At 68.8% G+C, this 113613-nt stretch carries 111 protein-coding genes and 1 pseudogene (2 of these 112 cut by a window edge); 57 read left to right on the top strand and 55 right to left on the bottom strand.

The genetic code is table 11. The features are described 5' to 3' along the window. The 3 genes from ACFQ9K_RS25685 to dapE form a co-directional block, all read right to left on the bottom strand. Positions 1-328 carry the 5' portion of a TIGR00730 family Rossman fold protein gene (locus ACFQ9K_RS25685; protein ID WP_378716601.1) on the bottom strand. 236 nt of this gene lie to the left of the window's left edge, so 328 of the gene's 564 nt are visible here — the first part of the coding sequence; it begins with the start codon at positions 326-328; its stop codon lies off the left edge, out of view. Continuing rightward, the gene (locus tag ACFQ9K_RS25690) at positions 325-1134 is read right to left on the bottom strand and encodes a TIGR00730 family Rossman fold protein (RefSeq protein ID WP_378716600.1); all 810 of its coding nucleotides are present in this window, start codon (positions 1132-1134) and stop codon (positions 325-327) included. Before ACFQ9K_RS25690 ends, ACFQ9K_RS25685 begins: the two co-directional genes overlap by 4 nt. Before the next feature lie 81 nt (positions 1135-1215). Then, positions 1216-2319, bottom strand: coding sequence for a succinyl-diaminopimelate desuccinylase (gene dapE / locus ACFQ9K_RS25695; RefSeq protein WP_378716599.1), 1104 nt, complete (start codon positions 2317-2319; stop codon positions 1216-1218). Between the two features lie 187 nt (positions 2320-2506). Here dapE and dapD point away from each other — a divergent pair, with 187 nt between their 5' ends. Next, the gene (gene dapD / locus ACFQ9K_RS25700) at positions 2507-3454 is read left to right on the top strand and encodes a 2,3,4,5-tetrahydropyridine-2,6-dicarboxylate N-succinyltransferase (protein WP_378716598.1); all 948 of its coding nucleotides are present in this window, start codon (positions 2507-2509) and stop codon (positions 3452-3454) included. Between the two features lie 4 nt (positions 3455-3458). Here the strand turns inward: dapD and ACFQ9K_RS25705 are convergent, their stop codons facing one another. Beyond that, complete coding sequence (locus ACFQ9K_RS25705; protein WP_378716597.1) at positions 3459-4886, bottom strand: acyl-CoA synthetase; 1428 nt, start codon at positions 4884-4886, stop codon at positions 3459-3461. 146 nt (positions 4887-5032) lie between these two features. On the opposite strand from ACFQ9K_RS25705, the gene ACFQ9K_RS25710 reads away from it, so the two are divergent. Continuing rightward, positions 5033-5887: an oxygenase MpaB family protein gene (locus tag ACFQ9K_RS25710; protein WP_378716595.1), complete on the top strand. Its 855-nt coding sequence runs from the start codon at positions 5033-5035 to the stop codon at positions 5885-5887. Positions 5888-6001: 114 nt separating this feature from the next. Next, a complete protein-coding gene (locus ACFQ9K_RS25715; protein ID WP_378716594.1) occupies positions 6002-6715 on the top strand; it encodes a hypothetical protein in 714 nt (237 codons plus the stop codon). A gap of 7 nt (positions 6716-6722) precedes the next feature. Here the strand turns inward: ACFQ9K_RS25715 and ACFQ9K_RS25720 are convergent, their stop codons facing one another. Next, positions 6723-7355 (bottom strand): TetR/AcrR family transcriptional regulator, encoded by a 633-nt coding sequence (locus tag ACFQ9K_RS25720; RefSeq protein WP_378716593.1) that lies wholly within the window; start codon positions 7353-7355, stop codon positions 6723-6725. Between the two features lie 156 nt (positions 7356-7511). Between ACFQ9K_RS25720 and ACFQ9K_RS25725 the strand changes: the two genes are divergently transcribed. Next, positions 7512-8369 (top strand): oxygenase MpaB family protein, encoded by an 858-nt coding sequence (locus ACFQ9K_RS25725; protein WP_378716592.1) that lies wholly within the window; start codon positions 7512-7514, stop codon positions 8367-8369. A gap of 6 nt (positions 8370-8375) precedes the next feature. Here ACFQ9K_RS25725 and ACFQ9K_RS25730 read toward each other — a convergent pair whose 3' ends face one another. The 5 genes from ACFQ9K_RS25730 to ACFQ9K_RS25750 form a co-directional block, all read right to left on the bottom strand. After that, on the bottom strand, positions 8376-9284 hold the full coding sequence (locus ACFQ9K_RS25730; RefSeq protein WP_378716678.1) for a proline dehydrogenase family protein: 909 nt from the start codon (positions 9282-9284) through the stop codon (positions 8376-8378). A gap of 51 nt (positions 9285-9335) precedes the next feature. Then, positions 9336-10970: an L-glutamate gamma-semialdehyde dehydrogenase gene (gene pruA / locus ACFQ9K_RS25735; RefSeq protein ID WP_378716591.1), complete on the bottom strand. Its 1635-nt coding sequence runs from the start codon at positions 10968-10970 to the stop codon at positions 9336-9338. An 86-nt stretch (positions 10971-11056) separates the two neighbouring features. Further along, positions 11057-12169 (bottom strand): succinyldiaminopimelate transaminase, encoded by a 1113-nt coding sequence (gene dapC, locus ACFQ9K_RS25740; RefSeq protein WP_378716589.1) that lies wholly within the window; start codon positions 12167-12169, stop codon positions 11057-11059. Between the two features lie 7 nt (positions 12170-12176). Then, positions 12177-12500 carry a ferredoxin gene (gene fdxA, locus ACFQ9K_RS25745; RefSeq protein WP_150402310.1) on the bottom strand — a complete coding sequence of 108 codons (324 nt, stop codon included), beginning with the start codon at positions 12498-12500 and terminating at the stop codon, positions 12177-12179. A gap of 311 nt (positions 12501-12811) precedes the next feature. Next, entirely contained in the window at positions 12812-15400 is a 2589-nt protein-coding gene (locus ACFQ9K_RS25750; RefSeq protein ID WP_378716588.1) for a bifunctional FO biosynthesis protein CofGH, read from the bottom strand. A 342-nt stretch (positions 15401-15742) separates the two neighbouring features. On the opposite strand from ACFQ9K_RS25750, the gene ACFQ9K_RS25755 reads away from it, so the two are divergent. Both ACFQ9K_RS25755 and ACFQ9K_RS25760 read left to right on the top strand, forming a co-directional pair. Then, a complete protein-coding gene (locus ACFQ9K_RS25755) occupies positions 15743-16240 on the top strand; it encodes a PH domain-containing protein (RefSeq protein ID WP_378716586.1) in 498 nt (165 codons plus the stop codon). Positions 16241-16299: 59 nt separating this feature from the next. Then, positions 16300-17799 carry a PH domain-containing protein gene (locus ACFQ9K_RS25760; RefSeq protein ID WP_378716677.1) on the top strand — a complete coding sequence of 500 codons (1500 nt, stop codon included), beginning with the start codon at positions 16300-16302 and terminating at the stop codon, positions 17797-17799. Here ACFQ9K_RS25760 and ACFQ9K_RS25765 read toward each other — a convergent pair. The 6 genes from ACFQ9K_RS25765 to typA all read right to left on the bottom strand — a co-directional run bounded on the left by ACFQ9K_RS25765 (position 17796) and on the right by typA (position 24656). After that, positions 17796-18236 carry a hypothetical protein gene (locus tag ACFQ9K_RS25765; protein WP_378716585.1) on the bottom strand — a complete coding sequence of 147 codons (441 nt, stop codon included), beginning with the start codon at positions 18234-18236 and terminating at the stop codon, positions 17796-17798. The two genes, ACFQ9K_RS25760 and ACFQ9K_RS25765, sit on opposite strands and share 4 nt — an antisense overlap. After that, positions 18233-18391, bottom strand: a complete 159-nt coding sequence (locus tag ACFQ9K_RS25770; protein WP_378716583.1) for a hypothetical protein — start codon at positions 18389-18391, stop codon at positions 18233-18235. Before ACFQ9K_RS25770 ends, ACFQ9K_RS25765 begins: the two co-directional genes overlap by 4 nt. A 45-nt stretch (positions 18392-18436) precedes the next feature. Then, positions 18437-19909 (bottom strand): amino acid permease, encoded by a 1473-nt coding sequence (locus tag ACFQ9K_RS25775; protein WP_378716676.1) that lies wholly within the window; start codon positions 19907-19909, stop codon positions 18437-18439. 179 nt (positions 19910-20088) lie between these two features. Further along, complete coding sequence (mshB, locus tag ACFQ9K_RS25780; protein ID WP_378716674.1) at positions 20089-20964, bottom strand: N-acetyl-1-D-myo-inositol-2-amino-2-deoxy-alpha-D-glucopyranoside deacetylase; 876 nt, start codon at positions 20962-20964, stop codon at positions 20089-20091. Next, complete coding sequence (locus ACFQ9K_RS25785; RefSeq protein WP_378716582.1) at positions 20961-22745, bottom strand: ABC transporter family substrate-binding protein; 1785 nt, start codon at positions 22743-22745, stop codon at positions 20961-20963. The genes mshB and ACFQ9K_RS25785 overlap by 4 nt, the downstream gene beginning before the upstream one ends. A 12-nt stretch (positions 22746-22757) precedes the next feature. After that, positions 22758-24656: a translational GTPase TypA gene (typA, locus tag ACFQ9K_RS25790; RefSeq protein WP_378716580.1), complete on the bottom strand. Its 1899-nt coding sequence runs from the start codon at positions 24654-24656 to the stop codon at positions 22758-22760. Between the two features lie 153 nt (positions 24657-24809). Here typA and ACFQ9K_RS25795 point away from each other — a divergent pair, with 153 nt between their 5' ends. Both ACFQ9K_RS25795 and ACFQ9K_RS25800 read left to right on the top strand, forming a co-directional pair. After that, on the top strand, positions 24810-24986 hold the full coding sequence (locus tag ACFQ9K_RS25795; protein WP_167768842.1) for a hypothetical protein: 177 nt from the start codon (positions 24810-24812) through the stop codon (positions 24984-24986). Positions 24987-25082: 96 nt separating this feature from the next. After that, positions 25083-25379: a 4a-hydroxytetrahydrobiopterin dehydratase gene (locus ACFQ9K_RS25800; RefSeq protein ID WP_378716578.1), complete on the top strand. Its 297-nt coding sequence runs from the start codon at positions 25083-25085 to the stop codon at positions 25377-25379. A 6-nt stretch (positions 25380-25385) separates the two neighbouring features. On the opposite strand, the gene ACFQ9K_RS25805 is transcribed toward ACFQ9K_RS25800, so the two are convergent. Next, complete coding sequence (locus ACFQ9K_RS25805) at positions 25386-26651, bottom strand: mannosyltransferase (protein WP_378716576.1); 1266 nt, start codon at positions 26649-26651, stop codon at positions 25386-25388. 299 nt (positions 26652-26950) lie between these two features. Here ACFQ9K_RS25805 and ACFQ9K_RS25810 point away from each other — a divergent pair, with 299 nt between their 5' ends. Together ACFQ9K_RS25810 and ACFQ9K_RS25815 are read left to right on the top strand one after the other, a co-directional pair. Further along, the gene (locus ACFQ9K_RS25810; protein WP_378716573.1) at positions 26951-27739 is read left to right on the top strand and encodes a hypothetical protein; all 789 of its coding nucleotides are present in this window, start codon (positions 26951-26953) and stop codon (positions 27737-27739) included. Between the two features lie 122 nt (positions 27740-27861). Continuing rightward, positions 27862-28221 (top strand): hypothetical protein, encoded by a 360-nt coding sequence (locus ACFQ9K_RS25815; RefSeq protein ID WP_150402302.1) that lies wholly within the window; start codon positions 27862-27864, stop codon positions 28219-28221. 4 nt (positions 28222-28225) lie between these two features. Here the strand turns inward: ACFQ9K_RS25815 and ACFQ9K_RS25820 are convergent, their stop codons facing one another. From ACFQ9K_RS25820 to ACFQ9K_RS25830, 3 genes are all read right to left on the bottom strand, one after another. Then, complete coding sequence (locus ACFQ9K_RS25820; protein WP_378726314.1) at positions 28226-28933, bottom strand: DUF1906 domain-containing protein; 708 nt, start codon at positions 28931-28933, stop codon at positions 28226-28228. A 282-nt stretch (positions 28934-29215) separates the two neighbouring features. After that, the gene (locus ACFQ9K_RS25825) at positions 29216-30343 is read right to left on the bottom strand and encodes a hypothetical protein (RefSeq protein ID WP_378726316.1); all 1128 of its coding nucleotides are present in this window, start codon (positions 30341-30343) and stop codon (positions 29216-29218) included. 233 nt (positions 30344-30576) lie between these two features. Continuing rightward, positions 30577-31233, bottom strand: coding sequence for a CHAP domain-containing protein (locus ACFQ9K_RS25830; protein WP_378726318.1), 657 nt, complete (start codon positions 31231-31233; stop codon positions 30577-30579). Between the two features lie 149 nt (positions 31234-31382). Between ACFQ9K_RS25830 and ACFQ9K_RS25835 the strand changes: the two genes are divergently transcribed. The 6 genes from ACFQ9K_RS25835 (at position 31383) to ACFQ9K_RS25860 (ending at position 35727) form a co-directional block, all read left to right on the top strand. Continuing rightward, a complete protein-coding gene (locus ACFQ9K_RS25835; RefSeq protein ID WP_378983703.1) occupies positions 31383-31640 on the top strand; it encodes a type II toxin-antitoxin system VapB family antitoxin in 258 nt (85 codons plus the stop codon). Beyond that, a complete protein-coding gene (locus ACFQ9K_RS25840) occupies positions 31637-32029 on the top strand; it encodes a type II toxin-antitoxin system VapC family toxin (RefSeq protein WP_378726322.1) in 393 nt (130 codons plus the stop codon). Before ACFQ9K_RS25835 ends, ACFQ9K_RS25840 begins: the two co-directional genes overlap by 4 nt. 105 nt (positions 32030-32134) lie before the next feature. After that, positions 32135-32785, top strand: a complete 651-nt coding sequence (locus tag ACFQ9K_RS25845; protein ID WP_378726330.1) for an ABC transporter permease — start codon at positions 32135-32137, stop codon at positions 32783-32785. Further along, positions 32778-33977, top strand: a complete 1200-nt coding sequence (locus tag ACFQ9K_RS25850) for an ABC transporter ATP-binding protein (protein ID WP_378726324.1) — start codon at positions 32778-32780, stop codon at positions 33975-33977. Before ACFQ9K_RS25845 ends, ACFQ9K_RS25850 begins: the two co-directional genes overlap by 8 nt. After that, on the top strand, positions 33974-34756 hold the full coding sequence (locus ACFQ9K_RS25855; protein ID WP_378726326.1) for an ABC transporter permease: 783 nt from the start codon (positions 33974-33976) through the stop codon (positions 34754-34756). The genes ACFQ9K_RS25850 and ACFQ9K_RS25855 overlap by 4 nt, the downstream gene beginning before the upstream one ends. After that, positions 34753-35727 (top strand): glycine betaine ABC transporter substrate-binding protein, encoded by a 975-nt coding sequence (locus ACFQ9K_RS25860; RefSeq protein ID WP_378726328.1) that lies wholly within the window; start codon positions 34753-34755, stop codon positions 35725-35727. Before ACFQ9K_RS25855 ends, ACFQ9K_RS25860 begins: the two co-directional genes overlap by 4 nt. A 73-nt stretch (positions 35728-35800) precedes the next feature. On the opposite strand, the gene ACFQ9K_RS25865 is transcribed toward ACFQ9K_RS25860, so the two are convergent. Beyond that, positions 35801-36448, bottom strand: a complete 648-nt coding sequence (locus tag ACFQ9K_RS25865; protein ID WP_378720780.1) for a TIGR03086 family metal-binding protein — start codon at positions 36446-36448, stop codon at positions 35801-35803. A 92-nt stretch (positions 36449-36540) separates the two neighbouring features. On the opposite strand from ACFQ9K_RS25865, the gene ACFQ9K_RS25870 reads away from it, so the two are divergent. From ACFQ9K_RS25870 to ACFQ9K_RS25880, 3 genes are all read left to right on the top strand, one after another. Next, positions 36541-37551, top strand: a complete 1011-nt coding sequence (locus ACFQ9K_RS25870) for a helix-turn-helix transcriptional regulator (protein ID WP_378720781.1) — start codon at positions 36541-36543, stop codon at positions 37549-37551. Between the two features lie 73 nt (positions 37552-37624). Beyond that, on the top strand, positions 37625-38545 hold the full coding sequence (locus ACFQ9K_RS25875) for an alpha/beta fold hydrolase (protein ID WP_378720782.1): 921 nt from the start codon (positions 37625-37627) through the stop codon (positions 38543-38545). 151 nt (positions 38546-38696) lie between these two features. Then, on the top strand, positions 38697-39344 hold the full coding sequence (locus ACFQ9K_RS25880; RefSeq protein WP_378720783.1) for an HD domain-containing protein: 648 nt from the start codon (positions 38697-38699) through the stop codon (positions 39342-39344). Positions 39345-39398: 54 nt separating this feature from the next. Here ACFQ9K_RS25880 and ACFQ9K_RS25885 read toward each other — a convergent pair whose 3' ends face one another. Then, the gene (locus ACFQ9K_RS25885; RefSeq protein ID WP_378724043.1) at positions 39399-40856 is read right to left on the bottom strand and encodes an MFS transporter; all 1458 of its coding nucleotides are present in this window, start codon (positions 40854-40856) and stop codon (positions 39399-39401) included. A 74-nt stretch (positions 40857-40930) separates the two neighbouring features. On the opposite strand from ACFQ9K_RS25885, the gene ACFQ9K_RS25890 reads away from it, so the two are divergent. After that, the gene (locus ACFQ9K_RS25890; protein WP_378724040.1) at positions 40931-41416 is read left to right on the top strand and encodes a MarR family winged helix-turn-helix transcriptional regulator; all 486 of its coding nucleotides are present in this window, start codon (positions 40931-40933) and stop codon (positions 41414-41416) included. On the opposite strand, the gene ACFQ9K_RS25895 is transcribed toward ACFQ9K_RS25890, so the two are convergent. Continuing rightward, positions 41352-42404 (bottom strand): Lrp/AsnC family transcriptional regulator, encoded by a 1053-nt coding sequence (locus tag ACFQ9K_RS25895; RefSeq protein ID WP_378724038.1) that lies wholly within the window; start codon positions 42402-42404, stop codon positions 41352-41354. The two genes, ACFQ9K_RS25890 and ACFQ9K_RS25895, sit on opposite strands and share 65 nt — an antisense overlap. A gap of 142 nt (positions 42405-42546) precedes the next feature. On the opposite strand from ACFQ9K_RS25895, the gene ACFQ9K_RS25900 reads away from it, so the two are divergent. The 4 genes from ACFQ9K_RS25900 to ACFQ9K_RS25915 all read left to right on the top strand — a co-directional run bounded on the left by ACFQ9K_RS25900 (position 42547) and on the right by ACFQ9K_RS25915 (position 46545). Next, on the top strand, positions 42547-43407 hold the full coding sequence (locus ACFQ9K_RS25900) for an NAD(P)H-binding protein (protein WP_378724035.1): 861 nt from the start codon (positions 42547-42549) through the stop codon (positions 43405-43407). A 46-nt stretch (positions 43408-43453) separates the two neighbouring features. After that, positions 43454-44056, top strand: a complete 603-nt coding sequence (locus ACFQ9K_RS25905) for a hypothetical protein (RefSeq protein WP_378724032.1) — start codon at positions 43454-43456, stop codon at positions 44054-44056. Between the two features lie 240 nt (positions 44057-44296). Beyond that, positions 44297-44614 (top strand): hypothetical protein, encoded by a 318-nt coding sequence (locus tag ACFQ9K_RS25910; protein WP_378724030.1) that lies wholly within the window; start codon positions 44297-44299, stop codon positions 44612-44614. A gap of 98 nt (positions 44615-44712) precedes the next feature. Next, positions 44713-46545 carry a lipase family protein gene (locus ACFQ9K_RS25915; RefSeq protein WP_378724028.1) on the top strand — a complete coding sequence of 611 codons (1833 nt, stop codon included), beginning with the start codon at positions 44713-44715 and terminating at the stop codon, positions 46543-46545. A 78-nt stretch (positions 46546-46623) separates the two neighbouring features. On the opposite strand, the gene ACFQ9K_RS25920 is transcribed toward ACFQ9K_RS25915, so the two are convergent. From ACFQ9K_RS25920 to ACFQ9K_RS25930, 3 genes are all read right to left on the bottom strand, one after another. Beyond that, positions 46624-47214, bottom strand: coding sequence for an NADPH-dependent FMN reductase (locus ACFQ9K_RS25920; RefSeq protein WP_378724046.1), 591 nt, complete (start codon positions 47212-47214; stop codon positions 46624-46626). Positions 47215-47341: 127 nt separating this feature from the next. Next, the gene (locus tag ACFQ9K_RS25925) at positions 47342-47977 is read right to left on the bottom strand and encodes a hypothetical protein (protein ID WP_378724025.1); all 636 of its coding nucleotides are present in this window, start codon (positions 47975-47977) and stop codon (positions 47342-47344) included. Positions 47978-48196: 219 nt separating this feature from the next. Then, positions 48197-49024, bottom strand: coding sequence for a hypothetical protein (locus tag ACFQ9K_RS25930; protein WP_378724022.1), 828 nt, complete (start codon positions 49022-49024; stop codon positions 48197-48199). Positions 49025-49172: 148 nt separating this feature from the next. Here ACFQ9K_RS25930 and ACFQ9K_RS25935 point away from each other — a divergent pair, with 148 nt between their 5' ends. From ACFQ9K_RS25935 to ACFQ9K_RS25955, 5 genes are all read left to right on the top strand, one after another. Next, a complete protein-coding gene (locus ACFQ9K_RS25935; RefSeq protein WP_378724019.1) occupies positions 49173-49553 on the top strand; it encodes a nuclear transport factor 2 family protein in 381 nt (126 codons plus the stop codon). Positions 49554-49644: 91 nt separating this feature from the next. Next, the gene (locus ACFQ9K_RS25940; protein ID WP_378724016.1) at positions 49645-50364 is read left to right on the top strand and encodes a TVP38/TMEM64 family protein; all 720 of its coding nucleotides are present in this window, start codon (positions 49645-49647) and stop codon (positions 50362-50364) included. Between the two features lie 191 nt (positions 50365-50555). Further along, positions 50556-50885 carry an ArsR/SmtB family transcription factor gene (locus tag ACFQ9K_RS25945; protein ID WP_378724014.1) on the top strand — a complete coding sequence of 110 codons (330 nt, stop codon included), beginning with the start codon at positions 50556-50558 and terminating at the stop codon, positions 50883-50885. Between the two features lie 279 nt (positions 50886-51164). After that, positions 51165-51536, top strand: coding sequence for a hypothetical protein (locus ACFQ9K_RS25950; RefSeq protein WP_378724012.1), 372 nt, complete (start codon positions 51165-51167; stop codon positions 51534-51536). Between the two features lie 491 nt (positions 51537-52027). After that, on the top strand, positions 52028-52555 hold the full coding sequence (locus tag ACFQ9K_RS25955) for a hypothetical protein (protein ID WP_378724010.1): 528 nt from the start codon (positions 52028-52030) through the stop codon (positions 52553-52555). Positions 52556-52780: 225 nt separating this feature from the next. Here ACFQ9K_RS25955 and ACFQ9K_RS25960 read toward each other — a convergent pair whose 3' ends face one another. From ACFQ9K_RS25960 to ACFQ9K_RS25970, 3 genes are all read right to left on the bottom strand, one after another. After that, the gene (locus ACFQ9K_RS25960; protein WP_378724008.1) at positions 52781-54334 is read right to left on the bottom strand and encodes a hypothetical protein; all 1554 of its coding nucleotides are present in this window, start codon (positions 54332-54334) and stop codon (positions 52781-52783) included. A 403-nt stretch (positions 54335-54737) separates the two neighbouring features. Then, positions 54738-55838, bottom strand: a complete 1101-nt coding sequence (gene ychF, locus ACFQ9K_RS25965) for a redox-regulated ATPase YchF (RefSeq protein ID WP_378724006.1) — start codon at positions 55836-55838, stop codon at positions 54738-54740. Between the two features lie 59 nt (positions 55839-55897). After that, positions 55898-56821, bottom strand: a complete 924-nt coding sequence (locus ACFQ9K_RS25970) for a zinc-binding alcohol dehydrogenase family protein (protein ID WP_378722456.1) — start codon at positions 56819-56821, stop codon at positions 55898-55900. Positions 56822-56953: 132 nt separating this feature from the next. On the opposite strand from ACFQ9K_RS25970, the gene ACFQ9K_RS25975 reads away from it, so the two are divergent. Then, positions 56954-57796, top strand: a complete 843-nt coding sequence (locus ACFQ9K_RS25975) for a helix-turn-helix domain-containing protein (protein ID WP_378722455.1) — start codon at positions 56954-56956, stop codon at positions 57794-57796. 4 nt (positions 57797-57800) lie between these two features. Then, entirely contained in the window at positions 57801-58223 is a 423-nt protein-coding gene (locus tag ACFQ9K_RS25980) for a VOC family protein (protein WP_378722454.1), read from the top strand. A 78-nt stretch (positions 58224-58301) separates the two neighbouring features. On the opposite strand, the gene ACFQ9K_RS25985 is transcribed toward ACFQ9K_RS25980, so the two are convergent. From ACFQ9K_RS25985 to ACFQ9K_RS25995, 3 genes are read right to left on the bottom strand one after another with little or no spacing between them, the layout of a single operon-like run. Beyond that, on the bottom strand, positions 58302-59138 hold the full coding sequence (locus tag ACFQ9K_RS25985) for a carbohydrate ABC transporter permease (RefSeq protein ID WP_378722460.1): 837 nt from the start codon (positions 59136-59138) through the stop codon (positions 58302-58304). Positions 59139-59140: 2 nt separating this feature from the next. Continuing rightward, on the bottom strand, positions 59141-59947 hold the full coding sequence (locus ACFQ9K_RS25990; RefSeq protein WP_378722459.1) for a carbohydrate ABC transporter permease: 807 nt from the start codon (positions 59945-59947) through the stop codon (positions 59141-59143). 41 nt (positions 59948-59988) lie between these two features. After that, the gene (locus ACFQ9K_RS25995) at positions 59989-61272 is read right to left on the bottom strand and encodes an ABC transporter substrate-binding protein (protein WP_378722453.1); all 1284 of its coding nucleotides are present in this window, start codon (positions 61270-61272) and stop codon (positions 59989-59991) included. Between the two features lie 390 nt (positions 61273-61662). Between ACFQ9K_RS25995 and ACFQ9K_RS26000 the strand changes: the two genes are divergently transcribed. The 4 genes from ACFQ9K_RS26000 to ACFQ9K_RS26015 all read left to right on the top strand — a co-directional run bounded on the left by ACFQ9K_RS26000 (position 61663) and on the right by ACFQ9K_RS26015 (position 66524). Continuing rightward, positions 61663-63957 (top strand): carbon starvation CstA family protein, encoded by a 2295-nt coding sequence (locus tag ACFQ9K_RS26000; protein ID WP_378722451.1) that lies wholly within the window; start codon positions 61663-61665, stop codon positions 63955-63957. 47 nt (positions 63958-64004) lie between these two features. Further along, positions 64005-64208: a YbdD/YjiX family protein gene (locus ACFQ9K_RS26005; RefSeq protein WP_378722457.1), complete on the top strand. Its 204-nt coding sequence runs from the start codon at positions 64005-64007 to the stop codon at positions 64206-64208. A gap of 130 nt (positions 64209-64338) precedes the next feature. Further along, positions 64339-65985 carry a DNA-3-methyladenine glycosylase 2 family protein gene (locus tag ACFQ9K_RS26010; RefSeq protein WP_378722450.1) on the top strand — a complete coding sequence of 549 codons (1647 nt, stop codon included), beginning with the start codon at positions 64339-64341 and terminating at the stop codon, positions 65983-65985. Next, on the top strand, positions 65982-66524 hold the full coding sequence (locus ACFQ9K_RS26015) for a methylated-DNA--[protein]-cysteine S-methyltransferase (protein WP_378722449.1): 543 nt from the start codon (positions 65982-65984) through the stop codon (positions 66522-66524). The genes ACFQ9K_RS26010 and ACFQ9K_RS26015 overlap by 4 nt, the downstream gene beginning before the upstream one ends. Before the next feature lie 44 nt (positions 66525-66568). Here the strand turns inward: ACFQ9K_RS26015 and ACFQ9K_RS26020 are convergent, their stop codons facing one another. After that, positions 66569-69811 carry an AAA family ATPase gene (locus ACFQ9K_RS26020; RefSeq protein ID WP_378722448.1) on the bottom strand — a complete coding sequence of 1081 codons (3243 nt, stop codon included), beginning with the start codon at positions 69809-69811 and terminating at the stop codon, positions 66569-66571. Between the two features lie 73 nt (positions 69812-69884). Next, positions 69885-71060: an exonuclease SbcCD subunit D gene (locus ACFQ9K_RS26025; protein WP_378722447.1), complete on the bottom strand. Its 1176-nt coding sequence runs from the start codon at positions 71058-71060 to the stop codon at positions 69885-69887. A gap of 405 nt (positions 71061-71465) precedes the next feature. Here ACFQ9K_RS26025 and ACFQ9K_RS26030 point away from each other — a divergent pair, with 405 nt between their 5' ends. Both ACFQ9K_RS26030 and ACFQ9K_RS26035 read left to right on the top strand, forming a co-directional pair. Continuing rightward, positions 71466-72623: a DNA recombination protein RmuC gene (locus ACFQ9K_RS26030; RefSeq protein ID WP_378722446.1), complete on the top strand. Its 1158-nt coding sequence runs from the start codon at positions 71466-71468 to the stop codon at positions 72621-72623. Between the two features lie 58 nt (positions 72624-72681). After that, positions 72682-73554: a DUF6542 domain-containing protein gene (locus ACFQ9K_RS26035; protein WP_378722445.1), complete on the top strand. Its 873-nt coding sequence runs from the start codon at positions 72682-72684 to the stop codon at positions 73552-73554. A gap of 1 nt (position 73555) precedes the next feature. Here the strand turns inward: ACFQ9K_RS26035 and ACFQ9K_RS26040 are convergent, their stop codons facing one another. Both ACFQ9K_RS26040 and ACFQ9K_RS26045 read right to left on the bottom strand, forming a co-directional pair. Beyond that, positions 73556-74506, bottom strand: coding sequence for a phosphotransferase family protein (locus ACFQ9K_RS26040; RefSeq protein ID WP_378722444.1), 951 nt, complete (start codon positions 74504-74506; stop codon positions 73556-73558). A gap of 41 nt (positions 74507-74547) precedes the next feature. Next, entirely contained in the window at positions 74548-75561 is a 1014-nt protein-coding gene (locus tag ACFQ9K_RS26045; RefSeq protein ID WP_378722443.1) for a 4-hydroxy-3-methylbut-2-enyl diphosphate reductase, read from the bottom strand. 164 nt (positions 75562-75725) lie between these two features. On the opposite strand from ACFQ9K_RS26045, the gene ACFQ9K_RS26050 reads away from it, so the two are divergent. From ACFQ9K_RS26050 to ACFQ9K_RS26065, 4 genes are read left to right on the top strand one after another with little or no spacing between them, the layout of a single operon-like run. Then, on the top strand, positions 75726-76364 hold the full coding sequence (locus tag ACFQ9K_RS26050) for a lipid droplet-associated protein (protein ID WP_378722442.1): 639 nt from the start codon (positions 75726-75728) through the stop codon (positions 76362-76364). Further along, positions 76361-77704, top strand: coding sequence for an exodeoxyribonuclease VII large subunit (xseA, locus tag ACFQ9K_RS26055; RefSeq protein ID WP_378722441.1), 1344 nt, complete (start codon positions 76361-76363; stop codon positions 77702-77704). Before ACFQ9K_RS26050 ends, xseA begins: the two co-directional genes overlap by 4 nt. A 2-nt stretch (positions 77705-77706) precedes the next feature. Then, positions 77707-77943 carry an exodeoxyribonuclease VII small subunit gene (locus ACFQ9K_RS26060; protein ID WP_378722439.1) on the top strand — a complete coding sequence of 79 codons (237 nt, stop codon included), beginning with the start codon at positions 77707-77709 and terminating at the stop codon, positions 77941-77943. Then, entirely contained in the window at positions 77940-78284 is a 345-nt protein-coding gene (locus ACFQ9K_RS26065; protein WP_378722438.1) for a VOC family protein, read from the top strand. The genes ACFQ9K_RS26060 and ACFQ9K_RS26065 overlap by 4 nt, the downstream gene beginning before the upstream one ends. 25 nt (positions 78285-78309) lie before the next feature. Here the strand turns inward: ACFQ9K_RS26065 and ACFQ9K_RS26070 are convergent, their stop codons facing one another. Beyond that, positions 78310-78876, bottom strand: coding sequence for a DUF4245 domain-containing protein (locus ACFQ9K_RS26070; protein WP_378722437.1), 567 nt, complete (start codon positions 78874-78876; stop codon positions 78310-78312). Positions 78877-79068: 192 nt separating this feature from the next. Here ACFQ9K_RS26070 and glpX point away from each other — a divergent pair, with 192 nt between their 5' ends. Further along, a complete protein-coding gene (gene glpX, locus ACFQ9K_RS26075; protein WP_378722436.1) occupies positions 79069-80112 on the top strand; it encodes a class II fructose-bisphosphatase in 1044 nt (347 codons plus the stop codon). 218 nt (positions 80113-80330) lie between these two features. Next, the gene (locus ACFQ9K_RS26080) at positions 80331-81737 is read left to right on the top strand and encodes a class II fumarate hydratase (protein WP_378720687.1); all 1407 of its coding nucleotides are present in this window, start codon (positions 80331-80333) and stop codon (positions 81735-81737) included. 349 nt (positions 81738-82086) lie between these two features. On the opposite strand, the gene ACFQ9K_RS26085 is transcribed toward ACFQ9K_RS26080, so the two are convergent. From ACFQ9K_RS26085 to ACFQ9K_RS26095, 3 genes are all read right to left on the bottom strand, one after another. Beyond that, positions 82087-82941: an acyl-ACP desaturase gene (locus ACFQ9K_RS26085; protein WP_378720688.1), complete on the bottom strand. Its 855-nt coding sequence runs from the start codon at positions 82939-82941 to the stop codon at positions 82087-82089. Between the two features lie 98 nt (positions 82942-83039). Next, positions 83040-83579 (bottom strand): LGFP repeat-containing protein, encoded by a 540-nt coding sequence (locus ACFQ9K_RS26090; RefSeq protein WP_378720689.1) that lies wholly within the window; start codon positions 83577-83579, stop codon positions 83040-83042. Between the two features lie 175 nt (positions 83580-83754). Then, complete coding sequence (locus tag ACFQ9K_RS26095) at positions 83755-85140, bottom strand: PhoH family protein (RefSeq protein WP_364722383.1); 1386 nt, start codon at positions 85138-85140, stop codon at positions 83755-83757. 316 nt (positions 85141-85456) lie between these two features. On the opposite strand from ACFQ9K_RS26095, the gene ACFQ9K_RS26100 reads away from it, so the two are divergent. Next, on the top strand, positions 85457-85729 hold the full coding sequence (locus tag ACFQ9K_RS26100; RefSeq protein WP_378720690.1) for a hypothetical protein: 273 nt from the start codon (positions 85457-85459) through the stop codon (positions 85727-85729). Positions 85730-85757: 28 nt separating this feature from the next. Here the strand turns inward: ACFQ9K_RS26100 and ACFQ9K_RS26105 are convergent, their stop codons facing one another. Both ACFQ9K_RS26105 and ACFQ9K_RS26110 read right to left on the bottom strand, forming a co-directional pair. Further along, positions 85758-85961 (bottom strand): ferredoxin, encoded by a 204-nt coding sequence (locus tag ACFQ9K_RS26105; RefSeq protein WP_378720691.1) that lies wholly within the window; start codon positions 85959-85961, stop codon positions 85758-85760. Between the two features lie 9 nt (positions 85962-85970). Further along, positions 85971-87155, bottom strand: a complete 1185-nt coding sequence (locus tag ACFQ9K_RS26110; RefSeq protein ID WP_378720692.1) for a cytochrome P450 — start codon at positions 87153-87155, stop codon at positions 85971-85973. 235 nt (positions 87156-87390) lie between these two features. Here ACFQ9K_RS26110 and ACFQ9K_RS26115 point away from each other — a divergent pair, with 235 nt between their 5' ends. Next, positions 87391-88095, top strand: a complete 705-nt coding sequence (locus ACFQ9K_RS26115) for a helix-turn-helix domain-containing protein (RefSeq protein ID WP_378720693.1) — start codon at positions 87391-87393, stop codon at positions 88093-88095. A gap of 19 nt (positions 88096-88114) precedes the next feature. Here ACFQ9K_RS26115 and ACFQ9K_RS26120 read toward each other — a convergent pair whose 3' ends face one another. Both ACFQ9K_RS26120 and ACFQ9K_RS26125 read right to left on the bottom strand, forming a co-directional pair. Then, complete coding sequence (locus tag ACFQ9K_RS26120) at positions 88115-88534, bottom strand: limonene-1,2-epoxide hydrolase family protein (RefSeq protein ID WP_378720694.1); 420 nt, start codon at positions 88532-88534, stop codon at positions 88115-88117. A 56-nt stretch (positions 88535-88590) separates the two neighbouring features. Then, positions 88591-89316: a TetR/AcrR family transcriptional regulator gene (locus ACFQ9K_RS26125; protein WP_378720696.1), complete on the bottom strand. Its 726-nt coding sequence runs from the start codon at positions 89314-89316 to the stop codon at positions 88591-88593. 112 nt (positions 89317-89428) lie between these two features. On the opposite strand from ACFQ9K_RS26125, the gene ACFQ9K_RS26130 reads away from it, so the two are divergent. From ACFQ9K_RS26130 to ACFQ9K_RS26155, 6 genes are all read left to right on the top strand, one after another. Then, on the top strand, positions 89429-90625 hold the full coding sequence (locus tag ACFQ9K_RS26130; protein ID WP_378720697.1) for an FAD-dependent monooxygenase: 1197 nt from the start codon (positions 89429-89431) through the stop codon (positions 90623-90625). Between the two features lie 169 nt (positions 90626-90794). Then, the gene (locus ACFQ9K_RS26135; protein WP_378720698.1) at positions 90795-91184 is read left to right on the top strand and encodes a hypothetical protein; all 390 of its coding nucleotides are present in this window, start codon (positions 90795-90797) and stop codon (positions 91182-91184) included. A 41-nt stretch (positions 91185-91225) separates the two neighbouring features. Then, positions 91226-91771 (top strand): DUF3558 domain-containing protein, encoded by a 546-nt coding sequence (locus ACFQ9K_RS26140; protein ID WP_378720699.1) that lies wholly within the window; start codon positions 91226-91228, stop codon positions 91769-91771. Between the two features lie 25 nt (positions 91772-91796). Further along, on the top strand, positions 91797-93017 hold the full coding sequence (locus tag ACFQ9K_RS26145; protein WP_378720700.1) for a hypothetical protein: 1221 nt from the start codon (positions 91797-91799) through the stop codon (positions 93015-93017). Next, positions 93014-93760 (top strand): ESX secretion-associated protein EspG, encoded by a 747-nt coding sequence (locus ACFQ9K_RS26150; RefSeq protein WP_378720702.1) that lies wholly within the window; start codon positions 93014-93016, stop codon positions 93758-93760. Before ACFQ9K_RS26145 ends, ACFQ9K_RS26150 begins: the two co-directional genes overlap by 4 nt. A 38-nt stretch (positions 93761-93798) precedes the next feature. Continuing rightward, a complete protein-coding gene (locus ACFQ9K_RS26155; protein ID WP_378720703.1) occupies positions 93799-94242 on the top strand; it encodes a hypothetical protein in 444 nt (147 codons plus the stop codon). 4 nt (positions 94243-94246) lie between these two features. Here ACFQ9K_RS26155 and ACFQ9K_RS26160 read toward each other — a convergent pair whose 3' ends face one another. The 3 genes from ACFQ9K_RS26160 to ACFQ9K_RS26170 all read right to left on the bottom strand — a co-directional run bounded on the left by ACFQ9K_RS26160 (position 94247) and on the right by ACFQ9K_RS26170 (position 97459). Beyond that, positions 94247-95014 carry a GDSL-type esterase/lipase family protein gene (locus ACFQ9K_RS26160; protein WP_378720704.1) on the bottom strand — a complete coding sequence of 256 codons (768 nt, stop codon included), beginning with the start codon at positions 95012-95014 and terminating at the stop codon, positions 94247-94249. A gap of 483 nt (positions 95015-95497) precedes the next feature. Then, positions 95498-96793 (bottom strand): serine hydroxymethyltransferase, encoded by a 1296-nt coding sequence (glyA, locus tag ACFQ9K_RS26165; protein ID WP_378720705.1) that lies wholly within the window; start codon positions 96791-96793, stop codon positions 95498-95500. Between the two features lie 90 nt (positions 96794-96883). After that, positions 96884-97459, bottom strand: coding sequence for a TetR/AcrR family transcriptional regulator (locus ACFQ9K_RS26170; protein ID WP_378720706.1), 576 nt, complete (start codon positions 97457-97459; stop codon positions 96884-96886). A gap of 50 nt (positions 97460-97509) precedes the next feature. On the opposite strand from ACFQ9K_RS26170, the pseudogene ACFQ9K_RS26175 reads away from it, so the two are divergent. Both ACFQ9K_RS26175 and ACFQ9K_RS26180 read left to right on the top strand, forming a co-directional pair. After that, positions 97510-98154 (top strand): annotated as a pseudogene (locus ACFQ9K_RS26175) (PaaI family thioesterase); the annotation flags it as partial. Between the two features lie 18 nt (positions 98155-98172). Beyond that, positions 98173-98622 carry a nitroreductase family deazaflavin-dependent oxidoreductase gene (locus ACFQ9K_RS26180; protein WP_378720708.1) on the top strand — a complete coding sequence of 150 codons (450 nt, stop codon included), beginning with the start codon at positions 98173-98175 and terminating at the stop codon, positions 98620-98622. Positions 98623-99044: 422 nt separating this feature from the next. Here the strand turns inward: ACFQ9K_RS26180 and ACFQ9K_RS26185 are convergent, their stop codons facing one another. Then, on the bottom strand, positions 99045-100241 hold the full coding sequence (locus ACFQ9K_RS26185) for a DUF885 domain-containing protein (RefSeq protein ID WP_378720709.1): 1197 nt from the start codon (positions 100239-100241) through the stop codon (positions 99045-99047). A 168-nt stretch (positions 100242-100409) separates the two neighbouring features. Here ACFQ9K_RS26185 and coaA point away from each other — a divergent pair, with 168 nt between their 5' ends. Then, on the top strand, positions 100410-101342 hold the full coding sequence (gene coaA, locus ACFQ9K_RS26190) for a type I pantothenate kinase (RefSeq protein WP_378720710.1): 933 nt from the start codon (positions 100410-100412) through the stop codon (positions 101340-101342). 6 nt (positions 101343-101348) lie between these two features. Here coaA and ACFQ9K_RS26195 read toward each other — a convergent pair whose 3' ends face one another. Further along, on the bottom strand, positions 101349-101945 hold the full coding sequence (locus ACFQ9K_RS26195; RefSeq protein ID WP_378720711.1) for a hypothetical protein: 597 nt from the start codon (positions 101943-101945) through the stop codon (positions 101349-101351). 15 nt (positions 101946-101960) lie between these two features. Continuing rightward, positions 101961-102740: an isoprenyl transferase gene (locus ACFQ9K_RS26200; RefSeq protein WP_150402228.1), complete on the bottom strand. Its 780-nt coding sequence runs from the start codon at positions 102738-102740 to the stop codon at positions 101961-101963. Positions 102741-102948: 208 nt separating this feature from the next. Between ACFQ9K_RS26200 and ACFQ9K_RS26205 the strand changes: the two genes are divergently transcribed. Together ACFQ9K_RS26205 and ACFQ9K_RS26210 are read left to right on the top strand one after the other, a co-directional pair. Next, positions 102949-103572 (top strand): hemolysin III family protein, encoded by a 624-nt coding sequence (locus tag ACFQ9K_RS26205; RefSeq protein WP_378720719.1) that lies wholly within the window; start codon positions 102949-102951, stop codon positions 103570-103572. Positions 103573-103680: 108 nt separating this feature from the next. Beyond that, the gene (locus ACFQ9K_RS26210) at positions 103681-105270 is read left to right on the top strand and encodes an adenylate/guanylate cyclase domain-containing protein (protein ID WP_378983712.1); all 1590 of its coding nucleotides are present in this window, start codon (positions 103681-103683) and stop codon (positions 105268-105270) included. A gap of 42 nt (positions 105271-105312) precedes the next feature. On the opposite strand, the gene ACFQ9K_RS26215 is transcribed toward ACFQ9K_RS26210, so the two are convergent. The 3 genes from ACFQ9K_RS26215 to ACFQ9K_RS26225 all read right to left on the bottom strand — a co-directional run bounded on the left by ACFQ9K_RS26215 (position 105313) and on the right by ACFQ9K_RS26225 (position 109022). Further along, complete coding sequence (locus tag ACFQ9K_RS26215) at positions 105313-107361, bottom strand: thioredoxin domain-containing protein (RefSeq protein ID WP_378720713.1); 2049 nt, start codon at positions 107359-107361, stop codon at positions 105313-105315. A 288-nt stretch (positions 107362-107649) separates the two neighbouring features. Next, positions 107650-108594, bottom strand: coding sequence for an alpha/beta fold hydrolase (locus ACFQ9K_RS26220; RefSeq protein ID WP_378720714.1), 945 nt, complete (start codon positions 108592-108594; stop codon positions 107650-107652). Continuing rightward, complete coding sequence (locus ACFQ9K_RS26225; RefSeq protein ID WP_378720715.1) at positions 108594-109022, bottom strand: hypothetical protein; 429 nt, start codon at positions 109020-109022, stop codon at positions 108594-108596. The genes ACFQ9K_RS26220 and ACFQ9K_RS26225 overlap by 1 nt, the downstream gene beginning before the upstream one ends. A gap of 132 nt (positions 109023-109154) precedes the next feature. Between ACFQ9K_RS26225 and ACFQ9K_RS26230 the strand changes: the two genes are divergently transcribed. After that, complete coding sequence (locus tag ACFQ9K_RS26230) at positions 109155-111863, top strand: AAA family ATPase (RefSeq protein WP_378720716.1); 2709 nt, start codon at positions 109155-109157, stop codon at positions 111861-111863. A gap of 31 nt (positions 111864-111894) precedes the next feature. Here the strand turns inward: ACFQ9K_RS26230 and ACFQ9K_RS26235 are convergent, their stop codons facing one another. Together ACFQ9K_RS26235 and ACFQ9K_RS26240 are read right to left on the bottom strand one after the other, a co-directional pair. Then, positions 111895-113337, bottom strand: coding sequence for an aldehyde dehydrogenase (locus ACFQ9K_RS26235; RefSeq protein WP_378720718.1), 1443 nt, complete (start codon positions 113335-113337; stop codon positions 111895-111897). A 114-nt stretch (positions 113338-113451) separates the two neighbouring features. Beyond that, a protein-coding gene (locus ACFQ9K_RS26240) for a dihydrolipoyl dehydrogenase family protein (protein ID WP_378983715.1) crosses the window boundary here: on the bottom strand, positions 113452-113613 show its 3' end. The gene runs 1296 nt beyond the window's last position; the window shows 162 of its 1458 coding nt (coding positions 1297-1458); its start codon lies beyond the right edge, outside the window — the gene reads right to left on this strand; the stop codon is at positions 113452-113454.

The following is a 113613-nucleotide window of genomic DNA, read 5'->3' on the forward strand; positions in this document are numbered from 1 at the left end:
CGGGCAGGGTGAGGAAGGCGTCGGCGCGGTCCTCCATGATCTGTTTGCGCTGCCGCATGGTGTCGGTGACGACCAGTTCGTCGGCGTCCACATCGGCGACCTCGCGGTGCACCAGATGCTTCGGGATCACCCCGATGGTGTTCGCTCCGCCGGCCCTGGCCGCGGTCGCCACCTCGCCCATCATCGAGACGTTGCCACCGCCGGAGACCAATTGCCAACCGCGGCGGGCGATCTCGGCGCCGACCTCGGCGGCCAGCGTGAGGTAGGTGGGATCGGCCGTGCTGGCCGAGCAGTAGACGCAGACGGCGTAGGGCTGCTGTCCGGTCACCACTGGTCCTCCGTGCCGAGTGCGTCCTCGGCGGCGCCCGCCTCGGCGTAGGACAGGATGATCTGCACGATCTCCTCCACGCTGTCGGTGACGTGGATCAGCCCGAGGTCGCCGGGCGAGATCTTGCCCGACCCGCCGAGCGAATCCCGCAGCCAATCGACCAGGCCGGACCAGTATCTGCTGCCGAACAGGATGATCGGGAAGCGGGTGATCTTGCGGGTCTGCACCAGGGTGAGCGCCTCGAACAGCTCGTCCAGGGTGCCGAAGCCGCCGGGCAGGCAGACGAACGCCTCGGAGTACTTCACGAACATCGTCTTGCGGACGAAGAAGTAACGGAAGTTGATGCCGAGATCGACCCACTCGTTGAGGCTCTGCTCGAACGGCAGCTCGATGCCGAGGCCGATCGAATAGCCGCCCGCCTCGCACGCGCCGCGGTTGGCCGCCTCCATCGCGCCGGGGCCGCCGCCGGTGATCACCGCGAAACCGGCCTTGGCCAGCGCCGCGCCGATCGCCCGGCCTGCCTCGTACTCCGGATGATCCGGGCCGGTGCGGGCCGAGCCGAAGACGGTGACCGCGCGCGGCACCTCGGCGAGCGCACCGAAGCCCTCGACGAACTCGGCCTGGATGCGCAGCACGCGCCACGGGTCGGTGTGTACCCAATCGGTGTCGCCGCGCCGATCCAGGAGATTCCGGTCGGCCGTGCCGGTCCCGTCCTTGCGGTCGCGCCGGAGCATGATCGGCCCGCGGAACTTGGCTGTCGACTTCTGCGTATTGGCAACCTCGCGGTCAGCGGCGTCGGTGGACATGTCGACCACGCTACCGGGCAGTCACCGGCGCGGCGGACCGGAGCCGAGAAGTCGTCCGACGTTCAGCTCGCCGACGATCGGTCAGCTCGCGGACCCGGTGAGGTAGTTGCGCAACATCGCGGTGACCGCGGTGATCTGGTCGACGGGGACGTGCTCGTCCCGCTTGTGCGCGAGGTTGGGGTCGCCGGGGCCGAAGTTGACCGCGGGGATGCCGCGGGCGGCGAAGCGGGCGACGTCGGTCCAGCCGAACTTGGCCCGCACCCCGCCGCCGCCGTGGCTGTTCACCGAGGCGATCAGGTCCTTGGCGGCCGGGGCGGTCAGGCCGGGCAGCGCGCCGGGCGCCGAGTCGGTGACCTCGAAGGTCAGCTCGAGGCCGGCGAAAACCGCGCGGACGTGCTCGACGGCCTGCTCGACCGTGCGGTCCGGCGCGAAGCGGAAGTTCACGTCGACCTCGGCGGCGTCGGGCACCACATTGCCCGCCACCCCACCGGAGACGCGCACCGCGGACAGCCCCTCGCGGTAGACGCAGCCGTCGATGTCGACCTCGCGGGCCCGATAGTCGGCCAGCCGCTGCAGGATCGGCGCCAGGCGGTGAATCGCGTTGTCGCCCAGCCAGGCTCGCGCCGAGTGCGAGCGCACGCCCGCGGTGGACAGCCGAATCCGCAGCGTCCCTTGGCAACCCGCCTCGATCCAGCCGCCGGACGGCTCGCCGAGCACCGCGAGATCGCCGTCGAGCCACTCCGGCAGCTCGCGTTCGATGGTGCCGAGCCCGTTGAACTCGGCCGCGATCTCCTCGCAGTCGTAGAAGATCAGCGTCAGGTCGTGCACCGGTTCGGCGACCGTCGCGGCCAGGTGCAGGAACACCGCGTCGCCGGACTTCATGTCGACCGACCCGCAGCCGTAGAACACCCGCTCCCCGGCCGCGTTCTCGGTGAAGTGGCCCGGCACGTTGTCGGCGATCGGCACGGTGTCCAGATGCCCGGCCAGCACCACCCGGCTGGGCAGCCCGCGATTCGTCCGCGCCAGCACCACATTTCCGTGCCGCAGCACCTCGAACCCGCTCGTCTGCTCCCGCAGCGCCCGCTCGACGAGGTCGGTGATCGCCTGCTCGTCCCGCGAAACACTCGGGATATCGACGAGGGCGGCGGTCAACGCAATCGGGTCAGCACGCAAGTCGAGGATCACGCCCCCACCCTACGACCGCCCGGCGCCACCCGCGGCAGCCCGGCCGCACAGGTTGTGGCCCGCCGCGCACCGGACCGCCCGCGCGCGGAGTGCCGATCGGGCGCGGCCGTCCCGCACAGCGTGTGGTGTGGCACATCGACGGAGCGGGCTCACCACTCGCACAGGCGGGTCGGTAATCTCTGTTGACGTGAGCATTCAGGGAGCAGCAGCAGTCGGTATCGCCAATGTGACCGCGGACGGGACCGTCCTGGACACCTGGTACCCGAGCCCGGAGCTGGGCGAGTTCGCCGAGACCGGGACCAAGCGCCTGGATGACGCGCCCGCGGAGTTCGCGGCGCTGCTCGGCTTCGACGAGGCGCGCGGGGTCGACGTGGTCGCGGTGCGCACCACGATCGCCGACCTGTCCGCCGCCCCGGTCGACGCGCACGACGTCTACCTGCGACTGCATCTGCTCTCGCACCGGCTGGTCCGCCCGCACGGGGTGAGCCTGGACGGTCAGTTCGGGCTGCTCAGCAATGTGGTGTGGACCAATCACGGCCCGGCGGCGGTGGAGGGCTTCGAGACCACCCGCGCCAAGCTGCGCGCCCGCGGCCCGGTGACCGTGTACAGCGTCGACAAGTTCCCGCGGATGGTCGACTACGTCATCCCGTCCGGCGTGCGCATCGGCGACGCCGACCGGGTCCGGCTCGGCGCGCACCTCGCCTCCGGCACCACCGTCATGCACGAGGGCTTCGTGAACTTCAACGCGGGCACCCTCGGCAACTCCATGGTCGAGGGCCGCATCTCGGCCGGCGTGGTGGTCGGCGACGGCTCCGATGTGGGCGGCGGCGCGTCCATCATGGGCACCCTGTCCGGCGGCGGCACCACCGTCATCTCGATCGGCGAGCGCTCGCTGCTCGGCGCCAACGCGGGCGTCGGCATCCCGCTCGGCGACGACTGCGTGGTGGAAGCCGGCCTCTACCTGACCGCGGGCACCAAGGTCAGCACCCCGGACGGCGCCGTCGTCAAGGCCGCCGAGTTCAGCGGGCAGAACAACCTCCTGTTCCGCCGCAACTCGGTCACCGGTGCGGTAGAGGTGGTGCCCCGCAAGGGAACCGGCATCGAACTCAACGCCGCCCTGCACGCCAACGACTGAACCGTCAGGTAAGGCGCTTCTTCTGCACCTTGCCCATGGCGTTGCGGGGCAGGGCGTCGACGACGCGGATCTCACGCGGGCGTTTGTGGGTCGAGAGTTGTTCGGCCACATAGGCGATCAGGTCGTGTTCGATGGAAGTCGGGGCGTCGCCGCGTAATCCGACGAAGGCGACGATGCGCTGGCCCAGGTCGGGGTCGGGCAGACCGACCACGGCGGCCTCGGCGACGGCGGGATGGCCGAGGAGTACGGTCTCGACCTCGCCCGCGCCGATGCGGTATCCGCCGGATTTGATCAGGTCCACCGATTCGCGGCCGACGATGCGGTGGAACCCGTCCGGATCGATGGCGGCGACGTCGCCGGTCTTGAACCAGCCGTCCTCGGTCCAGGTCTCGGCGTCGGCATCGGGGCGGTTGAGGTAGCCGTCGAACAGCATCGGGCCGGAAACCTGGAGGGCGCCGATGCTTTCACCGTCGCGCGCGACGTCCGCGCCCGCCTCGTCGCGCAACCGGGTCCGCACGCCGCGCACCGGGGTGCCGACCCAGCCGGGGCGGCGCTCGCCGTCGGCCCGGGTGGACAGGGTGATCATGGTTTCGCTCATGCCGTAGCGCTCGATCGGCGCGTGGCCGGTGAGTTCGCGCAACCGCTCGAAGACCGGCACCGGCAGCGGCGCGCTGCCGGACACCAGCAGCCGGGCATCGGCCAATTGCCGTGCCGCTTCGGGATCTTCGACGATGCGTGACCATACGGTCGGCACCCCGAAGTACAGCGTGCCGCGCGCGGCGGCGTACGCCCGCGGGGTCGGCTTGCCGGTGTGCACCAGCGGGCTGCCCACCCGCAGCGGCCCGAGCACGCCGAGGATCAGGCCGTGCACGTGGAACAGCGGAAGCCCATGCACCAGAACATCGTTCGCGGTCCAGGCCCATGCGTCGGCGAGCGCGTCCAGCCCGGCCGCGATCGCGCCGCGGCTGAGCACGACACCTTTCGGCAGGCCGGTGGTGCCGGAGGTGTAGAGCACGAAAGCCGTTGCGGCCGGATCGGGTTCGGGATACGTGTGCCACGACCGGGCGTGCACCCGCACCGGAACGACCGGCAGCTCGCTGCCCGCCGGCGCCGCGCCGAGCCACGCCTGCGCCCCGGAATCGGTCAGAATGTGCGCCAGCTCAGCGGTTCCCGAGTCCGGCGGCACCGGCACGACGGTCACGCCGGCGATCAGGCAGCCGACGATCGCGAGCACCGTGGTCACGGTCGGCTCGGCCAGCACCGCGACCCGGTCGGCCCTGGCCACCCGCTCGGCGACCGAGGTCGCGGCCCCGAGCAGATCGCTGCGGGACAGCGTCACCCCGTCGATGGTGACGGCATCCGGGATGTCCGCCCCGCCGGCGACGGCGAGCGGATTCAGGGAACTGAGCAGCAGCGGCGGACCGAAGGGCATGCGCCCAAACTACTTCGCCCACCCCGGCCGGCCCGCGACACCTCGGCCGATCACCGGCGAATGGACGACCGATGTGACCGTTGACACACGAGCTGAGGCGGTGAGAAAGTAAATGCATAGCCTTCTCAATGAGACAGGGGTCGACGATGACCAGGCCACTTCGCGCAACGACGCACGAGACCGCACCGCCGGACGAACTCGACATCACCCGGTTCCTCGACGGCATCGCCGGTCTGCTCGGCGGCGCCGCGAACGTCATCATGCAGCTCAGCTCCCGGCCGGTCGGCTACGGCGTGGTGGAGAGCACCGTCGACAGCGGGAAGGTCATGCTGCACCCGGTCAAACGGTTGCGCACCACGATCACCTATCTGGCCGTCGCGATGCTCGGCACCGACAACGAGCGCGCCGACTACCGCGCGGCGGTCAATCGATCGCATCGCGCGGTCCATTCGACCGCGTCGAGTCCGGTGCGGTACAACGCCTTCGACCCCGAGCTCCAATTGTGGGTTGCCGCTTGCCTTTACTGGGGCGCGCGGGATCTGTACGAGCGCATGCACGGCCCGATGGACGAGCCGACCGCCGACGCCTTCTACCGCTACAGCGCCCGCCTCGGCACCACTTTGCAAGTGCGCCAAGACATGTGGCCCGCCGATCGGCAGGCCTTCGCCGCGTACTGGGACGCGCAGCTGGCCGCCACCACGATCGATCCGCCGGTCCGCGACTACTTCAACGACCTCATCGATCTGAAGATGCTGCCCCGGCCGGTGCAACTCGCCTTCGCCCGTCCGCATCGGTTCTTCGTCGCGGGCCTGCTCCCGCAGCACCTGCGCGACCAGATGGGTTTCACCTGGACCGCGCGCGACGAACGCGTGCTCCAGCGCGTCATGCGCGCCCTCGGCACCACGCAGACCTGGCTCCCCCGCCAGGCCCGCATGTTCCCGATGAACGCCTACCTGCTCGACCTGCGCCTGCGCCGCCGCCTCGGCCTGCCCCTGGTCTGACCGCTCTCAGGAACAGCACAACAGATTGCTGAATGTTTGCGTGTCGCGACCGCCCTTGCCCGTCGAGCGGTGTTATCTCGAAGAGCACACAGGGGGCCGAGCCAGGAGGAAACGATGGGCTATCGGACTGTTGCGACCGCGGCCGCCGCCGCGGCGGCCTATTGCGCACTGGTCGCGCCGACCGGCTGCGCGGAACCGCTCGATCCCGACGTGGTCCCGCCGCGCACCTCGATCTCCATCCGCTCCACCCTCGGCGCGCACTGGAGCACCGCGAACGAACACGAACCGCGCACCGCCCTCTCGCTGACCAAGCTCTACCTGGCCGACTACGCGCTGCGGCACGGCGACGGCTCGCGCGCGGACCGCGACCTCGCCGAGCGGATGATCCGCTACTCCGACGACGGCGCGGCCACCACCATGGCGGCCAAGTATCCGCAGGCGCTCAAAAGCGTTGCGGCGGAATATCATCTGAACGACACCCGTTCCGCGGGCAGTTGGGGCGCGGCCTACACCAGCACCGCGGACCTGACCGACTTCCTGGACACCAAGCTGCGCACCGACCCCGGCTCACCGATCTTCGACTGGATGGCCGCCGCCGGCCAGAGCGCCGCCGACGGCACCGAACAGGACTGGGGCACAGCGCGGGTGCCGTTCGTCCTCGGCACCAAGTGGGGCTGGTCGGATTTCGGCGAACCCGACGTCGCGTCGGCGTCCTACGGCCCCGGCTTCACGGTCGCGGCACACACGCACGGCACCGCGACCGAGCAGACCCTCGACCTCCTCGGCGCGCTCCCGCTGGCCGCCCTCGATCTGCTGACCGGCCACTGACGCCAGGTCAGGGCACCCGGAACGACACCACGATGTGATCGCGGGCGAACTGCCGGATCGCCACCTCGTCGCCGAGCGGAATCACCGTCTGCGGTGTCAGGGCCAGCGACAGCGCGGTCCGCGCGATCATCTCCGCCAGCGGCTCCGGGTCATAGGCGGGCAGCTTGCCCTCCCGCTGCAACCGAGAGATGAACTCCGCCACGTAATCCCGGCCGAGCTCCAGCACCGGCGCGCCCTTGATGGTGAGATACGGCAGCACCAGCTCGGGCTCGGTCGCCAGCAACCGGTGCACCAGCCGGTTGTCCCGCAGCCCGGTGATGAACGCGGCGAACAGCTCGACGATCTGCTCCTGCGCGCCCGCGTCGCGATCGACCTGCCGCTGCAAGGCGGCGTCGACCTCCTCGACGAACTCGCGGGTCTGCCGCAGCCCGACCGCCTCGATCAGGTCGGACTTGCTGGCGAAGCGGCGATACAGCGTGGCGAGCGAGAGCCCGCAGCGCCGGGCCACCTCGACCATGCTGGTGCGTTTGATGCCGAAGTCGAGGAAGGCCAGCAGCGCGGCGTCGAGCACGCGCGTCTGATTGCCGTCCTCCGGGCCGGCGCTTCGCACCAACGGCAGCAGTCTGGTCAGCCTCGCCATGCCGCCAGCCTATCCGGATCGCCGAAACGATGACACAAGAACCATTGCAGCGCATCATTGACACAGTCGGCGAGGCAATGAGAAGGTGAGATGAGAACCTTCTCATACGTTCGCTGGTCCGGAGACTGCTTCGGACCCAGAAAGTCGAGGTCAACGATGACCGCACCGCTGCGTCGGGTCGAGCCGTCCGCCACGCCGTCGCTCACGCCGGAAACCGTCCAGCCGTACCTGGACGGCATCGCGGCCTTCCTCGGCGGCACCGCCAACGTCATCATGCAGCTGAGCCTGCGCCCGGTCGGCCGCGGCGTGCTGGAGAGCCCGGTGGACAGCGGGAAGGTCACGCTGCATCCGGTCAAGCGGTTGCGCACCACGCTGACCTACATCGCCGTCGCGATGATGGGGTCCGACGAAGAACGCGCGGCCTACCGCGAGGCGGTCAACCGTTCGCACCGCCCGATCCGCTCCGGACCGCAGAGCCCGGTGAAGTACAACGCCTTCGATCCGAAGCTGCAACTGTGGGTGGCGGGCACCATCTACTGGGGCATCGACGACCTCTACACCCGGATGCACGGACCGTTGGACCCGACCACCGCCGAGGCGCTCTACCAGTACAGCGCGCGGCTCGGCACCACCTTGCAGATGCGGCCGGAGATGTGGCCCGCCGACCGCGCGGAGTTCTATCCATGGTGGGAGAAGAACCTCGCGCAACACCGCATCGAGCCCGCCCTGCGCGAGTACTTCGACGACCTCATCGATCTCCGGATGATGCCGCTCCCGATCCGACTCGCCTTCGCCGGGGTGCAGCGATTCATCGTGGCGGGGCTGCTGCCGCAGCACGTGCGCGACGAGATGCGGATGACCTGGACCGAGCGGGACCAGCGCCGGTTCGACCGGCTGCTGCGCGGCATCTCGGTGGTGCACACCAGGCTGCCGAAGCAGGCGCGGCTGTTTCCGCTGAACCTCTACCTGTTCGACCTGCGCCGCCGGATGCGGCTGGGCAGACCACTGGTGTAAGGACTTTCAGGACCTGCTCACCAGAGCGCGCAGGAAGAACGTGAGGTTGGCGGGCCGCTCCGCCAATCGCCTGGTGAGATAGCCGTACCACTGGCTGCCGTACGGCACGTAGACCCGCACCGCCCGACCCGCACCGGCCAACCGCAACTGCTCGGCGTCACGGATGCCGTACAGCATCTGATACTCGAAACGATCGGGGCCACGGTTGCTTTCGGCCGCGCGGTGCTCGGCATCGGCGATCGGCTCCGGGTCGTGCGTGGCCACCATGGGATAGCCGTCGCCGAGCATGAGCGCGTCGAGACAGCGCAGGTAGGACCAGGTCACCTCGTCCGCACGCTGGAAGGCGACGGCGTGCGGCTCGCGATAGGCGCCCTTGCACAACCGGATTCGCGATCCCGGCCCGGACAGTTCGCGGCAGTCCGCCTCGGTCCGCCGCAGGTACGCCTGGAGAACCGCACCGAGCCAGGGGAATTCACCGCGCAGCTCGCGCACGGTGGCCAGCGTGGCATCGGTGGTGGTGTGGTCTTCGGCGTCGACGGTCACCCACACGTCGGCCTGGGCGGCCTTGGTGCACAGGACGCGCAGGTTCTCGGTGGCGATCGCGGGTCCGTCGTCCGGCAGGGCCTGGCCGAGCGCGGACAGCTTCACCGACACCTCGACCGGCGGCGCATCGATCCCCGGCAGCGCCGGACGAGGCAACGCGGCGAGGTCGTTGATCAGCGAAAGATACTCGGCCACCGTGGCATCGGCCTGGCTCCGGTCGGTGGTGTTCTCGCCGAGGAAGTCCACGCTGACCATTCGGCCGCTGTCCAGCAGCGCCTGCGCCACCTCGATCAGCTCGGCCCTGGTCTCCCCGGCGACGAACCGCCGCACGATGTCGGCGGTGATCGGAATGCCGGTGAGCGCGCGCTTCATCCGCGGCGACTCCGCCGCCGCGAGAATGAGGGGACGCAGCGGATGCACCGGTCACTCCCCCATGTGCGGGTAGCGGTAATCGCTGGGCGGGACGAAGGTTTCCTTGATCGTGCGCGCGGCGACCCAGCGCAGCAGGTTCAGCGGGGAGCCCGCCTTGTCGTCGGTGCCGGATGCGCGCGCGCCGCCGAACGGCTGCTGACCGACCACCGCTCCGGTCGGCTTGTCGTTGACATAGAAGTTGCCCGCCGCGAATCGCAGTGCGGCGCCTGCCTGTTCGATCGCCTGCCGATCCTGTGCGAACACCGCGCCGGTCAGCGCATAGGGCGCGGCGGCGTCCACCTCGGCCAGAATGGCCGCGTACGCATCGGGTGCGGCGTCGTCGTAGACGTGCACCGACAGGATCGGGCCGAAATACTCGGTGGCGAAGGACTCGTCGTGCGGATCATCGGCCAGCAGCACCGTGGGCCGGACGAAATACCCCTCGCTGTCGTCGTAGGTGCCGCCGACCGGGATGGTGACCCCGGCGTCCCTGGCCCGGCGGATCGCGGCGGCGTTCTTGTCGAACGCGCGCCGATCGATCAGTGCCCCACCGAAATTGGACAGGTCCGCCACGTCACCGTAGGTCAGCCCCTCGGTCAGGTGCAGGAAGTCCTCGCCCATCCGGCGCCAGACCGACCGCGCGATATAGGCGCGCGAGGCCGCCGAGCACTTCTGCCCCTGATACTCGTAGGCGCCGCGAATCAGCGCGGCCCGCAACGCATCCGGATCGGCCGAAGGATGCGCGACGACGAAGTCCTTGCCGCCGGTCTCCCCGACCAGCCGCGGATAGCCGTGATACCGGCCGATATTCGCGCCGACCTGCTGCCACAGATACTGAAAGGTCTTGGTGGAGCCGGTGAAATGAATCCCGGCCAGCCGCGGATCGGCCAGCGCCACCTCGGACAGCTCGATACCGTCACCGGTCACCATATTGATCACGCCCGGCGGCAGGCCGGCCGCCTCGAGCAGCCGCATCGTGTAGTACGCCGACAACGTCTGCGTGGGCGACGGCTTCCACACCACCGTGTTGCCCATCAACGCGGGCGCGGTCGGCAGGTTCCCGGCGATCGCGGTGAAGTTGAACGGCGTGATCGCGTAGACGAACCCCTCCAGCGGCCGATAGTCCAGCCGGTTCCACACCCCCGCGCTCGACTCCGGCTGCTGCTGCATGATCTGCCGCGCGAACGCCACATTGAATCGCCAGAAGTCGACCAGCTCGCACGGCGCATCGATCTCGGCCTGCTGCGCCGACTTCGACTGCCCGAGCATGGTCGCCGCGGCCACCGTCTCCCGCCACGGCCCGGCCAGCAGATCCGCCGCGCGCAGGAACACCGCCGCCCGCTCGTCGAACGGCAAGCTGCGCCACCCCGGCGCCGCCGCCATCGCCGCGTCGATCGCGCCCTGCGCTTCGGACCGCGTGGCGTCGGTGTAGGTCCCCAGCACCTGACTGTGCCGATGCGGGGCGACGATACTGTGCCGCTCCCCGCTGCCCGGCCGGTGTTTACCGCCGATGACCAGCGGTATCTCGACGGTCTCCGCGGCGATCTCGGTCAACTTGGCGACCAGCCGTTCCCGCTCCGGACTGCCGGGCGCGTAGGCGTGCACCGGCTCGTTGCCGGGGGTAGGAACAACCGTGACAGCGTCCATACTTCAGGCTAACGCCGGTTCGCGCCCCACGCCCTCGGCCGGTCGTGCGTGTCGGGCGACGGCCCGGCCCTGCGCGACCCCGCCGGTTACGCCGCGGCGGTCAGCCGCTCGGCGGCGGCGGCGATGCGTTCGTCGGTGGCGGTCAGGGCGATCCGGACGTGCTCGGTGCCGGTGGGCCCGTAGAAGTCGCCGGGCGCGGCGAGGATGCCGCGGTCGGCGAGCCAGTCGAGGGTGGCGCGGCACGGTTCGCCGCGGGTCGACCAGAGGTAGAGGCCCGCCTCCGAGTGATCGATGCGGAAACCGGCCTGCTCCAAGGCTTTTCGCAGCACCTCGCGCCGGACCCGGTAGCGCTCGCGCTGCTGCGCCTCGTGCGTGTCGTCGCTCAGGGCGGCGGTCATCGCGGCCTGGATGGGGAACGGCACCATCATTCCGGCGTGCTTGCGCACCTCCAGGAGTTCGGTGACCAGGGCCGGGTCGCCCGCGACGAAGCCGGCGCGGTAGCTCGCCAGGTTCGAGGTCTTCGAAAGCGAATGCACGGCAAGCAGATTCGTGTGATCGCCGGCGCTGACCTCGGGGTCGAGGATGGAGACCGCCCGGCCCGCCCAGGTGAGGCCGAGGTAGCACTCGTCGGAGGCGACGATCACGTCGCGTTCGCGGGCGAATTCGACGACCTTGCGCAGGTGGTCCACGCCGAGCACGCGACCCGTCGGATTCGACGGCGAGTTCACGAACATCAGCGCGGGCGTCCGCGGGCCGAGCTGGGTGAGCCCGTCGGCGCGCACGATCTGCGCGCCCGCGAACAGCGCTCCCACCTCGTACGTCGGGTAGGCGACCTCGGGAATCACGACCAGGTCGTCCGCGCCGAGGCCGAGCAGCCGGGGCAGGCCGGCGATCAGTTCCTTGGTGCCGATCGCGGGCAATACCGAAGCCGGGTCGAGACCGGTGATCCCGTAGCGCCGCTTGAGCGCGTCCACCGCCGCCGCGCGCAGCTCGGGGGTGCCGTGTGTGGCCGGGTAACCGGGTACCGCCGAGGCCGAACTCAGGGCCGTGCGGATGAGCGGATCGACCGGGTCCACCGGGGTGCCGACCGACAGGTCGACGATCCCGCCGGGATGCGTCGCCGCCTTCGCCTTCACCGAAGCGATGGTGTCCCAGGGAAAGTCGGGGAGCAGACTGCTGACCCGGTTGCGCGCGGACACGGCAGAGCTACTCGCTCGCCATCGGCGGCAGTTCCTTGATGAACGGCGGGTCGTATTCGACCTGGCCGACCTTGGTCGCGCCGCCGGGCGAGCCCAGCTCGTTGAAGAAGTCGACGTTGGCGTTCACGTAGCCGGACCACTGGTCCGGGGTGTCGTCTTCGTAGAAGATCGCCTCCACCGGGCACACCGGTTCACATGCACCACAGTCCACGCACTCGTCGGGATGGATGTACAGCATGCGACCACCCTCGTAGATGCAGTCCACGGGGCATTCCTCGATGCATGCCTTGTCCTTCACGTCAACGCACGGTTCAGCGATGATGTACGGCACTGCCGCTCTCCTAGTCTGTCCTCACCTTACGGGGATAGTCCGCCCAGCGAAACCCTATCCGGACACCCCACGCTACTCCGGGTCAGCCTTGCCTAACTTCGGATGTTCCGCACGCCACTCTCGCCGTCCGAAACCCCGGTCAGGACCAGGCTGTTCGGAGCCGTCCCACGTCATCGCGGGTACGGCCCCGGCTGTTCGGAAACCTCCCGGTCGGGCTGCCGGTATTCCGACAATCCGGCCAGATCCGAATTCGATCGCCGCGTGCGGCCTTGCCTATCACCGCCACCGGCAGTTACCGGAAGCCTACGCCGCTATCCCACGGTGAGGGGCAACGCCGAAACCTTGTGCTGCGGAACGCCGTACGTGGTGGTCCGTTCGCGGGCCGGACGGCCGATGCCCGCGGCGATGTCCACCAGCTCCGCGACGGTCTTCGCCGAGCCGTGCTGCGAGCCGGCCATCCGGGAGATGGTCTCCTCCATCAGCGTGCCGCCCAGGTCGTTGGCGCCGCTGTTCAGCATCACCCTGGTGCCGATCGTGCCGAGCTTCACCCAGCTGGTCTGGATGTTCTCGATCCGCCCGTGCAGCATGATCCGCGACAGCGCGTGCGCGGCCTGGTTGTCCCGGTTCGTCGGCCCCGGCCGTGCGGCGCCCGCCAGGTACAGCGGCGCGCTCTGATGCACGAACGGCAACAGCACGAACTCGGTGAAACCGCCTGTCTCGTCCTGGATTCCGCGCAGCACGCGCAGGTGCCCGACCCAGTGCTTCGGGTTGTCCACGTGCCCGTACATCATGGTCGAGCTGGAGCGCAGGCCGATCTGATGTGCGGTGGTGATCACGTCGATCCAGGCCGAGGTGGGCAGCTTGCCCTTGGTGAGCACCCAGCGCACCTCGTCGTCCAGGATCTCCGCGGCGGTGCCGGGGATGGTGTCCAGGCCGGCCTCCTTCAGCGCGACCAGCCAGTCCCGGATGCTCTGCCCGCCGCGGGAGGCGCCGTTCACGATCTCCATCGGGCTGAACGCGTGCACGTGCATGGACGGCACCCGCTGCTTCACCGCCCGCACGATGTCGGCATAGCCGGTGACCGGCAGGTCGGGGTCGATGCCGCCCTGCATGCAGACCTCGGTGGCGCCGTCGACGTGCGCCTCCCAGGCCCGGTCGGCGACCTCGTCCATGCTCAGCGTGAACGCGTCGGCGTCACCCTTGCGCTGGGCGAACGCGCAGAAGCGGCAGCCGGTGTAGCAGATGTTGGTGAAGTTGATGTTCCGGTTGACCACGTAGGTGACGTCGTCACCGACGGTGTCACGGCGCAGTTGATCGGCCAGCGCGGCCACTGCCTCCAGGTTCGCGCCGTCGGCCGTGGCCAGGGCCAGGTATTCGGCATCGGAGAGGCCCGCCGGATCCTTCTCCGCCGCCCGCAGCGCGGCGAGCACCTCGGAGTCGAGCCGTTCCGGCGCGACGACCGCGAGGTCGCGGGCCTGCTCCCGGATGGTGTCCCAGTCGCCGAACGCGCCCACCACGTCCTGGCCGATCGCGGAGTCGCTCCGACTCTCGGTGTTGCGGCCCTCGGTGTCGATCGAGGTGTTGAGGTCGACTCGACCGGCGGACTCCCAGGACTGGTCCGGTTCCTGCCAGGGCAGACCGACCGGCATCGCGTCCGGATCGGCCAGGCCGGTGACCGGATCGCTGAGCGCGGCGACGTGTGCGCCGATCCGCGGATCGATCCACGGGCTGCCCGCTCGCACGTATTTCGGGTGCGCGGAGGTCCGCTCGACCAGCTGGTAGCCGGCCGCCTCGGTGATCTCGCGCAGGGTGTCCAGGTTCGGCCAGGGCCGTTCCGGGTTCACGTGATCCACCGTCACCGGCGACACGCCACCCCAGTCGTCGATGCCCGCGTCGATCAGCGCCAGGCAGTCCTCGTGCGACACCAGATTCGGCGGCGCCTGCACCGGCACGTCCGGGCCGAGCAGCAGCCTGGTCACCGCGATGGTGGCCAGGAACTCCTCGATACCCGCGTCCGGGACGTCGCGCATGGCGGTGTCGTCCTTGGCCCGGAAGTTCTGGATGATGACTTCCTGGATGTGCCCGAACGCCTTGTGCTGCTTACGAATCGCCATGATCGACTCGGCCCGCTCGGCGATCGTCTCGCCGATGCCGACCAGCAGGCCGGTGGTGTACGGGACCGACAGCCTGCCCGCGTCGGTGATCGCGCGCAGCCGGACCGCCGGGTCCTTGTCCGGGCTGCCGTAGTGGCATTCGCCCTTCTCGGTGAACAGCCGGGTGGAGGTGGTCTCCAGCATCATGCCCATGGACTGCGCGACCGGCTTGAGCCGGGAGATCTCCTCCCACGACATCACACCGGGGTTCAGGTGCGGCAGCAGTCCGGTCTCCTCCAGCACCATGATCGAGACGGCGCGCAGGTAGTCCAGGGTGGAGTCGTAGCCGCGCTCGTCGAGCCACTGCGCGGCCTCCGGCCAGCGATCCTCGGGCCGATCACCCAGGGTGAACAGGGCTTCCTTGCAGCCAAGCGCGGCGCCGCGCCGGGCGATGTCGAGCACCTCGTCGGGTTCCAGGAACATGCCCTTGCCCTCGGCGCGCAGCTTGCCCGGCACGGTGACGAAGGTGCAGTAGTGGCATTTGTCCCGACAGAGGCGGGTCAGTGGGATGAAGACATTGCGCGAATAGCTGATCGTCCTGGGCCGGCCGGCCGACTCCAGCCCGGCATCGCGCACCCGCGCCGCGCTGTGACTCAAATCTTTCAGATCGTCGCCGGTCGCGTGCAGGAGCACGGCGGCCTCGTCCACGTTCAGCGTGACGCCGTCACGCGCTCGTCGCAGGGCCCGGCGCATGGCCGAGGGGGAAGGTGGTGCGGCTGGAATGGTCGGCCTCGGCAGTTCGGTCACGCCTCCGCCTCGCTGACGCTCGGCTCCACCGCGATCGGTGGTGCTGTGGTGGTGGTTCCTTCGCTACGCTCAGTCACAGCTTCGATCATGCGCTAACCATCCGGACCTGTCTCCTTCCGATGCTGATGAGTGAGCGTAACGACCGGAACCCACCGGGCACGGGACGCTGCGCTCACCACGGAGCCCTGGGACAGCGAGGCACCATGTGAGCGTTCACAACTGCGCGAGGCCCGGGGAAATTCCACCGGCGCCGGGGTGCATCCCCGCGCTGCCGGGCCGGTCGCGCCGCGCCGCGCGCGATCGGCAGCCCCCGCGGCCGGAGTTCGTGGAACCATGGCAGGCATGTCGCAGCCGCGCACGATCATGGCCGATCCGGCCTGGCGCCCCAGTCCGAAGGCGAAACTCTTGTGGACCATTCAGGCCGCTGTGGTCTGGGTGGTGCCGTTCGCCGCGCAGCTCGTGTGGGCAGTGCTCGACTCCGGCAATCGGGGGTGGCAACTCGGCGTGTTCCTGGTGACGCTGGTGCTCGCCGGGCTGAACATCGGCGTGGTGCCGTGGTGGCGGTATGCGGTGCACCGGTGGGAGGTGACCGAGGAGGCCGTTTACACCAGGGTCGGCTGGCTCACCCAGGAGAGCCGGGTGGCGCCGATCTCGCGGGTGCAGACGGTGGACACCGAACGCGGCCCGTTGGCGCGGTTGCTCGGCCTGGCCACGGTGACGGTGACCACCGCCTCGTCGGCCGGCGCGGTGCAGATCTCCGAACTCGATCTGCCGGTGGCCGAGGAGACGGTCACCCGGCTGACCCGGATCGCGGCACAGCATCGGGGCGACGCGACGTGAGTTCCGTGGAGGCGCTCGCGCCGCAGACCGATCAACCGTGGTCGCGGCTGGACAAGCGAATGCTGTTGGTACATCCGGTCACCGAGGTGGTGAAGTTCATCCCGGTGCTGATCGGGTCGGTGATCCTCGGCACCAGCAGCGGCAACCATGTGTGGAGCATCATCCCGCTGGCCCTGATCGTCGGGTTCGCGCTCACCCGCTGGTTCACCACCACGTATCGGGTCGGGCCGACCCATGTCGAGCTGCGCACCGGGCTGGTGCAGCGCAAGAAGCTCGCGGTGCCGCGGTCGCGGATCCGGTCGGTGGACATCGAGGCGGACCTGCTGCACCGGCTGCTCGGCCTGGCGGTGCTGGCCATCGGCACCGGGCAGCAGGCGGATTCGGGCGAGAAGTTCAAATTGGACGCGCTGGACGCACGATTGGTGCCCGACCTGCGGACCGCGTTGCTGGCGCACACCGCGCAGGCGCCGCAAAGCGTTGCCGGACAACCCGTTCCGGACGACACCGCGGACCCCGCAAGCCAGGACGCGCGACCCGGCCGCGAGATCGCGCACTGGAATCCGGGCTGGGTCCGGTACGCGCCGCTGTCCTTGACCGGTTTCGCGATCATCGCGCCGATCGTCGGCCTGGCGTTCCAGTACGGCGTCGGGCAGGTGCTGTTCCGGTCGAACGCGGTGCAGCGGGTGGAGAACGGCGGTGCGGCGCTCATCGCGATCGGCACCGCCGGGCTGATCCTGGTGGTCGTGCTCATCGTCAGCCTCGCGGCCTGTGCGCGGTATCTGACCACGTATTTCGGCCTGCGGGTGATCGACGACGGCCGGACGCTGCACCTGCGCCACGGTTTGTTCACCACCCGGCAGATCACTTTGGATCTGGCCCGCTTCCGCGGCGCCACGGTGAACGAGCCGCTGCTGCTGCGGCTGGCCGGCGCGGCCGAACTGGAGGCCATCATGGTCGGGGCGAGCCCGCGGCAGAAGATTCTGCCGCAGGCGCCGCGCACCGCCATCGAGCACACGTTGAGCCATCTGCTCGCGCCGGATGAGTTCCAGGACAAGGTGATTGCCCCGCCGGCCGCGGGTCCGACGCCCGGCAGCGCGCCGCTCACTCCGCACGGGCCGATCGCGCGGCGCAGGCGGTACACCCGCACGCTGGGCCCGATCGCCGTGGCCGCCGTCGTCATGCTCGGCTTCTCGGTCGCGGGTGCGGGCCTTTCGCCGTGGTGGTACGTGATTCCGGCGCTGCTGGTCCCGATCGCGATCGCGTTGGCCGAAGACCGGTATCGCGGCCTCGGTCACACCGTGCTGCCCGAAACCCCTACCAGCCCAGCCTGGTTGATCACCCGGTCCGGCTCACTGGGCCGCGACCGGGACTGCCTCGAAGCGCCGGGGGTGATCGGCTGGACCGTCCGGCAGTCGTTCTTCCAGCGCCGGGCCGGCGTGGCCACCGTCGTCGCGGCCGCCGCCGCGGGCAAGAAGCGCTACCACGTGTTCGACCTACCGATCGACGAGGCCTGGGCGCTCATCGACTCGGTCACGCCGGGCCAGCTCGGCGAGCGCTAACGCCGGCTGAACAGCCCGGAGTTGATCCGGATATAGAGGTAGATCAGCGGCGGCACCAGTCCGCAGAACAGCAGCAGCACGGTGCGCCAGTCGCTGGCCAGCATGATGTCCCCGCCGGGGCCGGTGCTCGCGCAGACGAGGAATCCGAAAGTCCACGCGGCCAGCGGCAGGAACATCGCCGCGACCCTGGTCGAGACGGCACGGGCACCCATCACCAGCAGGATGTTCACCACCCCCGCCAGCACCCCGGACAACGGAAACGCGGTGCTGCCGAAGTAGGTCGGCAGGTACAGCACCTCCAGCGCCAGCGTGATGAACGCGTCGATCACCAGCACCACCAGGATGAGCGGCGCCAACCAGGGCGCCGCCGGGGCGGGCGACTCCAGATACGACACGGGCGCGCGGCCGCCCGGCTGGCCGTCGACGGCCGTTCTCACGGCACCGGCGGGAAGCCGAGCAGGGTCAACAGGTGACTCTGCATGTCGACGAACCCGTGCAGCACCGTCAGATACAGGTCGTGTTGCGCCTGCCAGTTCGGCTTCATGCTGTCCACGAACGCGACGATCGCGTCCTGGACCGACCAGTTGTACATGGGAGCGAGTCTATTCCGGCGCCGCGGCGGCCGTGCCCCGCATGATCACTTCTTCTCGCCGTCGACCGGGAGGTTGGCCACCACCGGGAACTCGCCGGTATAGCCCATCCGCTCCTCGGCGATGGACAGCACCCGCTTGCGCGCCACCAGCCAGCCGACGATCAGCATCGGGATGATCAGCACCAGCGAGGCGACGGTCCAGGTACCCACCGGATAGTCGAAGCCGGTGAGCACCACCACGAAGAACAGGAACACCAACGTGAGCAGCCCGGTATAGGGCGCGCCGAACATACGGAACGACGGGCGTTCCGCCTTGCCCTGCTTGCACCACCGCCACAGCTGCAGCTGGCACAGCACGATGGTGGCCCAGGAGGCGACGATGCCGAGCGAGGCCAGGTTCAGCACGATCTCGAACGCCTGGTCCGGCACCACGCCGTTGAGCGCGATGCCGATCAGCGCGATCAGGCTGGTCAGCAGGATGCCGCCGTAGGGAACGCCGTTGCGCCCCATCACCCCGGTGAACTTCGGCGCGCTGCCGTTCATCGACATGGACCGCAGGATGCGCCCGGTCGAGTACAGGCCGGCGTTGAGGCTGGAGAACGCGGCGGTGAGCACCACCAGGTTCATCACGCTGCCGATGCCGGGCACGCCGAGCATGGTGAAGAAGGTGACGAACGGGCTCTCCTTGGCGGTGTAGGCGGTGTACGGCAGCAGCAGGCCGAGCAGCACCAGCGAACCGACGTAGAAGATCGCGATCCGGGCGATCACCGAGTTGATCGCGCGCGGCATGATCTTGGCCGGATTCTCCGTCTCGCCCGCCGCCGTGCCGACCAATTCGACCGCGGCGTACGCGAACACCACACCGGAGACGACCACGACCAATGGCAGCGCCCCGGTCGGGAACAGCCCGCCGCTGTCGGCGATCACGCTCGGCCCGGTCGGGTTGCCCTGCACGGTGAACCGGCCGATCAGGAAGATCGTGCCGACGATCAGGAACGCGCTCAGCGCGAACACCTTGACCAGCGCGGCCCAGAACTCCATCTCGCCGAACCACTTCACCGAGATCAGGTTGATGCTGAGCACCACGACCAGCGCGATGAGCGCGAGCAACCACTGCGGGATGCTGCTGAATCCGGACCAGTAGTGGAAATACTGGGCGATCGCGGTGGTGTCGGCGATGCCGGTCATGGACCAGTTGAGGAAGTACATCCAGCCGGCCACGAACGCGGCCTTCTCGCCGAAGAACTCACGCGCGTAGGACACGAACGACCCGGAGGACGGCCGGTGCAGCACGAGTTCGCCGAGCGCGCGCAGGATGAGGAACGCGAAGAAGCCGCAGACGCCGTAGACCAGGAACAGTCCCGGTCCCGCATTGGCGAGCCTGCCGCCCGCACCGAGGAACAGCCCCGTGCCGATGGCGCCACCGATGGCGATCATCTGCAGCTGCCGCGGTTTGAGACTCTTGTGATAACCCTCGTCCTCGAGGCTGAGGTGAGCCTTGTCGCCGACCGCCGTCATGAACCGCTTCGCCCTCCACATCGATGAATTCGAGATCACGGGAACGGTACCCGGCGAAATATTTCGGGGTAACAGCAACCCTCAAGCTACGAATACTCGCAGCTCAGGGCACATTCGAAGATTACGCCGAAATCCAGCAGGAAGTGCGGAAGGCCAGCCGCCGCATCGCTGGAAGTTCGCTATTCGAGGCCGGCGAACAGATCATGTTCGCGACCGTCCGTACCGACCGGTCCGCGTCGACCGCGCACCAGGGCGTAGCACTCCTCCGGCAGTACCGGCTGAGCAACATTGTTGGACAGGGCGAATTCGCGGCCGGACGGCGCCACCGTGACCTGCGTGGCGTGCGCCCGCAGCGCGGCCCGCTTGGCCGCGAGCGCGTCGGACACGTCGATGGTGGTGGTCACGGTGCGGCTCGGCACGCTGGCCAGCTCGCCCTCGGCGGGCAGCCGCCAGCCCGGCGGCAAAGCGCCGGGCAACCCGTCCACGGTGCGCTTGGCCAGCGCGCTCGTGTGCTGACGCAGCATGTCGGCGTCGGTGACGGTCCAGTAGAACTTCGGCGTGTCCCAGCCCTGCTCGGCGGCGGAATGCACGGCGGCCGTGGTGATCTGGTGGGCGCGAATGTGGTCGGGGTGGCCGTAGCCGCCGTTCGGGTCGTAGCCGATCACCACCCGCGGGCGCAGTTCCAGGATCACCTCGGTCAGCGCGCGCACGGCCTCGTCACCCGACTTCACGAACACCCCGGGCTTGTCCGCGGCCGGGGTGCCTGCCATGCCGGAGTCGCGCCAGTGGCCTGCGCCGCCGAGGAAACGCGGCGGCGCGGCATCCAGGGCCCGCAGGGCCCGGGTCAGTTCGAGGATGCGGTAGCCGCCGAGTTGATCGGCGCGGTCGGCGGTGAGCTGGGCCCACTCGTCGCCGATGACCTCACCCTCCTCGCCGAGCGTGCAGGTCACCACGGTCACCGGCACGCCGCGGCGCCGGTAGTGCGCGATAGTGCCACCGGTGGTGATGGATTCGTCGTCCGGGTGCGCGTGCACCAGCAGCAGGCCGCCGGTCATTGGATCTTGCGCCACTGGCTCGCGTCACCGAAGATGCCGACCTGGATGCTGCCGCTGAGCGACGCGCCGTCCACCCGCGGGCCTGCCGCGGCGACCACGTTGTCCTGCACGATCGGCAGCACCGTGGCCAGCTCCCACAGCTTCGGCTCGGCCTCGGCCAGCACCCGGCCGGTCTCGATGCCGCGCAACGCCTCGTCCATCGGCAGTTGCAGCGCCGGGTCGCACACGCCGGAGAGGTTGGCGGGCGCGCGGCGCGCCGGGTCCGAGCTCTGCTGCGCCGTACCGGTGGTGCCGGTGCCGGGTTCCGGTGGCGGGCAACCATATCGGGACGCGAGCACGGTGGCCGGATCGGAACCCGCACGCTCCCAGCCGACTATCGCGTCGACCGTGCCCTCGACGAGCTCGCGCCCGTAGAGCTGATCGGCGGAGACGCTGCGTACCGTGGCATCGATTCCGGCACTGCGCAATTGGTCGGCGGCGGTGTTGGCGACCGCGATGGCGGTGGTGTCGCCCTCGGCCGCGCCGATCCGAATCGACAGGGATTTACCGTTTTTCGCGACCGGGCGCGGGGTCGGCGCGGGCGAGGTCGGCGAGTTCACCGGCGGCGGCTCCGGCGCCCGGCCATAGCCGGCCTCCGCGAGCAACGCGAACGATTCCTCGGCCGGCGGCCGCGGCGGCGAGGTGGGCGCGTAGCCGGGATCGGACGGCGAAAGTATCTGTGCGCGAGCCGGTTCCACCCAGCCGCCGGTCTGCGCGCCGACCGTGGCGAGCAGCGCGGGATCGAGCAGCGCCAGCACCGCGCGCCGGACCCGGATGTCGCTCACCGGCCCGGTCCTGGCGTTGAGCGCGAGTTGCAGCACCCGCGACTGCGGCATGATCGCGGTGCGCACCGACGGAATGGCGGCCAGCTGGGCCTGCGTCGCGACGCCGCCGTGCACCAGCGTCATCTGCGCGTCGTTGGTGCGCAACGACTCCGCCAGCTGCGCGGGCGTGCCGCCGCGGCGCAGCAGGATCTCGTCCGGCGCGGCCGGGGTCCCCCAGAAGCGCGCGTTGCGCTCCAGCAGGACCTCCTCCCGCTGCGGATCGACGTTCTTGATCGCGAACTGTGAGCCGGACACCCGGATGCTCTTCACCCAGCCGTCCTGGAACCCGCCGGGCGAATCCTTCATCAGATGCGAGGGCAGCAGATTGGTGAACAGCTGCTGCCACGCCGGATACGGCTCCCGCATCTTCACCGTGACCAGCTTGCCGCCGTCGGCCGAGCCGATGTCGGTGATCAGCCGGTAGCCCGCCGAGTCGATCACGCCGGGCTGGGAAATCATTTGCTGCCAGAGGAATTGGAAGTCCTCGGCGGCGATCGGCGCACCGTCGGACCAGTTCGCCTCGTTGCGCAGCGTGTAGGTGATGGTGAACGGATCCTGCGCGCTGACCTCGGCCGAGGCGAGCAACGACGTGTCCGGCACCCAGTCGGTGACGCCCGGCGCCGCCGGACTCGGCACCGGGCGGAACGGGCTCGGCAGCACCATCGAACTCAACGCGGCCGAGGCCGGCGACTGGTCCGAGCGCAGATGCGGATTGAACCCGATCCCGATCGTGTCGATCGCGACGACCACCGTGCTCTTGCCCGGCTTGGCCTGCGTCGTCTTCGGGCTGTCGGTCGTCTCGATCGGCGGTGGCGGGTTCGCCGTGCAACCGGCGAACACCGTCAACGACGCCGTCACGATGATCAGCAGTGCGCGCCACGTGGCGCGATTCCTTGCCCCCGTGCTCACGCTGCGCACTCTACCCGCGACTTACAGCGCGGCCCGGTCCCGAGCCTTTCGACGCGACAGTTCGCGGCCACGCTCGGTCGCGCCCAGGATCACCTTGCGCACCCGGACCACCTCCGGAGTCACCTCGACGCACTCGTCGTCGGCGCAGAACTCCATCGCGGCTTCCAGGTCCAGATGCAACGGCTTGGCCAGCGTCTCGAACACATCCGCGGTCGCGCTGCGCATGTTGGTCAGCTTCTTCTCGCGGGTGACGTTGATGTCGAGGTCCTCGGCGCGCGGGTTGATGCCGACGACCATGCCCTCGTAGGTGTCCGCGCCCGGCTCGACGAAGAACTGGCCGCGATCGGCGAGCTGGATCATCGCGAACGGGGTCACCGAGCCGGCCCGGTCGGAGACCAGCGCGCCGGTGTGGCGGGCCCGGATCTCGCCGGCCCACGGCGCGTAACCGTGCGAGACCGCGTTGGCGATGCCGGTGCCGCGGGTGTCGGTGAGGAAGTCGGTGCGGAAGCCGATGAGACCGCGCGAGGGGACGATGAACTCCATCCGCACCCAGCCCGCGCTGTGGTTGGTCATCTGCACCATCTTGCCCTTGCGGGCGGCCAGCAGCTGGGTGACCGCACCGAGGTACTCGTCGGGGCAGTCGACGGTCAGCTCTTCGTAGGGCTCGTGCACCTTGCCGTCGACCAGCTTGGTGACCACCTGCGGCTTGCCGACGGTCAGCTCGAAGCCTTCGCGGCGCATCTGCTCGACCAGGATGGCCAGCGCGAGCTCACCGCGGCCCTGCACCTCCCAGGCGTCCGGGCGGCCGATGTCGAGCACGCGCAGCGACACGTTGCCGACCAGTTCCTGATCCAGGCGCGACTTCACCATGCGGGCGGTGAGCTTGTGGCCCTGCACCCGGCCGACCAGCGGCGAGGTGTTGGTGCCGATGGTCACCGAGATGGCGGGCTCGTCGACGCTGATCCGCGGCAGCGCGACCGGGTTCTCCAGGTCGGCCAGGGTGTCGCCGATCATGATCTCCGGGATGCCCGCGATGGCGACGATGTCACCGGCCACCGCGACCTCGGCCGGCTGACGCTCGACGCCGATGGTCTGGAGCAGCTCGGTGATCTTCACCTGCTTGACGCCGTCGCCGTGCATCCACGCGACGTTCGCGCCCTTGCGCAGCTCGCCGCTGTAGATACGGACCAGCGCGAGGCGGCCGAGGAACGCGGAGGCGTCGAGGTTGGTGACGTGCGCCTGCAGCGGTCCGGCCGGGTCGCCCTTGGGCGCCGGGATGTTGTTGAGCAGCACGTCGAAGAGGGCGTCCAGGTTTTCCGCGTCCGGCTCGTGCCCGTTCTCCGGGCGCTCCTTGGACGCCTTGCCCGCGCGCCCGGAGGCGTAGAGCACCGGCAGGTCGAGCGCGAGCTCGGCGGCCTCGGCGGCGGAGTCGTCCAGATCGGAGGCCAGGTCGAGCAGCAGGTCGTGGCTCTCCTCGACGACCTCCTCGATCCGGGCGTCCGGCCGGTCGGTCTTGTTGACCACCAGGATCACCGGCAGCGACGCGGCGAGGGCCTTGCGCAGCACGAACCGGGTCTGCGGCAGCGGACCCTCGGAGGCGTCGACCAGCAGCACGACGCCGTCGACCATGGACAGGCCGCGCTCGACCTCGCCACCGAAGTCGGCGTGGCCGGGGGTGTCGATCACGTTGATGACGGTGACGGAACCATCCGCGTGGTGCCGGTGCACCGCGGTGTTCTTCGCGAGAATGGTGATGCCCTTCTCGCGCTCCAGGTCACCGGAGTCCATCACCCGGTCGACGAGCTCGGCCCGCTCGGCGAACGCGCCGGATTGGCGGAGCATGGCGTCGACCAGCGTCGTCTTACCGTGGTCGACGTGCGCCACGATGGCGACGTTGCGAAAATCGCGCGCAGACGACACGCTGAATCCTCCTGCTGTTAGGTGTAGGTACCGGCCGACCCCTGCAAACAGGTGGAGAATCGAAACTCACCGGGCATTGCGGCCATATACACCCTACCTGCGTTCCGGTCACCCCTCCGCGCCAGGCACGTAACTAAGGGTATGCTAACCGACATGGGCAAGGTCAAGGCTAAGCAGGTTTCGCGCCTGAAACCGAAGAAGAAGTGCTGTCGAAAAAAGACGCGCTGCCTGAAATGCCCTGTGGTCATTATGCGTATGAAGAAGTGCGAAGCCGCTGGCATCTGCGGCAAGGACCTGAAAAAGGCGCTCAAGCAAGCCCGCGCCGCCTGACCTTCCCGCCCCCGCTCCACGGGTCCGATGGCCCGTCGCGCTCGAACCTTCCGGCAATGACGGACATCACTTCCGGCGCGGGTGTAGAACCGGGTTATGAGCGCCCCGCTGCTGACCGAAACCGAACTCGAACAGTCACTGACCGAACTGCCGGACTGGACCAGGGACGGCGACGTGCTGACCCGCACCGTCCAGGCGCCCGCCTTCCTCGCGGGCATCGAGCTGGTCCGCCAGGTCGCCGAGGCGGCCGAGGCCGCCAATCACCACCCCGACATCGACATCCGCTGGCGCAAGGTCTCCTTCGCGCTGTCCACCCATGATTCCGGCGGCCTCACCGCGCTGGACGTCGAGCTGGCGCGCACGATCGATCGACTGGCCGCGCAGCTCGGCTGACCCGGATCAGGCGGCGCGGGCCTGGCCCTCGGTGGTCACGCGCGCCGCTTCCGGCTCCGGCGGCGTGCGGCGGCCGACCCGGATCACCCAGACGAAGAACACCAGCGCGCCGAGCACGTCCACCGCGCCGAGCCAGGCCAGCACGGCGGGGCGCGGAATCGTCCAGATCGAATCCTGGAAGAACGAGAGCACCCACGGCACCCCGATCAACGTGTTCACCAGCCAGTAGCCCGCGAGGAGCTTGGCCCCCGGCGCCCGCCGCAGCGGTCCGTAGAGCAGCCACAGCACCGTCGGCAGCAGCCAGACCCAGTGATGCGACCAGGAGATCGGCGAGACCAGCAGCCCGAACAGCTGCACCATGATCAGCGTGCCCATCCGGTCGTCCGGGCCGAGCACCCGCCAGGCGAAGAAGGCCAGCACCGCGACCAGCACAACCCCGGCCAGCCACCAGGGTCCGGATTGCACGTCGTAGCCGAGGATCCGGCTCAGGGTGCCGCGCAGCGACTGGTTCCACACCGAGCCGACCGGACCGATCCGGTCGGCGTCGCCGAGCAGCGTGCCGAAGTAGCGGCGCGCCTCGTGCGGGGCGATCAGGAAGCTGATCCCCACCGTCGCGCCGAAGACCACCGCCGACCAGAACACCGCCAGCCAGCGCCGCCGTGCGACGAAGTACAGACCGCTGATCGCCGGGGTCAGTTTGATCCCGGCGATGACGCCGACCAGACCGCCGGACAACCACCAGCGCGAGCTGCGCACCGCGATCATCGCGCCCAGCACCAAGAACACATTGACCTGGCCGTAGTCGATCGTGGTGCGCACCGGTTCCATCCACATGCCGAGCGCGGTCCAGCCGACCGTCGCGGCCTGCCAGCCCGGCTCGCGCACCCGTTCCGCGCCGAGGATCAGCTCCAGCGCGATGCGCACCACCACGTAGAGCGCGGCCACGGTGGCCAGCAGCCAGCCGACCGCGACGGCGGTGAACGGCAGATAGTGCAGCGGGAAGAAGACCAGCGCGGCGAACGGCGGATAGGTGAACGGCAGCGGGAAGTCCGGGGTCTTCTCCGCATAGGTGAAGTCGTAGAGCTTGTCGGTCAGCAGTGAGGCCGACCCGTCCACGTACACGTGGAGGTCGACGACGTTGAGCCCGTTCTTGTTCAAGAACATCCAGAGCAGCCGCGCCAGCACGGACAGACCGAGTGCCGAGACAGCCCATCGGAGTTGACGGTTCAAATCGCAGGCTTTCGACTCGGGTGCGGTAGGTCGGCCCGGCACCCGGCGATGCGAGTGTTCGGCGACAAGAATGGATGGCTGGGACTAGATTAGCCGCAGCGCCGATCCAGATCGCCGCGCCCTCGGATCAGCAGATCCCTCCCGAATCACTGATAACATTTGCATCACCTTTCACACCAGCAACACAGGTAGCGCGCTACCGTCTGATAACACTGATCGTCCGCAGCACCTGTAGGGCGACGCGGCTGTACACATAGCCGCGATGTCCCTAGAGTGACCCCCGAAACGATGGCTTTTCAGCATCGGCCCCAGATGTACCCGAGGTAAGGACGGCTAGACCAGTGCTTCGCACCCGAGGAACGCGGATTGCATTGTCCGCGCTCGCCATCGCGGCGAGTGCCACGCTTGCCGCGCCGATGACGACAGCGGTCGCGGCGCCCGCGCCCGCGCCTGCGGCGACCCCGAACACCGTGCCCATGGTCCCGGAGGGTGTCCCGATCGACGCCCTCGCCGCCCTGGCCCCTGCCATCGTCGGCTCGATCGCCGGCCCCGCCGATATCGCGGCGGGCCCGCAGTCGGCCATCCTCGATCAGGCGCGCAAACTGCTTGCGACACTGGCGCTTCCGCCGCAGATCAAGTCGACGCTGGAACGGATCATCACCTTCCTGGACGGCAGCGGCGGCGGTGGCCCCGAGCTGCCGCAGGAGGGCCCGGTCATCGCCCAGTTCCTCTACCCGACGATCGGCAAGGGCTGCATCGGCCCGACCGCCGACTCGATCGGCACCGCGCTCGCCGTCGCCGGCCCGGCCCAGCTGCCGCCGCCCGGACCGAAGGCCGGTCAGGCCGGGTTCGTCTTCACCGCGCTCGGCACCAAAGCGCCGACGGTGGAACAGAATCCGCCGATGACCGTGCAGTGGATGAACCTGGACACCCGGCAGTCCGGCCTGCTGCCGCTGACCGACGAGGCCAAGATCAACCCCGGCGGCCCGGCCACCCTGTCCGCGATCGCCGACACCGGCGCCGGCCGGATCGTCGCGGTCATCTCCGGCTCGCTGACCACCAAGGCCGACGACGCCGACCCTCGGACCTGCTCGTTCCTGCCGACGCTGGGCTTCTTCACCGTCGCATAGGTTTCCGACGCACAGGGGCGGCGACTCTTCGGAGTCGCCGCCCCTGTCGTTTTCACGACACCGCTGCGGCGAAATGCCGCGATGACCACTACGCGGATGGCGTTTGTGGTAAACCGCTAACTATGGCGACGATCGAACATTCGATACGGCCCGGCCGCTCCATCCGGAGCAGGCGTTCGCATCGATCGATACTGTCCATCCGGTCCGAGGGCTCGATCCTGTCCATCGGCTCGGCCTACTCGATCCTGTCCATCGGCAGCGTCGGCTCGGTGTTGTCGATCGGGTCGGTCGGCTCGTTCGGGTCGGCCATCTCCTCGTTCTCGTTCACCAGCCTCGGTTCGGCGTTCTCCGGCCTGTCGCGCTGGTCGCTGTTCTCCTGGCTCGGCGATCACGAGGCGCCGGACTCGCGCCCGACGTTGCGGGTGGTGCCGGACGAGGAACCCGATCTGCGCGAGGCTCCGTTGAGCCACTGCCAGACCTAGCGGTTCACCACTGGCCGTACTCGGCGGCGAGCGCGCGGTTGAGGTCGATCCCGATGCCGTCGAGCGAGCGCTTGTCGATCTCGAACTGATGCAGGTGCGCGGCGGGATGCACGACGCCGTTGGAGCCCCAATTGTGTTGCCAGTACCAGGAACCCAGGCCTGCGGCGCGGGCCAGTTCGATGGTGGGCGCGTTGGCGTACATGCCGGTGTTCTCCTTGCCGAGCACCGACTGCCAGCCGAGGAGGTAGGGCGCGATCATGGTGGCGAATTCCACGGCGGTCGGGTTGTCGTCGATGGCCGCGTAGATCGGCACGTCGTCCGGTCCGCCCGCGGCGAGGTGCAGGTCGAGCCCGCGCTGGGCGTGCCGCTTGCCCGCCTCCAGGCCGCCCCGCCAGTCCGCGGTCGGACCCTTGCCGAACTGGTAGCAGGACACGATCTGCAGGTTCGCCGCGTGCAACTCGTCGACCTCGTTGGCGCGCAGCGGTTTGCCCTCCATCCATTCCGCGCCGGGCCGCCGATCCGAGACGTAGCGGATCACCCCGAGATGTCCGGCGTCCCGGATGGACTCGGCCGACGGCACGCCGCCCGCGTAATCGATCAGGGTGCCGAACGAATTGGCGGAAGCGGGCTTCGCGGAAACGGTCAGGCCGATCGCGGCTGCCGCTGCGGCATACCCGAATAGCTCACGCCGGGACACAGAACTGGAACGCATCGCAGGACTCCTTCGCGCAACCCCGACCGTGGATGGCTGTGTTCAATTGGCGACACTCACGGGTCCCTACGTGGTCACGCTCCGCCGCCCCCCGCCGGGCCCGTCGGATCGCAGCGTGCCCGGCGCACCTTCCCCAAACATGTACGCACGCGCCGGGAGCCTCGAACGTGTACTTATTTCACCATATTCACATGGGAACCGCTAGACCCATGGGACACACCCGTTCACATTGGTCACACTGGTGTGCGTGCGGGATTCTGGGCGGATTCCGGCTGGTCGCGCTTACCGCACGCCGCTCATCCGAGCGGCGACGTCGATCGTGCGGCCGGAACTGTCGGCCAATTCCTTGCGCACGACGCTCGCCACCTGGGCGATCACCTGCTTCTTGATGCCCGCCAGCGCGCCGAGCGTCGCCGCCCGCACGCCGTGCGCCTTGAATTCCAGGCGGATGTCGTCCTGGTCCGGCGGCGGCACATCGATGACCACCAGCAGCGGGTCGGCGGCGCGCGCGGTCAGCACCAGCGGCACCTCCACGTCGGCGCGGTAGCGGTTGGCCTTGAGCACGTCCACGGTGATGTCGAGGCTGACCGGCAGCGTCAGGTCGAAAGACCGCGGCGTGTCCGTCTTGTCGTCCAGCTGCGGCACCCGGACGCTGCCCCGCACCGTGACCGTCGCCGACTTCCCCGGTCCGGTCTTCAGCGGCCCGATCTCGATCGGCCGGCCCGCCATCCGTTCCACCACATCGAACACCCGCTCGCGGGTCACGATGCGGGAGAAGAACCGGTGCCCGAATTCGTCGTAGCCGATCCAGTCGAACTCCGCCTGCTCCCGATGCGCCGACCGGGTACCGCTCACGATGGCCTCGACGTCGAAGACCCGGCCGCGGCGGGCCGGTACGTCGGCGAGCATGGCGTTCACCCGGGACGCGACCTCGCGTTGCACCAGGCCCGCGATCGGGTCCAGCAGCATCTCCCCCGCCGCGTCCATCGCCTGGGCGCGCAGCACGAAGCTGACGTCACGCTGGGTGACCGGCGGGATATCGATGACGATCAGCAGCGGGTCGGCGGTGCGCGCGTGCAGGGTCAGGTCGATCTCGACCCTGGCTTCCAGCCGCAGCTTCTTGCCGCCGAGCATCACCTTCAGCGCCAGCGACACCGGCACGGTCACGTCGAACGTGACGTGCGGCCCGCTGTGCAGCACCTTCGGCGTGCCGACCTTGCCCTCGGCGACGAACCCAGCGAGTCCGGCCGGGCCGAGGGAGAACGGGCCGATCGTCATGCCGCGTCCGGTCATCCCGGACACCGCGGCCTCGATCCGGTCCTTCGTCACCGCGTGCGTGACGAAGCGCTCGCCGAAGTCGGCATAGTCGATCCAGGCCGGATCGCCACTCGGTTCGTCGGTCGACTGCATCAGATGTTCCGGAACCCTCACCGCTCGATGGACAACGGACACGGTACGCGACCGACATTGCCCAGAGCTTGCACGAGCCTGAACCCGAGATCCCCGTCCTGCCGATGAGGGGGAGGCAGGGCGGGGATCGGCGACGGCGCTGCCGGGCGCCGTCACTATCTATCGTAGGGCTATCGCGCGCGCTCATCGGCCGTCTGCGCGCACCGGCTACCGCCGATGGCAGGCAATCCCGCTCACAATCGGCCGAAACCCACGATCCCCGGCACCTGGGCCAGGGCGAACGTGTGGATACTCACCTCGCCGAACTCGTTGCCGCCGATGGTCGTCACCGTCCCCGCTCCGGATTTCAGCACAATGTTCGTGTGCTGGCCGAATGGGCTTGTGCTGTCATACATCAGTACGTCACCTGTGCGCGGCTGATACCCATCGATCGGCGCGAACCGCCCGGCACCCGCGTAGTACTCCTGCAACGTGTAAACCCCCGGGATCCGCCACGACCCCGAATTCGGGTTCGCCAGCGGCACACCCGCCTCCCGCATCACCCAGCTGACGAAGTCCGCGCACCACGGTTCGCTCACTCCTTCGGCGTACTTGCCGCCCGAGCCCGGACTGCGAAACTCCTGCGCGGTCACCGCGACGATCTTGGCCTGCGTCGGATCCAGGGCCGACTTGTCGATCGCCGGGAAGGCGGTACTGCGTTCCCCGACGATGGCCGCCGGATTCGAGCGGTCCTGCCACCAACGGACCCCTACTACTCCAGCGGCCGCGAGCGCGATCACCACCAAACCGACAACGAGCCACGGCCCCACCCGCGGACCCGACCGCTCATGCCGCGGCCTCGCATTGCGTGGCCGGGCCCGGTGCGCCCCTCCGACCTGCTGTTCCGTCATCTCTCCCCCACCTTCGTCATGGTCTCGGCCCTTGCTGAATTGGACGAACGAAGAGGTCGAACGGTTCCCCGCGAAACACATTTCGTCCACCGATGGAACCAAGGTATAGTGTCTACCACCCCGCCACAGAAGGGTAGATCATTGTGAGTTTGAACATTAAGAATGAGAAGGTGCACGCCCTGGTGCGTGAGGCAGCGGAACGGACGGGGATGTCCCAAACCAGCGTTGTCGAGGAGGCACTGAAACGTATGTTGAAAGAACTTGACGCCGAGCGTGAAACGGCGCGCCAAACGCGCAAGGCACGGCTCTGGGAAATCGTGGCGGATATCGACGCCAGGATGACGCCCGAGACCCGCGCGTTGCTGACCACCGATGATCTCTACAACGAGCAGGGGCTGCCCGCATGATCGTCGACGCATCGGCGCTGCTCGCCATCATCAAGAAGGAACCAGAGCGAGCCAGCTTCATCGACGCACTCGACTCGGCGGAGAGCCGGTTGATGTCGGTGGTCAACCACTTCGAAGTGGCGATCAAGGTGGATCGCGATCCGGACCCGATCATCGCGCGTCGCCTCGCGGAGTTGATCGACGACGGAGACATCGAACTCGCTCCAGTCTCATTGGAACAGGCCGCCATCGCCCGCGCCGCGTACCGCGACTTCGGCAAGGGCAGCGGCCATAGGGCACAGCTCAACCTCGGCGATTGCTTCGCCTACGCACTCGCCACCGTCACCAAGAAGCCGCTGCTCTACAAGGGCAACGACTTCGTCCACACCGATATCAGATCCGCGGTCTGACCACGGAGCTCGGTTCCGGGCGGCGCGCCGCCGCCCGGAATACCGTCCGGGCGAAGTGAATCCGCGCTACCCTCCCAGGACACCGGGCGACGGGGAGGTACGACCCTGGACACGCTGTGGACTTTCGTAGTACACCGGCGACATCAGCTGCTCATCGACTCCTACCTGCATGTGTCGGCGGTGTTGCAGTCGGTGCTGATCGCGACCGTGGTCGCGGTGCTGATCGGAATCCTGGTGCACCGCAGCCCCCTCGGCTCGTCCGTCTCGACGGCCGTCGCCAGCGCCATCCTCACGGTGCCGTCGTTCGCGCTGCTCGGCCTGTTGATTCCGGTGCTCGGCCTCGGCGTCGCCCCGACCATCACCGCGCTGGTGCTCTACGCGCTGCTGCCGATCCTGCGCAACACCATCATCGGCCTGTCCTCGGTGGATCCCGCGGTGACCGACGCGGCGCGCGGCGTCGGCATGAACCGCCTGCGCGTGCTCACCGCCATCGAGCTTCCCCTCGCCTGGCCCGCCATCCTGGCCGGCATCCGGGTCAGCACGCAGCTGATCATGGGCATCCTCGCCATCGCCGCGTACGCCAAGGGCCCCGGCCTCGGCAACCTCATCTTCTCCGGACTCGCCCGCCTCGGCAGCCCGAACGCGGTGCCGCAGGCGCTGGTCGGCACGGTGCTGATCGTCGTACTCGCGCTCGTACTGGACGGGATCTACGTCCTCGTCGGACGGCTCACCACCTCGAGGGGAATTCGTGACTGACACCGAAACCCGTTCCGGCGGCACCGAATCGGCGGTGTCCGGCGAGCAGATCGTGCTCGACGCGGTCACCAAACGCTATCCGGGCCAGCGCGATCCGGCCGTCGACGAGGTGTCGATGACCATCCCGGCCGGGGAAATCGTCGTGCTCGTCGGGCCGTCCGGCTGCGGCAAGACCACCACCATGCGGATGATCAACCGGCTGATCGAGCCGACCTCGGGCACCATCACCATCGGCGGCCGAGACGCCGCGTCGATGAATCCCGACGAATTGCGCCGCGGTATCGGCTATTCGATCCAGCAGGCCGGACTGTTCCCGCACATGACCGTGGCCAAGAACGTCGCGACGGTGCCCGGCCTGATCGGCTGGGACCGTACGAAGATCGCCGCCCGCACCGACGAGATGCTCGACCTGGTCGGCCTCGATCCCGGCACCTATCGCGACCGGTACCCGCGCCAGCTGTCCGGCGGCCAGCAGCAACGCGTCGGGGTGGCCCGCGCGCTCGCCGCCGACCCGCCGGTGCTGCTGATGGACGAGCCGTTCGGCGCGGTCGACCCGATCACCCGCGGCCTGCTGCAAGACGAATTGCTGCGGCTGCAAGGCGAATTGGGCAAGACCATCGTCTTCGTCACGCACGACTTCACCGAGGCGGTCAAGCTCGGCGACCGAATCGCGGTGCTGGGCAACCAATCCCGCATCCTGCAATACGACACCCCGGCGGCGATCCTGGCCGATCCCGCCGACGACACCGTCGCCGGTTTCGTCGGCGCGGACGCCTCGCTCAAGCAACTCACCCTCACCCGGGTCGGCGATGTCGACATGGGCCAATGCCCGACCGCCATCGAAGACGAGCCGGTCGACGTGCTGCGGACCGCGCTGGCCGAACAGGACTGGCCGTGGGCGCTGGTGCTCGACCGGCAGCGCAGACCACTGCGCTGGGTCTCGGCCGACCATCTGGCGCACGCTGACTCGTTGCGCGGCATCGGCACACCGATCGGCGAACCGCTCTCGCTGCGCTCGACCCTGCAGGACGCGCTGGAGGCGTTGCTCGCGGATCAGACGGCGAACGCGGTGATCACCGGAAAGCGCGGCGAATACGTCGGCCTGATCAACATCGACACCTTGGTCACCCATCTCTCGGCGATGCGCGCCGAGCACGGATCCGGCCGTCCCGCGGCGGGTGACGCGCCGTGACGGCGGCCACCGGCACCCCGCCCTCGACCTCCGCGCCCGCCGCGCAGCGCCGGGCCGAACGCATCCGGCTGTTCGTCCAGCCGGTGGTCGTGCTGGCGCTGACCGCGGGCGTGCTGGTGTGGGCCTTCGCCCGCGACCTGACCACGACCCAGCAGGCCAGTCTCAACACGCGCAATATCGTGACCGTCACCTGGCAGCACATCGTGATCTCGGCGACCGTCGTGCTGATCGTCATCGCCGTCGCGGTGCCGCTCGGCACGCTGCTCACCCGCCCCGGATATCGCCGTCTGGCACCGGTTTTCGTCGGCATCGCCAATATCGGCGCGGCCGCACCGGCCATCGGCCTGATCGTGCTGTTCTACCTGGCCACCCGCACCACCGGCTTCTGGATCGGGGTCGCGCCGATCGCCTTCTATTCGCTGCTTCCGGTGCTGCGCAACACGATCCTCGGCTACCAGCAGGTCGATCAGACGCTCACCGACGCCGGCCGCGGCCAGGGCATGTCGGCGGCAACGGTGTTGCGTCGCATCGAGTTTCCGCTCGCGGTGCCCTATATCCTGGCCGGACTGCGCACCTCGCTGGTGCTGGCGGTCGGCACCGCGACGCTGTCGTTCCTGGTGAGCGCGGGCGGTCTCGGCATCCTGATCGATACCGGTTACAAGCTGCGCGACCACGTCACGCTGGTGGTCGGCGCCGTCCTCGCGGTCGCGCTCGCCCTGCTGGTCGACTGGCTCGGCGCGCTCGCCGAGCGGTTCCTCGGGCCGAGGGGGCTCGGGTGAACCGGCGTTGGCGCGGGGTGGCACTGGCCGCCGGTGTGCTGCTGGTCGCGGCCTGCGGCCTGGAATCCGGTGGCGCGGTGCCGCTTCGGGTGGGCCCGGGCAGCATCGTCGCGGTTCCGGAGCTCGACGGGGTGCGAATCATCGTGGGGTCCAAGGACTTCACCGAGCAGAACATCCTCGGCTACATCATCGAGTTCGCCATGTCGGCGGCCGGCGCGCAGGTGCGCGACCTGACGAACATCCAGGGCTCCAACAGCCTGCGCGACGCCCAGTTGCACGGCCAGATCGACGTCGCCTACGACTACACCGGCACCGGCTGGATCAACTACCTCGGCAAAGAGACCCCGATCCCGGACGAGGTCGAGCAGTTCGAAGCCGTCCGCGCCGCCGACCTCGCCGCACACGGCATGCTGTGGACGGACATGGCGCCGATGAACAACACCTACGCGCTGTTGATGAGCCAGGCCACCGCACAGGAGACCGGCGTGCGGACGCTGTCGGACTACGCCGCGCTGATCGCGAAGAACCCGGATGCCGCGGCGACCTGCGTCGGCACCGAATTCAATGTGCGCCAGGACGGATACCCGGGTCTGGCCCGCAAATACAACATCGATGTCGGCAAGGTCCGCAAGCAGATCGTGCAGGACGCCGTGGTCTATCAGGCGACCGCCGACGGCAAGCAGTGCAAGTTCGGCTCCGTGGCCGCCACCGACGGTCGCATCCCCGCGCTGAACCTCGTTCTGCTACAAGATGATCAGCGCTTCTTCCCGAAATACAATGCGGCCGTGGTGATGCGGAAGTCCTTCGCCGATGCCCACCCGCAGGTGGCCACCGTCCTGGCGCCGATCTCGCAGCGGCTGACCAACGAGGCCATCACGGAGCTGAATCGGCAGGTGGATGTCGAAGGCCGCGAGCCGGCCGACGTCGCCCGCGACTGGATGGTCGCCGAAGGATTCGTCACCGCTCGCTGACGATTTCCGCTTGCGCCCCAACGGTTCCCCCGGACAGCACAGGTGCGCGGCCACCGCCGCGCACCGCGCCATATCAGACCCGCGGCACCCGGCCGAGGTAGTGCAGCAACTCGGCAACCGCACTGTCGCCGGGCGCACCGTCGACGATCTCCGCGTAGGCGCCCCACTGCCGCAGCGGCTCAACGATTTCCGCCTCCTGGCCGCTGCCGGGCGCGGGGTGTCCGGTGCGTGCGGCGGTGAGCAGGTACCCCGCGAGCTCCTCGGTCAGCGGCGACGCCTGACCGGTGCCGATCGCGATATCCCAGGCGTGCACGGCAGCGTCCAGCGCGCACATCACCGCGGCGACCGGCGTCGGCAGCGCACCGTGCGGCAACGGCGTCGGCACGTTCTCGGTGTCGTCGGCGACGGTCGCCCACGCGGCGGCGGTCTGCTCGATGGCCACCTCGACCAGCGCCGACGGTGCGCCGTCGATGGTGCCGGAGGGATCGAAGGGGTTGTAGTCGGGGCCGGTGCCGATCCCGAGCGCCGCGGCGTAGGCGAGCTGGTCGCCGGCGGCGTGCTGGATCACCTGCGTCACCGTCCACTCCGAGCACGGCGTCGGCAGCTGCCACTGGTCGTCGCCGATACCGGCGACCACGTTTGCCAGGGCGCGGTAGGACTCCGCGAGCACGTCGCGCCACACCGGGCTGAGGGTGGCGATGGAGGTGGTGGTGGCGTTCATGTCCGAGCCTTTCGAGAGGGTGTTCCTTGCTTCTGACATCAGCCTATGCGTCCATTAGGCTAGTTTCGTTCCTAATAATCCGGAGGTGAAATGTGACGCCGACCACAGTGCGCGTGCTGCGTTTGCTGGCCCTGCTCCAAGATCGCGCGCACACCGGCAGGGAGCTCGCCGACCGGCTGGCGATCACCGACCGCACCCTGCGCAACGACATCCAGCGCCTGCGCGAACTCGGCTATCCCGTGCAGGCGCAACGCGGCGCCGTCGGCGGCTATCGCCTGGGTCGCGGCACCACCATGCCGCCCCTGCTGTTGGACGACGACGAGGCCGTGGCGGTCGCGGTCGCCGTCGGACTGGCCGAGGACGGCGCGACCGGAATCGCGGACATCACCGACAACGTCACCCGCGCCCTGGCCAAACTCGACCAGATCCTGCCGAAACGCTTGCAGCGCAAGGTGACCGCGCTACGCGAGGCCACCGCGATCGGCCCCGCCACCACCGGCTCCCGCGAGCCCGACGCCCCGGTCCCCGCCGCCATCCTGACCACGCTGGCCGGCGCCATCCGCGACACCGCCACCGTCCTGATCGAGCAGGCGGAACCGGAACGCGGCGAAGAAGTCGAGCCGTACCGGCTGATCAATTGGCAGCGCCGCTGGTACCTGGTCGCCTACCACCTCGAAACCCATTCCTGGACCGCGATTCCCGTCGCCCGGATCCGGCAGGCCGCCCCCGGAACTCGCCGGTTCGCCGCCCGCGCGCTCCCCGGCGACGACCTGGTCGCCTTCGTCATGCGCCACATCGCCAGCACGGGCTGGCAGGTGCACGCCCGGGTCACCGTGCTGGCTCCCGCCGAAACCGTCATCGCCAGAATCAATCCCGCGGTGGGCGTCGTCGAGGCCGTCGACGCCCACACCTGCGTCCTGATCACCGGCGCCGATGCCATGGAAACCCTCGCCATCTACCTGAGCATGCTGATGATGGACTTCCGCGTGGACGACCCACCGGAGCTGGTCGACCACATCCGCACCCTCGCCCGCCGCTACACCGACGCCGTCCCACCCGAAACCATCAGCGCCACAACACCTCACCAGAACCCGGACGACTGATCGTGCTGGCAGATCACGAGCAGCCGACACCGGTTCCGCCGCGCCGGACACCGAGCGGCATAAGCTGCGGTTCGTGGCCGACAACGAGTTGTTTCTGGAACCGAATATCGGAACGCCCGCGGCGAAGGTCGGCTACTTCGCGACCGAGGCGGCGTTCGACCGATTCGCCGACGCCTACACCGACGGCCTGGCCGAACTACCCGAGCCCGCCGAGCGGGTCGCCGTGCCGACCTCGTTCGGCCCGGTCCGCGCCTATCGCTTCGGCGACGCGGGCGGCACGCCACTGGTCCTGCTGTCCGGGCGGCAAGCGTCGACGCCGATGTGGGGCGCGAACCTGCCGGGCCTGATGGCGCAGCGCACCGTCTGGTCGATCGACAGCATCGGCGAGCCCGGTGCCAGCAGCCAGCACAAGCAACTTGTCACCCCGGAGGATCAGGCGACGTGGGTCGCCGAAGTGCTCTCCGGTCTCGGCCTACCGCGCGCGCACCTGCTCGGCGTCAGCATCGGTGGCTGGCTGGCCATCCAGGTCGCCATGCGCCGCCCCGAATCCGTGGCCTCGGTGACCCTGCTCGATCCGGCGAATACCTTTGCGCCGCTGACCTGGAAGATGATCGTCGTCTCGCTCGGCAGCATCATCCCCGGCCTGCCGAAGCGGGTGCGGTACTGGCTGCTCGGCTGGATCTCGGGCGGCATCCCGGTGGACGACTCGATCCCCGAGGGCCGCCTGATCGCCTCCGCCATGCGGGATTTCACGTCGGCGCAACCGATGCCGGTGCGCCCGACCGCCGAAGAACTGGCCGCCATCGAGGTTCCGGTGCTGGCAATCTTGGCCGGGCGCAGCATAGTTCACGATGCGACCCGCGCCGCCGAGACCGCCCGCACCATCCCCGGCGCGCAGGTCGAGGTCTGGCCGGAAGCCTCACACGCCATCAACGGCGAGTTCCCCGAGCGGATCGCCGACCGCGTCGCCGAGTTCACGGCCACCCATCGGTAGTCCCGTCGGTTCCGCACCGGTCGGAGTTCCCGGCCGCGCCTGTAGAACTTCTCATGTCGCCACGCGACGCGGTCTCTCCTACGCTCACAAGCAGTTTCCTGTCCAGTTTGCACGCATCGACGCTCGCGGTCCGATGTGAGAGAGGTCGGGCATGACCAGCGAAACCACGGCGGCGCTCGCGCTGCCACAGACGCCACTCACCCGGGCAGTCCTGGCCCTGACGCTCCAGGCGGAATCACCGGCTATCGCCAACCACAGCATCCGCAGCTTCCTGTTCGCCCGGCTCTTCGCCGACCACATCCAGGCCGCACCCGATGCGGACTACGATCCCGACCTGCTGTTCGCCGCGACCGTCCTGCACGACATCGGCCTCAGCGAGGCGGGCAACGGCAACCACCGATTCGAGGTCGACGGGGCGGACAAGGCCGCGGAGTTCCTGACCGGACAGGGCCTCGGCGCCGCCGCCGTCGACTCGGTCTGGGAGGCCATCGCCCTGCACACCGCGCAGCACATCGCCGATCGCCGTGGCCCGCTCTGCATGCTCACCACCAACGGGATCTCGCTCGACTTCGGCAAGGGCACGGAGTTCATCAGCGACGAGCTCGGCGCGGCGATTCACGCGCAGTATCCGCGGCACTCCATGGCGACTTCGGTGGTGGACGTCATCGTCGCGCAGGCGACCGCCCGACCGGACAAGGCCCCACCGTTTTCTCCCGCCTTCGCGCTGCTGCGCGAGCGCCAAACGGGACAGCCGACGATACTCGAGCACGCCGCCGCCCTCGGCCGATGGGGCAATTGACCCACAAAAAGAGCCGACCCGGACGAATCCGGGTCGGCTCCAACGCTTCTCGGATCAGGCGTGCCCGACCGTCGCCGCCGCGTCCGGCGCCTTGCGCATCGGGATCAGCGCGGTCAGCACGATCGCGACAATGGCGGCCGCCGTGGCGATCAGGAACGTGGTGTGGAACCCGTCGCGCGAGGGGAACACATGCACGCCGAGCTGCATGGTCATGTGCGCCAGCACGACGCTCATCACGGCCGACGAGGTCGACGTGCCGACCGAGCGCATCAGCGAGTTCAGGCCGTTGGCCGCGGCCGTCTCGGTGATCGGCACCGCGCCCATGATCAGCGCGGGCATCGCGGCGTAGGCCAGGCCGACGCCGGCCGCGACGATCATCGACGCCACCATGATTTCCCAGACGCTGTTCATCAGCACGACCGCGCACAGGTAGCCGGCCGCGATCACCGCGGAACCGAGCGCAAGGGTGATCTTCGGCCCGCGCGCGGCGGACAGCTTCGCCGACACCGGCGAGAGCAGGATCATCACGAATCCGGTTGGCGCCAGCGCCAATCCGGCGTTGACCATGCTCAGGCCGAAGCCGTAGCCGGTCTGCTCCGGCGCCATCAGCAGCTGCGGGAAGGTCAGCGACATGCCGTAGAGCGCGAAGCCGACCGCGACGGACGCGATGTTGGTGAACAGCACCCGCGGCCGCGCCGAGACCCGCAGGTCCACCAGCGGCGAACGCTGACGCAGCTCGTAGGCGCCCCAGCCGAGGAACACCACCAGCGACACCGCGAACAGGATCAGCGTGGTCGGGCTGCCCCAGCCCCAGTCCGCGCCCTTGGTGATCGGAATCAGCAGCGCCAGCAGTGCGACCGAAAGGCCGAGCGCGCCACCGAAATCGAACCGCGCGGGCGTGCGCACCGGCGACTCCGGCACGAACACGAAAACCAGTGCGGCACAGATCAGGCCGAGGCCGGCCGCGGTCCAGAAGAGCATGTGCCAGTCCGCGTTCTGCGCGATCGCCGCGGCAAGCGGCAGGCCGAGGGCGCCGCCGACGCCGAGCGTCGCGCTCATGATCGCCATCGCCGAACCCACCTTCTCGGCGGGCAGTTCGTCGCGCATGATGCTGATGCCCAGCGGAATCGCGCCGACCGCGGCACCTTGCAGCGATCGGCCGATGATCTCCGGGATCAGCGAGGAGAAGGCCGCGCAGACCACCGAACCGGCGACGAGCGAGAGCAGGTTGACGAACAGCACCCGGCGCTTGCCGAACATGTCGCCGAGCCGGCCGCTGATCGGGGTGAACACCGCGCCGGCCAGCAGCGTGGCGGTGACCACCCAGGAGGCGTTGGAGGCCGAGGTGCTCAGCAGGTCGGGCAACGTCGGGATGATCGGGATGACCAGGGTCTGCATCAGCGAGACGACGACACCGACCATGCCGAGGGTCGCGATCAGCACGGCCGGCGATGGACGCCTTCGGTCGTCGGTTTCGGAGACGGTCGAGGACGCGTCGGCAGCAACAGTCACAAATGTGCACGCTACACACCTTGTGTATCGTGCACAATTGGATATAACGTGACGCACCCGACATAGTGAGGCCCATGTCCGAATTCCGCCCCGCCGACAACGCAGCGCTCACCCGCCTGGTCTTCGAGCTCACCCTGCTCGCCAGGCACTTCCCCGCGTCGCTGCTCCGCCGTCCCGGCTTCCAGCTCGACCGGTCGGCCTTCCTCATCCTGACCCGGCTCGAGTACGACGAGCCGCTGAGCCTGCGCGAGCTGTCCGAGGCGTTCCAGCTCGATATCTCCACGATCAACCGCCAGGTCGGCGCCATGCTCAAACAGGGGCTGGTCGACCGCGTCCCGGACCCGGACGGTGGGATCGCGCGCAAGATCCAGGCCAGCATCAAGGGGCTGGACGTGCTGGCCGCCGATCGCATGCAGAGCCGGGAAGGCATCGGGGCGGTGGTCGCGGACTGGGACGGTACCGATGTCGATCAGCTGAGCAGGTTGATCGCGCGGTTCAATCAGTCCGTCGAGCAGATCGAGGAGAACCCGTGGCCGCGGCCGCCGGAGGTGCGGCTCTAGCGGACGCCCGAGCCGACTTCAGCGCGGAGATCGTCCGGCCGCCGGCTTTGACCGTGGCCAGGACCGGGGCGGTCGCCAGGGTGCGGATCGCGTCGAGGGCGCCGAGGCGGGCGGTCAGGTAGCGGTGCAGGGCGGCGGGGTCCGGGCACATGGCCTGGGCGACGAGATTGGCCGAGCCGGTGGTGGCGACGACGAAGGCCAGTTCCTCGTGGCTCGCCAGCGTGGTCGCGACCGCGTCGAGGTGGGCGGGGGCGATCGACATCCACAGCAGGGCCTGGATGGTTGCGCCGAATAGCGCGTCGTCGAATTCGACATCGAAAAAGAGCGCGCCGGTTTTCCGGAGGTCGGTCAGCCGCCGGGTGACCGTTGCCGGTGACCAGCCGGTCGCCGCCGCGAGTTCGGCGAGGCCGGCACGACCGTCGCGGCCGAGCGCACTCAGCAACGCCGTCTCGGCGGGGGAAAGCGTTCGCCGCTGGTCCGACGTGCCGGTGGCAACCTGAAGCTGTTGCTGCTGAGCACTATTGAGTGCGTTGACGTGACCGTGCCATACCCCCGGACCGCCGAGATAGGTGTGCAGTACCAGATGCGCGGAGACTCCGGTGATCCCTGCCGTGCGCGGAATGTCGTGCAGCAGTAGCGATCGCGAGGTCTGTGCACCGAGCGGCACGTCGACGACGAGCAGGATTTCGGTGCCGCCGGACATCAGTTTGACCCACGAGGTGTCGGCTCGGCGCGCCAGCGAATCGGCGAGGTTCTGGGCGGCGGCGGTCGTGGTGGTGAGCCGAACCAGCCACTGCGCCTTGCCGATTCCGGCCACGTCCGGCAGTCCGACGACGCGCAGGCCCGCCTCGGTCCGCAGCCGGCGGTAGCGGCGGGCGACGGTTTGGGTAGAGACGCCCAGGACCGCGCCGATCTGACTGAACGGCGCCCTGCCGTCTATATGCAGGGCGTGGACCAGGCCGCGATCCACCTCATCGAGTGTGGTCATTCCTTTCATATCACCACTCAGCGTGGAACTTTTCCACCATTCATGGGCAACAGATGGATCTCCCGCAGGTTCCGTCGCACGCTGGTCCAGTCAACGGGCGCTCGAACCGAACGTCCGCCCTCTCGAAAGAAGAAGCGACACAATGATTCTCGTAACCGGCGCAACCGGAACCGTCGGCCGTGCCCTGATCGGCCAACTGCTCGCCGCAGGCGAGCAAGTCCGCGCGACCAGCCGGAATCCCGCGTCCGCGCCGTTGCCGGACGGCGTCGACGTGATCCCCGCAGATCTCGGCGATTCCACGCGCATGGCCGCGGCCATGCGCGGTGTGGATCGGGTCTTCCTGTTGTCCACCGGACCCCGGATTCCCGAGCACGACGCCGTCGTCGCCGGCGCGGCCGCGCAGGCGGGTGTCGCGCGATTGGTCAAGCTGTCGTCCGGACGCGCCGGCGACGACACCGCCACCGATCCCATTCCCACCTGGCACCGCGCGGGCGAACAGTCGGTGCGCACAAGCGGCGTGCCGTGGACCATCGTGCGCCCGCTCGGCTTCATGTCCAACGCGCTGCACTGGGCAGGGACGATCCGCGCCCGCGGCGCCGTGCACGCGCCATACGGTCAGGGGCGCATAGCCGTCATCGACCCGCGTGACATCGCCGCGGTCGCGGCCGTCGCACTCACCGCCGACGGGCACGACGGTCGGGTCTATACGCTGAGCGGACCACAGGCCCTGTCGCCCGGCGAGCAGACCGCAGTCCTCGGCGAGGTCCTCGGCCGGCCGCTCGAATTCGTCGAGGCCGCACCGGAACAGGCGCGGCAGGCACTTCTCGACCACGGCGTGCCCGCCGACCTGGCGGACGCGATCATGGCGCTCAGGGCGACCGCGCTGGAGTCCTTCACCTCCGTCGTGCACGACACCGTCGAGCGGCTGACCGGTACCCCACCGCGCACCTTCCGCCAGTGGGCCACCGATCATGCCGCCGAGTTCCGCTCCACCGCAGCCTGACTCGGTCCGGACGGCGCCGCGGCGGCAACCGCCGTACCATCGAAGCGTGAGGCTGGGTGTGGGGTTGCTGGCCGTGTCCGTCCTCGCGGCCGGATGCCAAGCCGGCGAGGATGAGTGGTCCGACTGGACCGTGACGGCGTACTACACCGCCGTCGAGTCCTACCATGACGGTCCGCGCGAAACGGTGCACGGCTGCACCACCATCGAGTGCGTCGAACCCGACGCCCAACTGGGCGAGCTGCCAAGCGATTTCGTCGATGCGGTGCGCGACGAGGGCACCGGCCGGATCACCAGCGGCGCCAACGCGGGCGCCTACCTCAACTGGTCCTACGACACCGGTTTCTGGCTCGACTCGCACCCGCGCGACGCCGCGGGCGAAATCCTGCAACCGTTCCACAGCGCGGCCGCCGACGGCCTCGACCCCGGCACCCGCCTGCGCCTCACCGACTGCGGCATCATCGACCCCGAAACGGCCCCCGCCTGCACCAAATTCCAAGCCGCCGAGTGGTCCGTCGGCGAGGAATTCATCCCCGGCCCCAGCGGCCCGCACCACCTGGACCTCTATATCGGCGAGGAAACCGCCCCCGATTTCCCCGACACCCCCGACTTCCCGCTCTTCGCCGGTGCCGCCCTGGAACCCCTGCCCTAGCCGACGCGCAGCCCTTCGATCGGGTGGCCGGTGATCTCGGCGATGAGTTCGAAGTCCTCGTCGACGTGGAGCACAACGAGTTTCGACCGTTCCGCGATAACCGAAACCCGCACTCGGCGATTGTGGATAACTCGGGGGTGTGAGGGAACGAGGTATCAACCAGCGCAACGTGATCCGGGAGTTCACCGGTAGCGCGGCCGGAGGGGCGCTAGGCTCTGCGGCTGGGTCGGACCCGACGTCTTGGGAGGCGCTTCGATTCACACGAAACCACACGCATGGTGGGACAACTATCTGGTTGCCCTACTGGGGCTGGTCCTCGCGGCCGGGTTCGCGTTCGCCGCGATGGCCGCGGCTTCGGGCGGGGCCTATCCGCTGGCGATCGCGCTGGCGGTGCTGGCGGTGCCGTTCGCGATTCCCACCATCGTTCAGATACTCGGTGAGTTGTTCATCTACCTGATGATTCCGGTCGCGTTGGTCGGATTCATCCTGTTCATCCCGGTTCTCGCGGTGAGTCCGGCGGCACGGAACTGGGCGCGGCGGAGGTGGCGTCGCCGCTGAGCCAGGGCCGACGAAGATCACATAGCTCATTCGGCGGGCGTCCGTAGAGTTGCGGCATCGAGCTGTTTGCCGCGTAACCGACGGACGGAGGCCTCGGGGTGAGCTGGGACGTACGTGGTATCGCGTGGTGGCTGCCCGGACTGGTCGTGATCTCGGCGGGCTTGCTGCTGTACTCGCCCTTCGGCGTTTCGCTGATCGAGGGGCGCGTGGTCGTGGCGGTCGCGATGCTGGCGTTCGGCGTGTCCGCCGCGGCGCGGTGGTGGTTGGCGCGGCGGGCGGGCTTGTCCGGTTCCGTGCCCGAGCAGCTGCCGGAAGACGACAGCGCCCGGCGCACGCGTGCGCAGCGGCTGCTCGGCGCCGAGGCGGTGCTGGCCGCCGGGTTCGGCGTCCTCGGTGTCGCCGCCTTGGCCATGTCGGTGTCCACGGCACTGGTGTGGGTCGGGACATTCTTCGTCGCGCTCGGAGTCTGCGGGTTGCTGGCCGGGACGCGGCGCGATGACGTCCTGGTCGCGTCCGCGGCGCTGGCGGGCTGGCAGGTGCTCGCCGGCGCGATTCTCGCGACGCTGCCGTTGCGCACCGGGCTGGACTTCACCGCGTGGACCATCCTCACGCTGTTGATCACCGGCGCGGCGATGGTGGTCCGCGGCCTGCGCCTGACCGCGCCGCTGCCGCGCGCCAGTTCCCTGCGCTGGTGGCGGCCTGCCGCGGCATGCGTACAGCTGATCGTGCTCGCCGTGACCGTCGGCTGGTACGGAACAATCGTCGCCCAGACCGCCAGGCAGGCCGCCGAGCAAACCCGGCTCGCCGCCTTCTACGAAGTGCCCCAGGGCCTTTCACCCCAGCCGCCGGGCACCGTGATCCGCTCGGCGCCGATGTCCCTCCCCGGCGTGAACGGCCACGGCCGGCGCATCCTGTACTGGTCTCAGGACCGCAACGGCACCCCGGCGGTGTCCTCCGGCATGGTCTGGACGCCACTCACCGAGGGCACCGACCGGCCGATCCTCAACTTCGCCCACGGCACCGTCAGCCTCGGTCCAGAATGCGCCCCCAGCCGGCAATCCGGGGTCGCCTCGACCATGCCCTGGCTCAACGACGCGCTCGGCCGCGGCTGGGTGGTCGCCGCCAGCGACTACGCGGGCGCGGCGGGCACCGGCGACGGCGAGCACTACCTGGTCGCCGCCGACCAGGGCCGCGACACCGTGAACGCCGCGCGCGCCGCCCGCAACCTGCCGGGCACCAACGCCGGCACCGACATGCTGATCTACGGCGTCTCCCAGGGCGGTCTCATCTCCCTGGCCGCCGCCGCCCAATCCCCCACCTACGCACCGGAATTGCACCTCGTCGCCGACGCCGCCACCGCCCCCGCCTCCGACATCGCCGGCATCCTGCGCGCCAATCCGCCCCAGCTACTCAACGGCTGGGCGGTCACCCCCTTCCTCACCACTCAGTACGCCAAGGCCTACCCCCAGCTCGACCCCAACGCGCTGCTCACGCCGCAGGCCGCCCTGCGCAATCGGGAGATGGCCGGAGCCGGTTGCGCCGCAACCCCTTTCGCCGCCCTCTTCGCCCGCATCACCACGGTCCCCGGCATGGGCGACTACTTCAACGGCGACCCGCTCGCCGACCCCGCCTGGCGCCGGGCGTTCGAGGAAAACCGGGCCCCCGACCTGCCCGCCGGCATCCCGGTCTACCTCGCCCAAGGCCTCGACGATCAACTGGTCCCGCCGAGATTCACCGCCGCGCTGGTCAACCGCTACTGCGCCGCCGGCACCCCCGTGACCACCCAGTGGAACCCCGGTGTCGGCCACGACAACGACAACGAAAAAGCCGTCTCCCCCCGGGTGATTCAGTGGTTCGCCGACCGTCTCGGCAACACCCCTGCCCCCGACAACTGCACGGATCCGCTACCGGAAACGCTCACGGAGCACTAGTCTCCGCACACGAACCACGGTGCGGCAGAGCACATCTGCGTGGCGGCGACGATCGAGTGGGCCGGGCCTGCGTCGGGATCAGGCCGCGTAGGGCCGTGCGGCGCGGGCCGTGCGGAGGGCGGACCCCCACCAGACGAGCTGGTCGAGTAGCTGGTCGGCGGCGGCCGCGGGGGCGGCGGGGTCCGCGAGTTGGCCTGCCGCGTCGAAGAGTTGGCCGGCGCCGTGGAAGCTCACGGTGTCGCGGACGGTGACGGCGTGCAGTTCGGCGAAGACGTGGCGGAGGTGCTCGACCGCGCGCAGACCGCCGGAAACGCCGCCGTAGGAGACGAAGCCGATCGGCTTGGCCTGCCACTGGGTGAAGTGCCAGTCGATCGCGCTCTTGAGCGGCGCGGGGTAGCTGTGGTTGTACTCGGGCGTTATCACGACGAATCCGTCGGCGGCGGTCAGCCGCGCGCCGACGGATTGCAGGGCTCGCGCCCCCTCGGGGTCGGGTTCACTCGACATGTAGGCGGGCAGCTGCTCGGTCGCGAGATCGATGAGGTCGACCGCGATGTCGTCGCGCCGCTGCGCGTGATCGATGAACCAGTTGGCCACCGTGGGGCCGAACCGTCCCGCGCGGGTGCTGCCGAGAATGACCGCGACCTTGACCGGATTCTCCGTCATGCCAATTCCTTTCGATGCGTACAACCTGATGGGCGCAAGCATCGAACATCAACGAAGGTTAAGGTCAAGTCGGCCGTCCCGGCCGCCGCTCCGAACGGGACGGCCGGGTCGACCGCACTCGATCCGAAAGGCGTTACTTCGCGGTTGTGGTTGCCGTCGGCGCGGGGGTGGTCGCCACGGATGTCGTCGCGGATGGTTGCGGCGTGGGCGAGACGGTGGTGGTCGGCCGAATGGGATCGGGGCACCGCTTGTTCCACTCGCCGAGCGTGTTGATCTCGGCGGGCGTCCGCGGATCACCGGTGTAGTCGATCTGGTCGGTGCATTTCACCGGCTTGGGCGTTTCACCGCAGACGATCACGCCGCAGTTGTCGGTGCCACCGGGAGGCGGCGGCGGGGTCTCGCCGCAGACGATGATCCCGCAATTGTCGGTGCCGCCGGGGCGGGTGGCGTTCACGTCACCGCAAAAGATTTCGCCGCATCTGTCGGTTCCGCCGGGCGCGGGCGCCTCTGTCTGCGGCGGTTGGGCGGCGGGCTGTCCGGGGTCGCCGGCGCCCGGACGGGTGGCGGCGGGGACCCGTGGCGTGCTCGGATCAGCCTGCGCCGGAGTCGAACTCGCCGGTGGCCTGGTCGCGGCTACCGAAGTCCCGGCGACCGTGCTCGACGCCGGCGCACGGGAGTCCGACTCTTTCGACCCGCACGCTGCCAATACCAAGACCAGAGCCGCAAGCAGCACCCCCACCAGCACACGCAGCCGATGATCAACCCTCATGATTTCCCTCTATCTCCGCCAGCTGCCGAAGCAGCACCCCGATCCGAAGGTAAAAGTACACGGAGACTGCGGATTTCGGGCAAAGCACTTTTCGGCACCGGGCAACCGCTCCGCCTTTTCGAGTCAAGACCGCAGAAAAGGTGGCCCTCGTTTATGGGGCCGAGAATGCTACGGGGACAGCGGATCTCGGGACAAAATGCGATATTCGGGCCGAGCGGCTCAGGTCGGCCGCTGCTTGATGGCGTACTGCAACGCGCTTTCCGCGTTGGCGGTGCCTTTCATCATGATTTCGAGCGCACGCACAAACGGATCGATACCGGTGGCCACGCGCCCCTGCTCGAGGATCGCGACCCGGCGGACCCGCTGGTCCGCAAAACCGCATACACCGCGTTCACCGGAGGTCAGCGCGGTATCCGGCGGCAGCGACACCATGCTCGGCGTCGCCTCGGCGATCAGCAGGAATCCACTGGCGGCGAACCCGCGCAGCGCCCCGAGCGACCACTCCTCCAGCCGCCCTTCCGTGGTGGTCTTGACGCCCTCTCCGGTCTGCCGTCCCGCGTCCGGATCGGTGGGCGCGTCCGTTCGGGCCGGTCCCGGAACCTCACCCCCGAATGTCTCGTAGGTCATGATGTTGATCGCCTGGCTCGGGTCCGTGCCCCGGGTGATCACCACGCTCTCGGCCTGGCGCAGCGAATTCAATCGCTTCTCCTGATCGCGCTGAATGCGCAGAAGTTCCCCCGCCAATTTCCGATTCAGCTCATTGTCCAGATACCGCTTGCAGCGCGCGGCGTCCTCCGACCACTCCTGCACCCGCGCCCGTGCGAGCGCGCACAGCTTCTGATAGGCGACCACGATGTCCTGCGCCGTGTACGTCTCGTCGGGGTCATCGATCGCGGTCTTCACCAGGACGGTGAGCACTTTATGCAACGGACCGGTCGATTTGGTGGGTGGTGTCACCTGATCGGCGAGAATGGCGGCGGCACGGGTAAATTCCGTGATCGGGCCGGGTCCTGACGTGGGTTTGGTGGGATCAGGCAAGCTGAGCACGGCGATCTCCAGAGCGAACGAGATGGTGAGACCCCCTCAGTTTGAACCTTTCTCGACGCCGACCCGCCGAAATCCGGAGCATACGTTCGGGTCTCCTTCGACCGCCCGAGTACGCTGCGTACACCCATCCGCCGAAGGAAGGTTCGCCATGCGCGACGACGACATGCGCGCCGCCCTGCACCGCCATTGGTCGGCCTCCGACGCCAACGACTTCGCGACGGAACACGAAATCTATCGAGCCGACGCAATACTCGAGTATCCGCAATCGGGCGAGCGAATCCGCGGCCGAAACAGTATTCAGGCCGCCCGCGAAGCCCAGCCGAACGCGAAACGCTTCACCGTGCGCCGCATACTCGGCGGCGGCGACCTGTGGATCAGCGAACTCGTCCTCGAATATGACAAGGAACCGTTCTACGTCGTGAGCATCATGGAATTCGAGGGCACGGAAGTTGTCCGCGAAACCCAATACTTCGGCGAACCCTTCGCCCCCGGACCCTCCCGCGCCCAATGGGTCGAAAAGATGGACTGACGCGCTTTCGGCGCCGAATCGGGCCTGACCTGGTTCGGCGACTGCCCTCGATTCGCGACCACGGTCGACGTGCGGCAGGGTTGAGCGCACCATGACTGACGAGAATTCCCCGCAGCGCGGCCGGTGGCGACACGGCGCACGGCTCGCGGCGTGCGTCGTCTTCCTGCTCACGATGTTCTATCTCGTAGCCGTCGTCCGGGTCATCGACATCAACGGCGTGCGCGATCTGGTCGACGCAACCGGCCCCGCCGCCCCGCTGGTCTACGTGATCGTCGCGGCACTGCTCGGCGCCATCCTCGTCCCCGGCCCGATCCTGGCCGCGGGCAGCGGTCTGCTCTTCGGTCCCCTGCTCGGCACGTTCGTCACGCTCGGCGCAACCGTCGGCACCGCAACGCTATCCAGCTACCTCGGCCGCCGAGCCGGTCATCACAGCGCCCGCGGCCTACTCGGTCCCGCCCGCGCCACCCGCCTCACCACCCAACTCGACCGCCACGGCCTCTGGGCCGTAGTCGCCCAACGCTTCGTCCCCGGCGCACCGGACGCCCTGTCCGCCTACACCTTCGGCGCCCTGGGCATCCCCCTCTGGCAAATGGCCACCGGCGCCCTGATCGGCTCCGCTCCCCGAGCCTTCGTCTACACGGCGCTGGGCGCCTCCATCGGCGACCTCTCGGCCCCGCTCGCCTACACCGCCATCACCGTCTGGTGCATCACCGCCATCCTCGGCGCCTTCGCCGCCCACCGCGGACTCCGCCGCTGGCGCCGCAGAACTCCCGAACCAGAATCCGATCAAGGCGAGCTCCACAGTGCGTAGTATCCCGCCTGGCCCAGAGCTGTTCCGGCGCGACGCAACTCGGGTCCGGCGCGATCGGCAACGGCCCGAAGCGGGTGACAGTCCGCCGACTCAGCCCCGCACGGTCGATTGCCCTGCTTGCTAATCTAAGCAATCGAGGACGCGGCCATCGGTGCGGATTCCCGCGACCGGCGGAAGGGAGCAGCACGCACATGCCAGGACTGCAACGGCCGCTGTATCAGATGAAGGCCGACTTCTTCAAAACTCTCGGTCACCCGATCCGCATCCGCGTGCTCGAGCTGCTGAGCGCCCGCGAGCACACGGTCGCGGAGATGCTCACCGAGATCGGTGTCGAGCCCGCCAACCTGTCGCAGCAGCTGTCGATCCTGCGCCGGGCGGGGCTGGTCACCGCCCGCCGCGAAGGGCTGTCGGTGACCTACGAACTCACCTCCCCACAGGTCGCCGAGTTGCTCGCGGTCGCGCGAGCCATCCTCACCGGTGTCGTCACGGGCCAGGCCGAGGCCCTCGAACAACCCGCCTGAGCCGACCGGCCACGAAGCGATCCCGGGCGGAAGCCGACGAGTCGCGCAGTCCTCCTCGCCCGCGAATATGTCCACCGCTCTTGACGATTCGGGATAGACGCGAGCCGCAAGTCGTCATCCGGCTTGGGCCACGTGACCTGCGACAAGGTTCTTGATTGCATATATAAGCAATTGCCTACCTAGCGGAATTCTTTATTGAAGAGCCCGTGGTCACCGGCGCCCGGGAGTAGCGTCCCGCTTCGCCCAGCACCAACAACTCAGGCGCACAAGAGGATTCACATGGTCAACATGGACGTGGCACTCAAAGACATGATGTTGCTCGACGGGGCGATCGGCGCTGCCGTCGTCGACTACGGCAGCGGCATGCCCCTCGGCGTGCTGACCGGGTCGAAAACACTCGACATCGGAATCGCCGCCGCCGGCAACACCGAAGTGATCCGCGCCAAGATCAACACCATCGAACAGCTCGGACTCAACGACACGATCGAGGACGTACTCATCACCCTCGGCGGCCAGTACCACATCCTGCGGCCAGGTCGCGGCCGGCACACCAGGGGCCTGTTCCTCTACCTCGCCCTCGACCGCGACAAAGGAAACCTTGCCCTCGCCCGCCACCAGTTGAAGGCGATCGAAGAAGACCTCGAAATCTGAATTGACCTCGCGGGTACAGCATTTCGCAGCTGCCCGGCGTGGAGTCGCTGATCAGGATTCAGCGCGCCACGCCGAGCACCGCGACACCGCCGCCAGCAGCCAATCCGGCTGATCAACAGCCCCCCGATTCAGGTCCACCGTCCAGAACCGGCCGACGGCCCGATCCGGAGTTCAGACGTTGAAACGGAATTCGACCACCACGCCGCCGAATATCTGCACTTCAAACGCCCTGTTCATACTCGACTCGCGTTCCGGAGTCGAATAACCTCTGCACCACATCCAGCCCCGCCGGCCTGCACTCCCGCCAGCTCCACTCAGCTGGCTCCAGTGGGCTCAAGTGCGCGCTCAGCCGAATGCCTGGTCGTTTTAATCAGCCGCGGAGCGTATTCGAGCTGGCCTGTAAACGGCTCGGCATCCTCCCCAAAGCGCGACGCCGCGCCTGCCCTCGATCGGAACAATGCCTTCCCGTCAAGCCTCGGAAGGAACTCCGGATGAAACTGGACGACCTGTTCTCGATACCCCGCCCTGGACACGAAGAAGCCGGAACTCTCGACGAATTCATGGCCCACCCGCTGGTTGCGGAACTTCGATGGCCGCGCGACGTCGTCGAGCAATGGCTGTGGGAACACGGCCGCAACGCCCACTTCCTCTACGACTACGGCACCGTCCAACTCGACAACATCTCGTGGTCGCTGGAGACGCTGCCTGCCGCTGACCTTGTGACAACACCCACAGGCCTTAGCGAGGGAGACCTGCTCGATATCAATGCCGCCGACCATGCGCACTGGGTCCGTGTCCGCCCTGTAGAAATCAGACAGGCATGGGATCAGACTGGCACGTGGTTACGGCCCCCGATCCTTATCGAACGAGCTCTGCTTACCCCACCCGCCGATGGCCTCCAAGTCATCGAAGGCCGCACTCGGCTCGGAATACTGCGCGGCCGTCACCGCGACAGGCTTCTCGTCGCCGACTATCACCATGCGTGGGTCGGCCAGCGTTCTCACGACGACGCACATTAGCCCGAACAGTGTCTGCTGACAGGCGGGCACTCGCTTATACCGCATGCCGCGCTGACCGAATCGGCCAGATCGATGCGGAGGAAGATCAACCGCACGTATCCATTCGAAGCCAACGGAGAGCCGTCAACTGCGGATTGCCTTGGACCGTAGTTCATCCGAAACCAGCGTTCGGGCTTGCCCCTGCTGCTCCTTCAGATTCGATCGTCAGGCCACCAGCACGTGACGTCAGGGTGTTAAATCCCGTTCACTCGCAAGGCCGATTAGCAGACGCACATCTCTAGGCTTGTATGGCGCGCTGTCCGGCTTAACTCCGATGATGTTCTCGGACAAGACAGCTTCCTTGTCGGTGATCGGTTCCCGAGCAACAATCAGACACAACCGGTCGACGAACTCGAAGGTCGTTCGGACCGCAGCGTCCATCAGTGCGCCCAGATCTGCGAGCACAACCGACCCGAACGGTCGTGCGCCCCAATACTCCAATCCACCGCCTTCCGTCGTCCCGAGGACGTCCACAGCGTCCTGCGGCACGACGATGTCCAGTCTGCCGACATTAACGCGGACGAACGCCCGCGGATCGGCGGTGACCGAACCGACAGCTTGGAGTGCAACGCTGTGGATTGTATTGCGCAGACGGAACATTCCAGCGAGGTAGCCCTGCACGCGGTCGAGGTCGTCGATGCCCTCTACACTTACGTAGGCAGCCCGGAACTTGTTTCGATACCAGTCTTCGGCGTGAAACTTCGCGTTTCGCTGCGACCCCTGCAATCGAAGTGCCTTGTGCAACGACCGAGCGATGACATCCACGGCACCGCAAAGCGACACGAGCACCCGGTCGAGTGCGTCGGCTCCATCGTCTGCGACGTCTGCGGTTTGAATGGCGCCGATCGAAGCGATCAGATCGTCACGGGCCTTTAACGCACGCAGGAGCCGACCGACCAACGCATCGGCCTCAGCCAGATACACAGAGGAGGCACCCAGGTCCCGCATTGCGGCACGCTGTACCTTCCCCAGCCAGTGTCGAACACCTGGCGCGACGACACTCACCGCTTCCTGGTAGAAGTCCTTACGGCTCATCACCACTCGGCCCTGCGGGTTGATGATGTATTGGTGCTGACGCCTGAGGTAGTGCGCGATTATAGGCACTGCCGTCAACCGGCTGACGACGTTGGCGCGATCGTTCGGCGGCAGATCGACCCGACCTGTGGTGACCGTTTCCGAGATCACCAGATCGAACTCGATCGAGCGCGCGATCTCCGACAGCATCACTGCCCGCTCGACATCCTCCTGGGTCATACCCGCTCTTGCCTCGCCGTCCAGGTCTGCAAACGCCTGGAGCGCGTCGACCATCGCTATGTCCGGACGGACTGAGCCGTGCCACCTCAATGTGGTAGTGCCGTCGTAGTGTCGCCGCTCTCCCGCGATGGTCACAGCGAATTCTCGACCGGGGTACGCGCACCAGCCCTTCTGGGTTGTCGTTTCTCGCACCTGCACGAAACCTTCCCGCGCCGGGCGGGCAAGTTCTCCCGAATCAGGCTTGCTCGCCTCGCTCATCTCGACTCTGAGCACGTCTAGGTTGTCGTACTTCAACAGCCCGATGAACAGTGCCTCGACTTCCCCGTCAGACCCCGAGCCCGTCGTTTCGACGTCGATGAGCACACGCAGTTTCCGCGGGCTCGGTCGCAACCCGAACAGGTCTCCAGCGTCCTTTGCGGCCGATGCATTGTCCCGTTGCGCTCGACGAAACGGCTCGTCGTGGGTCAGCTCACGAAACAGTTCCACTGCGCATCTCCTTCATCTGAGCAACATGACAGACTACGACCGTCCGCCGACAGGATCCCGACACGCGGCGCGGCGTGGCACAACCACCGAGCGCCGAACCGCCATCGAGGCGCTCGGCGAAATCCGTCACGAGCCAACTCGGCCATTGATCAAGGTGGGGCTCAGCGGTCCCGACGAGTACCTACGAGATAAGGCCAAACACTCATTCAAGCGAATCGATGGTTGGCAAACCCGCACTCGGCGACGTCACCAGGACGGCGAAATGATGGCGTCCCAGGAACATCCGCCACTGCATAGCGCGCTGATCGAACCGGCCCGTGCGGATAGCCAAGATGCAGCTGAACCCCGCCCGGAACACGGGGCGGGGCTCAATGAGTCTGTATGCAGGCGGTTTGCCCGCAGGTCACTTGTTCTTCGATGGTGAGGCTACTCCGCTTCGGAATTCGACTACGTCGCCGTCGGCCATGACGTAGTCCTTGCCTTCCATGCGGACCTTGCCCGCGGCCTTGGCCGCGGCCATGGAGCCGTGTTCGACGAGGTCGTCGAAGGCGACGATTTCGGCCTTGATGAAGCCGCGTTCGAAGTCGGTGTGGATGACGCCTGCGGCTTTGGGGGCGGTGTCGCCCTGGTGGATTGTCCAGGCGCGGGATTCTTTCGGGCCCGCGGTGAGGTAGGTCTGGAGGCCGAGGGTGTGGAAACCGGTGCGGGCCAGGGCGTTCAGGCCGGGTTCGGTTTGGCCGATGGATTCGAGGAGTTCGAGGGCGGACTCGTCGTCGAGTTCGAGGAGTTCGGCTTCGACCTTGGCGTCGAGGAAGACGGCGTCGGCGGGGGCCACGGCGGCCTTCAACTCGGCGATCTTCGCGTCGTCGGTGAGGACGGACTCGTCGGCGTTGAAGACGTAGAGGAAGGGCTTGGTGGTGAGCAGCGAAAGCTCTTTCAGCAGTTCGCCGTCCAGCTCGGTGCGCGCGGAGTAGAGGGTCTTGCCGCTGTCGAGGACCGCGTTGGCGGCAACGGCCGCGTCGAGCAGGGGCTTACGGTCCTTCTTGATCCTGGCTTCTTTTTCCAGCCGCGGGATCGCCTTCTCCAGGGTCTGCATGTCGGCGATGATCAGCTCGGTCTCGATCACCTCGATGTCGGCGAGCGGGTCGACGCGACCGTCGACGTGCACCACGTCATCGTCGGCGAAGACGCGCACGACCTGGCAGATGGCGTCGGCCTCGCGGATGTTGGCGAGGAACTTGTTGCCGAGACCGGCACCCTCGGACGCGCCCTTGACGATGCCGGCGATGTCCACGAAGGACACCACGGCGGGCAGGATTTTCGCCGACCCGAAGATCTCCGCGAGCTTGTTCAACCGCGGATCGGGCAGCGGGACCACGCCGACGTTCGGCTCGATGGTCGCGAACGGGTAGTTCGCGGCCAGCACGTCGTTCTTGGTCAGCGCGTTGAAAAGCGTCGACTTTCCGACGTTGGGCAGGCCGACGATTCCGAGGGTGAGACTCACGAGAACGAGAGTCTACGCGGCAGGCGCGGGACCACGACCCGCGCCTGCCCTACCGGTGATCAGGGGATAAGCACGACCTTGCCGAGATTGCCGCGGTCCTCGATCAGCGCGTGCGCCTCGGCGACGTCGTCGAGCGCGAATTCGGCGTGCACGACGGGCCGCAGCTGATCCGCCGCGACGTACTGCCACAGCTCCTGCCGCCACTGGTCGAGCAGGTCCGGCTGCCGCTGCGCGATGCGCGCGATCTGGAACCCGATCACCGACTTGGCGCCGACGAGCAGATCGTAGGCCTGGATGGTGCCGCCGCCGGAGCTGTAGGCGACGAGCCTGCCGCCGGGAGCGAGCGCGGCGATGGCGGGCCCGAGCAGATCGCCGCCGACCGCGTCGAGCGCGTAGTCGACGGGCTGACCCCACGACTCCTGCCCGTACTCGATCACCTCGTCGGCGCCGAGCCCGCGCACGAACTCCGCCTTGGCCCGATCCGAGACCGCACCGACCACCCGCGCCGCGCCGCGGACCCGGGCCAGCTGCACCGCGAGATGCCCCACACCGCTGGCCGCCGCCGTGACCAGCACCGACTCACCTTCCTGCGGATTCGCCGCGGCCAGCGCGCCGAGCGAGACCAACCCGCTGCGCACCAGCGCGACCGCGTCCACGGCCGAGGCCCCGTCCGGAATCGGCGACGCCATCGCGGCCGCGAGCAGCGCGTATTCGGCGTATCCGTGCCCGAACACCAGCCCGGTCACCCGATATCCCGGCGCATAGCCGGTGACACCGTCGCCGACCGCGACCACCTCGCCCGCGACCTCACCGCCGAGCGGGATCGGCTGGTGCTGCTCGCGCACCTTCCGCACCATCGGCAGGGTCACCCCGATCGCCTCGACCCGGACCAGGAGTTCACCCGGGCCCGGCGTCGGCACCTCTGCCGACCCGATCTCGAGCACCTCAGGACCACCGCTGCGCTCGTATTGGACCCGCCGCATCACACCTCCAGAAAACATGGGAAAGACGGACACGGTAACCAGACCCCTCGGTGTGCTCATACCCATTTACCCGGCCGAGTGCTCCATCTCACCGGGCTTGCGGTCGCCGCGCGGCGGCGTAGCGTGACCCGCATGGAGCCGATCACCGAGGTGGTGACAGCGCGGCCGGCGCCCATGCTCACGCCGTTCATCGATCACTATCTCGGCTACCGCATGACGGGTTATCCCGCCGGATTGCATCGCGGGCTGCCCTCGGCGCACATGACCTTCATCATCAGCATCGGGCCGACGATCGACGTTGTGGCGCAAACGGATCCGCGCCAGTCCCCGCAGGACTATCGCTGCTCGGTGAGCGGGTTGCAGGCGAGCACGGCGCTGATCTCGCATACCGGTCACCAGGAGGGCGTCTCGGTCGCACTGACCCCGCTCGGCAGCCGGGCGCTGTTCGGCGTGCCGGCCGCGGCACTGTGGGACACGTCGGTGGAGTTCGCGGACGTGGCCGGCCCGGTCGGGCGCGAGCTGTGGGAGCGGTTGCAGGACCCGCTGAGCTGGCCGGAACGCTTCGCCGCGGTCGACCGGATCCTGACCAGGATCGCCTACCCCGATCGCGTGGTCGCACCCGAACTGACCTGGGCGTGGCGCGCGCTGGTCGACTCCGGCGGCACCGTGCCGATCGGCGCCCTGGTCGAGGAGATCGGCTGGAGCAGACAGCACCTCGCCCGCCGGTTCGGCACCGAGTTCGGGCTCGGCCCGAAGCTCGCGGCGCGAATCACCCGCTTCGAGCGGGCGCGGCGCATGCTCGAGCGCACCCCCTCGTTCATCACCATCGCGCAGGTCGCGGCCAGCTGCGGCTACTACGACCAGGCGCATCTCAATCGCGACTTCGCCGAACTGGCCGGGACCAGCCCGACGGTCTGGCTGAGCGAGGAGATTCCATCCGTCCAAGACACCGAACGGTCCGCCGGGCGACGCTGAGCGCATGACGAATCCAACCCCCACCGACATCACCACCCGCACCGCCGTCTGGCCCGCGCTGACCTTCCGCGATGCCAAGGCCATGTCCAAGTTCCTGGTAGCAGCCTTCGGCTTCGAGGAGACCGCGATGTACACCCGCGAGGACGACCCGTCGATCGTCGTGCACGCCGAACTGCGCTGGCCGCTCGGCGGCGGCATCATGTTCGGCTCGGCGTGCAAGGACGAGAGCGAGTTCGGCAAGCGGATCCCCGGAAACGACTCGACCTACGTGGTCTGCGCGGACCCGGACGCCCTGCTCGAGCGCGCGACGGCCGCCGGGGCCGAGGTGCTGCGCGGTCTGCGCGACGAAGACTACGGTTCGCGCGGCTTCACCGTCCGCGATCCCGAGGGCAACCTCTGGAGTTTCGGCACCTACTGGGGCGAGTAGCCGAACGATCGGGAGCGCTGCGTAAGTTCCGGGGCCCGCGGCCCGGGGGCATCGAGTGCCCCTGGGCCGCAGGAGAACTCAGCGCCCGCCGAGACCGGACATGGCCATGCCGCGAATGAACGCACGCTGCGTGATCCCGTACACCACGAGCAGCGGCAGCAGAATGACGATCGAGGTCGCCAGCAGAATCGGCCACTGGGTGTAATACTGCCCCTGCAGACGCACCAATCCCAAGGTGACGGTGGCGATCTCGTTACGCTGGATCATCACCAGCGGCCACAGGAAGTCGTTCCAGACGGTGATCCAGGTGAGCACCCCGAGCACCAGCAGAGCAGGCCTGGTGTGCGGCAGCAGGACTCGCCAGTAGACCTGCCAGGTGGAGCAGCCGTCCAGGATGGCCGCCTCCTCCAATTCCATCGGCAGTGTGGAGAAGAACTGCCGCATCAGGTACGTGCCGAAGGCGCTGCCGAACAGCCCGGGCACGATCATCGCCCACGGCGTGTCCACCCAGCCGAACGCCCGCATCAACAGGAACTGCGGGATCACCGTGACGGTCAACGGCACCATGAGCGTGCCCAGGTAGGCGACGAACAGCACCTCACGACCGCGAAACCGCAAGCGCGCGAACGCATACCCGGCGAGCGAACAGAAGAACACCTGCCCCGCGGTGACGCACGCCGCGTACACCGCGGTGTTGCACAGCATCCGCCACAGCGGCAACAGCTCGAACACCCTGCCGTAGTTGGACCATTGCGGGTCGGCCGGCAGCAGCGTCCGATCGGCGATCTCCCCCTCTCGCTTCAACGACCCGGACAGCGCCCACAGGATCGGCGCCAGGGCGCACCAGGCGATCCCGATCAACACCGCGTAGATCCCGGCCCCGCGCAGGGTCCGGCGCACGATCGCCCGGTCCACGTTCACAGATCCACGGCCTCCCGCCGGGCGAACCGCAACTGAATCACCGTGAGCACCAGCAGAATCGCGAAGATCACCCACGCCAACGCCGACGCGTAACCGACCTCGTAGAACCCGAAGGCGTTCTGGAACAGCATGATTCCCAGCAGATAGGTCCCGGTGTCCGGTCCCCCGTTGCTCCCGGTCAGCGCGTACACCTGATCGAACGCCTGCATCGAATTGATCACGGTGATCACGAACACCAACGACAACGCCCCCCTGATCAACGGCAGTGTGATCGCCGAAAACCGCCGCAGCGCACCGGCTCCGTCGAGCTTCGCCGCCTCGTACAGCGGCTCCGGCACCCCCTGCATCGCGGCCAGCAGAATGACGGTCGCGAACGGCACGCTCTTCCACACGGTGACCACGCTCAGCGACACCAGCGCCAGATCCGGATCGGTCAGCCAGGGCACCGACCCCAGCCCGAAGATGAACCGCCACACCACCGCCATCGCCACCGTGGACGCGACCAGCGGCAGGAAGGCCACCGTCCGAAAGAACCCGATACCGGCCACCTTCCGGTTCAGCGCGGCCGCGATCCCCAAACCGATCACCACCGTCGGCACCAGCGTCAGCACGGTGAACACCGCACTGTTGCGTAACGCGATGAGGAACAACGGATCCGACCCGAACAGCCGCCGGTAGTTGGCCAGCCCGACGAACCGCATCGGCCGGAACAGATCCCAGGCGTGGAAGCTCAGATACAGCGAGAACCCCAGCGGAAACAACAGGAACACCGCCACCGCAGCGACATTCGGCGCGATGAACATCCAGCCTGCCCGCTCGCGGGTGCGCGCGAGCCGGGTGCGCCTCACGACGACTCCAGGAGAGCATCCAGGTCGGCGGTGAACCGGCCGTCGAGGGAGGCCGCCGTCGCGGCCCCTCGAAGCACCCGGTTGGACCCGCGTTCGAGCAGGGCGGAAACCTTCCCCCAGGCCGGGGTCACCGGCAGCGGACGCGAGCTGTCCGGCCCCTCGGTGAACACCGCGAGGTTGCGGATGTCCCGGTGCGCCGCAGCGAATCCGGGCGAGCCCATCGCGGACTTCAATACCGGCACGAACAACCCGGATGCGGCGACGATCGACTGCCCCACCGGTCCGGTGGCGAATTTGACGAATTCCCACGCCTGTTCGATCCGCGGGCTCCCCGCCGCGATGGACAGCCCGGTGCTGCCGACATCGGTGATCGAACCGGGCCCACCGTGCGGCCCGACCGGCAACACCGTGACGTCGATGGAAAGCCCGTCCTGCCCGGCGAATTCGGAGTACAGCCAGTGCCCACCGAGCACCATCGCGGCCCGCCCGCCCCGGAACAGATCCGGCGCCGAGATCGACAGTTGGTCGGCGACCCTCGGCGCCACTCGATGCCGCACCGCGAGATCCGCGTAGAACTGAAAGCCCGCGGCGAACCGGGGATCACCGAGGTTGGCCTTGGTCGGCGCCACCGGCGGCGTGAACCAGGCCGCCCCGTTGTTCATGCCGAAACAGGCCGCCGAGTAGTAGGGCACCCACGCGTCGGCGAACCCCCATCGCCGGTCCCGGGTGAGGGTGCGTGCGGCGTCGAGGAATTCGTCGAACGACCAGGCGTCCCGCCAACGCGCCGGCGGGGTCAGCCCGGCCGCGGCGAACAACTCGCGGTTGTAATAGAGGAACACACCAGACCACTGCTCGGGCAGCGCGTACTGACCACCGCCATAGGTGAACGTGTCGTACAACGCCGGATAACTGTCCCGCCGCAACATCTCCGCGTACTCGGGCTCCCGGTCGAGCAACGTACGCAGATCGAGCAGCACGCCGCGCTCGGCCAGCCCGGAGTAGAGCAGTTCCCACGCCATGATGACGTCCGGGCACCGCCCGCCCGCGCAGAAGGTGAGCAACTGCTGCTGCGGATCCGGCCCGGACATGATGGTGCGAATCCTGATCTCGGGGTGCCGCTTCTGGAATTCCTCGATGATGCGTAACCGCACCCGGGCTTCCTCCGGCCTGGCCTGGAAGAAGAAGGTCAGCGCGTCGTCGGGTGATCCACATCCGGTCGCGCTCAGCAGCGGCGCGGCCAGGGCCGAGCCGAGCAGGGTGCGACGGCGGACCGGTGACACGAGCTCCTCCACGGCGGCGGGCGGGTGGATCCGGAAACCTCGGCATCAGAAACGTCAGTGTGTAGGACCGATCGGCGGACGCCGGAGCCAGCATGGCAGCATACGGATGGCAACATCGCCGGGCGAGGGAACACGCCCACCCGCACCGGCGAACTCCGGCGATCGTGAACAACGATCGACCGGGCAGCAGGCATCGCGCGGGCCACCCGTACCCGCCGCGGACCTCCGGATCGAGCCCCGCTCGTACGAAGACACAGTACGAGTCGACGCGGCGCGCGCGATCCGTATCGCAATGTTCAGACTTCACTAAGTCCGGCTCATTCGCGCTTCAGTTCAGCTACGTTGTGAACGTTTCAGCAAGTCCAGCTCGATCACGGGAGAGTAGTTCGCATGGCGACCATCGAATACCTCCGGACTGATCCCGACCTCCCTCCCGTGGGTGTCGTGGACCGTTCGCCTCTTACCCCTGCTAAAAAGGGCATCTTCGCCGCCATCGCGATCGTCGGCGCGATCGCCTGGGCGGTCCTCGCCATCTCGCGCGGCGAGTCGGTCAACGCGGTCTGGATCGTGGTCGCGGCCGTGGCCACCTATGTATTGGCCTACCAGTTCTATTCGAGACTCATCGAATACAAGATCGTCAAGCCGCGCGACGATCAGGCCACCCCGGCCGAGATCCTGGAAAACGGCAAGGATTACATGCCGATGGACCGGCGGGTGCTGTTCGGGCACCACTTCGCCGCCATCGCCGGCGCGGGCCCGCTCGTCGGCCCCGTCCTCGCCGCCCAGATGGGCTACCTGCCGGGCGTGCTGTGGATCGTGATCGGCGTCGTGTTCGCCGGCGCGGTGCAGGACTACCTGGTGCTGTGGGCCTCGACCCGCCGCCGTGGCCGCAGCCTCGGGCAGATGGCCCGCGACGAGCTCGGCGTGGTCGGCGGCGTCGCCGCGATCATCGCCGTGCTGGTGATCATGATGATCCTGCTCGCGGTGCTCGGCATCGTCGTGGTGAACGCGCTGGCCGCGACGCCGGGCAAGGACGGGACGCTGCAGGGCGGCAGCCCGTGGGGCGTGTTCTCCATCGCGATGACCATCCCGATCGCCCTGTTCATGGGCATCTATCTGCGGTACTTCCGGCCGGGCAAGGTCGGCGAGGTCTCCATCATCGGCTTCGCGCTGCTGCTGCTCGCCATCATCTCGGGCAACTGGGTGGCCGGATCCGGTTGGGGCCAGGACCTGTTCACCCTGTCCGGCACCACCATCGCCTGGTGCCTGATCGTGTACGGCTTCGTCGCCTCGGTGCTGCCGGTGTGGCTGCTGCTCGCGCCGCGCGACTACCTGTCCACCTTCATGAAGATCGGCACCATCGTCCTGCTGGCGGTCGGCGTCCTGATCACTATGCCGGTGCTGAAGGCCCCTGCGGTCTCCGAGTTCGCCGGCTCGGGCAAGGGCCCGGCGTTCGCGGGCAGCCTGTTCCCGTTCCTGTTCATCACCATCGCCTGCGGCGCGCTGTCCGGATTCCACTCGCTGGTCTCCTCCGGCACCACGCCGAAGCTGCTGGAGAAGCAGTCGCAGGCCAGGATGATCGGCTACGCGGGCATGCTGATGGAGTCGTTCGTCGCGGTGATGGCGATCATCACCGCGAGCATCATCGACCAGCACCTGTACTTCGCCATGAACGCGAGCGCCGGCCTCACCGGCGGCACCGCGGAGAAGGCGGCCGCCTACACCAATAGCCTTGGCCTGAGCGGGAATCCGATCACCCCGGCGGAGCTGACCCAGGCGGCCAAGGACGTCGGCGAGACCAGCATCGTCTCGCGGACCGGTGGCGCGCCGACGCTGGCCGTCGGCATGTCCGAGGTGCTGCACCGGTTCCTCGGCGGCACCGGGCTCAAGTCGTTCTGGTACCACTTCGCGATCATGTTCGAGGCGCTGTTCATCCTCACCACGATCGACGCGGGCACCCGGGTCGCGCGGTTCATGCTGTCGGACTCGCTGGGCAACCTCGGCGGCCCGGCCAAGAAGTTCAAGGATCCGTCCTGGCGTCCTGGCGCCTGGCTCTGCTCGGCGATCGTGGTCGCCGCGTGGGGTTCGGTGCTGCTGATGGGTGTCACCGATCCGCTCGGCGGCATCTACACGCTGTATCCGCTGTTCGGCATCTCCAACCAGCTGCTCGCCGCGATCGCGCTCACCGTGGTACTGACCATCGTGATCAAGAAGGGCCTGATCAAGTGGGCCTGGATTCCGGCGATCCCGCTGATCTGGGATCTCACCGTGACGATGACGGCGTCCTGGCAGAAGATCTTCTCCGCCGATCCGAGCATCGGCTACTGGAAGCAGCACAGCAACTACGTCGCCGCGGTGGACGCGGGCAAGATCTTGGCGCCCGCGAAGACCGCCGCCGACATGGACAAGGTCGTGCGCAACACCTTCATCCAGGGCAGCCTGTCCATCATCTTCGCGGTGCTGGTGCTGGTGGTGGCTGTCGTCGGACTGTGGGTCTGCGTACGCGCCTGGCGCGCGGGCGGCGGACCCGACAGTGAGTCGCCGGACGAGCCGTCGAAGATCTTCGCGCCGAAGTCCTTCCTGGCCACCCAGACGGAGAAGGAGGTGCAGCGGGAATGGAACGCCCTGATCGAATCGGGGAAGGTCCGAGCACCGGGCGCCGCGCAGCCGAAAGTGACGCATTGACCGTGCGCGTGGCTCCGCAGGACCGTCGACCGGCTGCCCTGCGGAGCCTGTGGGCCGCCGGAAGCTCTTGTGCGACAGCGGTTCGCGCGGCCGGCTGGTGGTTCAATTCGATCCTCGGCGGCCAGGACTATCAGCGGTACGTGGACCATCTGACCCGCAACCATCCCGGCTGCGCGGTGCCGACGGAACGCGAATACTGGCGCACCCGGCACGCGGACGCGGACCACAACCCGACGAACCGCTGCTGCTGAGGCCCGGCGGGGCGACGCGATGAGGGCGACGCTCCGCCGGCCCCGGCCGGGCTGATCTGCGCGTTCGTCGCGCGGCCCGGCCACGCCCGGATGATCTCGGGCGGTGATGGCAGATTTCCGCTAGCGGAGTATGCCCTTACCTGACATTGTGGTTGGCGTGACGATCACGGCGTTTGATTTCGAGCGGTGCTACCGGGCGGTGTCGACCAGGGACTCCCGCTTCGACGGACAGTTCTTCACCGCGGTGCGGACCACCGGAATCTATTGCCGCCCTTCGTGTCCGGCGATCACGCCGAAACGGGCGAACGTCTCGTTCTTACCCACCGCGGCGGCGGCGCAGCAGGCCGGGTATCGGGCCTGCCGCCGCTGCCTGCCGGACGCGGCCCCCGGATCCCCGCTCTGGAACACCAGGGCCGACCTGGCCGCGCGGGCGATGCGGCTGATCGGCGACGGCGTCATCGAACGCGGCGGCGTGCCCGCGCTGGCCGCCACCCTCGGCTATTCGCAGCGGCAGTTGACCCGCGTGCTCACCACCGAACTCGGCGCCGGACCGCTGGCGCTGGCCCGCGCGCACCGGGCGCACACCGCCCGACTGTTGATCCAGACGACGGCAATGCCCATGTCCGACATCGCCTTCGCGGCCGGGTTCGCCAGCATCCGCCAGTTCAACGACACGGTGCGCGAGGTGTTCGCGGTCAGCCCGACCACCATGCGCACCGAGGCGCACCGGGTGAAGTCCGCGGCGAACGGGCGCCCGGCGCCCGCCGTCAACGGCAACCTCAGCCTGCGGCTGCCCTATCGCGAGCCGCTGGACAAGGCCTGGCTGGAGTGGTTCCTGTCGGCGCACGTGGTGCCCGGCATGGAGCTGTGGGAGAACCGCGTATACACGCGGAATCTGCGGACCCCGCACGGCCATGCGACCACCCGGTTGAGCTTCCAGCGCGACCATGTGCGGGCCGAGCTGGCCCTGCACGACATGCGCGACCTCGCCCCGACGGTGGCGCGCCTGCGGCATCTGCTCGACCTCGACGCCGACCCGATCGGCATCGACGAGGCGCTGGGCGTCGCTCCGGGACAACCGGTTTCGACGCCGGAGCTGGCCGGGCCGGACACCACGCGGCTGCCGGACGCGGGCGCGGGATCGCCGCCGGACGCCGAGACCGCGCTCGATCCCGGTGCGGGACGACGGCCGGTGTTCTCCCCCGGCATTCGGGTGCCGGGCTGCCTCGACGGTCCGGAACTGCTGCTGCGCACCATGATCGGGCAGCAGATCTCCGTCTCGGCGGCGGCGACGCACACCGCCCGGCTGGTGGACGCGCTCGGCGACCGGGTCGACGGGCCGATTCCGCTGCTGTTCCCCACGCCCGCGGTGATCGCCGAACGGGGCGCCGAAGTGCTCACCGGACCGACCCGCCGGGTCCGGTCGATCGTCGGCGCGGCCGAGGCCCTCGCCTGCGGCGAACTGGCGTTGCATCAGGGGCGCACCGCGGCCGATCTGCGTCGCGACCTCTTGGCACTGGACGGGGTCGGCCCGTGGACGGCCGACTACGTGACCATGCGGCTGCTCGCCGATCCGGACGTGCTGCTGAACACCGATCTGGTGGTTCGACAGGGCGCCGCGGTGCTCGGCATCGACCTCGCCGACACCGCGCACTGGGCGCCGTGGCGCTCGTATCTGTCCATGCACCTGTGGAAGGCGGCGCTGACCGAGCGCGCCGACCGATCCAAGACCGCCGCGGCCAAGTCCGCCTCCTCGAAAGCGAAGTCCGAAGCATGAACGCCCCCACCGCTGTTCGCTCGACCAAGCGCCAGATCGGCACGCCCACCGCGGATTTCGCGACAGTCGAGACGCCGATCGGTCCGTTCACCGCCGTGATCGACAGCGACGGTGCGGTCATCGCCTCCGGCTGGACCGCCGAGGTCGGCGACCTGACCCCGGTGATCCATCCGACCCTGCGCCCGGCCGAACTGCGGCAACGAGATTCGCTCGGTGCGCTGACCCGGATCATCACCGCCTATCACGCGGGCGATCTCGCGGCGATCGATGCGGTCCCGGTTCGTCAGCGATCCGGCGAATTCCTCATGCACGCGTGGGATGTGCTGCGCAAGGTGCCTGCGGGCGCACCGATCACCTATACCGAGTACGCCGCGATCTCCGGTCGTCCCGACGCCACCCGGGCCGCGGCCAACGCGTGTGCCCGGAATGCGGCGGCGCTGTTCGTCCCGTGCCACCGCATCTACCGCATCGGCGGCGCGCTCGGCGGCTTCCGCTGGGGTCTGCCGGTCAAGCGCTGGCTGCTCGATCACGAGGCGTGACCGGCTCGGCGCGCTCGATACAGCGGGCACGTCCGGCGGGCCGGTCAGGCGACGGTGGCCTCGAGGTGCGAGCCGGTGCGGCCGCGACGGACATGCAGGCGGCTGGGGATGCGCTGGCGCATCTCGTCGACGTGGCTGACGACGCCGACCACCCGGCCGCCCGCGCGGAGTTCGTCGAGCACGCCCATCACCGCGTCGAGGGTGTCGGCGTCGAGGCCGCCGAAGCCCTCGTCGATGAAGAGGGTGTCCAGCACCAGGCCGCCGGATTCGGCCGCTACGGTGTCGGCGAGGCCGAGGGCCAACGACAGTGAGGCCATGAAGGTTTCGCCGCCGGAGAGCGTTTTGGCGGGGCGGATGGCCCCGGTGTAGTCGTCCCGGATGTCGAGGCCGAGTCCGCCGCGGCGACCGCGCGGGCCCGCCTTGTCGGAGTGGACGAATTCGTAACGGCCGCCGGACATTCGGCGCAGGCGCAGCGAACCCGCCTGGGCCACCTCCTCCAGTCGGGCGGCAAGGACGTAGGAGCGCAGCGACATTCGGCGGTTGTTCTCGCCACGGCCCGCGACGACCTCGGCGAGGCCGGCCAGTTCGTCGTGGGTGCGTTGCAGCGGCGCGATTCGATCGACCGCCGCCCAGAGTTGACCGCCGAGGTCTTCCAGCAGGCCGACTCGCCTGGTCGCTTCGGCGTGTGCGGCGACGGCGGTGTTCAGCTGCTGCTGCGCCGCGGCGACCGCGGATTCCAGTTCGGTGAGGTCGCCGGGTTCGGCGGTCGCCGCAGCGCGGATTTCCGGTTCTGCCAGAACGGCTTCCGCGTGCGCCCGCGCGCGGTCCGCGGCGGTGAGTTCGGCCTCGATCTCCGCCTGGCGCTGGGCGGTGCGACTCGCGGCGGTAACCACGCGCGCGTAGGCGGTGAGGCGCGCGACAACGTCGTGGGGTGCTTCGACCTCGGCCGAGTGCGACGAAGATACCGTCGCCGAGTCGTCGGTGGGCGGCCGGCCGACTTCGCCTTCGGGTATGAAACCTGCTGCACGAGCGAGGTTTTCGACGCGTTCGGCGATGATGGCGACCTGCTCGCGGGCGGCGGCCGCGTCGGCGCGGGCGTCGCGCAGGCTGGTGGCGTCGGCGACGAGGGCGGTGAGGCGGGCGTGGCGGCGTTCGATCGTCTCGTCGGCGCCCGCGGCGGCACGGAGGCGGTCGTTGAGCTCGGCGAGGCGGGTGGTCGCGGTGGCGACGTTCGCGGCGACTGTGCTTCGGCGCGAATCGGATTCGCGGAGCTCGTCGTGCAGTCGGGACTCGTCGGTGCGCAGGCGGGAGAGTTCGGCGGTCAGGCCGTCGACGAGGGCGGCCAGCTCGGCGGTGTCCTCGTAGCGGTCGGTGGCGGCGCGCAGGGCGGCGGCCAGTTCCACCCGGTCGGCGTCGCCGCCGCGGGCGATGAGCGCCTCGATCTCGCGCTCCAGCGTGGCGATGCGGGCCTGCACGCGGTCGCGCGCCTCCTCGGCGGCGCGTTCGACGGCCATCGCGGACTCTTCGGCGTCCTTGGACACGGCGGTGGCGGCGGGACGGGCGGGCGCGGGGTGGTCGGCGGAACCGCACACCGTGCAGGGCTGGCCGTCGGCGAGCCCGGCGGCCAGTTCGGCGGCCATGCCGGCCAGCCTGCGCTCGCGCAGATCGAGGACGCGCTCCTTGGCGTCGTTGTGGGCGGCGCGGGCCGACTCGAACTCGACCTGGGCATGGTCCAAACCCGTTTTGCGGGAGGCGAGTTCGACCGCGGCCGCGGCGGCGGTCTGTAGCCGCTCGCATTCGGCCGTCAGGGTCGGCAGGGTGGCGGCCGCGTTCGTCGCCTCCCGCAACCGAGCCTCGAGCGTGGCGAGCGCACCCGGAAGTTGTTCACGCAACCGGGTCAGCTTCGTCACCTGCGTGTTGAGCGCCGCGTCTTCGTCGCGCAGCCCCGCAAGCTCCCGGGTGAGCCTGGTCGCCGCGGTCGCGTCGGCGCGGACCTCGTCCAGTCCGCCGATCTGCGCGCTCCACCGTCGAATCGCCGCGTCGATATCGGCGTCGTCCCGGATGGTCGCCGGGCCCGCGGATCGCGCGTGATCCGACTCGGCGCCAGGGCGGTTAGCACGGAGTCGCCGGGCGTCGCGCTGTTCGGTGGTGGAGTGGTCCTCGGCTCCGGCGCGAGGCTCGAGATCGGCACTCTCGCGTTCGAGTTGGACCAACTCCACGCCGCCGAGGTCGGCGCCGGCGGGCTCGACCAGGCGTGCGGCCAATGCGCTACTGGCGCTGAGCGTTTCCGCATCACGGCGACGCAGCTGCATGACGGCGTCGCGTGCCTCGTCGATGGCCGCCGCGACCGGCTCGGCGCGGCGGGCCAGTTCGAGTTCGGCCTGCAACGCGGTGCGGTGGTCCGTGGCCGCGGCGTAGTCGTCGAGCTGCCCGCGGGCGGCCGACATGCGGCGGCGGAGTTCGTGCAGGCGGCGTTGCTCCTCGGCGAGCGCGCGGACCCGGCCCGACTCCTGTTGGCGGCGTTCGGCTTCCGCCGCCGCGGCGGTCAGATCGGTACGCGCGGTGGCGAGGAGCTCCTGCGACCAGCCGACCGCCTCCAGCGGCCCGATGGTCTCGGCCGCGCCCGTCCCGGCCGCGACGCCGACCTGCGCGATCAGCCGGTCGATGCCCTGCTTGCGGGAGTCGAGGTCGGCGGTGGAGGCGCGCCGCCGGTCCGCGAGCCACTGTTCGGCGCTGCCGAATCGTTCGGTGTCGAAAAGCTTTTCGAGCAGCTTCTCCCGGTCTTCGTTGTCCGCCCGCAGGAATCGGGCGAAGTCGCCCTGCGGCAGCAGCACCACCTGGAAGAACTGGTCGGCGCTCATGCCGAGCAGCCGGATGATCTCGTCGCCGATATCGGGTATGCGGGAAAGGTTTTCGCCGCGGCCGTCCAGCCAGGCCAGTGTCGCCTTGGCGGGATCGGTGCGCATGCCGGTGCCACGCAGCTTCGGGCGTTCGAATTCGGGGATGCGGGTCAGCCGCACCCGCCGCCCGCCGAGGGTCGCCTCCAGGATCACCTGTGGCGGCGTCTGTTCCGCCGCGTGGTCGGAGTGCAGCCGCTTGCTCTCGCCGCGGGCGCCGGGGACCCGGCCGTAGAGGGCGAACGCGATCGCGTCGAGCACGGTGGTCTTGCCCGCGCCGGTCTGACCGTGCAGCAGGAACAACCCGTCGGCGCCGAGCGCGTCGAAGTCGACGACCGTGGTCTCGGCGAACGGGCCGAACGCGGTCATCTCCAGCCGGTGCAGCCTCATGCGGTCGCACCACCGCCGGCGCCGCGCGGACCGCTGCCGATCGGCGGCACGGGGCGAGCGGCGGGCCGCGCGCTCACGCCGAGAGTTCCGCGGCCGAGTCGGCGGTCAGCGCGTGCTCCGGCTCCGCGACGGCGGCGGCGAGCGCGCGCTCCAGCCAGGCCATTTCGCCCTTGCTCGGCTCGCCGCGGACGTCGGTGAGGAAGCTCTGCGCTACTTCGGTGTCGCGGCGGCCGTGCACCCGTTCACGGTAGCGCAGCTCCGGGTTGCCCTCCGGGCGCACCCACTCGACGTGCACCGCGTGCGGGAAACGTTCGCGCAGCTTGCGCATGGCGTCGACGGGGCGGGTCGAGTCGGTGAGCACCGCGGACACGTAGTGTTCCTCGGCGGACGCGTGGTCGGCGTCGTTGAGCAGGTCGTCGAGGGTTCCGGTCAGTTTGGTCAGCCCGCGCACCACCGGTAGGTCACGGCGCTCGACGGCATGCAGTCCGTCGGCATCGAGGTCGATGAGCCACACCGCTTTACGGTGCGAGCTCTCCGCGAACGAATACGGCAGCGGCGAGCCGCAGTAGCGCACGGACTCCGACAGCGTCTGCGGGGAATGCAGGTGACCGAGGGCGACGTAGTCGATGCCGTCGAAGGCCGACATCGGCACCGTCTCCACGCCACCGACCGAGATCGAGCGCTCCGAGCCGGTCGCCTCGCCGCCGACGACGAAGGCGTGCGCGAGCACCACGGTGCGGATACCGTCGCGCTGCGCGAGATCGGCGCGGATCCGGGCCATCGCGGCGGCCAGGATGTCGGCGTGCGAACGCGCCTGCGGCACACCGAGTTCGGCGCGGGTGATGTCGGGTTCCAGGTAGGGGATGCCGTAGAAGGCGACGGGTCCGTGCTCGTCGTCGAGCAGAATCGGCCGGTCGGCCTCGGCGACGGTGGTGCGCAGATACAGCCCGCCCGCGGCCGCGAAGCTCGCGCCGGCGCCTAGTCGCGCGGGCGAATCGTGGTTGCCCGAGGTGGCGACGATGCGGGCGCCGGCCGCGCGGATCGCCTCGAAACCGCGGTTGCACACCGCGATCGCGTCGGCGCTCGGGATGGACCGGTCGTACACGTCGCCGGGCAGCACCACCACGTCGACCGACTCCGCGGCCACCAGCTCCGCGATCGCGGTCAGTGAACGCGCCTGGTCGGCAAGCAGATCGACCCCGTGGAACGTGCGCCCGATGTGCCAGTCCGAGGTGTGCAGCATCCGCATCCGCGAAACCGTAGGCCACCGCACCGACACAATTCAATTGCCGAACCCCTCGTGTCGGATAGCCGCCCGCTCGTGCGGCGTGTCCGCGGTGATTCGTCCGGCACTCCGACAGCTATTCCGCGGGATGCGCGCGCACGGTGCGGGCGGTGGGTGCCGGTCCGTTCTGCCGCCGCACAGCCCAACCGCGCGTGCGGTTTTCGACGCCGCCTCCCGCCGCGAGGTGGAGCGTGCGCGGCCGGTTTCGGGGCGGCCGAGCGACACGCGTCACGAATTCGGTTGCCGCGTCATCACCGGCCGCCCCGCGCGACCGCGTATGTATGGCTTGACCGTTGCGTTTGCCGACACGACGCGGCGTAATTGCCGACCGCCGCGTACTTGTCGGTGGCGTGCGGCACTATCGGCGCTATGACCGCACCGATGCTCGTCGCACTGATGCTGGTGTTCGCCGCCGGGGTAGGGCTCGGCTGGCTCGGCCATGCCGCGCGGGCGGGACAGCGGGCGGCGCAGGCGGAGGCGAGATTGGCGGCGGCCACGGACAACGAGCACCTGTTGCGGCAGTCGCTCACCGCGGCGAACGAGGATGCGGCGCGCAGGCATTCGCACGCGATCGGCGCGATGGTCGACCCGCTGCGCGATGCGGTCGGCGCGCTGAACCAGCACATCCAGCAGGTCGAACATCACCGGATCAACGCGTATTCGAGTCTGCGCGAACAGGTCGCGGGGATGCAGCGCACCTCGCTCCAGCTGACCAGCCAGACGAGTCAGTTGGTCGCGGCGTTGCGCGCGCCGCAGGTGCGCGGCCGGTGGGGCGAGATCCAGTTGGAGCGGGTGGTCGAGCTGGCCGGGATGACCCGCCACGTCGACTTCGACACCCAGGTGACCCGCGCGGCCCGCGGGGACGGCGACGGCGACCGGACCGGCAATGTCCGGCCCGACCTGGTGGTGAATCTGTCCGGCGGCAGGCACATCGTGGTCGACGCCAAGGTGCCGTTCAGTGCCTATCTGGACGCCAGCATGGTCGACGATCCGGACATGCGCGCCGAACACCTGATCCGGCACGCGAAACACCTGCGCGGGCACATCGACCAGCTGGCCGACAAGGCGTACTGGGCGGCGTTCGATCCGGCCCCGGAATTCGTGGTGCTGTTCGTGCCCGGCGATCCGTTCCTGGACGCGGCGCTGACCACGGACTCGGGACTGCTGGAGTACGCGTTCGGCCGCAACGTGATCCTCGCGACGCCGACCACGTTGATCGCGTTGCTGCGCACGGTCGCGTTCGGCTGGCGGCAGGAGGCGCTGTCCCGGGATATGGCGACCGTGCAGCAATTGGGCAAGGAGTTGTACGCGCGACTCGGCATGACCGGCAGGCATCTGGACCGGCTCGGCGCGCAACTCGGCAAGGCGGTCGACGCGTTCAACTACACGGTGGCGTCGGTGGAATCGCGGGTCATGGTCACCGCGCGCAAACTGCACGACCTGGAAATAGCGGAACAGGAGGTGCCGGCCATCCAGCGGGTTGATTCGTGGCCACGTGCGGTGGGCTTCGCCGACGCCGACGATTAGCCCGGACAACCGCCGTGCCATAACGCCGTCCGAGGCGGCGAAGGTTAGTGTTCATCATGTGGCTGCTTCCCAACGTGTGCGAACCCGGGTGCCCGCGCCGCAACGCTCGATACTGCCGACGGTCCCCGGAATCCCGGTGGGCGCGGCGGTCCTGATCGCGGTTGCCTGCACGTTTCTGGGTTTCTTGATCGATGCGAACGGCGACAGTACCGATCTGACCGGTACCTTCGCCGCGCTGTACGTCGTCGGTTGTGTCGCAGCCGTACTGACGGTCCGCTATCGCGGGCTGTTCACCACCATGGTGCTGCCGCCGCTGCTGCTGTTCATCGCGGTTCCGCTGGCCTACAAGGTGCTGACCGCCGTGGCCATGACCTCGATCACCGAGGTCCTGCTGAAGCTGGCGGTCCCGCTGGTCGAGCGGTTCCCCACCATGTTCCTCGCCACCGCGCTGGTCCTGCTGATCGGCGGGGCGCGCATCCTGATGCAGCGCCGCGGTGAACCGGCCGATCGTGGCACCGAGTCCAAGCGCGGCGAGAGCTGGGGCCGGACCGCCACCAAGCGCCCGCGCACCGGGCGGACCTCCGGCGCCGGCCTCGCCGACTCGGCCCGCCGCCGTACCCGCAGGCCCAAGGACGATCCGGACGATCTCGACGACATCGAGGACAGCCCGCGTCCGTCCCGGCGCTCCGCCACCCCGGTCGCCGACACCCCGCCGCGGGTGGCCTCCCCGGCCCGCCCGCGCGCGGGCAGACCGGCCCCGCGCACCGGCGCGCGCCCCGCCGCGGCAGCCCCGCGCGCGGACGCCGAACCACCCCGCGGCAATCCCCCGCGCCGCCGCAGCGACCTGCCGCCCCCGCACCCCCAGCCCAATGTCCGCTACCGCGAGCGCGATTCGAGCCGCACCGACCGCCGCAGGCCGGAAAACCTATAGGTCAGTCGCGCAGACCGCCGGCGAACGGCATGGTCCGCCAGTGCTCGATCGACGGTTGCAACGCCTCGGCGAGCATCGGCAGCTGCGGCACCAGCGCGAGACACGACAGCGTCCTGGTCATGCCCACGGCGTTGACGAAGCGCATCACCCGTTCGTCGAGCCGCCGCAGCCCACGGCGCTCGGCAGCGGCGTTGTAGGCGCCCTCGCATTCGGGACCGAGAACCGCCACATCCCACTCGACCGGTCCGAGTGTGGCCAGCTCGAAGTCCGCGTACAGGGCACCATTCGGCGTGGCGACGATATTGACCGCGGGAGCGTCCCCATGGATCGGCTGCAGGTCGATTCCCGGAAACTCCGCCTCGAACGCTGTCCGGGTCCGGAGGACCGGCTCCAGAACCTCCCATTCCCGCTGTGCCCGGTCGAGGTCAGCGGGCTCGATCAGCTCGGGGCGGGCGGCGAGGGCGGCCAGGCTCTCGGTGACCCACGCGGGTTCGGCCGAGGACAGGAACGGCAGTTCCGCCGGGTAGCCACGCAGCGCCGCGTGCAGGTCGGCGATCAGGGCGCAGTTGCCCACGTAGTCCGGCTCGACGTCCGGGTCCTGCTCGACGAACTGCCAGAACGTCATCGAGAAACCGTTGCGCCGCACGGGTTCCCGCGATACCAGCGGACTCGGCGGAATCACCGGGTGGCCCTGCTCGGCGAGCCAGGCCACCACGTCGAGTTCCACCTGCTGGCGGGCGGCCTGGTCGTCGAGGCCGGCCCGGCCGGACAGCACGGTCGGGACCCGGACCACCACCGGCGCCGGAGCGAGATGTACCACCACGGAGAAGGCATCGTGGAGGATCTTCGCGTCGGTCACCGGCAGCCCGAGCGCACGGCCCGCGGCGACGGCCGCTTCGACAGCCCGTGATGTGCGGTCGACGAGTTGTTCGGGTGTCATCGCGGCCGGCATGCGGCGATGGTGCCAGACGGGGCGGCTCGGCCGCGACGGATTTACCGCGCGCGGGTGGTGCGCAGTTCGCGCGGGAGGGCGAAGACCAGGGTCTCGTTGGCCGTGGTGACCGGCTGGACGTCGGCGAAGCCGTGTTCTTCGAGCATGTCCAGGACGCCGCGGACCAGGATCTCGGGGACCGAGGCGCCGGAGGTGATGCCGACCGTGCGGGCGTCGGTGAGCCAGGCGGGGTCCACCTCGCGGGCATAGTCGACCAGATAGGCGGCCTTGGCACCGGCGTTGAGGGCGACCTCGACCAGCCGGACCGAGTTCGAGGAGTTGCGCGAGCCGACGACGATCACCAGATCGCATTCGGGGGCCATCGCCTTGACCGCGACCTGACGATTCTGGGTGGCGTAGCAGATGTCGTCGCTCGGCGGATCCTGCAGCTTGGGGAAGCGCTCGCGCAGCCGCTGCACCGTCTCCATCGTCTCGTCGACGCTGAGCGTGGTCTGTGAGAGCCAAATCACCTTCGACTCGTCGCGGACGGTGACCTTGTCCACCGAGGCCGGGCCGTCCACCAGTTGCACATGATCGGGCGCCTCGCCCGCGGTGCCCTCGACCTCTTCGTGGCCCTCGTGGCCGATCAGCAGGATGTCGTAATCGTCGCGGGCGAAGCGCTTGGCCTCCTGGTGCACCTTCGTGACCAGCGGGCAGGTCGCGTCGATGGTGTGCAGGTTGCGTGCCGCGGCGGAGCTGTGCACGGCCGGGGAGACGCCGTGCGCGGAGAACACCACGACCGAGCCCTCGGGCACCTCGTCGGTCTCGTCGACGAAGATGACGCCCTGCTCACGCAGGGTTTCCACGACGTGGCGGTTGTGCACGATCTCCTTGCGCACGTAGATCGGCGCACCGTGCTTCTCCAGCGTCTTCTCCACGGTTTCCACCGCCCGGTCCACGCCGGCGCAGTACCCACGCGGCTCCGCGAGCAGCACCCGCTTGCCGCCGGCGGTATCGGCGGTTCCGGCACCCGCTGAGCGGGCGATTCCGACGTTCAAGGGTATGGCCGTGGACATGCCGACAGCTTACGTGCGTGCACCGACTCCATGCCGTCCGGGCGTTGCGGGCGAACTCGGCACGCGGCGGCGAGGCGTACTCTGCGCACGCGGCCGGATGCGCCAGAATCACTCCCGTGAGCCCCGACCTTTGCATAGCACACCATTTCGGGCAGGCTAGGACCATGTTTCGACCACCGTTCCTGGCCCGGGTAGCCGCCGGGGCCGCCGTATACGCCATTGAGGAAACTCGCCGGCTACCCACGGCCGCAATGAATTTGCCGATCACCGCCATCAGCCAGATGCTGCAGACGACCATGCACGTCCAGCAGTTCGTGACCAGTCTCGCGCTCAAGGGCGACGCGGTCTTCGATCGATTGGGCAACGCTCCGGAGGAACAGCCGGAGTGGGCCACCTTCGACGAGGACCTCGACAGCGAGCAATCCTTCGGCGGCACCGCGGCGCGCACCAGCCGCTTCGATCGCTACGCCGCCGACGAACCCGAATCGTCCTTCACCACCCAGGAGACCCCGGCCGGGCGCAACGGCCACCCGGTCGACTTCGTCGCCGAACCGGAATCCGCCGAGCAGGCACCGGAACTGGAGATCGTCCGCGCGGAGGACCCCGCGCCGGCGATCAGTGAGCCGGAAGTAGCCACCCGCTACGACTACGCCAACATGACCCTCGCGCAGCTGCGTGCCCGCCTGCGCATGCTGACCGTCGAAGACCTCACCGCGCTGCTGGATTACGAGCAGCGGACCCGGGACCGGGCACCGTTCGTGACCATGCTGACGAATCGGATCGCCACCGTGCGGGCCCAGTGACCGAACCCCGGACTCCGTCGACGGTTGGCCGGGCCGCCCCCGGCCAACCCGAGCAACCCCAAGCCCCGTCCGCCGCTCCGGCGAACTCCGCCGAGCAGCCGTATCCGGTCCGCTCCGTCGCGATCAAGGTCGCGCAGTGGATCGATCGCCTCGGCAGCATCTGGGTAGAGGGCCAGATCACCCAGATCAACCTGCGCCCTGGCACCCGCACCGCGTTCCTGGTGCTGCGCGACCCGTCCGCGGACATGTCGCTGTCGGTGACCTGCGACCCCGACCTCATCCGTAAGTCCCCGGTCCCGCTGCAAGAGGGCAGCCGGGTCGTGGTCTACGGCAAGCTGTCCTTCTTCACCGGTCGCGGCACATTGTCGTTGCGCGTCATCGAGATTCGCCCGGTCGGCGTCGGCGAGCTGCTCGCCAGGATCGAGCGGCTCAAGGCGCTGCTGGCCGCCGAGGGACTCTTCGATCCGCGGCTCAAGCGGCCGATCCCGTTCCTGCCCAAGACCGTCGGCCTGATCACCGGCCGAGCCAGCGCCGCCGAGCGCGACGTCCTGACCGTCGCCCGAAATCGCTGGCCCGCGGTGCGTTTCGAGATCCGCAACACCGCGGTGCAGGGACCGAGCGCGGTGCCGCAGATGCTGGAGGCGCTAGCCCAGCTCGACCGCGACCCGGCCGTCGAGGTGATCGTGCTCGCCCGCGGCGGCGGCAGCGTGGAGGATCTGCTGCCGTTCTCCGACGAGGCGCTGTGCCGCGCCATCGTCGCCGCGACCACCCCCGTCGTGAGCGCGATCGGCCACGAACCGGACAACCCGCTCAGCGATCTGGTCGCCGACCTGCGCGCCGCCACCCCGACCGACGCCGCGAAACGCGTTGTCCCCGACGCCGCGGCGGAGTTGGCCGGCGTGCACGACCTGCGCGCCCGCGCCGCCGCCGCGTTGCGCGGCTGGGTCGACCGGGAAACCCGCGCGTTGACCCAGTTGCGTTCGCGGCCCGTGCTCGCCGATCCGTTGCGCGAGATCGACCGTCGCCGTGAGGAAGTCGAGCGGCTACGCGCGGCCACCCGGCGCAGCGCGGAGCAGTTCATTCGCACCGAGGCCACCGCGACCAGGCACCTGCGGGAGAAGCTGACCGCGGTGGGCCCGGCCGCCACGCTGGCCCGTGGCTACGCTGTCGTGCAGCGCGTCGCCGGTCCCGAACGACACGTGGTGCGCACGATCGAGGACGCGCCCGCGGGAAGCCAGCTGCGCATCCGGGTCGCCGACGGCGCGGTCACCGCGGCCGCGCTCGGCACCACGGTGCTCGGCCCGCGATCCACCGAAGACACCGAAACCAGGAGGAGCTGACCGTGGCCGAGCCCGAGACCGAATTGGCCGAGATCGCCGCGTTCGGCTACGAGCGTGCCCGAGACGAGCTGGTCAACGTGGTGAAGATGCTCGAGCAGGGCGGACTCGACCTGGACGAGTCGCTGGCCCTGTGGGAGCGTGGCGAGGCGCTGGCCAACCGCTGCGAGGAGCACCTGGCCGGGGCCAGGAAGCGCGTCGAGGACGCGTTGTCGCGCACCGATCTGGAGGACGGCCAGTGACGATCCGCCGGGCCACGCCGGACATCCGCACCACCGATATCGAACGCAGCCGCGAGTTCTACAAGCTGCTCGGGTTCGAAGAGGCGATGGATCTCGGCTGGGTTGTCACCATGGTCTCCCCGTCCAACCCCACCGCCCAGGTGCTGCTGGTCGGTCCCGACGCGGAGAAGCTACAGCCGAACCTGAGCGTCGAGGTCGAGGATGTGGACGCCGTGCACGCGGCGATGACCGCCGAGGGCGCCGACATCGTCTATCCGCTGACCGACGAGCAGTGGGGCGTGCGCCGCTTCTTCGTCCGCGATCCCAGCGGCACCATCGTCAACGTGGTCAGCCACCGCTAGGAAAGGTGCGGGCCGGCCGCCGCGGTCAGGACTTGATGGGCTGGGCGGCGGCGACGGCCTGGGCCAGCGTGACGAACGAGTCGCGCTGCCCCGCGCCGGTGATCAACACCCGGGACTGGCCGAGATCGGCGATCCAGGCCGGTTCCGAGCCGGGCTCGGAGTAGACGATCCACTTCTGGTCACCGATCTGCTCGGTGCCGGTGGCGTAGCGGGAGCCGAGGACGAAGCGCGACATCGATTCCTCGGTCGCGTTGCTCTGGCTGAACCGCATGTAGGAGCCGTGGCCAGTGATATAGCCGACAGTGCTGATCGGTCCCCCGCCGTTGCCGCTGATGTTCTCCCGGCTGCCGGAGTTGGGTGTCCAGTCGGCGGGCACGGCCGGGTTCCGGATGGGGAACGGAAGGCTGCGCGCGTCGGAGGTGAGCGCCGCCTTCACGTCGAAGTGGGGGATCTGCCCCTGCGTCGGACCCTTTGCGGCGAAACTGCATTGGCTGGCCAGGCCGGCGAAAACCACGGCGATCAATACGAGCGGGATCAGTGACCAGAACAGATCCCGGTAGTCGTTCATGATGCGTGGCTTTTGTGGGGACACGCACTCAGTATCCACTCGTGGGTCGGGTGCTCGAGCTCGCACCCCGCTGGGGCGTGCAGGGTGTACGCCCGTCTCAGTCGGAGTGAGACAATCGTCCGGACCGTCGCGCGCGGTCAGGCAGCTTGCGTAACCACGGAGGACCCCGCGTGCGGCGCATCGAGTTCTGTACCGACGCACAGGAGGCACCCCGCAATGACGGCATCTTCCCCGACACCGAGCCGCCGCGAGGCACCGGACCGCAACCTCGCACTGGAGCTGGTCCGCGTCACCGAGGCCGGTGCGATGGCCGCGGGCCGGTGGGTCGGCCGCGGCGACAAGGAGGGGGGCGACGGTGCCGCGGTGGACGCGATGCGGCAGCTGGTGAACTCGGTGTCCATGCGCGGCATCGTGGTCATCGGCGAGGGCGAGAAGGACGAGGCGCCCATGCTGTTCAACGGCGAGCTGGTCGGTGACGGCACCGGGCCCGAGGTCGACTTCGCGGTGGATCCGGTCGACGGCACCACGTTGATGTCGAAGGGCTCGCCGGGCGCGATCGCGGTGCTCGCGGTCGCCCAGCGCGGCGCGATGTTCGATCCGTCGGCGGTGTTCTACATGAGCAAGATCGCGGTCGGCCCGGACGCCGCCGACGTGATCGATATCTCGGTCCCGATCGGCGAGAACATCCGCCGGGTGGCCAAGGCCAAGAATCTGTCGAAGTCGGACCTGACCGTCTGCATCCTGGACCGCCCCCGGCATGCCGGGCTGATCCAGGAGGTCCGCGACGCGGGCGCGCGCATCCGGCTGATCTCCGACGGTGACGTCGCGGGCGCCATCGCCGCGGCTCGCCCCGATTCGGGCACCGACATCCTGGTCGGCGTCGGCGGCACCCCCGAGGGCATCATCGCGGCCGCCGCGATGCGCTGTATGGGCGGCGAACTCCAGGGCATGCTGGCCCCGACCGACGACGACGAGCGGCAGAAGGCGATCGACGCCGGCCACGATCTCGACCGGGTGCTCACCACCGAGGACCTGGTGGCCGGCGACAACGTCTTCTTCTGCGCGACCGGCGTCACCGACGGCGACCTCCTGCGCGGCGTCCGCTACTACGGCGGCGGCGCGTCCACCCAGTCGATCGTCATGCGCTCGAAGTCCGGCACGGTCCGGATGATCGACGCCTACCACCGCCTGACCAAGCTCCGCGAGTACTCCTCCGTCGACTTCATCGGCGACGAGCACGCCGTTCCACCCCTACCCTGACCCGACCGAAACGCCCTTACCCGGCCGGCCCGACCGAAGGATCCCCTCGGTCGGGCCGGCCGTTCGCCGGAAAGGCCTTCGGCGAGGGGCGCCCTCGGTCGAGTGCGGTACGGGCGCGCGGGCTTCCAGCCTGCGCGGGTTATTCCGGACGCGGGGTGTGCGGATCGCTACAGGCGTGGCGGCCCCATGGGTGCGCGGTGCGGCATAGGGTCGAAATCATGACCGAGGAGACGCAGCAGTACCGCATCGAGCACGACACCATGGGCGAGGTCCGGGTCCCGGTGGACGCACTCTGGCGCGCGCAGACCCAGCGGGCCGTGGAGAACTTCCCGATCAGCGGCCGCGGCCTGGAGCGCGCGCAGATTCGCGCGCTCGGCCTGCTGAAAGCCGCCTGCGCCAAGGTGAATCGGGATCTCGGACTGCTCGATCCGGCCAAGGCCGACGCCATCATCGCCGCGGCGAACGAGATCGCCGAGGGCAAGCACGACGCGCAGTTCCCGATCGATGTGTTCCAGACCGGCTCGGGCACCAGCTCGAACATGAACGCCAACGAGGTGATCGCCTCGATCGCCAAGGCGAACGGGGTCACGGTGCACCCGAACGACGACGTGAACATGTCCCAGTCGTCCAACGACACCTTCCCCACCGCCGTGCACCTGGCGGCCACCGAGGCGGTCATCACCGATCTGGTACCCGCGCTGGACCACCTGCGGCTCGCCCTGCTGGACAAGGCGACCGAGTGGCGCACGGTGGTCAAGTCGGGCCGGACCCATCTGATGGACGCGGTACCGGTGACGCTCGGTCAGGAGTTCGGCGGCTACACCCGCCAGGTCGCCGCGGGCATCGAGCGGCTGCTGGCGACGCTGCCGCGGCTCGGTGAGCTGCCGATCGGCGGCACCGCGGTCGGCACCGGCCTCAACGCGCCCGAGGGTTTCGGCGGGAAGGTCGTCGCGGAGCTGGTCCGTTCGACCGGGCTGGACGCGTTGCGCGAGGCGGCGGATCACTTCGAGGCGCAGGCGGCGCGCGACGCATTGGTCGAGGCGTCCGGCGCGGCGCGCACGGTCGCGGTCAGTCTGACCAAGATCGCCAACGACATTCGCTGGATGGGCTCGGGACCGCTGACCGGCCTGGGCGAGCTCCAGCTGCCCGATTTGCAGCCGGGCAGTTCGATCATGCCCGGCAAGGTCAATCCCGTTCTGCCCGAGGCGGTCACGCAGGTGGCGGCGCAGGTGATCGGTAATGACGCGGCGGTCGCGTTCGGCGGCGCGAACGGCGCGTTCGAGCTGAATGTCTATATCCCGGTGATGGCGCGCAATCTGCTCGAGTCGATTCGCCTGCTGGCCAATGTTTCCCGGCTCTTCGCGGATCGGTGTGTGCGCGGGCTGGTCGCCAATGAGGATCACCTGCGCACGTTGGCGGAATCGTCGCCGTCGATTGTGACGCCGCTGAATTCGGCAATCGGTTACGAAGAAGCCGCCGCGGTCGCGAAGGAAGCGCTGAAGCAGAAGAAGACAATTCGCCAGACGGTTATCGATCGCGGTCTGCTCGACGAGAAACTCACCGAGGCAGAGCTCGACCGGCGTTTGGATGTGCTGTCGATGGCGAAGGTGAAAGACAAGAAGTAATAGGCATTTTCGACGCTACGCCGGACGTCACGTCGGACACCCTCATACCGGTCCGACGTGACGCCCGAACGAGCTGTGCGCGGGTAGGTCAGCCGAAGTCAGACGTACTCGCGCCGGGCATCACAAAAAGATGCCGAGTGCAGCGAGGAACGCGCCGGCACCCAGGCTGACCAGAGCGACCAGGCCGGTAACAATTGCTGCGATCATGATTCTTTCCTTTCTTGCGTCCGCGCATTGCGGATGTACTCAGCTAATCGCGAGCAATACCGCGTGTGTTTCATCACATTCTTCGCGGCGCACGAAAGAAAACCGGCCGGCGCGGTAAAACCACGCGCCGACCGGGAGCAATTCAGCGCAGATGCGCGAGTTCTTCGCGGGCCCTTTCGCCCGCTTCGCCGAGATCGGTCCGGGTGAAGACGTTCCACCGCTGCAACAGCGGCTTGAACACCAGCTCGTCCTGCTTGGCCGGATCGTAGATGCCCGCCTCGGCGAGCACGTCGTCGCTGTTGCGCCCGTCGGCCAGCGTCACCGACGGCACGGTGAACCCGGCCACCTGATCGGCGATGGCCCGCATCGCCTGATCCGGCGCCACGTTCAGGCCCGCCTCGACCAGCTCGGCGAACACGACCGCCTGCATCTCGTCGTCGATCGCGATGCGTTCGGCGATCGCGGTGACCATCGGGCTCTCGCCCAGCGCGGCGATGTTGCGATGCCGGATCGCTGCGGCGACCTCCTCGAACGCGCACGCGGCCAGCACGTCGAGCAGGTGCATGCCGGGACGGCGGAAGCCGGTGGTCATGTTGTCCATCCGCATCCGTTCCAGCGCGACCGGGTCCACCGACCTGGTCGTCATGAGGAAGTTGCGGATCAGGATCTCGTGGCGGTTCTCCTCGGCGGTCCACCGGCCGACCCAGCGCCACCAGGCGCCGGTGCGCAGGTACTTGCCGAGCTCGCGGTGATACGAGGGCAGGTTGTCCGCGATCAGCACGCTGACGGTCAGGGCGAGCTTGGCGACGTCGCTGAGCTCGGACTGCTCCGGCGCCCAGTCGGTGCCGTGCAGGAACGCGAAGTTGCGACCGTCGTCCCACGGCACGAAATCATGCGGCTGCCATCCGTCGGCGGCGTCGATATGACGGCGCAGAATGGATTCCACGTCCAGCGCGAGGGATTCGAGCAACTCGCGATCGGTCAAGAGAGTTTGCACCTAGACAACCTAGCGGTTGAGCCCGTGATACGGGGATTTTCGGAATGAGACTGGACGGGCGTCCGGGACCGGTCGAGGCGTCCCGGACGCCGCACCGGCTACTGCTTCGGGGTGACCGTGATCTTGCCGTCGACCCAGGTGATGGTGCCGCCGGTGAAGTCGCTCTCCTTGCCGCCGGCGATGTCCTTCTCGTCGCTGGTGGGGTAGCCGAGCTTGCCCATGGCGCCGCCGTTGTCCTCCCACGCCTTGCGGATCTCGCCCCAGACGATGTGCGCTTCGCCGTCCTTGGCTTTGTACACCGTGCCGCCGACGAAGTCCTGGTACTTGCCGTCCTCGGGACCGGACTCCTGCGCCTCCAGCGGAGCGCCGAGCGCGCCTGCCGGACCGCCCGACTTCACGTACTTGTCGAAAATCGCGCCGGAGACCGTGAGGTCACCGCGCTGCGTGGCGATCTTGGTCTCCTCCGCGGCACCCGAGGCGTGCTCCTCGCCGTGCTGCATCGCGGCCGTGGTGGTGGTGATGGACGCCGCCGCGTTGTTGTCGTTCTTGTCGTCGTCCTTGCTGCAACCGGCGACGATCAGTCCGGCGGCGGCGAGCAGGGCGGTGTATCCAGCCGTTCGTCGAGCGAAGTGGTGCATTTCCATCCTCTCGAAAGTGGCTACCGAGGACGTCGCCGACTCGGTGACGCCGCTGGCAGCCTAGGCCGATGTTCAGCAATGACCCGGCGAATCCACCAGGGACACGCCGGGTCATACCGAACAGCTATCGCAGGGATATTACCCGGCGACTGTGAGCGGAAACACACTGCCCAACTCAGGCGTTGGGGCCGTACTCCTCCAGCATCTCGGTCACGAGCGCCGCGATCGGCGAGCGCTCACTGCGGGTCAGGGTGATGTGAGCAAACAACGGGTGACCTTTGAGCTTCTCGATCACCGCGGCCACGCCGTCGTGCCGACCGACGCGCAGGTTGTCCCGTTGCGCCACATCGTGAGTGAGCACCACCCGCGATCCCGTGCCGAGCCGGCTGAGCACCGTCAGCAGCACGTTGCGTTCCAGCGACTGCGCCTCGTCCACGATCACGAACGAGTCGTGCAACGACCGCCCGCGAATGTGGGTGAGCGGCAACACCTCCAGCATGTCGCGGGCGAGCACCTCCTCCATCACCTCACGACTGGCCAGCCCGTCGAGCGTGTCGAACACCGCCTGGGCCCACGGGCCCATCTTCTCGCTCTCGCTGCCCGGCAGGTAGCCGAGCTCTTGGCCGCCGACCGCGTAGAGCGGACGGAAGACAACCACCTTTCGCTGAGTTCGCCGCTCCAGCACCGCCTCCAGGCCCGCGGTCAACGCCAGCGCGGACTTGCCGGTGCCCGCCCGGCCGCCGAGCGAGACGATGCCGATGCTCTCGTCCAGCAGCAGATCGAGCGCGATCCGCTGCTCGGCGGAGCGGCCGTGCAGGCCGAATGCCTCCCGTTCCCGCACCAGCTGCACCCGTTTGTCCGGGGTGACCCGGCCGAGCGCGCTGGAGCTGCTGCCCAACAACCGGATGCCGGTGTGGCAGGGCAGTTCCCGGGCGTCGTCGATATCGAGGACGGATTCGGAGTAGAGCTGGTCGATCTGCGCCGTGCTGACGTCGAGTTCCACCATTCCGGACCAGCCGGAGGTAACGACGTCTTGTGCGTGGTATTCGTCGGCTTGCAAGCCCACCGCACTCGCCTTGACCCGTAGCGGAATGTCCTTGGACACGAGCACCACCTGACGGCCCTCGGCCGCCAGATTGAGTGCACAGGCCAGGATTCGGGAATCATTGGTGTCGGTGCGGAATCCGACCGGAAGGACCGCGGGATCGGTGTGGTTCAGTTCCACCTGCAGCGTTCCACCCTCGGTGCCGATCGGCACCTGCTGATCCAGCCTGCCGTGCTGCAGGCGAAGATCGTCCAGGTTGCGCAGGGCTTCCCGCGCGAACCAGCCCAATTCATGGTGATGCCGTTTGCCTTCGAGTTCGCTGATGACCACCAGCGGTAGCACGACGTCGTGTTCGCCGAACCGGGTGAACGCCCAGGGATCGGACAAAAGGACCGAGGTGTCGATGACAAAGGTATCGGCCGGGGAATGCGAGGGGTGTGCCCCCTTCGCGGCGGTTCCGCCTTTCGCGGAACGGGATTGCGCCGAGGGAGCGGGAACGGAGCGTGAAGCAGTCACGGTGGGCTCCTCTTTGTCCGCGCGGCACCCGCACGAACGATCTCGCTGGACCGGTCCGTCCTGATGGGACCTGACGTTGCCGTCAGATGCCACGAGGGCCGGGTGCCGGCCCCCTCGTACTGAATAGCTCAGTCACGGTCAGGACCTCCCGTACGAGCCACACCGCCGCGGCCCGCACCATCGACGCTACCGCCGAACTACGCTTCCCCGCTTCCGCACAGGTAGGCGTGTCCGTGAATTTGTCGTTAACCTCACTCGCCGACCCGAAGGGCCGGGTCGGCGCGGGCGGCCGGCGGGGCCGGTTAGAGTCGCCTGTATGGCCGGTAACGAGGACCTGGAGAAGCTGTCGTCGAAGGAACTGCACGATCGAGCGGTGAAGCTGGCCGTGCGGCACGGGGACGTCAAGTTCCTGTGGCGGCTGCTCACCTCGATCCCGGCCGCCGAGGCCGCCGCGGGCAACCTCGGGGAGAGCGAGGCGGACATCAAGTACGTGCTGCCGATGCTGGACGACTACATCCACGCGGGCGACGGCGAGGTCGCCGAGGTGCTGCGTCCGTTCTATCTGGAGTACCTGACCGAGCACAGCTGATCGCCGGGCGAACGCGCTGGTCCGGCGGCTAACCGGGCTCGCCGAGCACGGTGATCGCCCCGGCCGGGCACGCCTGCGCCGCCTGCTCGAGCAGTCCGTGCGACTCGGGCGACGGCGCCGGATCGAGCACTCGCACCTTCCCGTCGTCGGCGTCCTGATCGAACACCCCGGACGCGAGCAGCACGCACATCCCCGCGCCGATGCAGCGGTGCCGGTCGGCGGAGACCCGCATGGCGCCCGCCTACCAGGTGACCGGGAGCCGGTGCACGCCATAGATATCCATGTCGTGGCGCAGCGGGATGTCCTGCGCGGGCACGGCCGGCCGCAGCGTCGGGAAGCGGTTCACCAAGGCGGGCAACGCGACCCGCATCTCGACGCGGGCGAGTTGCTGGCCGAGGCACTGATGGATGCCGTGACCGAAGCCGACGTGCCCGACCGCGCTGCGCTGGATGTCGAAGGTGTCGGGCTCGTCGAACCTGGCCGGGTCGCGGTTGGCCCCCTGGATCGACAGCGCCACCGTCTCCCCCGCCTTGATCACCTGCCCATCCAGTTCGACGTCCGCCAGGGCCGTCCGCGACGTGGTCGGCACGATGCTCAGATACCGCATGAGCTCCTCGACGGTCTGGTCGGCGAGTTCGGGGCGAGCGCGTAGTTCGGCGAGTTGGTCGGGGTGGGACAACAACGCGAAGGTGCCCAGCGCCAGCATGTTCGCCGTGGTGTCCAGGCCCGCCCCGAGCAGCAGGGCGCCGACGCCGGCCAGTTCGTCCTCGGTGAGGTCGGCGTCGGTGAGATCGCTGAGCAGGTCGTCGGCCGGTGCCGCGCGCTTGGCCACCACCAGTGCGCGGATGTGCTGCTCGACCGCCGCGAACGCCGCCGATCGCTCGTCCAGGGTCGAGTTCTTGTCGTTGGCCACCTCGACGTACCGGCGGAACCGGTCGCGCTCGGTGGCGGGAACGCCGAGCAGTTCGCAGATGGTCAGCGCGGGGATCGGGAAGGCGAACGCGTCGATCAGGTCGACCGGCCCGCCGGTGCGCGCCATCGCGTCCAGGTGCTCGGCCGTGATCTGCTCGACGCGCTCGGTGAGCATGGCCATCCGGCGCACGGTGAACTTGCCCGCCAGCAACTTTCGGTAGCGGGTGTGCTGCGGCGGGTCGACGCCGAGCAGGTCACCGGGCGGTGCGGGCGGCATCGGGCCCAGATCGGCGAACGGGTTGTGCCCCAGCTCGTAGCGCACGCTGAAGCGCGGGTCGGCGAAGACCGCGCGGACGGTCGCGTGCCCGGTGGCGAGCCAACCGCGGTGACCGTCGGGGAAATTCATCCGGACGAGCGCGGGCAGGGTGGCCAGTTCCGCGGGCGGATCGAAGGGGCGACCGGGCGCGCGAGTGGTGGGAAGTTCGACGGCTTCGGAGAGTGGTTGATTCACCATGATTCCTACTTCGGTCGTTATTCGGATCTGGCCGAACGCTACGTTGCGTTCAAGATCTACTCAACGATTTGAGCCGCAGTACGGATGAAAGTTGCTGTTACAGAGCCGATTTGAATTGCAATAGTGCTGCCGGTGAATGCAATTCAGCGGCAAAACCATTGCAATGACGTGCGGCTGAGCGCAATACTGGATTCGCGGTTCGCGACGAACCGCACTATCTGCAGGGGGCGATCGCATGCCGGGTGGCAGGCTGACCCGATTCGATCGTGAGCAGATCGCGGACGGGCTCGCGGCCGGACTCGGGTACGCCGAGATCGCCCGCCGGCTCGGCCGGCCGACCTCCACCGTCAGCCGGGAGGTCAACCGCAACGGCGGTCCGAGCCGATACCACCCCGGACGCGCACACAAGGCGACCGCGCACCGCGCTCTTCGACCTCGGTCGCCCGCATCAGCGACCGGAAACACCGCCGTCGCAGACGATCCAGCGGTCGAGGAATTCCTGACGCGGTTCATCGCGCAGATCACCAGGACCGGCGTTCCCCGCACCGCGGCCGCCGCCCTGGCCTGCCTGTACACCACCGACAGCGGCAGCCTCACCGCCGCCGAACTGGCCCGGCGGCTCCGGGTCAGTCCCGCTACCATCTCCGCCGCCGTGCGCATGCTCGACGACCAGGGACTGATCCAGCGCGAACGTGACGGCCGCCGGGATCGCTACGCGGTCGACGACGACGTGTGGATGCACGCGACCGCGGTCAGCGCACGACAGGTCCAGGACCTGGCCGCGACCGCACGGCTCGGCGCCGAGGTATTCGGCCTCGGCACACCGGCGGGCCGCCGCGCCCAGTACACCAGCCAGTTCCTCGAATTCGTCGGCCGCGACATGGTCGAGTCCACCGAGCGCTGGCGAAAAGCCCTGCAACAGCAGCAGACTCAGGACTGAGCCGGCCGCGCGCCGTTGTTCAGCCGCGCGGCAGCACGGCGCGGAAGAGCCCGACGGCGGTGCCGCGCAGGAGGTTCTCCCAGCTGAAATGGTCGTGCCACAGGATGATTCGGCCGTCGCGCAGCTCGAAGGTGCCGGTGACCCAGAACGCGATCCGCACCGGGCCGAAGCGCAGGATGTCGGTGCGGTCGGTGAGCACGATGGCGCCGTCCGCGGCGATGTGGTGCAGCTCGACCGCGAACCCGAGCGCGTCCCGATTCAGGCCGAGCAGTACCTTGCGCGCCAGCCCGCCGCCGAGATCCGGCAGCGTGGTGTTCTTCCAGACGACGTCCGGGTGCAGCAGGTCCAGCGCGTCCTCCACGGGGCCGTGTTCGAGCGCGGCGAAGAACTTCCGCACCGTGGTGATCGCGTCCTGCTGAAGTTCTAGGTCCTGGGTCATGTTCCGACGATAGGCCGAAGCCGGGCCGGGCGGCAGGCCCGGCCGGGCGCGACCGCTCAGCTGCCCGCCCGGCTCGCGATCAGGACGGCCAAACCGTCGAGTACGCGGTCGATACCGAAGTTCAGGGCGTCGTTCGCGCCGGCCGACTCCGCGGCGGCGGCCTCCTCGGCGAAGGCGGCGACGACCTCCGGGTAGCGATCGCCCGCCTCGGTCATCATCTCGGTGAACTGTTCGGCGAACGGCGTCGTCGGGTCCTCGCCCAGGCTGTGCGTCTGCTGGGCCAGGCTGCGGGCATGGCCGTTCACCAGCACGATGGTGTCCAGCTTCTCCGGGCCGGTGAGGCCGGTGCCGCTCAGCGCGACCAGCGCGCTCTCCGTCCAACCCAGTTCGTTCGGGCCGAACGGGCGGGCGCCGACGGTGAGCTCCATGGCCCACGGATGGTCGCGATAGCGCTGGTAGATCGACTCCGCCCAGAGCCGGATCCCGGCCCGCCAGGATTCGGAATCGCCTTGCCGCGCAGCGGTATCCGGTGGCGTGCCCATGGCGGCGTCGAGCATCAGCGCGGTCAGTTGCTCCTTGGCCGGCACGTACCGGTACAGCGACATCTTCGTGAAGCCGAGGCTCTCCGCCAGGCGCTGCATCGACAGGTTCGCCAGCCCTTCGGCGTCGGCGAGCGCGATCGCCTCGGCCACGATTCCCTCCAGCGAGAGGGCGGGTTTCGGGCCCCGCTTGGGTCGCTGCTGGGTCCCCCACAGCAGCTGAACGGTGGTCGGTGTCGGCATGCGCAAATCCTTCCGGAGAACGGCTTGACTTGAAACTGTGTCTACCATACGCTCTGTCGTGTCCGACGGAAACAGTTTCCAGCGGACGCCGATAACGACTACAGGAGTCACCATGCGTAACCAGTCCGTTCTCATCTCCGGCGCCAGCATCGCGGGCCCGGCCCTCGCCTACTGGCTGCACCGCTACGGGTTCGACGTCACCGTCGTCGAGCGCGCCCCCGGCCTGCGCCCCGGCGGCCAGGCCATCGACTTCAAGGGCAAGACCCACTTCACCGTCCTGGAGCGGATGGGCATCCTGGAAGACATCAAGGAGCGCCGGACCGGCACCACCGACACCGTCTTCCTCGACGAGAACGGCAAGCAGCTGGCCCTGATGTCCGGCGACTTCACCGGCGGCGACGTGGAGATCCTGCGCGGGGACCTGGCCGAGATCATGTACAAGCGCACCGCCGAACACTGCGAGTACCTGTTCGGCGACTCGATCAGCGCGCTCACCGAGCTCGCCGACGGCGTGCACGTCGAGTTCGAGCACGGCCCGGCGCGTACCTTCGACCTGGTCTTCGGCGCCGACGGCATCCACTCCAGGGTGCGCAAGCTGGCCTTCGGGCCGGAACAGGACTTCGTCAAATACCTGGGCCACTACTACTGCGTCGCCGGCGCCAGCCCATGGAGCGAGGACGCCACCGGACCGCGCGAGCGGGCCGTCGCCTACGGCCACAACGCGCCCGGCAAGCTCGCGATCAGCGGCGGATCTAAGGCGCAGCAGCTGTACATGTTCATGTCCCCCGAGCTCGACTACTCCCGCGACGACACCGCGACCCAGCGGCGCATCGTCGAGGAGGTCTACGCCGAGGTGAACTGGGACGTTCCCCGGATGCTCAGCGAGATGGCCGATTTCAACGACTTCTACCTCGACTCGATCAGCCAGGTGCGGATGAAGGGCGACTACACCAAGGGGCGGGTCGCGCTGGTCGGCGACTCGGCGTACGGAAACACCCTGGCGGGCTTCGGCACTGGGCTCGCGGTGGTCGGCGCGTACGTCATCGCGGGTGAACTCGCCATCGCCGGCGGCGACCATACCGTGGCCTTCGCGCGCTACAACGAGATCATGAAGGGCTACGCGAAGATCATGGGAAACAGCAACGCTGGAAGGTTCCTCGCGCCGAAGACCGCCTACGGCATCAAGTTGCGCAACTGGTTCCTCGGGTCGCGGACGTTCTCCCTGATGATGAAGTACGCGGACAAGGCCGCCAACGACATCGACCTGCGGGATTACCCGACCCTGGCCGGCGCCACCGAGATCAACTGAAACCGTTGGCCGCGCGGGATATTCGGCCCCGCGCACCGGTTCGAGGCCGACCGGTATGCGGGGCGATCCGCCGATGTGCTCGCACCGGAGAATTCGCTGTGTTTCGATGGAACCGAAGCGGGGCGGGGCGCGTCTATAGGGTCAGAGACACTCATGAAAGGGGACGGTGATGGCGGTGGACAGCCCGTTTCCCGGGTACATCGAGGATGCGAAGTCCGGGGCGCTGAAGGTGCGGATGGATCCGCAGGGGTTCGTGGATATCGACAAGGCTTGCGAGCAGCTGATCAATCAACTGACCGCTGTGCGCGCCGATGCGCGTGAGTTGAGCGAGAAGGCCGCGTGGGGACTCGGTGAGAACAACCCGCGCCTGACGTCCGCCGTCGAGCTCGTACAACTGTTCCGGGAGAAGGCATTCGGTGGACCGAACAACGCCTACGACACCCTGAACGACTACATCACAGTGGCCGAGGACATCCGGGCGATGTTCAAGGCAATTTGCGAGACCTATCAGCGCACCGATACAGAATTCGCGACGAAGTTGCGGGAGATCAGCGTATGAGCTTCTTGCAGCGCGGAAGTCGTTCGCCGCGAACCGAATTCGTGGCGGCCGCGGCGCTTCTCGCGGCACTGCTGTCCGGATGCGACGGCGAGGCGAGGCCGGCGGAAACGCCGACCGGCCCGGATTCGACCGCGCCGTCCGTCAGCAAAACAACCGGATCGGCTCCACAGGCGGCCTTCGACCCCTGCACGTCGATGAGCCCGCAGTTCCTCAGCGAGCATCAATGGGACGCGTTACCGCCCGCACCGAAACAGAACAGCGCAAACGGCATCAGCTGGAAGGGCTGCCGTTACGTCGCCAAAGCCGGTTACGGTCTGACCATCGAGACCACCAACGGAACCCTCGCTCAAGTGCGCGAGAAGTTCCCTGTGGCCGTGGACATCTCGATCGGCGACCGGAGAGCGCTCCGGTATGAGGCCAGGCCGGACGTGCCCGGTGGGTGCACGGTCAATGTCGAGATGAAGACCGGTTCGCTGTACATCTTGGTCGACGACCCGAGCGGCAAGCACCCACGCAACCTGTCGCCCTGCGACAACGCCACCGAAATCGCCCAAGCAGTCGCACCATTGCTGCCCGCGGGCAGCTGAACCAAAACCCCACGGGGGAGCGATCATGAAACAGACCGACGGCCGCGCGATCACCAATCCCGAGAACGCGCAAAGCTTTACCCACGCCGAGATCAAGCAGGCGGCCGACGAGATGAACCCGGACGGGGTGAGCAGCGCGTCCGACGCCTGGTCGAAGATCGCGACAGCCGTGACGGATGCCGGGCACCACTTCGAGGCCGCCATCAAGCAGGCGATCGAACAGCATTGGGAGGGTGCGGCGGCCGACAGCGCGGTGCGCGGCATCCGCGACTACGCGACCCAGCTCGGCGAGTTCGGCGACACGCTCAACGCGCAGACCACGCCGCTGTCGCAGGCGGCGAGCGCGGCGGCGAAGTTCAAGCTGTCGGTGCCCGATGTGGTGGATACCTCGACCAACCCGCGCGGGCCGGAACTGCGCAACTCCACCGAGGAGCAGGCCCGCGACGACATGACCACGCAGTACATCCAGCCGTACGGCACCACCGCCCCGGCCATCCCGACGCTGCCGCCGCCGATCAGCCCGATCTCGGTGACCCCGCCGGGCGGTGACAGCAGCAATGATCCGGGCACGAGCCCCGGCACGACGAAGGCTCCGGACCACAGCAGTTCCGACTCGGCGGATTCCAGCAAGCAGGCGCCGGCCGACAAGGCGGACAAGTCTTCGGACGCAAGCACGGCGGAAGCCGAGGCGAAATCGGAAGATACCGCCCCGCAGTCTGTTTCGAAGGATCAGACCGGCGATCCGGCGAGCACGCCCGCCTCGACGACAACGGCGGCAACCACACCGAAGTCCCCGACCACGACCACGTCGCCCTTCTCCGCCAGCCCGGTCGCGGCGGCAATCCCCACCACCACCACGCCGCTGCCGTCGTCGACCGTCACCCCCGCCTCGGTCAACGGGACACCGAGCAGGTCCGGCTCCCCGGCCACCAGCGGTCACCCGAACACCTCGGCCACTCCGAACACCTCGGCGAGCCCGAACAGCGAAGCGCGCCAGGGCAGCTCACGGCCACCGGTGCCCACCACCGCACCGGTCGCCGCAGGACCGCAGCCGGCCGCTACTCCCGGTCGAACCGGTGTACCGGGCGCCTCGGCCTACCCCGGCATGTTCCCGCACGGCGCCCGCAGCCGAGGTGACGACGACGGCGAACACAAGTCCCCCGGCTTCCTACGCACCGAGGAGCACGCCAAAGAACTGCTGGGCGAGGTGGAAAAGACCGTGCCGCCGGTCCTCGGAGAGAAATGACGGCGCAGTGGTCGCTGTCGGCGGAGCAGTTCGCGGCGGCCTGGTTCGGCACCGGCCTGGATCGCCTGCCCTTTCCGTTCCGCTTCACCAGCCGCTTTCCCTGGCTGCGCGAATACCAGAGCTACCAGCGGCAATTCCGGGAAGAGCTGGCTCGCCCCGAGCGCGTCCCCCTGTCACGGACCATCACCGTGCTCGCCCGACCCGATTGGCGCATCGAACTTTTCGGCAACGACAACACCCGCGACGGTATCGAGCTGCGGGCGATCGGCTGCGCCACCCGCGGCGGCGCGGGCGTGATCGCCGAGCAGACACCCGCACCCACCGGTGGCCGAGTTCAGCTGCGCCGCTGCCGGATAGACCAGCTGGCCACCGAACTGATACGGCTGCTGCCGGATACCCCGGCGGGCACCACCGGCGAGAAGTCGTTCCTACTGGACGATCTCAACGACGAGCGCCCAGACCTGTTCGGCAGTGCCCCCGCCAGCGAGGTGAAGGATCGGTACCGCCGGTTCTGGCGGCAGCCCTGCGGCACCCGCGGCACGGCCGCCGTCCTGCTCGGCCCGCGCAACGCCGAACCGCTGCGCACCGGCCGCCTGCGCTGGATCGACACCACCGCCGACGGCCGCTACTACGAGGTTCCGGCCAACCGTGCCCTGATGATCCGCCCCGGGACCAGCGCCGACCTCGTCCGCTATCTCGACGAGTCGATCGCCCGCGCCCGGGCCAGGATGGATTCGGTGTGAACCGTATTGGTACCGGCCGGTCTGGGTAAGTCGACGGCATGACTACTACTCGGGATGAGATCGAGTCGTTTCTAGTCGAATACCAGGACTCGTTGACCGCGTTCGACGCCGAACGCTCGGTCGCGCAGTGGGGCATGCCCGGCACGATCGTCAGCGACGCCTTCGTCGGCACGCTGTCCTCCACCGCGGAGATGGCCGAAAGGCTGAAGAAGTCCTACCCGTTCTACCAAAGCCTCGGCCTGGCCTCGGTCGGTCACACCCTGCTCGAGCAGGCCGACCTGACCGCCCGCCTGACCCGCATCCACGTGCGCTGGCATTTCTACGACGGCGACGGCGCCCTGCTCACCGACGGCGATTACGAATACCTGCTGCGCCGTGAGGACGACGGCCGGCTCAAGGTGTACGTCGCGGTGGCCATCGACGAGATGGAGAAGCTCGCCGCACTGGCCGCCGCCAAGGGCATCGAAATGCCGGCCGGCTGAGCGCTCAGCCGCGGCGGCGGATCGCGTCGATGAGCATGCGCGCTTCGTATCGATGACCAATCGCGTTGGCGTGCAACGGTTGTGCCGGCGAGTTCGGGAAGACGCCTTCGGCCCAGCGAGTGTCCTCCGGCGCGCAGGCGTCATGGCCGATGCTGGCCGGGTAGACGTCGACGAACGTCGCGTCGTGCGCGGCCGCCTGGGCGGCCAGCACCGCGTTGACCGCTTCGACGCCGGCGAAGATCTGGTCGGCCTGACTCGGCAGCAGCGGCACCGCCGGGAAGCAGCCGCCCGCGCGCACGCGCTCGATCTTGCCCATCACGAAGACCTCGGCCTGCGGTGCGCGGACATGGATATCATCCAGCAGCGCAGCCAGTTTCGGCGCCAGTGCGGTGGCCGTCCAGCCGTCGTCGGCGTAGTCGTTGATGCCGAAATCCACCGACACGATCGTCGCGTCCGCGGTCACCGCGTCCATCTGCGGGCCATTCGGCGCACCGAACGGAATCGGCTGCGCCACATACATATTCGCGATCTTCGCGCCGGAACACGCGGGGTCGCGCAGCACCAGCCCGAGCTCGTCGGCGGCCAGGTGCGCGTAGTTGTGGTCGGACCGAAAGCAACCCAGTGGTTCGAGCTGATCCGGAATGAACGGCCCCGCCGCGCTCGACTCCCCCACGGACACATAAACCCCCGGCGGCTCCGCACCCGCCAAAGGCACACCTGCGCCCAGCGCCACCAGCACGCAGACCACCCGGACCACCCGCCAGCCGACCACCAGCTTGCCTCCGCGTCGAGTCGAGTCCCCTACCTGAGCTGCACAACGCCGAACCGCCCCGCACCAACGAGGGACAATCCGCGAAAAACACTAACGGGACACCTCGTCGCCAACACGCGCCGACACGCACCCGAACCAACTCCGCCAACGGGCCTACCCATACCCCACCGATTCCGCCTGCCACAACCATGCGGCAGCGGCCACACAGCGCCGAGCAGCCAGGGCGACGCCCCTAACCAACCGAAGATGGCCACGAGTACCCACCGCCATGACCCGCACGGGCTCATCCCACCCACGGTCCAAGCAAAACGCCGCTTCCCGACACCGGACCGGGCGACCAGACCGATCATCGACAGGGACATGGCCGAGTCGTTGTGCGAGTAACGCCACCACTAGGTCCCGATGGGCGGGCGGGAATGACTCGGGCTCGCGCATTCGGTGGATGACCGGATACGCGAGCCCGTGTCGTGGGTCGGGGGTGGCTCAGCCGAGCAGGCGCCAGTCCTCCAGGCCGTCGTAGAGCGGGACGCTCTGGGCGAGCTTGGTAACGCGGCCGCGGAGGGTGTCGACGTCGGAGCCGCCGGCGAGCGCGGTGCCGATGATGTCGGCGACCTCGGTGAATTCGGTGTCGCCGAAGCCGCGGGTGGCCAGGGCGGCGGTGCCGATGCGCAGGCCGGAGGTGACCATCGGGGGGCGCGGGTCGAACGGAACGGCGTTGCGGTTCACCGTGATTCCGATCTCGTGCAGCAGATCCTCGCCCTGCTGGCCGTCGAGCTCGGAGTTGCGCAGGTCGACGAGCACCAGGTGCACGTCGGTGCCGCCGGTGAGCACGCTGACGCCCTTGCCCTTGACGTCGGCCGCGGCCAGGCGCTCGGCTAGGATCTTGGCGCCGGACAGGGTGCGCTCCTGCCGGTCCTTGAACTCGCTGCCCGCGGCGATCTTGAACGCGACGGCCTTGGCGGCGATGGCATGCATGAGCGGCCCGCCCTGCTGGCCGGGGAACACCGCGCTGTTGAGCTTCTTGGCAAATTCCTGCTGGGCCAGGATCAGGCCCGAACGCGGTCCGCCGAGGGTCTTGTGCACGGTGGAGGACACGACGTGCGCGTGCGGCACCGGCGAGGGGTGCAGGCCGGCCGCGACCAGACCGGCGAAGTGCGCCATGTCCACCCACAGGTAGGCGCCGACCTCGTCGGCGATCGCGCGGAACGCGGCGAAGTCCTGCTGGCGCGGGTAGGCCGACCAGCCGGCCACGATCACCTTCGGCCGAGCCGCGAGCGCGATGCTGCGCACCTCGTCCATGTCGATGCGGTGGTCTTCCTTGCTGACGCCGTAGAAGTGCGTCTCGTACAGCTTGCCGGAGAAGTTCAGCCGCATGCCGTGGGTCAGGTGGCCGCCGTGCGCGAGGTCGAGGCCGAGCAGCTTGTCGCCCGGGTCCATCAGCGCCATCAGCACCGCGGCGTTCGCCTGCGCGCCGGAATGCGGCTGCACGTTGGCGAATTCGGCGCCGAAGAGTTCCTTGGCGCGGTCGCGGGCGAGGGTCTCGACGACGTCGACGTGCTCGCAACCGCCGTAGTAGCGCCGACCCGGGTAACCCTCGGCGTACTTGTTGGTGAGCACGCTGCCCTGCGCCTGCAGCACCGCGCGCGGCACGAAGTTCTCCGAGGCGATCATCTCGAGCGTGTCGCGCTCGCGCGCGAGTTCGCCTGCCATCGCGGCGGCGAGCTCCGGATCGAGCTCTCCGAGAGACTGAGTATTGACCGAGGCCGTCGTCTGCGTCACCGCCACAGTCTATGGGCCCGCTTTGTGCTCTTCAGCACGGGGTTCCAGGCAACTCCCGACCCTCTGCCCCACGACCCGGGGCGCGCACGGTCAGCTATCGGCGAGCGGTAGATACCGGTCGAGGAGGACCGAAAGGTGCGTTTGCGCGTCGATCAGCGGCTGGGTGGATTTCATCGCGCGCGACTGCACGATGGCGCCCTCCAGCGTGCTGATCACGAAGCTGGCGAAGGACTTCGCCTCCTCGGCGGGTAGGCCCGCGTCCGCGAAGCCCGCACCGAGGCGTTCGTGCCAATCGGCGAATACCGCACCGGCAGCGGCTTGCACGCCGGGCTCGGACTCGGCGAGCGCGGCGCCGACGATCGGGCAGCCGGTGCGGAACGCGCTCGTGTCCAGCGCGTTGACCCACCAGCCGAACAGCGCGTCGAACCAGCGCTGCGGCGGCCGCGAGGCGGTGATCTTCTCCAGCACGGTGGAGAGCCGGGCACCGGCGATCGTGGTGGCCGTCGCGACGAGCTCGCTCTTGCCGGACGGGAAGTGCTGGTACAGCGAATTGCGCGAGGCCTTGCCCCGATCGAGCAACGCGGTGAGACCTGCACCCGCCACGCCTTGTTCGCGGACCAGTTCGATCGCGCTCTCGATCAGCCGAGCGCGGGGACCTGTGGTCATAGCGCACCCCCTGTCCGGTCGAAGTTCCGCGTGCCCGCCCGCCGGAGCACTGCGCCATTGTGACTTACGCCACCGACAGCACGCCGACCGGCGAGTCCGCCCGGCGCCGGCGGCACGAGCGCGGCGCGAATGTCTTCCACGCGGATCTTCTCCTCCAGCGCTGTTGCATGAACCGATCGGTCCATGCTCCAATCATGACAGATGTGGACCGATCGGTTCACCGAAAGGACGGATTCATGTCGGAGACCACGATCGATCTCGCGCAACTGACCGGGCTGGAACTGCTCCGCCTCGGGATGACGCGGCAGGACCGGCCGCCGTTCATCGGCGATCTGCTCGGCCTGGAGGCGGACCTGCTCGAGCAGGGCAAGGTGGTGTTCTCGCTGCGCACCCGCCCCGACTTCGCCAACCCGCTCGGCACCACGCACGGCGGCATCTGCGCCACCCTGCTCGACTCGGTGATGGGCTGCGCGGTGCACTCGACCCTCGACGCCGGCGTCGGCTACTCCACCTTGGAGCTGAAGGTCAATTACATCCGCGCGGTCCCGACCGACGGCCAGAAACTCACCGCGACCGGCACCACCATCCACGTCGGCCGCAGCACCGCGACCGCCGAGGGCCGGGTCGTCGACGAACAGGGCAGGCTGGTCGCGCACGGCACCACCACCTGCGTCATCCTCCGCGGAAACCGCTGAGCCACCGGGAGTCTCGCCATGACCGAACGCAGCACCGCCGCCGCCGTCCGCAAGTTCCGGCGCGAACGCCTGATCGGCCGCTACCTGGCCAACCCCGCCGTCGGCCTGCTCGACCGCCTCGGCATCCGCTCGGCCCTGCTCGCCGAACTGGAGACCACCGGCGCCAAAACCGGCCGGCCGCGCCGGGTTCCGGTCACCGTGTCGATCGACGACCGGGGCGCCTGGCTCATCTCCCAGCACGGCCGCCGGTCCGGGTGGGCGCGCAATATCGTGGCCGACCCGAATGTCCGCCTACGCCAAGGTAAACGCTGGTACACCGGCACCGCCGCGTTCGTCCCCGACGACGACGTGATCGCCCGCGCCCGCAGCTTCGCCACGGGCCGCGTCCCCGAAGCCGCCGCGGAGTGGACCATGAAGGCGCTGGAAAGCGACCCGATCTCGGTGCGCATCACCTTCACCGACGCCTGACTCGGGCCGTGCCCCCGCCGCTCGGGGCACACTGATTCGGGGCCCCGCGAGACGTAACGAGACGCCCCGATTCCACCGGTTTAACCGGTGAAATCGCCATCACCCCGTCTCCGAGGAGCCACACATGCTCGCCCTGATCTCGGTCCCCACCAACCCGCTCGAGGGCCTGCTCCGCCAGCTCTCCACCCTCCTCTGCACCCTCTCCTCCGGCCAGGGCTGCGCGGTCATCCAGTAGCGCACCGAATTCCGCCGCGCGACCGGCGCGCAGCATCATCGCGGACATTCGGCTGGCCGGCACGAACCGGAGGGGATCGCGCCGTACGGCATACCGCCGCGCCATCGCCCTCGGGCATTCGCACCCGCTGCCACTGCCCGGCTGCGGGTGCGAATCCGCGTCGGTGGGAGATCGAACGCGGTCGGCGTCAGCCCCGCCGGAGCGCGCCCGGGGTCAGTGGTTCGTCCAGCAAGCGACGGAAACGATCCGAACGGTCGTCCGCGTCGACCGCCTTGTCCAGCCAGCCGCCGAGCAGGCGGTAGCCCTCCACGTAGGTGGAGATGTAGGCCCGCCAGAGCGGTGAGGACAGGAAGCGCAGGGACTGGCGGGCGCGTTCGGGGGTGGTGAGACTCCAGGTCTGGAGGAAATCGGCGACCTCGTCCTGGCTGCGGTGCCGGTCGTGCAGAAGCAGGGCCGCGTCCTGACGGACGCTGATCAGTTCGGCCGAGGCGGTCGCGAGTCGCTCGGCGCGTTCGCCGTCGAAGCGCAGGCCGAGGTCGGCGTAGATCTCCTGCGCCCATTTGCCCCAGCCCGGGCCGACGATCGAATGCAGGGCCAGGTCGGCGAGGCCTTCGGCCATCAGGCACTGCGGGGTGTTCACCACGAACAGAGTCTGTTCGGCCTGGCCTGCCGCGACCAGTCCGGCCTCCTTGCGGCAGTGCTCGGTGTGGTGGCCGGGGTAGGACTCGTGGGCGATCAGCACCGGCAGGTGCGTCATGTGCTGCTTGAGGTCGGAGTTGATCGCGACGCGGGAGTGGTAGTTGCCGAGGTAGTAGTTGAACCCGGACCACGGCTTGTCGCCGACCACCTCGTAGGTGACGTGTTCGTGGTCGGGCAGCGGGTAGCGATCGCGGACCAGTTCGCGCAGGGCGCCGGAGAACGCCTCGACGCAGGCGGACAACCGTTCCGGCGGGATCTCGTCGGCCTTGCGGTGCGCGATGACCCGTTCGGCCAGCGGGCCTGCGCCGGCCAAGACCTCGTCCATCTGCCGGTGCGCGTCCCGGTAGTTCTCGACGTCGCCCGGCGCGATGTCCACGTCGAAGTAGGCGCGGACCTCGTCCACGAAGCCGATCTCGTCACCCGCGAACTTGCGGCCGGAGCATTCCAGCGCGCGCAGGTGCGCGTCCAGGAACTCGGTGCGCTCCGCGGAGAGCCCGGCGTCGGCCAGTCCGGCGCGCAGTTCGGCCGCCCGGTGGGCCAGCTGACGCGGCTGCGGCGCGGGAGCGTTCTCGACCTCGCGACGCAGGGCCGGATCGCCGGTGAACGCGTCGACGAAACCGTCTTCGAGCCGGTCGAAGGCCAACCCGAGCCGCAGGTACTCGGTCACCAGTGGATGCGCTGCCATCCGACCGACATTAGTCGTTCGCCGCCCCGGCCTACCCCGCTATCGGTACCCCGCTTTTGGCACGCTGTTGACGCAGAGCAGAATTCGGCTATGCGGCGAGAGTTAGACCGAATCACACGGAGCCGGCACGGTATGTGTACGCGTTTGCCGAACTGGAGCGTCGGGTAAGTGGCACGAATGAGCGAGCCCAGTCCGTATGTGGAATTCGACCGCAAACAGTGGCGCACACTGCGAAAGTCGACTCCCCTGGTGCTCACCGAGGAAGAACTGAGGGGCCTGCGCGGTCTCGGCGAACAGATCGACCTCGAGGAAGTCGCGGAGGTCTATCTGCCGCTCGCTCGACTCATCCACCTGCAGGTGGCCGCGCGCCAGCGGCTGTTCGCCGCGACCGCGACCTTCCTCGGCGAGACGCACCCCGATCGGCAGGTCCCGTTCGTGATCGGCGTCGCGGGCAGCGTCGCGGTCGGCAAGTCCACCACCGCCCGCGTGCTCCAAGCGCTGCTCGCCCGGTGGGACCACCACCCGCGGGTGGACCTGGTCACCACCGACGGATTCCTCTATCCCACCGCCGAACTGACCCGCCGCGGCATCATGCACCGCAAGGGGTTCCCGGAGAGCTACGACCGCCGCAAGCTGCTGCGATTCGTCACCGAGGTGAAGTCGGGGGCGGCCGAGGTGTGCGCGCCGGTGTACTCGCACATCTCCTACGACATCGTGCCGGACAAGTTCCACTGCGTGCACCAGCCCGACATCCTGATCGTCGAAGGGCTGAACGTGTTGCAGACCGGGCCCCGGCTGATGGTCTCGGACCTGTTCGACTTCTCCATCTACGTCGACGCCCGCATCGAGGACATCGAGAACTGGTACGTGCAACGGTTTCTCGCGCTGCGCGAGACCGCGTTCGCCAACCCGAACGCGCATTTCCACCACTACTCCGGATTCACCGACGAGCAGGCGACGCAAGCCGCGTCGGAGATCTGGAACAACACCAACCGCCCGAATCTGGTGGAGAACATTCTGCCCACCCGGCCGCGCGCCACCCTCGTGTTGCGTAAGGACGCCGACCACAGCATCAATAGACTGCGACTACGCAAATTGTGATCCCGCTTACAATTTCCAGGCGGCGTCGAGGCGTTCGGCCACATTGATATCGCGGGCCGCGGCAATGTGCGGTTTGTCGATCTCCTTGGCGATATAGCGGGCGACGAAACGCCGGATCTCCTGATCGACGCTGGCGAAGACGCGCAACAGGTTCCCGCGAATGGTGTCGGTGGCGACATTGATCCGGACGTCGCTGGAGCGCGGCGTCGCGATGTCGATGATCACGCGCAGCGGCTCGGCGGTCCGCACGATCAGGTGCACGTGGATGTGGCCGTCCACCTCGAACCGATGCTTGTCCAGCGCGAGGTCGATCAGCATGTCGACGCTGAGCGGGATCTTCAGCGCGAACGAGATCACCTCGTCGACGTCACGGCGCACCACCGCCTGACCGAGTTGCACCTGCGCGCTGGCCTTCGCCAACCGGCCGGGCCCCACCCCGATCGGGCCGAAATCGAAGGCGGCGCCGGTCAACTGGGAGAACGCGCCGAGGATTCGCTCCTCGGTAGCGGCGTACTCCAGGAACCGCCGACCGAAGTCCTCGTAGCTGATGTAGGGCACCGGCACGGTCCGATGTCCGTCGGAGCGGCCGGCCGGCTCACGCACGACCCACCGCCCGGCTCAGATGCCGAAGCGCCGGTGCCGCGCCGCGAAGTCGCGCAGTGCCCGCAGGAAGTCCACGCGCCGGAATTCCGGCCAGTACGCCTCGGTGAACCATATCTCCGAGTATGCGCTCTGCCACAGCAGGAATCCGGAGAGTCGCTGTTCTCCGGAGGTGCGGATGACCAGGTCCGGATCCGGCTGGCCGGAGGTGTAGAGGTGCTGGCCGATGGCGTTCACGGTGATCGACTGGACCAGATCCTCGCCGGTCTCGCCCGCGGCGATCTCCTGACGGACCAGCGAGCGCACCGCGTCGGTGATCTCCTGCCGGCCGCCGTAGCCGACCGCCACGTTGACGTGCACGCCGCTGTTGCCCTCGGTCCGCTCGGCGGCGGTGCGCAGACGCTTGGCGATCAGCTCGGGGAAACCGTCGAGCGTGCCGACGATGCGCACGCTCCAATTCTGTTCCGGCGCCGACAGTTCCTCGACCACGTCGGTGATCACCTCGAACAGCGTCTCCAGCTCTTCGGGATCGCGCTGCAGGTTCTCGGTGGAGAGCAGGTAGACGGTGACCATCTCGATGCCCTCGGCCTGACACCAGCCGACGAGTTCGGCGATCTTGACCGCACCGACCCGATGTCCGTGGCTGACGTCGGTGAAACCGTTCTCTCTGGCCCACCGCCGATTACCATCGCACATCACCGCGACGTGGCGGGGATGTTGTTTGCCGGCCAGCTGCTTCATGAGCCGGGCCTCGTAGATGCGATACGGCAAACCCCGCACCTGAACCGGAAGCTCCACGCGGCCACCCTACGCCCCGCGGGCACGATCCCGGCAGCGACCGGGTCTCCCGGTACAGTAGCGGTGGGCCGGTAACCTACGGTTCCGTAGGTTACCGGTGAGTTCAACCAGGAGGTAGCTCGTGTCCGAATCGGTCGGCGCCACAGGCCACGGAGTGGTCGACGGGTCGGGGCCGGAGTCCCTGGTCGATGCGCTGGTGAAGCCTCGGATGCGCGGCTGGATCCACACCTGGGCGGTCGGCATCGCGGCCGTCGCCGTCATCGTGCTGATCGCCAAGGCGGCCACCATCTCGGCGACCGCGGGGTGGTCTACCGCGGTCTACGGGCTGACCGTGTGCGGCCTGTTCGGCATCAGTGCGGTGTATCACCGGGTGACCTGGCCGACGCCGCAGGCGCGCATCCGGATGAAGCGCGCGGACCACTCGATGATCTTTCTGTTCATCGCGGGCAGCTACACCCCGTTCGCGCTGCTCGGCCTCCCCGGACGCACCGGGCAGACGCTGCTCATCGTGGTGTGGGCCGGCGCGCTGGCCGGTGTCGCGCTGAAACTGTTGTGGCCCACCGCTCCTCGCTGGGTCGGCGTGCCGCTGTACCTGTTGCTCGGCTGGGCGATCGTGCCGGTGGCCGGACAGCTGAACAGCGAGATCGGCATCGCGCCGCTGATCCTGCTGCTGGTCGGCGGCCTGTTCTACAGCGGCGGCGCGATCCTCTACGCCACCAAGTGGCCCAACCCGTGGCCCACCGTCTTCGGCCATCACGAGTTCTTCCACGCCGCGACCGTGCTCGCCGCGCTCACCCACTATGTCGCGGTGTGGCTCGTCGTCCTCCGATGACCAGCACGAACGGCTAAGCTGCTCGTTCGTGTTCCTAGTCACTGCCGTTCGGGGCGGCGCATTGCCCGGGCGGGTCATCGCGGACGTGCGAACGCCATGATCGCCCGGTTGGTCATCTGGGCCCTCAAGGCCCGCGCGGGTCTCGCGGCGGTGGTGATCACCGCGAATCTCAGCGGTCTCGCCGTCATCATCACCGAGCTGTGGCTCAGTGGGTCGCTCAGCCGGCTCGGGCCGGACTGGATCCGGCACATCGCGCTGGCCGGTATCTATCCGACCCTCGGATTCCTGCTCGGCGTCGTGCTCGCGGTCCGGGATCGGTCCCATCATTTCGGCTGGCTCGATCAGGGGCGCAAACCGACCGAAGCGGAGGCGCGGCAACTGCTGCGCCTGCCGATCAGCATCACCATGCGCGCGTCCGCGGTGTGGATCACCGGTGTCATCGTGGCGACCGTGTCGCTGATGCGCCTGGCGCCGGACAACGACCCGGCGGTGATGGCGTCGCTGTTCACCTTCGGCGGGATCGAATCGGTCGGGCTGACCTTCCTCATCGTGGATCGGCTGATCCGGCCGACCATTCCGGTGGTGGCCGCGGTCCTGGGGCCGACCATGCACTGGAGTTCCTCGGTGCTGGTCCGGGTTGTGGTGAGCTGGGCGGTGGCCGCGGCGTTGCCCCTGCTCATGCTGATCGTGGTGCTGGGAAATCCGGTGGCGGATCCGCGCGACCGCGTGCGCACCGCGATCTATCTCTCCGTGGTCGGGCTCGGCGTCGGCGCGCTCGCCACCGCCTTCCTGGCGCGCGCCGTGGCCACGCCGATGCGCACGTTGCGCCGGGCCTTGGACCGGATCACCGGGGGCGATCTCGACGTGCGCGTACCGGTGGGCAGCACCAGCGAGATCGGGCGGCTGGAGAACTCGGTCAACGAGCTGGTCACCAATCTGCGTGAGCGGCAACGGATGCGGGACCTGTTCGGCAGGCACGTCGGTACCGAGGTGGCCGAGCGCGCGCTGGCCGGCGGGCTGGACCTGACCGGGGATGTGCGGGTGGTTTCCGCGCTGTTCGTCGACGTGACCGGGTCGGTCGAACTGTCCACCGGGCTGCCGCCGGAGGAGTTCGTGGCCAAGCTGAACCGGTTGCTCGCGACCGTTGTCGCGGCGACCGAGGAGAACAACGGGCTGGTCAACAAGTTCGAGGGCGATGCCGCGCTGTGCATCTTCGGCGCACCGATCGCTTTGCGCGACAACGCGACTCCCGCATTGCGGGCCGCACGACGGATCCGCGACGAGGTGGTCGCCGCGGGGGAACTCGATATCGGCATCGGCGTCGCGCACGGGCCGGTCTTCGCCGGGGACATCGGTGCGGATACCCGGCTGGAGTACACCGTCATCGGTGACGCGGTGAACGAGGCGGCGCGGCTCACCACCGAGGCGAAGGAGGTGCCGCGGCGAATCCTGGTGAGCGGCGCCACGATCGAGGCGGCCGCGCCGCACGAGCGCGCGAAATGGACGCTGTACGAGACGATCCTGCTGCGCGGCATGAAGAAACCGACCGCCTGCTGGACCGACATCGATCAGCCCGCCCCCCTCGCCCCGGCAAGCAACAACGGCGCCGAATCCGCCGCGCCCAGCGGTACCGCCGACCCCGCGATCGAACGCAGCGGAGTGGTCGAAGTTCGCACCGCCGCGACGGAAATCGACTGAGCCACGGCCCGACTCGGGGTCGACGCGCCTAGTAGCGCCCGCCTATGTGCGTGCCAAGGCTGCGCGTAGTTCGGCGGCCGTCGCCACCGGGAGGTCGCATACTGCGCCGCGGCAGACGTAGGCGGCGGGCTCCCCGGCCAGCAGGGGGCGATCCGCCAGCAGGGGGGCCGAGTTCGGTGGGCCCGCGAGGATTACCGTGCCGCCGGGGGCGGCGGCGCGGGCGGTGGCGAGCAGTTCGCCGGGGTCGCCGGGGGATTCGGTGGCGATGGCGACCTGGAGGGGGCCGCGCAGGGCGGCTTCGGCGACCGTCATCCACTGGCCCGCGGAGCGCGGGGCGCGGGCCAGGACGACCGCGCCGCTCTGGAGCGTCTGTTCGGCCAAGGTGAAATACGGAATGGCCCGGTCGGGTTCGCTGGCGGCGGCCGCGGTGAGCAGCGCCTCGGCAAGGGCGGACGCACCCGCGGGGGTCGCGCCGTCGACGGGGTCGCGGGGACGCGCGACCAGAGTTTCGGCGTCGTCTGCTGTGTCGAACCAGCTGCCGGGGATGCTGGGGTCGGCGAAGTGCTGGATCGCCGTGTCCAGCAACCGTTGCGCCTCGTCGAGCCAGTGCAGTTCGCCAGTTGCCTGATGCAGGGCGAGCAGGCCGGTGACGAGCCAGGCGTAGTCCTCCAGCACGCCGGGCGAGGTTCCCGCCGTGCCGTTCAGCGAGGCGCGGCGGACGCGGCCGTCGATCACGTGCTCGGACAACAGGAATCGCGCGCACCGCACCGCGGCGGCCACCCAGTCGGCTGCACCGAGCGCGGCGCCCGCCTCGGCCAGAGCGGTGATCGCCATGCCGTTCCACGCGGTGACCACCTTGTCGTCGCGGTCCGGTTGCGGGCGGCCGTCGCGCGACTCGCGCAGGACAGCGGTGATGCGTTCGAGCCGATCGACGTCGGCGGGTGCGGGGTCGGTGTATCGGGTGAGCACCGAGGTGCCCTGCTCGAAGTTCCCCGCGGTCGTCACACCGAAAAACTCCGCGGCCCAGGCGCCTTCGATCGGCCCCAGTTCGCCGACCAGTTCGGCAGGGGTCCAGACATAGGTCGCGCCCTCCACCCCGGGCTGACCGGCTTCGAGATGGGTATCGGCGTCGAGGGCCGACGCGAACCCGCCATGCTCGGTACCCAGATCATCGAGCAGGAAGTTCACCGTTTCACGAGTAACCCTGTGCGCCAATGACTCCGACTGCCCACCTGGTGTACGTCGCGCCAAATGGCTATAGGCACGCAGCAATTGAGCATTGTCGTACAGCATCTTCTCGAAATGCGGGATCAACCAGGCAGGATCGACGGAGTAGCGGGCGAACCCACCGCGCAACTGGTCATAGATCCCGCCCCGGGCCATCGCGTCGGCCGTCCGAGTCACCGCACCGAGCACCGCCGAATCACCGCTGCGCTCCCAGCTGCGCAGCAGCCCCTCCAGCAACGCCGACGGCGGAAACTTCGGCGCGCCACCGAATCCCGCATGCTTCGGATCTTCGTCCCGCAGCACCGCCGCGACCGCGTGATCGAGCAGTTCCGCCGTGATCGTCAGATCCGAATCCGGCAACCCCGCCGCCTGCGCCCGCAACGCCTCGGTCACCTGCGCCGACGCCGTGTGCACCTCGTCGCGCCGCTGCACCCAGGTCTCGGTGATCGCGGTCAGCAGCTGCGTGAACGACGGCATCCCGCCCCGCGGCTGCTTCGGGTAATACGTCCCGCAATAGAACGGCTCCCCCGCCGGCGTCAGAAAGCAGGTCATCGGCCACCCGCCCTGCCCCGTCATGGCCACGGTCGCATTCATGTACACCGCATCCAGATCAGGCCGCTCCTCCCGATCCACCTTGATGCAAACGAAGTTCTCGTTCATCAACCCCGCGGTAGCCGCATCCTCGAACGACTCGTGCGCCATCACATGACACCAGTGGCACGAGGCATACCCGATCGACAGCAGAATCGGCACGTCTCGCCGCGCCGCCTCCGCGAGCGCGGCAGCGTTCCACTCCTGCCAGTGCACCGGATTGTCGGCGTGCTGACGCAGGTAGGGCGAGGTGGCATCCTTCAGGAGGTTCACCTCCCCAGCTTTCCACAGCCGCCTCCCCCGAAACCGCCCGAACCACGCGGCACGGACCGCCCCCACATCAACGCACCGTCACAGCGAACACGGCATTCAGAGATCCCGGCATCGGCCACCGCGCCGTTATCGTCCGCCTGGGCCGGCGAGAAGGGCGGCACTAGCCGGTGGGCTCATGCGCCGACGGTTTACGATTCTGCGGCGCCGCGGTTTTCGACCAGATCAGCATTGCTATCGGGCCGCATACGAAAAGCTCTGCGATGGGGGGCTTTTCGGTTTCGGGCGGGGTCATTTCGGGATCCTTTCGGGGGAGCCGTCGGTCGGCGACGGCAGGGGTGGTGTCGAGTGGGTGAAGTCGAGGACTGCGGCGGCGAAGCGCTCGGGTTCCTCGAGATGTCCCAGGTGGCCGCTGTGTTCCAGGACGACCAGACGCGAACCGGGGATGAGGTCGTGCAGTTCGGTCCCCCATCGCGGCCCGCAGATGATGTCGAAGCGGCCCACGATGACCAGGGTCGGAACGGTGACCTTCGGTAATGCGGCACGGTCATCGATGAGTTCGGGAGCACCGAGCGCGTCGAGCCCGGAGATGAAGCCGGCGCGCAGGCCATCTCGCAGCGGAGCCCAGCGTCGCTCGTCGCCCCAGTAGTCGGCGATATAGGAGGGCAGCACGCCGCGGGCGACGGCGAGGGTCTGTTCGTCGCTCGAAATAGCCTGCATCGCGGCGAAACTCGCGAGCACATCCGCGAGGCCCGGCCGATCGGCGTGCGCGACGGCGAATTCCTGCAACCGCCGGGTGGCTTCCGCCCCGTGCTCCGGCCCGGTCACCGGTGCGCCCTCGTAGAGGACGACGCCCGCGAGCCCGGCGGGGCGATGGATCGCGTGGTAGCCGGCGACGAACGCGCCGTGCGAATGGCCGAGCAGATACACCTTCGGCACGCCGAGGTGGTCGATGATCCGTTGCAGCGCAACGCTGTAACGCTCGCGGGTGTAGCCGTTCGGATGCGTGGGCAGACGGCCGGAGTCGCCGGTGCCGAGCGCCTCGACGTACACCATCGTCAGGTGCTGCTCCAGTTCGGGCATCCGCAGGTATTCCCAATGGATGCCCGGTCCGCCGGGATGCGCCAGGCAGACCGGCCCGCTGCCGTACACGTGATAACGCTGGGTGACGCCATCGGAATCGAAGGCGTGCACGCCGGGCGTGAGTACGCCGGAGCTCTGCCGTGCCACCGGCATCACGCGGCCCGTAGCGGGGTGGCGAAGGACTTGCGCAGCGACGACGGCCCGACCAGCGGCAGCAGCGCCGCCAGGATCTTGCCCTTGACGGCCTGCGGGGTCCTGGTCAGCTCGACATCGACCCGGCAGCCGGGCAGGTCGGGTGTGATCGTGAAAACCCAGCCGCCGCCCGCGCCGAAGAGCTTGGAGTCCAGGGTGGTGACGGTGACGGTGTCCCCGGCCGGATCCCAGTCGTAGCGGGCGCGCTCCCAGGCGGCGGCGGTGCCCTCGGTGACCTCGGCCCAGTTCTCGCCGCGGGCGTGCACGGTGAAGTGTTCGGCGTCGATGCTCGGCCACGCCTCGGGGCGGGTGGGTCCGAAGTCGGTGAGCACGTGCATGACCTCGGCGGGAGACAGGGTGGACATCAGGTGAAAGCGAACGGTTGTCATGGGAATCACCTTCGCCGCCGACGCCCGGCCGCCGAATCTGTCAGATGACGCTGTCTTGACGTAATCCAGTTTGGGTAGGGTCTCGGACCTGGCCCGGATACCGGTTTCGGGCCCGGAGGAGGATCCCGCACCATGCCGTTGTTCGGACGCGACACCGAGCTGAAGAACCTGGCCGCGCTCGTGGACGGCCCCGGCGACCTGAGCGGCATCCTGATCGAGGGCGAGCCGGGCATCGGAAAGTCGACGCTGGTCGAGCAGACGGTCGTCGCCGCGTCCGCCACGGGCCTGCGCGTGCTGCGGACCGCCGGGGTGGAGGCCGAACGCAACCTGGTCTTCGCCGGGCTGCACCGACTGCTGTATCCCCTGCGCCGCTCGTTCGACACTCTGCCGCCGCGTCAGCTCGAAGCGCTGGCAGCAGCGCTGGGCACGTCGGAGTCGACCGATGAGCCCAGCGTCCACCTGGTCGGCCTGGCCGCGCTGACCCTGCTCGCCGACTCCGCGGCCGAGCGGGCGGTGCTGGTCGTCGCCGAGGACGCGCACTGGCTGGATGTGGCCAGCGCCGAGGTACTGGCCTTCGTCGCACGGCGCATCGACGCCGAACCCGTTGCCCTCCTTGCCACTTCGCGTACCGGTGCCAGCTCGCCGCTGTCCGCCGCCGGTCTGACCGGCATGCGACTCGGTCCGCTCCCCGATCACGACGCGAACGCGCTGCTCGACAGCATCGCGCCGGACCTGCCCGCCCAGCTGCGCCACCGGGTGCTCGCCGAGGCCCGCGGCAATCCGCTGGCGCTGACCGAACTGCCAACGGCCGTACCGGATCTCACCGACGCCGAGACGCTGCCCCTGACCGACCGTCTCGAACAGGCCTTCTCGGCGCGCGGCGCGGCGCTGCCCGCGCCGACCCGGTCGGCCTTGCTGGTCGCGGCCCTGAACGACGGCGACTCGGCCGACGAAACACTCACCGCCACCGGGGTTCTGCTCGGGTCACCGGTCACCGCCGAGGTGCTCGCCCCCGCCGTGGCGGCCCGCCTGATCGGCTTCGGTTCCGGCACACTGACCTTCCGCCATCCCCTGGTGCGCTCGGCCCTCGCGTCGGCGGCGACCGCGGCGCAACGCCGCCGCGCCCATCTGGCGCTCGCGGATGTCCTCGGTGGACTGCCCGATCGCCAGGTGTGGCATCGCGCGGCGGGCACGGTCGGCCCCGACGAGGAGGTGGCCGCCACGCTGGAGGCGGCGGCCGAACGGTCCCGCCACCGCGGCGCTGCGATCATGGCGCTGGAGCGGGCCGCCGCCCTGAGCGTCACCCCCGGTCGCCGCGCGGACCGGCTGCTGCGCGCGGCCGAGCTGGCCGTCGACTCCGGCCACCGCGACACGGCCGAACGGCTGGTCGCCGCCGCGCGCCTGCTGCCCCTTACGCCCGCGCAGGAGGCCACCGCGAAGTGGGTGCTCAGCGGATTCGAGGACGGCATGCGCGAAAGCCCCTCGCACATCGGTGAACTGGCCGCGCTGGCGGCCACGGTCGCCGCGGACGGCTTCCCGGATGCCGGGCTGCGGATTCTGTGGGGCGCGGCGACGCGCTGCTTCTGGTCCGAACCCGGGCCCGCGGTCCGGCGCGCGGTGCTCGCGGTCGCCGACACCTTCGGCATCCCGGACGGTGATCCGCGCAAGCTCGCGATCGACTCGATCGTGGCCCCGTTCGAGCGGGGTGAGGAGGTGCTCGGTCACCTGCGCACGCTGGCCGCGACCACCGGACGCGATACCGAGGTCGACCACTTCCTCAGCAGCGCCGCCTACCAGGTCGGCGCGTTCGATCTCGCGGCGCATTTCGCGGCCGCCGCCGCACCCGGGTTCCGCTCGTCGGGGCAGCTGGGGCTGCTGACCCGTGCGCTCGCGATCCAGGCGTGGAGCCTGGCCCGCGTCGGCGATCTCGCCGCGGCCGCGCCGATCGCGGCCGAGGCCGCGACCTTCGCCGTGGAGACCGGGCAGCCCTTCATGCACGCGTCCATCACCAGCGTCCAGGCCGAAATCGCCGCCCTGCGCGGCGATTACGCGGAAGCCACCGCGATCGTGGCCGACGCCGAGCGGACCGGGCTGGCCGCGGCCGTGCGGCCGGTGCTCGCCACCGTGCAGCTCACCCGCGGACTCATCGCGCTCGGCGAGGGCCGGTTCGACGACGCGTTCACCGATCTGGCCCGCATCCACGATCCGCGCGACCCGTCGCATTCCCCGGCGCTGGCCGCCTACTTCCTCTCCGAACTCGCCGAATCCGCGGTCCGCGCCGGACGCGTCGACGCCATGACCGATCTGCTGCGCGAACTGGAACCCGTCGCGGCGGCCACACCGTCGCCCGCCCTGCACATCGGATTGCGCTATGCCCGAGCGGTTCTCGCCGGTGACGCGGCCGCGGAGCTGTTCGCGGCCGCGCTGGCGGCGGACCTCACCGGCTGGCCCGCCGAACGCGGCCGCCTGCACCTGGCCTACGGCGAATGGCTGCGGCGCCAGCGCCGGGTCGTGGAGTCGCGCACCCACCTGCGCACGGCCCGCGAGATCTTCGACGCGCTCGGTTTCGCCGCCTGGAGCGAACGGGCCCGGCTGGAGTTGCGCAGCGCCGGTGAATCCAGCCCCAACCGCGACCCGGACGCCCGCGACCGGCTCACCCCGCACGAGCTGAGCATCGCGCACCTGGCGGCGCAGGGGCTGACCAACCGGGAGATCGGCCAGCGGCTGTACCTGTCGCACCGGACCGTCAGCACCCACCTGCACCGCATCTTCCCGAAGCTGGGCATCAGCTCCCGCGGTGACCTCGCGGCCCTGCTGCACACCCTCGACAAAACAGCGTGATCAGGCCTACCGCCGCGAGCCACCGACCGCGTCAGACGGTGATCGTCTGATATTCGGTGTACTGACCCAGGCCGACGGCGCCGTATTCGCGGCCGATGCCGCTGGCCTTGAAACCGCCGAAGGGACCGTCGAATCCGATCGGGGCGCCGTTGACGGTGACGGTGCCGGTCCGGATGCGCCGGGCCACCGCCATGGCCGCCGCCTCGTCGGCCGACCAGACCCCGCCCGAGAGCCCGTAGTCGGAATCGTTGGCGATGCGGACCGCATCGTCGACGTCGTCGTAGGCGATGACCACCAGCACCGGCCCGAAGATCTCCTCCCGCGCGATCCGCATGCCCGGCGCCACGTCGGCGAAAACCGTTGGCGTGACATAGAAACCGCCGCTCAGTCCGGGCGGGACCTGCGGCCCGCCGCACACCGGCCGCGCACCCTCGTCGATCCCGATGGCGATGTAGTCACGGACCCGCTGTTGCTGATCGCCGCGGACCATCGGCCCGATGAAGGTGCCGGGGTCGCGCGGATCACCGACCGGTAGCGACTCGACCAGCGCCGCCAGCGCCTCGACCACCTCTGCGTAGCGGGATCGCGGAGCGAGAATCCGCGTCTGGGCGATGCAGGATTCGCCGTTGTTGAGCAGGGAACCGAATTTCAGGCCCCGCATGACGGCGGCCAGGTCGGCATCGGGCAGGATCACCGCCGCCGACTTGCCGCCCAACTCCAGGCTGACCCGTTTGAGCTGCTCGCCCGCGATGGCCGCGATCCGGCGACCGGCCGCGGTCGAACCGGTGAACGCGATCTTGTCCACCCGCGGATGCGCGATCAGATACTCGCTGGTCTCCCGTTCCGCGGGCAGCACGCTGAGCACCCCCTCCGGCAGGCCGACCCGATCCGCCAGCTCGGCCAGCAGACCCATGCTCAGCGAATTCTCCGGAGACACCTTGAGCACCACCGAGTTTCCGGTGAGCAGGGCGGGCAGGATCTTCGAGGTGGCGGACGAGAACGGCGAATTCCACGGGATCACCGCGGCCACCACCCCGACCGGCTCACGCCGTACCACGCTGCGCACCAGCGTATTCGGATCCGACGGGGTGAGCGTGCGCTCCCAGTCGAAGGTCTCGGCCGCCGCGAGATAGGCGTTCGCCTGCCGGGTCAGCGCGGCCTGCCCGGCCCTGGTGAACCATGCGGCCGAACCGTTCTCGGCGGTGATGAGCTCGGCGATCCGGTCGTTCTGCTCCTCGCGCAGCTCATTGAACCTGCGCAACACCGCGATCCGCCCGGCGGGCGATACATCCCGCCACGCGCGGCCTTCGAACGACGCGTGCGCCGCCGCCACCGCGCGATCCACATCGGCGGGCTGGGCCTGCGCCGCCCGCCCGATGAGTGATCGGTCATGCGGCGAAAGGATCTCCAATTGGGCCGGTTCGCTGGGTTCGGTCCACGCACCGCCGATGTACAGCCGGTCGTAGGTGATCATCTGAACTCGCCTTCGAGCTCGAGGGTGGTCGTCATGGGCGCGACGCTATGGATCGCGGGGTACGCGCGGCGAGCGTCGGATGACGTAATTCGCGACGCCCGTCCACACCGGTCGTCAAGACTTCGCACGCTGATCGCGGTAGGTCTCTAGCAGGCGCAGCCACACCTCGCTGATGGTCGGGAACGAGGGAACCGCGTGCCAGAGCCGGTCCAGCGGGACCTCGCCGGCGATGGCGATGGTGGCCGAGTGCAACAGTTCGGCCACGCCCGGGCCGGC

It is taken from the genome of Nocardia sp. NPDC056564 (assembly GCF_042793755.1).
In the GTDB taxonomy this organism is placed as follows: domain Bacteria; phylum Actinomycetota; class Actinomycetes; order Mycobacteriales; family Mycobacteriaceae; genus Nocardia.

What these genes read in the sequence shown, in the direction of transcription:
- ACFQ9K_RS25710 (WP_378716595.1), top strand. Translation starts at nt 5,033, where the DNA reads ATGACCAGGCCACTTCGCGCAACGACGCACGAGACCGCACCGCCGGAC.
- ACFQ9K_RS26115 (WP_378720693.1), top strand. Translation starts at nt 87,391, where the DNA reads ATGCCGGGTGGCAGGCTGACCCGATTCGATCGTGAGCAGATCGCGGAC.
- ACFQ9K_RS25865 (WP_378720780.1), bottom strand. Translation starts at nt 36,448, where the DNA reads ATGAACGCCACCACCACCTCCATCGCCACCCTCAGCCCGGTGTGGCGC.
- ACFQ9K_RS25825 (WP_378726316.1), bottom strand. Translation starts at nt 30,343, where the DNA reads ATGCAGTCGACCGACGAACCGAGTGGCGATCCGGCCTGGATCGACTAT.
- ACFQ9K_RS25840 (WP_378726322.1), top strand. Translation starts at nt 31,637, where the DNA reads ATGATCGTCGACGCATCGGCGCTGCTCGCCATCATCAAGAAGGAACCA.
- ACFQ9K_RS25730 (WP_378716678.1), bottom strand. Translation starts at nt 9,284, where the DNA reads ATGAAGCGCGCGCTCACCGGCATTCCGATCACCGCCGACATCGTGCGG.
- ACFQ9K_RS25725 (WP_378716592.1), top strand. Translation starts at nt 7,512, where the DNA reads ATGACCGCACCGCTGCGTCGGGTCGAGCCGTCCGCCACGCCGTCGCTC.
- ACFQ9K_RS25760 (WP_378716677.1), top strand. Translation starts at nt 16,300, where the DNA reads ATGCTGTTGGTACATCCGGTCACCGAGGTGGTGAAGTTCATCCCGGTG.
- pruA (WP_378716591.1), bottom strand. Translation starts at nt 10,970, where the DNA reads ATGGACGCTGTCACGGTTGTTCCTACCCCCGGCAACGAGCCGGTGCAC.
- ACFQ9K_RS26150 (WP_378720702.1), top strand. Translation starts at nt 93,014, where the DNA reads ATGACGGCGCAGTGGTCGCTGTCGGCGGAGCAGTTCGCGGCGGCCTGG.
- ACFQ9K_RS26145 (WP_378720700.1), top strand. Translation starts at nt 91,797, where the DNA reads ATGAAACAGACCGACGGCCGCGCGATCACCAATCCCGAGAACGCGCAA.
- ACFQ9K_RS26110 (WP_378720692.1), bottom strand. Translation starts at nt 87,155, where the DNA reads ATGGTGAATCAACCACTCTCCGAAGCCGTCGAACTTCCCACCACTCGC.
- ACFQ9K_RS25950 (WP_378724012.1), top strand. Translation starts at nt 51,165, where the DNA reads ATGGTCAACATGGACGTGGCACTCAAAGACATGATGTTGCTCGACGGG.
- ACFQ9K_RS25795 (WP_167768842.1), top strand. Translation starts at nt 24,810, where the DNA reads ATGGGCAAGGTCAAGGCTAAGCAGGTTTCGCGCCTGAAACCGAAGAAG.
- ACFQ9K_RS26020 (WP_378722448.1), bottom strand. Translation starts at nt 69,811, where the DNA reads ATGAGGCTGCACCGGCTGGAGATGACCGCGTTCGGCCCGTTCGCCGAG.
- mshB (WP_378716674.1), bottom strand. Translation starts at nt 20,964, where the DNA reads ATGACCGGCGGCCTGCTGCTGGTGCACGCGCACCCGGACGACGAATCC.
- ACFQ9K_RS26100 (WP_378720690.1), top strand. Translation starts at nt 85,457, where the DNA reads ATGGCCGGTAACGAGGACCTGGAGAAGCTGTCGTCGAAGGAACTGCAC.
- ACFQ9K_RS25940 (WP_378724016.1), top strand. Translation starts at nt 49,645, where the DNA reads ATGACTGACGAGAATTCCCCGCAGCGCGGCCGGTGGCGACACGGCGCA.
- ACFQ9K_RS25970 (WP_378722456.1), bottom strand. Translation starts at nt 56,821, where the DNA reads ATGCGGCGGGTCCAATACGAGCGCAGCGGTGGTCCTGAGGTGCTCGAG.
- ACFQ9K_RS26015 (WP_378722449.1), top strand. Translation starts at nt 65,982, where the DNA reads ATGAACGCCCCCACCGCTGTTCGCTCGACCAAGCGCCAGATCGGCACG.
- ACFQ9K_RS25925 (WP_378724025.1), bottom strand. Translation starts at nt 47,977, where the DNA reads ATGAGGGTTGATCATCGGCTGCGTGTGCTGGTGGGGGTGCTGCTTGCG.
- ACFQ9K_RS25900 (WP_378724035.1), top strand. Translation starts at nt 42,547, where the DNA reads ATGATTCTCGTAACCGGCGCAACCGGAACCGTCGGCCGTGCCCTGATC.
- ACFQ9K_RS26225 (WP_378720715.1), bottom strand. Translation starts at nt 109,022, where the DNA reads ATGACAACCGTTCGCTTTCACCTGATGTCCACCCTGTCTCCCGCCGAG.
- ACFQ9K_RS25935 (WP_378724019.1), top strand. Translation starts at nt 49,173, where the DNA reads ATGCGCGACGACGACATGCGCGCCGCCCTGCACCGCCATTGGTCGGCC.
- ACFQ9K_RS26090 (WP_378720689.1), bottom strand. Translation starts at nt 83,579, where the DNA reads ATGCACCACTTCGCTCGACGAACGGCTGGATACACCGCCCTGCTCGCC.
- ACFQ9K_RS25720 (WP_378716593.1), bottom strand. Translation starts at nt 7,355, where the DNA reads ATGGCGAGGCTGACCAGACTGCTGCCGTTGGTGCGAAGCGCCGGCCCG.
- ACFQ9K_RS26130 (WP_378720697.1), top strand. Translation starts at nt 89,429, where the DNA reads ATGCGTAACCAGTCCGTTCTCATCTCCGGCGCCAGCATCGCGGGCCCG.
- ACFQ9K_RS26080 (WP_378720687.1), top strand. Translation starts at nt 80,331, where the DNA reads ATGACCGAGGAGACGCAGCAGTACCGCATCGAGCACGACACCATGGGC.
- ACFQ9K_RS25775 (WP_378716676.1), bottom strand. Translation starts at nt 19,909, where the DNA reads ATGACGGCGGTCGGCGACAAGGCTCACCTCAGCCTCGAGGACGAGGGT.
- ACFQ9K_RS26105 (WP_378720691.1), bottom strand. Translation starts at nt 85,961, where the DNA reads ATGCGGGTCTCCGCCGACCGGCACCGCTGCATCGGCGCGGGGATGTGC.
- ACFQ9K_RS25705 (WP_378716597.1), bottom strand. Translation starts at nt 4,886, where the DNA reads ATGCCCTTCGGTCCGCCGCTGCTGCTCAGTTCCCTGAATCCGCTCGCC.
- ACFQ9K_RS25830 (WP_378726318.1), bottom strand. Translation starts at nt 31,233, where the DNA reads ATGACGGAACAGCAGGTCGGAGGGGCGCACCGGGCCCGGCCACGCAAT.
- ACFQ9K_RS25895 (WP_378724038.1), bottom strand. Translation starts at nt 42,404, where the DNA reads ATGACCACACTCGATGAGGTGGATCGCGGCCTGGTCCACGCCCTGCAT.
- ACFQ9K_RS25975 (WP_378722455.1), top strand. Translation starts at nt 56,954, where the DNA reads ATGGAGCCGATCACCGAGGTGGTGACAGCGCGGCCGGCGCCCATGCTC.
- ACFQ9K_RS26220 (WP_378720714.1), bottom strand. Translation starts at nt 108,594, where the DNA reads ATGCCGGTGGCACGGCAGAGCTCCGGCGTACTCACGCCCGGCGTGCAC.
- ACFQ9K_RS25880 (WP_378720783.1), top strand. Translation starts at nt 38,697, where the DNA reads ATGACCAGCGAAACCACGGCGGCGCTCGCGCTGCCACAGACGCCACTC.
- ACFQ9K_RS26120 (WP_378720694.1), bottom strand. Translation starts at nt 88,534, where the DNA reads ATGACCCAGGACCTAGAACTTCAGCAGGACGCGATCACCACGGTGCGG.
- ACFQ9K_RS25815 (WP_150402302.1), top strand. Translation starts at nt 27,862, where the DNA reads ATGGCGACGATCGAACATTCGATACGGCCCGGCCGCTCCATCCGGAGC.
- ACFQ9K_RS26155 (WP_378720703.1), top strand. Translation starts at nt 93,799, where the DNA reads ATGACTACTACTCGGGATGAGATCGAGTCGTTTCTAGTCGAATACCAG.
- ACFQ9K_RS26125 (WP_378720696.1), bottom strand. Translation starts at nt 89,316, where the DNA reads ATGCCGACACCGACCACCGTTCAGCTGCTGTGGGGGACCCAGCAGCGA.
- ACFQ9K_RS26180 (WP_378720708.1), top strand. Translation starts at nt 98,173, where the DNA reads ATGACCGAACGCAGCACCGCCGCCGCCGTCCGCAAGTTCCGGCGCGAA.
- ACFQ9K_RS26185 (WP_378720709.1), bottom strand. Translation starts at nt 100,241, where the DNA reads ATGGCAGCGCATCCACTGGTGACCGAGTACCTGCGGCTCGGGTTGGCC.
- ACFQ9K_RS25990 (WP_378722459.1), bottom strand. Translation starts at nt 59,947, where the DNA reads ATGTTCATCGCGCCGAATGTCGCTGCGGTGGCGGTGTTCCTGTTGTTT.
- ACFQ9K_RS25955 (WP_378724010.1), top strand. Translation starts at nt 52,028, where the DNA reads ATGAAACTGGACGACCTGTTCTCGATACCCCGCCCTGGACACGAAGAA.
- ACFQ9K_RS26135 (WP_378720698.1), top strand. Translation starts at nt 90,795, where the DNA reads ATGGCGGTGGACAGCCCGTTTCCCGGGTACATCGAGGATGCGAAGTCC.
- ACFQ9K_RS25820 (WP_378726314.1), bottom strand. Translation starts at nt 28,933, where the DNA reads ATGCGTTCCAGTTCTGTGTCCCGGCGTGAGCTATTCGGGTATGCCGCA.
- glpX (WP_378722436.1), top strand. Translation starts at nt 79,069, where the DNA reads ATGACGGCATCTTCCCCGACACCGAGCCGCCGCGAGGCACCGGACCGC.
- ACFQ9K_RS25800 (WP_378716578.1), top strand. Translation starts at nt 25,083, where the DNA reads ATGAGCGCCCCGCTGCTGACCGAAACCGAACTCGAACAGTCACTGACC.
- ACFQ9K_RS25715 (WP_378716594.1), top strand. Translation starts at nt 6,002, where the DNA reads ATGGGCTATCGGACTGTTGCGACCGCGGCCGCCGCCGCGGCGGCCTAT.
- ACFQ9K_RS26030 (WP_378722446.1), top strand. Translation starts at nt 71,466, where the DNA reads ATGACCGCACCGATGCTCGTCGCACTGATGCTGGTGTTCGCCGCCGGG.
- ACFQ9K_RS26010 (WP_378722450.1), top strand. Translation starts at nt 64,339, where the DNA reads ATGCCCTTACCTGACATTGTGGTTGGCGTGACGATCACGGCGTTTGAT.
- ACFQ9K_RS25770 (WP_378716583.1), bottom strand. Translation starts at nt 18,391, where the DNA reads ATGTACAACTGGTCGGTCCAGGACGCGATCGTCGCGTTCGTGGACAGC.
- ACFQ9K_RS25755 (WP_378716586.1), top strand. Translation starts at nt 15,743, where the DNA reads ATGTCGCAGCCGCGCACGATCATGGCCGATCCGGCCTGGCGCCCCAGT.
- ACFQ9K_RS26170 (WP_378720706.1), bottom strand. Translation starts at nt 97,459, where the DNA reads ATGACCACAGGTCCCCGCGCTCGGCTGATCGAGAGCGCGATCGAACTG.
- ACFQ9K_RS26235 (WP_378720718.1), bottom strand. Translation starts at nt 113,337, where the DNA reads ATGATCACCTACGACCGGCTGTACATCGGCGGTGCGTGGACCGAACCC.
- ACFQ9K_RS25690 (WP_378716600.1), bottom strand. Translation starts at nt 1,134, where the DNA reads ATGTCCACCGACGCCGCTGACCGCGAGGTTGCCAATACGCAGAAGTCG.
- ACFQ9K_RS26205 (WP_378720719.1), top strand. Translation starts at nt 102,949, where the DNA reads ATGCGCGGCTGGATCCACACCTGGGCGGTCGGCATCGCGGCCGTCGCC.
- ACFQ9K_RS25980 (WP_378722454.1), top strand. Translation starts at nt 57,801, where the DNA reads ATGACGAATCCAACCCCCACCGACATCACCACCCGCACCGCCGTCTGG.
- ACFQ9K_RS26045 (WP_378722443.1), bottom strand. Translation starts at nt 75,561, where the DNA reads ATGTCCACGGCCATACCCTTGAACGTCGGAATCGCCCGCTCAGCGGGT.
- ACFQ9K_RS25945 (WP_378724014.1), top strand. Translation starts at nt 50,556, where the DNA reads ATGCCAGGACTGCAACGGCCGCTGTATCAGATGAAGGCCGACTTCTTC.
- ACFQ9K_RS26230 (WP_378720716.1), top strand. Translation starts at nt 109,155, where the DNA reads ATGCCGTTGTTCGGACGCGACACCGAGCTGAAGAACCTGGCCGCGCTC.
- ACFQ9K_RS26000 (WP_378722451.1), top strand. Translation starts at nt 61,663, where the DNA reads ATGGCGACCATCGAATACCTCCGGACTGATCCCGACCTCCCTCCCGTG.
- ACFQ9K_RS26025 (WP_378722447.1), bottom strand. Translation starts at nt 71,060, where the DNA reads ATGCGGATGCTGCACACCTCGGACTGGCACATCGGGCGCACGTTCCAC.
- ACFQ9K_RS25890 (WP_378724040.1), top strand. Translation starts at nt 40,931, where the DNA reads ATGTCCGAATTCCGCCCCGCCGACAACGCAGCGCTCACCCGCCTGGTC.
- ACFQ9K_RS26050 (WP_378722442.1), top strand. Translation starts at nt 75,726, where the DNA reads ATGTTTCGACCACCGTTCCTGGCCCGGGTAGCCGCCGGGGCCGCCGTA.
- ACFQ9K_RS26040 (WP_378722444.1), bottom strand. Translation starts at nt 74,506, where the DNA reads ATGCCGGCCGCGATGACACCCGAACAACTCGTCGACCGCACATCACGG.